Here is a 115,343-nt window from a genome sequence, read left to right on the forward strand (position 1 = left end):
AACAAGCGGGGTACGATGCTTCTCATCCGCTACGCTTTGAACTGTTCTACAACAAGTATGATTTGCATGAAAAAACGGCAATTGCGTTGTCTTCCGAATGGAAAAAATGGCTTGGTGCACAGGTGACGCTGCGCACGATGGAGTGGAAAACCTATCTTGATACCCGGCGAGCCGGTGATTTCATGCTATCGCGGCAGTCGTGGGATGCGACGTACAATGATGCTTCCACTTTCCTGAACACGCTCAAAAGCGATAGTGAAGAGAATGTCGGTCACTGGAAAAATGCGCAGTATGACGCGTTGCTAAATCAGGCGGCGCAGACCACTGACGCGACAAAGCGTAATGCGTTGTATCAGCAGGCAGAGATGATCATTAATCAGCAGGCACCGCTCATTCCCATCTACTATCAGCCGCTGATCAAATTGCTTAAACCTTACGTTGGCGGTTTCCCGCTGCATAATCCCCAGGATTATGTCTACAGCAAAGAGTTGTATATCAAGGCACATTGATGCCTTTATCGCCGTCGGAGCACGTCCGGCGGCGCTATTCACGCTGATCTCCTGTGACTCGACGCGACAGATAATGTAGTATCTCCGGCAATATTGCCCCTTTGAAGGCTGGCGAATAAGTTGAGGAATCAGAATTAATGAGCGATATGGCAGAGCGCCTTGCGCTACATGAATTTACGGAAAACGCCTACTTAAACTACTCCATGTACGTCATCATGGATCGTGCGTTGCCGTTTATTGGTGATGGTCTGAAACCCGTTCAGCGCCGCATTGTGTATGCGATGTCTGAGCTGGGTCTGAATGCTACCGCCAAATTTAAAAAGTCGGCCCGTACCGTCGGTGACGTACTGGGTAAGTACCATCCGCACGGCGACAGCGCCTGCTATGAAGCGATGGTTCTGATGGCGCAGCCGTTTTCTTACCGTTATCCGCTGGTTGATGGTCAGGGGAACTGGGGCGCGCCGGACGATCCGAAATCGTTCGCGGCAATGCGTTACACCGAATCCCGTCTGTCGAAATATTCCGAGCTGTTATTGAGCGAGCTGGGGCAAGGGACGGCGGATTGGGTGCCAAATTTCGACGGCACCTTGCAGGAGCCGAAAATGCTGCCTGCCCGCCTGCCGAATATTTTGCTTAACGGCACCACCGGTATTGCTGTCGGGATGGCAACGGACATTCCGCCACATAACCTGCGCGAAGTCGCACAGGCAGCAATCGCCTTAATCGACCAGCCGAAAACCACGCTCGATCAGTTACTGGATATTGTGCAGGGGCCGGATTACCCGACCGAAGCGGAAATCATCACCTCCCGGGCGGAGATCCGCAAAATCTACGAAAATGGTCGTGGTTCTGTGCGTATGCGCGCAGTGTGGAAGAAAGAAGATGGCGCGGTGGTCATCAGTGCCTTACCGCATCAGGTTTCTGGTGCGCGCGTACTGGAGCAAATTGCTGCGCAAATGCGTAACAAAAAGCTGCCAATGGTTGACGATCTACGCGATGAATCCGACCACGAGAACCCGACCCGTCTGGTGATTGTGCCGCGCTCTAATCGCGTGGATATGGATCAGGTGATGAATCACCTCTTCGCCACCACCGATCTGGAAAAGAGCTATCGCATTAACCTTAATATGATTGGTCTGGATGGGCGTCCGGCGGTGAAAAACCTGCTGGAAATCCTCTCCGAATGGCTGGTATTCCGTCGCGATACCGTGCGCCGCCGTTTGAACTATCGTCTGGAGAAAGTCCTCAAGCGCCTGCATATCCTGGAAGGTTTGCTGGTGGCGTTTCTCAATATCGACGAAGTGATTGAGATCATTCGTAATGAAGATGAACCGAAACCGGCGCTGATGTCGCGTTTTGGCCTCACGGAAACCCAGGCGGAAGCGATCCTCGAATTGAAACTGCGTCATCTCGCCAAACTGGAAGAGATGAAGATTCGCGGTGAGCAGAACGAGCTGGAAAAAGAGCGTGACCAGTTGCAGAGCATTCTGGCTTCCGAGCGCAAGATGAATAATCTGCTGAAGAAAGAGTTGCAGGCCGATGCGCAAGCATATGGTGACGATCGCCGTTCACCGTTGCAGGAACGCGAAGAAGCGAAAGCAATGAGTGAGCACGACATGCTGCCGTCTGAACCCGTTACCATCGTGCTGTCGCAGATGGGCTGGGTGCGTAGCGCTAAAGGCCACGACATTGACGCCCCAGGTTTGAACTACAAAGCGGGTGACAGCTTTAAAGCTGCGGTGAAAGGCAAGAGCAACCAGCCAGTGGTGTTTGTTGATTCTACCGGACGCAGCTATGCCATCGACCCAATTACGCTGCCGTCGGCGCGTGGTCAGGGCGAACCGCTTACTGGCAAACTGACGTTGCCGCCAGGTGCTACCGTTGACCATATGCTGATGGAAAGCGACGATCAGAAACTGTTGATGGCTTCCGATGCGGGTTACGGTTTTGTCTGCACCTTTAACGATCTGGTGGCGCGTAATCGTGCGGGTAAAGCATTGATCACCTTACCGGAAAATGCGCATGTCATGCCGCCGGTAGTCATTGAAGATGCTTCTGATATGTTGCTGGCAATCACTCAGGCAGGCCGCATGTTGATGTTCCCGGTAAGCGAGCTTCCGCAACTGTCGAAGGGTAAAGGCAACAAGATCATCAACATTCCGTCGGCAGAAGCCGCGCGGGGCGAGGATGGTTTGGCACACCTGTATGTACTGCCGCCGCAAAGTACCCTGACCATTCATGTCGGGAAACGCAAAATCAAACTGCGCCCGGAAGAATTGCTGAAAGTTACCGGTGAGCGTGGCCGTCGCGGCACCTTGATGCGTGGTTTGCAGCGTATCGACCGTGTCGAGATTGATTCGCCTCTCCGCGCCAGCAGCAGCGATAGCGAAGAGTAATATGCCGGAGGGGGCTTTCTCCCGTTTGCAAGGACTGCCGGATGGAACGTTAAGTCGTCATCCGGCAGCGTAATCAGCCCCAGGAAACGATAAAAATTCCCTTGAAACCGTTGTTTATTCATGCGTTGCGATTAACAATACGCTTTTCCAGAGAGCGGCTTTTAACAATGCCCTAACCTGATTTCAGGTGACGTACAATGCCAGTCTCTCAGATCTTCAGAGGGTGTTATGCTATATATCTTTCGTCTTATTATTACCGTGATTTACAGCTTGTTAGTCTGTGTTTTCGGCTCCATTTACTGTCTGTTCAGCCCGAGAAATCCGAAGCATGTGGCCACCTTTGGGCATATGTTTGGTCGTCTTGCACCGCTGTTCGGCCTTAAAGTTGAGTGTCGCAAACCCGCTGATGCTGAAAGTTATGGTAATGCTATCTATATCGCTAACCACCAGAACAACTATGACATGGTGACGGCATCGAATATCGTGCAGCCACCGACAGTCACTGTGGGTAAAAAGAGTTTGCTGTGGATCCCCTTTTTTGGTCAGTTGTACTGGTTAACTGGCAACTTATTGATCGACAGAAACAATCGTACTAAAGCGCACGGCACTATCGCGGAAGTGGTGAATCACTTCAAAAAACGCCGTATTTCCATCTGGATGTTCCCGGAAGGAACGCGCAGCCGTGGTCGTGGCCTGCTGCCGTTTAAAACAGGGGCATTTCATGCGGCGATTGCGGCAGGCGTCCCCATTATTCCCGTGTGTGTTTCCACAACTTCGAATAAGATTAATCTTAACCGACTGAATAATGGTTTAGTGATCGTAGAAATGCTGCCGCCAATTGACGTCAGTCAATATGGTAAAGATCAGGTTCGCGAGCTGGCTGCCCATTGTCGTTCGATAATGGAACAAAAAATAGCCGAGCTCGATAAAGAAGTCGCAGAGCGCGAAGCCGCCGGAAAAGTTTAAGTCGGCAGTCTGTTTTTGCGGGAATGTTTTCCTGCACGGTATTACTTTAGCCAGTTTTACATGGAGCAAATATGTCACTCAGTCGGCGTCAGTTCATTCAGGCATCGGGGATTGCACTGTGTGCAGGAGCAGTCCCCCTGAAGGCAAGCGCAGCCGGGCAACAGCAACCGCTGCCCGTTCCGCCGCTGCTTGAATCTCGCCGTGGGCAACCGCTGTTTATGACAGTACAACGTGCGCACTGGTCATTTACGCCAGGAACGCGCGCGTCGGTTTGGGGTATCAATGGTCGCTACCTTGGGCCGACTATCCGCGTCTGGAAGGGCGATGATGTTAAGCTGATTTACAGCAACCGACTGACAGAAAATGTCTCAATGACAGTCGCCGGGCTACAGGTGCCAGGCCCGCTGATGGGGGGGCCTGCACGCATGATGTCGCCAAATGCTGACTGGGCACCTGTGCTGCCAATTCGTCAGAGCGCCGCGACCCTGTGGTATCACGCCAACACACCGAACCGCACGGCACAGCAGGTTTATAACGGCCTTGCCGGGATGTGGCTGGTGGAAGATGAAGTCAGCAAGTCGCTGCCAATCCCTAATCATTATGGAGTGGATGATTTTCCGGTCATTATCCAGGATAAACGGCTGGATAACTTTGGCACGCCGGAATACAACGAGCCGGGAAGCGGCGGTTTTGTTGGCGATACGCTACTGGTCAATGGCGTACAAAGCCCGTATGTTGAAGTTTCGCGCGGTTGGGTGCGCCTGCGTTTATTGAACGCGTCGAACTCCCGTCGTTATCAATTACAGATGAGTGACGGACGTCCGTTGCACGTGATTTCTGGCGACCAGGGGTTCCTGCCTGCACCCGTGTCGGTGAAACAGCTTTCGCTGGCACCGGGCGAGCGTCGTGAGATTCTGGTGGATATGAGCAACGGTGATGAAGTGTCGATCACCTGTGGTGAAGCGGCGAGCATTGTTGATCGTATTCGTGGCTTCTTTGAGCCATCCAGCATTCTGGTTTCCACGCTGGTGCTGACGCTGCGCCCGACCGGTCTTCTGCCGCTGGTGACAGACAGCCTGCCGATGCGTTTGTTACCGACCGAAATAATGGCCGGCTCTCCGATTCGCAGCCGTGATATTAGCCTGGGTGACGATCCTGGCATCAACGGGCAGTTGTGGGACGTCAATCGTATTGATGTCACCGCGCAGCAAGGTACGTGGGAACGCTGGACGGTGCGGGCAGATGAGCCGCAATCATTCCATATTGAAGGCGTGATGTTCCAGATCCGTAACGTGAACGGTGCGATGCCATTCCCGGAAGACAGAGGCTGGAAAGACACCGTATGGGTTGATGGGCAAGTGGAACTGCTTGTCTATTTCGGTCAGCCTTCCTGGGCGCACTTCCCGTTCTACTTTAATAGCCAGACACTGGAAATGGCGGATCGCGGTTCCATCGGGCAACTGTTGGTTAATCCGGTGCCTTAATCTCCATACTCGCCCGAGAAGGGCGAGTATGGAATACCTTTCGATTTCTCTTTCGTTCCGGCTTATAATCCCCGGCCTTTGATTATTTTTTTACCATTTCTGGAAGCAAAATGAGCTCTATCTCCCTGATCCAACCGGATCGCGACCTGTTCTCCTGGCCGCAGTACTGGGCCGCCTGTTTTGGACCGGCACCGTTTTTGCCGATGTCTCGTGAAGAGATGGATCAACTTGGCTGGGATAGCTGCGACATCATTTTGGTTACTGGCGACGCGTATGTTGATCACCCGAGCTTCGGGATGGCGATTTGCGGTCGTATGCTGGAAGCGCAAGGCTTTCGTGTCGGGATCATCGCCCAGCCGGACTGGAGCAGCAAAGATGATTTTATGCGTCTGGGCAAACCGAATCTGTTTTTCGGCGTGACCGCAGGCAACATGGACTCGATGATCAACCGTTACACTGCCGATCGTCGTTTACGCCATGACGATGCCTACACCCCGGATAATGTCGCGGGTAAGCGTCCGGATCGCGCGACACTGGTTTATACCCAGCGTTGTAAGGAAGCATGGAAAGATGTACCGGTGATCCTCGGTGGTATCGAGGCCAGCCTGCGTCGTACCGCGCATTATGATTACTGGTCTGACACCGTGCGCCGTTCGGTGCTGGTAGATTCCAAAGCCGACATGCTGATGTTCGGTAACGGTGAGCGTCCGCTGGTGGAAGTGGCGCATCGTCTGGCGATGGGCGAGCCGATTAGTGAAATCCGCGATGTACGTAATACCGCGATTATCGTGAAAGAAGCGCTACCTGGCTGGAGTGGCGTGGATTCTACTCGTCTCGACACTCCCGGGAAAATTGACCCGATTCCGCATCCGTATGGTGAAGATTTGCCGTGCGCGGATAACAAACTGGTGACACCGAAAAAACAGGAAGCGAAAGTCGTTACTGTGCAGCCGCCGCGTCCGAAACCGTGGGAAAAAACCTACGTGTTGTTGCCTTCATTCGAGAAAGTGAAGGGCGATAAAGTGCTGTACGCACATGCTTCGCGTATTCTGCACCACGAAACCAACCCAGGCTGCGCTCGTGCGCTGATGCAAAAACATGGCGACCGCTATGTGTGGATCAACCCGCCAGCCATTCCGCTTTCTACCGAAGAGATGGACAGCGTCTTTGCGTTGCCGTACAAGCGCGTGCCGCATCCGGCTTACGGTAATGCCCGTATTCCGGCTTACGAAATGATCCGTTTCTCGGTCAATATTATGCGTGGCTGCTTTGGCGGCTGTTCTTTCTGTTCTATTACCGAGCATGAAGGGCGCATTATTCAGAGCCGTTCGGAAGACTCGATCATTAATGAGATTGAAGCGATCCGCGATACCGTTCCGGGCTTTACGGGCGTGATTTCCGATCTCGGCGGGCCAACGGCCAACATGTATATGTTGCGCTGCAAATCGCCACGCGCCGAGCAGACCTGCCGCCGCTTGTCGTGTGTGTATCCGGATATTTGTCCGCATATGGACACTAACCACGAGCCGACGATCAATCTCTATCGCCGTGCCCGCGATCTGAAAGGCATTAAAAAGATCCTGATCGCCTCCGGCGTGCGCTATGACATCGCCGTAGAAGATCCGCGCTACATCAAAGAGCTGGCGACCCATCACGTCGGTGGTTATCTGAAGATTGCGCCGGAACATACCGAAGAAGGGCCACTGTCGAAGATGATGAAGCCGGGCATGGGTAGCTATGACCGCTTTAAAGAGCTGTTCGACACCTACTCGAAACAGGCAGGCAAAGAGCAGTATCTGATCCCGTATTTCATCTCCGCACACCCCGGTACGCGTGATGAAGATATGGTGAACCTGGCGCTGTGGCTGAAAAAACACCGCTTCCGTCTCGACCAGGTGCAGAACTTCTATCCGTCGCCGTTGGCTAACTCGACCACCATGTATTACACCGGCAAAAACCCGCTGGCGAAGATTGGTTATAAGAGCGAAGACGTCTTCGTACCGAAGGGCGACAAGCAGCGACGTTTGCATAAAGCGTTATTGCGTTACCACGATCCGGCAAACTGGCCGTTAATCCGCCAGGCGTTGGAAGCGATGGGTAAAAAGCATCTGATTGGCAGTCGTCGCGATTGCTTAGTGCCAGCGCCAACCATTGAAGAGATGCGCGAGGCCCGTCGCCAGAACCGCAATACCCGTCCGGCGTTGACCAAACATACGCCAATGGCGACCCAGCGCCAGACACCTGCCGGAGCAAAGAAAGCGCCGCCCGCGCAATCTCGCCCGGTGAATGCAGGGGCGAAGAAACGCCCAAAAGTGGCTGTTGGTCGTTAAGTTAATTATCCCCGGTAGCAGAATTGCTACCGGGGATATTTTTATCATTCCGCATACATACGCAAGCAGCGCAGGCAATCAAAATAGTCTTGCGCATCAAGGCGTGTATTGGCTCTGTTAGCTTCGGATTTGGCGGCGTAGATCTGCGGGCGTAATGCTTTTATATCCTGCTCAAGTCGGGCGATTTTGGCATTTAATGTTTGTACATTACCCGCCAGTTGACTGACCTTTTGTTCATTGACGCAGCCACTTAGTAAGCTGGTCGCCAGAACAACAGCTCCCACGGTGAAAATCGTTTTCATATAGTGTTCCCTTTTATTTATTATTCCTATTCAACTCACTGCTTTAATCTGGCCGCAGTCTTCGCTTCAATCTGTTTAAGCAAACTTCCGCTATCCGGACGGATGAAATCTGCAATTTCCCACAGCCCTTCGCGCCGCTGTAAAACCAAATCCTGCTCTTCGCTGTTGCCATTGGTCAGCGCAATACGAACATGGATGCGGGCGGAATCAGCGGTTTTCTCCAGTACACGGATTTCATTAATGCGAGAAAATAGCGTTTCTTCGCCAAAACAGATCGGATTATCGTAAATAAATTGCCGCTCGATTTGCATATCTTCATCGGGGTTGCTGTCAGTTTTGAAGGTAGTTTTATAGAAGGCATTAACGGCCTGACGATAAGTGTCGGAAACAACCCACGTCCAGGGCCAGCTATAATCGGCAATATGCTCAAATAGTTCACTGACAAAAGCTTCTGGCTGTTCTTTTTGCAGCGATGCCAGCGTTGCCAGGATTTTTTCATTCTCGCTATTAACTGCCTGCCAGACGCTACCATGATTGCTGGCAATATCGTCAATGACCCAGCGATCATTTTCGGCCACCATTTTCAGCGTTTGTGTGGTCTTTTCTTTATCGTCTTTGAAGGCACGAAAGCGCACAACGGCATCCGCGTGGTCGGCGTCTATTTGGGTAATCGCTACGCTTTCTAACACCAGATCGCCAAAATCCTGACAGTCACAAATCGGATCGTAATCCAGCCAGCCAATATTGCCCGGTAGAGTGAGATTATCATTCAGGGTTAGCACCTTTTGTATGCGTTCAGATGTTATTGCCTGCTCTCCTGTTGCACCGAAATAAGGCGCACTGGCATCCGATTTATAGTTTTGATAAATCAGGCGAACTGTTTGTTCAGCGGTTAGCGATGGTGATTGTGCCTGAGTCGTGAAGCTTGCAAAAACAGCCAAAAACAGAAGAAGTATTTGTCTCATCTGTTTTTTACCTCACCGTCGCGTTTATCCATATTGTAGATGCATTGTTGCTTTAAGAGCTTCCAGCTCCGCATGATGATGTCCTTAAATGTGGCATTTCTGAACGGAGGAGAGTAACAACGGGCGGGAGGCGAGGGGAATAAATGATTTCTGAAAAGTCCGGTAGCGGAACATTACCGCCACCGGGAGAATTTGTGCGTTAGCCGCCGAACTGGTCGGGATCGGGACCGAGGCGTTTACCTTGATCGAGTTTCGCGATTTCACCAAGTTCGTCTTTGTCGAGACGGAAATCCCAGACATTAAAGTTTTCGGCAATGCGTGAAGGTGTGACTGATTTTGGGATCACCACCAGGCCGTTATCCAGATGCCAGCGGATGACAATCTGTGCTGGAGTTTTGCCGTATTTATCCGCCAGATCGCGAATGATTTTCTGGTCAAAGACACCTTTTCCGCCTTGCGCTAACGGGCTCCAGGATTCGGTCTGAATTTTGTGCGTAGCGTTCCAGGCGTGAAGCTGGCGTTGCTGCATCAGCGGATGAAGTTCGATCTGATTAATCACGGGGGGCACGCCAGTTTCATCAATCAGACGTTGCAAATGGTGGATCTGGAAGTTACAGACGCCGATGCTTTTGATTAACCCCTCTTTTTGCAGCTCGATCATTCCCTTCCATGCTTCGACATAATGGTCGATAGCGGGAACGGGCCAGTGCATTAAGTAGAGATCGATATAATCAAGCTGGAGTTTTTTCAGGCTGTCCAGCAGGGCTTCACGGGGACGCTTGTGGTCGTCGTTCCACAGTTTGGTAGTGATGAACAACTCTTCTCTGGCAAGTGCGGCATTTTTCAGTGCCTTGCCGACGCCTTCTTCGTTTTTATAGGCCGCGGCGGTATCAATCGAGCGATATCCCACTTCCAGGGCTTTTTGAATCGCGGTGATTACCTCCTCATTACTTGCTTGCCAGACGCCCAGTCCCAACTGGGGCATGACATTGCCATCCTGTAGCTTAATAACGGTTGGATTAGTCATATGTTCCTCCTTATATGAACTCACCGGAGCAGGCTCCGGTGAGGTGTTGTGAACTTAAGTCTGGACGAAATACCCAAAAACGAAAGTGTGAGGAGGAAAAAGCTTAACGGGCTGCTTCGTAAATGCGACGGCTGACATCCAGCGTAATATCATGATTTTCGCCCAGTTGGGTCATGCCGTGTTCTTCCAGCTTCTTCAGTAATGCCGGGATAGAACTGCCGTCCAGACCGTAGTCGGACAGGCGCGTCGGCACGCCTAATTGCTCGAAGAAATTGCGGGTAGCGGCAATTGCGGCGTCAATACGCTCGTCATCGGAACCTTCGGTGATGTTCCAGACACGTTCAGCGTATTGCAGCAGTTTCGCGCGCTTGGTGTCGCGTTTTTCATTCCATAGCGCAGGCAGGACGATAGCCAGCGTTTGCGCGTGATCCAGGCCGTGCATAGCAGTCAGTTCGTGGCCCAGCATATGCGTTGCCCAGTCCTGCGGTACGCCCGCGCCAATCAAACCGTTCAGTGCCTGAGTCGCTGCCCACATGACGTTCGCGCGCACATCGTAGTTTTCTGGCTCTTTCAGGGCTTTCGGGCCATCTTCGAGAAGCGTCAGCAAAATACCTTCTGCGAAGCGATCCTGAATTTTGGCATCAACCGGTTTGGTAACATACTGTTCTACGGTGTGTACAAAGGCGTCCACTACGCCATTAGCCACCTGGCGCGGCGGCAGGGTGTAGGTATAAACCGGATCGAGCACGGCAAATACCGGCTGAACGTGGGCAGAATGAAACGCCTGTTTGTCACCGGTGGTTTTGCGAGAGATCACCGCACCTGCGTTGGATTCTGAACCGGTCGCTGGCAGCGTCAGCACGCAGCCCATTGGGATGGCACTTTTAATCTCTTTACCACCCGTTTGCAGGATGTGCCACGGATCGACATTCTCAGGATAATTTGCTGCTGCGGCGATAAACTTGGTGCCGTCCAGTACGGAACCGCCACCAACCGCCAGCAGGAAAGTCACTTTCTGTTCGCGAACCAGTTTCACGGCGTTCATCAGCGTTTCATAAGTCGGGTTTGGCTCGATACCGCCAAACTCCAGCACGTCCATGCCTTTCAGGGAATCCAGTACTTGATCCAGAACGCCGGTTTTTTTAACGCTACCGCCGCCGTAAGTAATCAATATGCGGGCATCGTGAGGGATTTGCTCGCGTAAACCGGCGATAGCGCCTTTACCAAACAGAATGCGGGTTGGGGTATGCAGATTAAAGTTATTCATTACTTGCTCTCTTTGCTGGGCCAATATGAGGGCAGAGATCAGTCTGCCTGATGTTTGTCATTGTGGTCGCCAGCGCCGTGGCTCTCAATGCTCATTTCTGCCAATGTCTTGCCTATTTCTCCAGAGTGCTGGAGAAATAGTACAAAATTGCGCACAATCAAATTGCCGCATTAATCCTAAGAAATTACACGATATGAAACGTGAAGAGATTTGCCGACTGCTGACGGATAAAATTAATAATCTGAAAAATAAAGAAAATAGTTTGTCAGAACTGTTGCCTGATGTGCGCTTGCTGTTTGGTGAGAATCCCGGGGCACGTACGCCGGTAATGTACGAGCCAGGCATCATAATTCTCTTTTCCGGGCATAAAATCGGTTATATCAATGAACGAGTGTTTCGTTATGATGCCAATGAATATCTGCTACTGACGGTGCCATTACCCTTTGAGTGCGAAACTTACGCTACGCCGGAGGTGCCATTAGCGGGCTTACGTCTCAATGTTGATATTTTGCAGTTACAGGAACTGTTGATGGACATTGGCGAGGATGAACATTTTCAACCGTCGATGGCAGCCAGCGGCATAAACTCCGCCACGCTGTCAGAAGAGATTTTATGTGCGGCGGAGCGGTTACTGGATGTGATGGAGCGACCGCTGGATGCGCGCATTCTCGGCAAGCAGATCATCCGCGAAATTCTTTACTACGTGCTGACCGGACCTTGCGGCGGAGCATTACTGGCGCTGGTCAGTCGCCAGACGCATTTCAGTCTGATTAGCCGCGTGCTGAAACGTATTGAGAATAAGTACACCGAAAATCTAAGCGTCGAGCAACTCGCGGCAGAAGCCAATATGAGTGTTTCTGCCTTCCATCATAATTTTAAATCTGTCACCAGCACCTCGCCTTTGCAGTATTTGAAGAACTACCGGCTGCATAAGGCGCGAATGATGATCATCCACGATGGCATGAAAGCCAGTGCGGCAGCGATGCGTGTAGGTTATGAAAGTGCATCACAGTTCAGCCGCGAATTTAAACGTTACTTCGGTGTGACGCCGGGTGAAGATGCAGCAAGAATGCGGGCGATGCAGGGGAGTTAAATGCGTTCCCGGCATTGCTGCCGGGAACAGAGGAAAATGTCAGGCGTTACCGTATTTTTTTTTAATTACCACAAACAGCGTGCCTAACAGGCCTGCGGTTAACAGGGCAATTGGCAGGATCATCAGAAACGTCATCACCTGATCTTCATGGCGTTTAACGAACGGGATCATGCTTAAGGCGTAACCAAAACTGGTCACCACGCTGACCCACAGCAGTCCACTTAGCCAGTTGAAAAACTGGAAGCGACGGTTTGGCAGACCGGAAATCCCCGCCATTGTTGGCAGCAGCGTGCGGACAAATGCGAGAAAACGCCCAGCCAGCAGAGCCAGCAAACCGTGGCGGTCAAACATACAGGTGGCGCGTTGATGATATTTAGCCGGAAGCTGCGCCAGCCAGCCTTTCACCGTTTTGGTATTACCTAACCAACGTCCCTGAATATAACTTAACCAGCAGCCCAGACTGGCTGCGGCAGTCAGAATCGCGATTGTTGGCAGAAAATCCATAACCCCCTGGGCAATCAGTGCGCCAGCCAGTATTAACAAGCTGTCGCCTGGCAAAAACGAGGCGGGCAACAGGCCGTTTTCTAAAAACAGCGTGGCAAACATGACAAAGTAAACAACGCTAACAATATGAGGGTCCGCCAGCGCGGCAAAGTCGTGTTGCCAGAGCGCAGCGATAATGTCTTGAATAACAGCCATGGACTTTCCTGTGGAACAGCGTTTAAGCCTTTATTTGCCTATTGTACTCCTGAATCGTCCGGGACGCCTTGATCCCGGACGCAACAATTTAAGACTAATCACAATTAAATGTCTGCAAAATTGTCCAAATTTGGCAATGTTACACAATTCGTGCAAAGCCCGCGTCCAGATCGGCAATCAGATCGTCGACGTTTTCCAGACCAATATGCAGGCGAATCAACGTGCCGCTGAAATCAATCTTTCCTTGTGGGCGGATGGCTGCGATATGTTCCGGCTGATTCGCAAGGATCAACGATTCATAGCCGCCCCACGAGTAGGCCATGCTAAATAAACTGAAGTTATCCAGATAGTTCGCCAGTTCTTCGTCGTTGAGTTTTTTCTTCAGCACAAAGGAAAATAGTCCGCTGCTACCTGTAAAGTCTCGTTTCCAGAACTCATGGCCTTTACTTTCCGGCAGAGCAGGGTGGTTAACCCGCTCAACCAGCGGATGCGCTGCCAGCCATTCCGCAACTTTCAGACTGCTTTCATGATGCTGGCGCAGACGCACGCCTAAAGTGCGCAAGCCACGGCTGGTCATATAGGCGGTATCGGCATCGACCATCTGCCCCATCAGATAAGAGTTCTCCCGCAGTTGCTCCCAACAACGGGCATTGCACACCGCGGTGCCGATCATCGCATCTGAGTGACCCACAAGATATTTGGTGGCGGCCTGAATGGAAATATCGATACCAAAATCGAGGGCTTTGAACAGCACTCCGGCAGCCCAGGTGTTATCAATCATAATGATGGCGTCCGGCACCACGCTGCGCACGGCGGCGACAATCGCCGGAACATCATGCACTTCCATAGTGATGGAACCTGGCGATTCCAGAAATACCACTTTGGTATTTGGCCGCAGATGTTTAACGATATTCGCGCCAATCAGCGGATCAAACCACGATGTCGTTACGCCCAATTTGCTGAGGATTTTGCTACAAAAATCCTGACTCGGTTCGTAGGCTGTGTTGGTCATCAACACATGATCGCCTTGTTCGACAAACGCGAGAATGGAATTGGCAACGGCTGCCGCCCCGCAAGGAAACAGCACGCAGCCTGCGCCACCTTCCAGTTCACACATCGCTTCTTGCAATGAGAAGTGCGTTAACGTTCCGCGGCGGCCATAGAATAATTCACCATTGGCACGATTACGCGTCGCGTGTTTTTTTGCTTCCACACTATCAAAGACCAGCGAAGAGGCGCGCTGAATCACGCTATTTACCGCGCCAAGGGTATATTTTTTGCTGCGTCCTGCATTGACCAGTTGAGTATCAAGTTGTTTGTTTGCCATGTTGGGATTCCTGTTTTTATACGTCTGGATGTCTAAACTAGCATGAATAATAGTGGGCGCATCCTGAAGAATTGGCATAAAGCAGAAAATTTTCGCAAATGGCGTGCTGGTGACTTTTTTACTGCGTAAACGCAAAGAAAAGAAAGCAAAGGTACGGCAGTATGCAAATAGTAATGAGAACGACTATCAATTCGACGTCGTTTTGATATTATTGTGCGCAGATTTTGTGACTTGCGTCCTGGAGATACACAGTGGGTAATAATTTAATGCAGACGGATCTTTCCGTCTGGGGTATGTATCAGCACGCCGATATTGTCGTTAAGTGCGTGATGATTGGGCTGATTCTGGCCTCCGTAGTCACCTGGGCAATCTTCTTCAGCAAGAGCGTTGAGTTCTTCAACCAGAAGCGTCGCCTGAAGCGTGAACAGCAACTGCTGGCTGAAGCTCGCTCCTTAAACCAGGCCAACGATATCGCCGCTGATTTTGGTAGCAAAAGCTTAAGTCTGCATTTGCTCAATGAAGCGCAGAACGAGCTGGAACTGTCAGAAGGCAGCGACGATAACGACGGTATTAAAGAGCGCACCAGTTTCCGTCTTGAACGTCGGGTCGCCGCAGTGGGGCGTCAAATGGGGCGCGGTAACGGCTACCTTGCAACCATCGGCGCGATTTCGCCGTTTGTGGGGCTGTTTGGTACAGTCTGGGGCATCATGAACAGCTTTATCGGTATTGCGCAAACGCAGACTACCAACCTGGCAGTTGTTGCACCGGGCATCGCAGAAGCGCTGCTGGCAACGGCAATCGGTCTGGTGGCAGCAATTCCGGCGGTTGTTATCTATAACGTATTCGCACGTCAGATTGGCGGCTTTAAAGCGATGCTGGGTGATGTCGCAGCGCAGGTGCTGTTGCTGCAAAGCCGTGATCTGGATCTGGAAGCCAGCGCCGCTGCGCATCCGGTTCGTGTCGCACAAAAATTACGCGCAGGATAATGTCCGATGGCAATGCATCTTAACGAAAACCTCGACGATAACGGCGAAATGCACGACATCAACGTGACGCCGTTTATCGACGTGATGTTGGTTCTGCTGATTATCTTTATGGTGGCGGCACCGTTAGCGACGGTAGATGTGAAGGTGAACTTGCCTGCTTCTACCAGCACGCCGCAGCCGCGCCCGGAAAAACCGGTTTATCTGTCGGTGAAGGCGGATAACTCGATGTTCATCGGTAACGATCCTGTCACCGATGAAACGATGGTTACGGCACTGAATGCGTTAACCGAAGGTAAGAAAGATACCACCATCTTCTTCCGCGCAGACAAAACCGTCGATTACGAGACGTTGATGAAGGTAATGGATACGCTGCATCAGGCGGGTTACCTGAAGATAGGTCTGGTTGGCGAAGAAACTGCCAAAGCGAAGTAACGCAGAATTGCCTGATGCGCTGCGCTTATCAGGCCTACAGACTCTATCGCAATATATTGAATTTGCATGAATTTGTAGGCCGGATAAGGCGTTCACGCCGCATCCGACATTCGGTGCTCAATGCCTGATGCGACGCTGGCGCGTCTTATCCGGCCTACAAAATCTATTGCAACGTTTTGAATTTTCATGAGTTTGCAGGCCTGATGAGGTGTTTTCGCCGCATCAGGCAAGAGTTAAAAGCACAATGATGCCCGGTCGCTTCTCACAACCGGGCATTTTTTCAGCCTAAATGCTCACCGCCGCACACGCCGTGCACTTCCGCAGTGACGTATCCCTTTCTCCGCGACCTGTTTCGCCAGACCACGGCTGTAGTTAAGAATCGCCGCTTTCGTTGCAGCCATAATCCAGCAAGTGTGGGCTTGGCTGATACACCTGGATTGACGAAGTGGTGATGATACCGGAGCCTTTCGGTAACAATGGAATCGCTTCCTGGTTAATAAGGTAACCAGGAAGATCCCTAAACGTCGGATTTATGCGACAAAGGATTAACGTATATGTTGATTTGCTGTTGCGTGCTGTTTACTCAATTACGATATACTGTTGCCCGTTTTAACTACACGACAGGAATGTATGGAACGTTTTCTTGAAAATGCAATGTATGCTTCTCGCTGGCTGCTTGCCCCCGTGTACTTTGGCCTTTCGCTGGCGCTGGTTGCCCTGGCGCTGAAGTTCTTTCAGGAGATTATTCACGTATTGCCGAATATCTTCTCGATAGCGGAATCTGATTTGATCCTCGTGTTACTGTCGCTGGTAGATATGACGCTGGTTGGCGGTTTGCTGGTGATGGTAATGTTTTCCGGTTATGAGAATTTTGTCTCGCAGTTAGATATCTCCGAGAACAAAGAGAAGCTGAACTGGCTGGGGAAAATGGATGCTACGTCGCTGAAAAATAAAGTGGCGGCGTCGATTGTGGCAATCTCTTCCATTCACTTACTGCGCGTCTTTATGGATGCGAAAAATGTCCCGGATAACAAACTGATGTGGTACGTCATTATCCATCTGACGTTTGTGCTCTCTGCATTTGTGATGGGCTATCTTGACCGACTCACCCGTCATAATCACTGATCTTATTCGGGCGCGGTTCTCGCGCCCGGTATTAACACGTTATTTATCGGAAGACGCCTGCCACAGATTTAGCTCGCCATCAGCGATATGTTGGTCAATCTGCGCCAGTTCTTCGGCACTAAACAGCAGATTATTTAGCGCCTGTACGTTCTCCTCCAGTTGCTCCGGACGGCTGGCACCAATCAATACCGACGTCACTCGATCATCTTTCAGCAACCAGCTTAATGCCATTTGAGCCATAGATTGACCACGCTGCTGTGCCATTTCATTTAATAAACGCAGACTGTTGAGGTTGGCGTTGGTAAGCATTTTCGGCGTCAGGCCGCGAACTTTGTGCCCTTCACGATGCATCCGAGAATCTTCAGGAATACCGTTGAGATATTTTCCGGTTAACAATCCCTGGGCGAGCGGAGTGAAGGCAATGCAGCCCACACCGTTATTTTCCAGGGTATCCAGCAGACCGCTTTTATCCACCCAGCGGTTCAGTAAATTGTACGAAGGTTGGTGAATTAGCAGCGGAATTTTCCACTCGTGTAGCAACTCGACCATTTTTTGCGTTCGCTCTGGCGAGTAAGACGATATCCCGACATACAGAGCCTTACCACTTTGCACCGCATGGGCCAGCGCCGACGCGGTTTCTTCCATCGGCGTATTTTCATCGACGCGATGAGAGTAAAAGATATCGACATACTCCAGCCCCATACGTTTCAGGCTTTGGTCGAGGCTGGCGAGCAGGTATTTACGCGACCCGCCAGAGCCATACGGGCCGGGCCACATATCGTAGCCAGCTTTGGTGGAGATGATTAACTCGTCACGATAAGCGGCAAAATCTTCCCGCAGCAGACGGCCAAAGTTCTCTTCCGCACTGCTAGGAGGCGGGCCGTAGTTGTTGGCTAAATCAAAGTGCGTAATGCCCAAATCAAAGGCTTTACGCAGGATCGCACGCTGTGACTCCAGCGCGTTGACGTGACCAAAATTGTGCCACAAACCGAGCGATAACGCGGGCAGGCGTAAACCGCTTTTTCCGCAATAGCGGTACTGCATCTGCTCGTAACGCTCGGGATTCGCTAACCAGACCATGACATCTCCTTTCCACTGTTCAATTTCGAAACGATGTTTCTAGTCTAGCGATTTGCCAGGGGAGATCCCGTAGCATCGCTCACAGTGTGACGAAAAACTGGGCAAAAACACGTGCTTATGCTTTGCTTAAAAAAACACCAGTTGAGGAGTGAAACGATGCCGCGTCTGACCGCTAAAGATTTCCCACAAGAGTTGCTGGACTACTACGACTATTACGCTCACGGGAAAATATCGAAACGTGAGTTCCTCAATATTGCGGCGAAGTATGCAGTGGGCGGGATGACGGCATTAGCATTGTTTGATTTGCTCAGGCCAAATTACGCATGGGCGACCCAGGTGGAGTTTACCGATCCGGATATTGTTGCGGAGTACATCACGTATCCTTCGCCAAATGGTCATGGTGAGGTGCGCGGCTATCTGGTGAAACCTGCGAAGATGAACAGCAAAACGCCAGCCGTAGTGGTGGTGCATGAGAATCGCGGGCTGAATCCGTATATCGAAGATGTGGCGCGGCGAGTGGCGAAGGCAGGATATATTGCCCTCGCTCCTGACGGTTTAAGTTCCGTTGGCGGCTATCCCGGGAACGATGACAAAGGCCGCGAGCTGCAACAGCAGGTCGATCCAACCAAACTGATGAATGACTTCTTTGCCGCGATTGAGTTTATGCAACGCTATCCGCAAGCCACTGGCAAGGTAGGTATAACCGGATTTTGTTATGGCGGTGGGGTATCGAACGCGGCAGCGGTGGCATATCCGGAACTGGCCTGCGCGGTGCCGTTTTATGGTCGCCAGGCTCTGGCCGCCGATGTGGCGAAAATTGAAGCGCCTTTACTGCTCCACTACGCCGAACTGGACACGCGAATTAACGAAGGCTGGCCCGCTTATGAGGCAGCGTTGAAAGCGAATAATAAGGTCTATGAGGCGTATATTTATCCGGGGGTTAATCACGGATTCCATAATGATTCCACTCCCCGTTATGACAAATCTGCCGCCGATCTTGCCTGGCAAAGAACGCTGAAATGGTTCGACAAATATCTCTCTTGATGCGTTTATCTCTTACTGGATAACGTCTTTCACATACAGGAAAAAATAGCGTGCGTAAAAGTCGTACTTTGCCTAAAATATCGCTATATAGATTCATATATAGCGATTGGAGATAAATTATGAATAACCATTTTGGTAAAGGCTTAATGGCGGGATTAAAAGCAACACATGCCGACAGTGCGGTTAATGTGACGAAATTCTGCGCCGATTATAAACGCGGTTTTGTATTAGGCTACTCGCACCGGATGTATGAAAAGACCGGCGATCGTCAGCTTAGCGCCTGGGAAGCAGGCATTCTGACGCGGCGTTATGGGCTGGATAAAGAGATGGTAATGGATTTCTTTCGTGAGAATAATTCCTGTTCTACTTTGCGCTTTTTTATGGCTGGTTATCGCCTCGAAAATTGATCAAACATACGTATTATCTTGCTTTAATTAATTACACTAATGCTCCTTCCCCTTCGTTTTAGCGCCCCGCCGCAGTATCATGACAATGATAACCATAATAAATGTGTGGTAAATGGCGCATCGATCGCATTATCGATTTTGCGGTTGAGGCAAAATATATGCCAGGTCTTCGCAACGGAATAACTATAAATGACTGGAGATAACACCCTCATCCATTCTCACGGCATTAATCGCCGTGATTTCATGAAGCTTTGTGCAGCATTAGCCGCCACCATGGGGTTGAGTAGCAAAGCCGCCGCAGAGATGGCCGAATCGGTCACTAACCCGCAGCGCCCGCCGGTTATCTGGATTGGCGCGCAGGAATGTACTGGTTGTACGGAATCTCTGCTTCGTGCAACGCATCCAACGGTAGAAAACCTCGTGCTGGAGACTATCTCTCTGGAATATCACGAAGTGCTCTCCGCCGCTTTCGGCCATCAGGTTGAAGAGAACAAACATAACGCGCTCGATAAATACAAAGGGCAGTATGTGTTGGTTGTGGATGGTTCCATCCCATTAAAAGATAACGGTATTTACTGCATGGTCGCCGGTGAGCCGATTGTGGATCACATCCGCAAAGCGGCAGAAGGTGCTGCCGCAATTATCGCTATCGGTTCCTGCTCCGCGTGGGGCGGTGTCGCCGCTGCTGGGGTTAACCCAACCGGTGCGGTCAGCCTGCAAGAAGTTCTGCCGGGCAAAACCGTTATCAACATTCCAGGCTGCCCGCCGAACCCGCACAACTTCCTTGCGACCGTTGCGCACATCATCACTTACGGTAAACCGCCGAAGCTGGATAACAAAAACCGTCCGACCTTCGCCTATGGGCGTCTGATTCACGAACATTGCGAACGTCGCCCGCACTTCGATGCTGGTCGTTTCGCCAAAGAGTTTGGTGATGATGGCCATCGCGAAGGCTGGTGCCTGTACCACCTCGGCTGTAAAGGACCGGAAACTTACGGTAACTGCTCCACACTGCAATTCTGCGACGTTGGCGGTGTATGGCCGGTGGCGATTGGTCACCCGTGCTACGGCTGTAACGAAGAAGGTATCGGCTTCCATAAAGGCATCCATCAGCTTGCCAACGTCGAAAACCAGACGCCGCGTTCACAGAAACCGGACGTTAACGCTAAAGAGGGCGGCAACGTTTCTGCGGGCGCTATCGGTTTGCTTGGCGGTGTGGTTGGGCTGGTTGCCGGTGTCAGCGTGATGGCGGTGCGTGAACTGGGTCGTCAGCAAAAGAAAGATAACGCTGACTCACGGGGAGAATAACCGTGAACAGACGTAATTTTATTAAAGCAGCCTCCTGCGGGGCATTGCTGACGGGCGCATTGCCGTCTGTCAGCCATGCGGCTGCTGAAAACCGCCCGCCAATTCCGGGATCGCTGGGAATGTTGTATGACTCGACCTTGTGCGTAGGCTGCCAGGCTTGTGTGACTAAGTGTCAGGATATCAACTTCCCGGAACGTAACCCGCAAGGGGAACAGACGTGGTCGAACAACGACAAACTGTCGCCGTATACCAATAACATCATCCAGGTGTGGACCAGCGGCACTGGCGTCAACAAAGACCAGGAAGAGAATGGCTATGCGTACATTAAGAAACAGTGTATGCACTGCGTCGATCCGAACTGTGTCTCCGTGTGCCCGGTTTCTGCGCTGAAAAAAGATCCGAAAACCGGCATTGTCCATTACGACAAAGACGTGTGCACCGGCTGCCGTTACTGCATGGTCGCCTGCCCGTACAATGTGCCGAAGTACGACTACAACAACCCGTTTGGTGCGCTGCATAAGTGTGAGCTGTGTAACCAGAAAGGTGTGGAGCGTCTCGATAAAGGCGGTCTACCTGGCTGCGTAGAAGTGTGTCCGGCGGGCGCGGTGATTTTTGGTACGCGTGAAGAGCTGATGGCTGAGGCGAAAAAACGCCTGGCGCTGAAGCCTGGCAGCGAATACCACTATCCGCGTCAGACGTTGAAATCTGGCGACACTTACCTGCACACAGTGCCGAAATATTATCCGCATCTGTACGGCGAGAAAGAGGGCGGCGGTACTCAGGTTCTGGTACTGACGGGGGTTCCTTATGAAAATCTCGACTTGCCGAAACTGGACGATCTTTCTACCGGCGCGCGTTCCGAAAATATTCAACACACCCTGTATAAAGGCATGATGCTACCACTGGCCGTGCTGGCGGGCTTAACCGTGCTGGTTCGTCGCAACACCAAAAACGACCATCACGACGGAGGAGACGATCATGAGTCATGATCCACAACCGCTGGGCGGCAAAATCATCAGTAAACCGGTCATGATTTTTGGACCGTTAATCGTCATTTGTATGCTCCTGATTGTGAAGCGTCTGGTGTTCGGTCTGGGCTCTGTCTCCGACCTGAATGGCGGCTTCCCATGGGGCGTGTGGATTGCGTTTGACCTGCTGATCGGCACCGGTTTCGCCTGTGGCGGCTGGGCGCTGGCGTGGGCGGTATACGTCTTTAACCGTGGACAATACCATCCGCTGGTGCGTCCGGCGCTGTTGGCAAGTTTGTTCGGTTACTCACTGGGTGGCTTGTCGATTACCATCGACGTCGGTCGTTACTGGAACCTGCCGTACTTCTACATTCCGGGTCACTTCAACGTGAACTCGGTACTGTTCGAGACGGCGGTTTGTATGACCATCTACATCGGTGTGATGGCTCTGGAGTTTGCTCCTGCATTGTTTGAACGTCTGGGCTGGAAGGTATCGCTCAAGCGTTTGAACAAGGTGATGTTCTTTATCATCGCGCTTGGCGCGCTGCTGCCGACTATGCACCAGTCTTCCATGGGATCACTGATGATCTCGGCGGGCTACAAAGTGCATCCGCTGTGGCAGAGCTATGAAATGTTGCCGCTGTTCTCGCTGCTGACGGCGTTCATCATGGGCTTCTCGATAGTCATCTTTGAAGGTTCGTTGGTGCAGGCGGGTCTGCGTGGCAACGGGCCGGATGAGAAGAGCCTGTTCGTCAAGTTGACCAACACCATCAGCGTGCTGCTGGCGATTTTCATCGTGCTGCGCTTTGGCGAGTTAATCTATCGCGACAAGCTGTCGTTAGCGTTTGCCGGTGACTTCTACTCCGTCATGTTCTGGATTGAAGTCCTGCTGATGCTCTTCCCGCTGGTCGTTCTGCGTGTGGCGAAGCTGCGTAATGATTCACGTATGCTGTTCCTGTCGGCACTGAGCGCACTGTTAGGTTGTGCAACCTGGCGTCTGACCTATTCGCTGGTGGCATTCAACCCTGGCGGCGGTTACGCCTACTTCCCGACGTGGGAAGAACTGTTGATTTCTATTGGTTTTGTGGCTATTGAGATTTGCGCTTACATCGTACTCATTCGTCTACTGCCGATACTTCCTCCTTTAAAACAAAACGATCATAATCGTCATGAGGCGAGCAAAGCATGAGCCAGAGAATTACTATTGATCCGGTAACCCGTATTGAAGGGCATTTACGCATCGATTGCGAAATCGAAAATGGCGTCGTTTCGAAAGCATGGGCTTCCGGAACCATGTGGCGCGGCATGGAAGAGATCGTGAAAAACCGCGATCCGCGCGATGCCTGGATGATTGTGCAACGTATCTGTGGCGTATGTACCACCACTCACGCGCTCTCTTCTGTTCGTGCGGCAGAGAGTGCGCTGAACATTGACGTTCCGGTTAACGCGCAATACATCCGTAACATTATTCTGGCTGCGCATACCACGCATGACCATATCGTCCATTTCTATCAGCTCTCTGCGCTGGACTGGGTGGACATCACTTCTGCACTGCAAGCTGATCCGACTAAAGCTTCTGAAATGCTGAAAGGTGTTTCGACCTGGCACCTGAACAGCCCGGAAGAGTTCACCAAAGTTCAGAACAAGATCAAAGATCTGGTTGCCAGCGGTCAGTTGGGTATTTTCGCCAATGGCTACTGGGGGCACCCGGCGATGAAACTGCCGCCGGAAGTGAACCTGATTGCGGTAGCGCACTACTTACAGGCGCTGGAGTGCCAGCGTGACGCAAACCGAGTGGTGGCGCTGCTGGGTGGTAAAACGCCACACATTCAGAACCTGGCGGTAGGTGGGGTCGCTAACCCGATCAACCTCGACGGTCTGGGCGTACTGAACCTTGAGCGCCTGATGTACATCAAGTCCTTCATCGACAAGCTGAGCGACTTTGTTGAGCAGGTTTATAAGGTTGATACTGCCGTTATCGCGGCGTTTTATCCGGAATGGCTGGAGCGCGGTAAAGGTGCGGTGAACTACCTGAGTGTGCCGGAATTCCCGACCGACAGCAAAAACGGTAGCTTCCTGTTCCCTGGCGGATATATCGAAAACGCGGATTTGTCCTCGTATCGTCCGATTACTTCCCATTCCGATGAATACCTGATCAAAGGGATTCAGGAAAGCGCGAAACACTCCTGGTATAAAGACGAAGCACCGCAGGCACCGTGGGAAGGCACAACCATTCCGGCTTACGACGGTTGGTCTGACGACGGTAAATACTCCTGGGTGAAATCACCGACTTTCTACGGCAAAACGGTAGAAGTGGGGCCGCTGGCGAACATGCTAGTGAAACTGGCGGCAGGACGCGAGTCTACCCAGAACAAACTGAATGAAATCGTTGCGATTTATCAGAAACTGACGGGCAACACGCTGGAAGTGGCGCAACTGCACTCCACGCTGGGGCGTATTATAGGTCGTACCGTTCACTGCTGCGAATTGCAGGATATCCTGCAAAATCAATACAGTGCACTGATCACTAATATCGGCAAAGGCGACCACACCACGTTCGTGAAGCCGAACATTCCGGCAACGGGCGAGTTCAAAGGCGTTGGCTTCCTTGAAGCGCCGCGCGGTATGCTCTCCCATTGGATGGTGATTAAAGACGGTATCATCAGCAACTACCAGGCGGTCGTTCCATCCACCTGGAACTCTGGCCCGCGTAACTTCAATGATGACGTCGGTCCGTATGAACAGTCGCTGGTGGGTACACCGATTGCCGATCCGAATAAACCGCTGGAAGTGGTGCGTACCATTCACTCCTTCGACCCGTGCATGGCCTGTGCGGTTCACGTAGTGGATGCCGACGGCAACGAAGTGGTTTCAGTGAAGGTTCTGTAATGCGTATTTTAGTCTTAGGGGTCGGCAATATTTTGCTGACCGATGAAGCCATCGGCGTGCGGATTGTTGAAGCGTTAGAGCAACGATACATTCTGCCGGATTATGTTGAGATCCTCGATGGCGGCACGGCGGGAATGGAACTGCTTGGCGACATGGCAAATCGCGATCATCTGATCATTGCCGATGCCATTGTGTCGAAAAAGAACGCGCCGGGAACGATGATGATCCTGCGGGACGAAGAAGTTCCGGCGTTGTTTACCAACAAAATCTCTCCGCATCAGCTTGGCCTGGCCGACGTATTGTCGGCCCTGCGCTTCACCGGCGAGTTTCCGAAAAAGCTGACTCTGGTCGGCGTGATCCCGGAATCGCTGGAGCCGCACATCGGTTTAACGCCGACGGTCGAAGCAATGATTGAACCTGCGCTTGAGCAGGTTCTGGCTGCGCTGCGCGAATCAGGCGTGGAAGCCATCCCGCGGGAGGCAGCACATGACTGAGGAGATTGCTGGTTTCCAGACCTCCCCAAAGGCGCAAGTACAGGCAGCGTTTGAAGAAATTGCCCGGCGTTCGATGCACGACCTTTCGTTTCTGCATCCTTCCATGCCGGTGTATGTTTCCGATTTTACGCTGTTCGAAGGTCAGTGGACGGGGTGTGTGATCACCCCGTGGATGCTGAGTGCAGTGATCTTCCCCGGCCCGGATCAACTCTGGCCGCTGCGCAAAGTGAGTGAGAAGATCGGTCTGCAACTGCCTTATGGCACTATGACCTTTACCGTTGGCGAACTGGACGGTGTTTCGCAATACCTCTCTTGCTCGCTGATGTCGCCGCTTTCGCACAGCATGTCGATTGAAGAGGGCAAACGCCTGACGGATGACTGCGCGCGAATGATCCTTTCGCTGCCAGTCACGAATCCGGATGTGCCACACGCAGGGCGTCGCGCCCTGCTGTTTGGCCGCAGGAGTGATGAAAATGCATGAGTTGTCGCTTTGCCAGAGCGCCGTTGAAATTATCCAACGGCAGGCGGAGCAGCACGATGTTAAGCGCGTCACCGCCGTGTGGCTGGAAATTGGCGCGCTCTCCTGCGTTGAGGAGAGCGCGGTTCGTTTTAGTTTTGAAATTGTTTGCCAGGGAACGGTGGCGCAAGGGTGCGATTTACATATCGTCTATAAACCCGCCCAGGCCTGGTGCTGGGATTGCAGCCAGGTAGTGGAAATTCATCAGCACGATGCGCAGTGTCCGCTCTGTCATGGCGAGCGGTTGCGTGTCGATACCGGCGATTCGCTGATCGTCAAAAGTATTGAAGTTGAATAACCGGAGTTAACAATGTGTATTGGCGTTCCTGGCCAGGTGCTGGCCGTCGGTGAAGATATTCACCAACTTGCGCAGGTTGAAGTTTGTGGTATCAAGCGCGACGTGAATATCGCCCTGATTTGCGAAGGCAATCCGGCTGATTTGCTGGGCCAGTGGGTGCTGGTGCACGTCGGGTTTGCCATGAGCATCATCGATGAAGATGAAGCCAAAGCCACATTAGACGCGCTGCGCAATATGGATTACGACATTACCAGCGCGTGATAATTAAAGTCGGATGCTTTCGTAGGCCTGATAAGACGCGCGAGCGTCGCATCAGGCATTGTGCCTGATTGCCTGATTGCCTGATTGCCTGATTGCCGGATGCGGCGTGAACGCCTTATCCGGCCTACATCGGTCTGGAGGGCTTGCTGCGACGAACGCTAACCATTACCCCTGACGCTTATCTTCTGTATTTGTCTCGAAATCACTGGCGTCATGGCGCTCATGCAACTGCTCATTCAGCGGTCCGTTGGTGCGGTTAACAATACGCCCACGCTTCACCGCCGGACGTTCACCCACTTCTTTCGCCCAGCGTTGCACGTGTTTATAACTACCCGCATCAAGAAACTCTGCGGCATCATACACGCCGCCTAACACCACGTTGCCAAACCACGGCCAGATTGCCATATCAGCAATGGTGTACTCATCGCCCGCCACAAACTTATGCTGCGCCAGTTGCTTATCCAGCACGTCGAGCAGACGCTTGGCTTCCATAGTAAAGCGGTTAATGGCGTACTCAATTTTCACCGGCGCGTAATGGTAAAAGTGACCAAAACCACCACCGAGGAACGGCGCAGCACCCTGTAACCAGAACAGCCAGTTCAACGTTTCAGTGCGCTTCGCCAGATCCTGCGGCAGGAAGTAGCCAAATTTCTCCGCCAGATAAAGCAGAATCGAACCTGACTCAAACACGCGGATCGGCGGATTATGCGTATGATCGCGCAGTGCCGGGATTTTCGAGTTCGGGTTCACTTCGACAAAACCGCTGGAGAATTGATCGCCATCGCCAATGCGAATCAGCCAGGCATCGTACTCTGCGCCGGTGACGCCCAGCGCCAGCAGCTCTTCGAGCATAATCGTTACTTTCTGACCGTTTGGCGTACCCAGCGAATAAAGTTGCAACGGGTGCTTGCCAACAGGCAGCGTTTTTTCATGCGTCGGACCAGAAACCGGGCGATTGATATTGGCGAACGCGCCGCCAGCAGATTTATCCCACGTCCAGACTTTCGCGGGCTGATAAGTATTGTCTGTCATACTGAATTGCCTTCTGAGTGGTAGTGTTGAAGCAGTGTAGCAGCTCGCTTGCTGTACAGATTGTGAATTTTTTAACCCTTTGCACCAGCCGCTGCGTTGAGGTGTATGATAAGTCAGACCTCTGTCCGGTTAATGTCGCTGAGCAGGTAATCAGAGCACAACAATTACGCCAACTGCTTAGGTTGTATTGTTAAAGGTAAAGTGATGAGCAAAGGAACGACCAGCCAGGATGCCCCGTTCGGGACATTATTGGGCTACGCCCCCGGTGGTGTAGCAATCTACTCTTCAGATTACAGTTCTCTCGATCCGCAGGAATACGAAGATGACGCCGTATTCCGTAGCTATATCGACGATGAATATATGGGCCACAAATGGCAATGTGTTGAATTTGCTCGCCGTTTTCTCTTTTTGAATTACGGTGTGGTCTTCACCGATGTGGGCATGGCGTGGGAGATTTTCTCATTGCGCTTCCTGCGTGAAGTGGTTAACGACAACATCCTGCCATTGCAGGCATTTCCTAACGGCTCGCCGCGTGCGCCGGTCGCAGGAGCGCTTCTTATTTGGGATAAGGGCGGTGAATTTAAAGACACCGGCCATGTCGCCATCATTACCCAATTACGCGGCAATAAAGTCCGTATTGCGGAACAGAACGTGATTCATTCTCCATTGCCGCAAGGGCAACAGTGGACGCGTGAGCTGGAAATGGTGGTCGAAAACGGCTGCTATACCCTGAAAGACACCTTCGATGACACCACCATCCTGGGCTGGATGATCCAGACAGAAGATACCGAACACAGTTTACCGCAGCCGGAAATTGCAGGTGATTTGTTGAAAATCAGTGGGGCGCGGCTGGAAAACAAAGGCCAGTTTGACGGCAAATGGCTGGATGAAAAAGATCCGCTACAAAACGCCTACGTGCAGGCGAACGGTCAAGTGATCAATCAGGATCCGTATCATTATTACACCATTACCGAGAGTGCCGAGCAGGAGCTGATTAAAGCCACCAACGAGCTGCACCTGATGTATCTCCACGCCACCGACAAGGTGCTGAAAGATGACAATCTGCTGGCGCTGTTCGACATTCCGAAAATCCTCTGGCCGCGTTTGCGTCTCTCCTGGCAGCGTCGCCGTCACCATATGATCACCGGTCGTATGGATTTCTGCATGGATGAGCGCGGCCTGAAAGTCTATGAATACAACGCCGATTCTGCCTCCTGTCATACTGAAGCGGGCTTGATCCTCGAACGTTGGGCGGAGCAAGGCTATAAAGGCAACGGCTTCAATCCGGCTGAAGGGCTGATTAACGAACTGGCTGGAGCCTGGAAACACAGTCGTGCACGTCCGTTTGTCCATATCATGCAGGACAAAGATATCGAGGAGAACTATCACGCGCAGTTTATGGAGCAGGCGCTGCAACAGGCGGGCTTTGAAACGCGTATCTTGCGCGGGTTAGACGAGCTGCGCTGGGATGCTGCCGGGCAACTGATTGATGGGGAAGGGCGACTGGTTAACTGCGTGTGGAAAACCTGGGCATGGGAAACCGCGTTTGATCAGATTCGCGAAGTCAGCGACCGTGAGTTTGCTGCGGTGCCGATCCGTACCGGCCATCCGCAAAATGAAGTGCGCCTGATAGACGTTCTGCTGCGTCCGGAAGTACTGGTCTTTGAGCCGCTGTGGACGGTGATCCCTGGCAACAAAGCGATTCTGCCGATCCTCTGGTCGTTGTTCCCGCACCATCGCTACCTGCTGGATACCGATTTCACCGTTAATGATGAGCTGGTGAAAACCGGTTACGCCGTGAAGCCGATTGCCGGTCGCTGTGGCAGCAATATCGACCTCGTCAGCCATCATGAAGAGGTGTTGGACAAAACCAGCGGTAAATTTGCCGAGCAGAAAAACATTTACCAGCAGTTGTGGTGTCTGCCAAAAGTGGACGGTAAATACATTCAGGTATGTACCTTTACTGTTGGCGGTAACTACGGTGGGACTTGCTTGCGCGGAGATGAATCACTGGTCATCAAGAAAGAGAGTGATATTGAACCGTTAATTGTGGTGAAAGAGTAATAAACTTTGCCATAAACCGCACTGATTATGGAAATAACCAGTGCGGAAAATTGTTTGTGTAATAATCAAAACATTTATCGGGTGGATTTATTTAGATTAATAAATTCATAATATAAATATATTAGGGGTTAAAATTCTTTGTCATGAATTCTTTCCGTGATTTCTGAATGGTGACTTATTCCCTGATCCTAAAGAAATAACATTGTTTTTATCACTAAAAAGCGATATTTCACTTTGCCCATGCCATTAAAGTCACTGATAATGCGTTCGTTCGTAAATTCAAAATGGCGTAATCTAATATATGCTAAATTTATTTGTTGGCCTTGATGTATATACGGGGCTTTTGTTATTACTTGCTCTGGCGTTTGTGTTGTTCTATGAAGCAATTAATGGTTTTCATGACACAGCGAATGCGGTCGCAACCGTTATTTATACCCGTGCCATGCAGCCACAACTTGCTGTGGTGATGGCAGCATTTTTTAACTTTTTTGGTGTATTGCTTGGCGGACTTAGCGTCGCCTATGCCATCGTCCATATGTTGCCAACCGATTTGTTGCTGAATATGGGGTCAACTCATGGTCTGGCGATGGTCTTTTCCATGCTGCTGGCGGCGATTATCTGGAATCTGGGAACATGGTTCTTTGGTTTACCGGCCTCCAGTTCGCACACCTTGATTGGCGCTATTATCGGCATTGGTTTAACCAACGCGCTGTTAACCGGCTCATCGGTGATGGATGCGTTAAACCTGCGTGAAGTGACCAAGATTTTCTCCTCGCTGATTGTCTCCCCTATCGTCGGTCTTGTCATTGCGGGAGGGCTGATTTTCCTGCTGCGCCGTTTCTGGAGCGGAACGAAAAAGCGTGACCGTATTCACCGCATTCCTGAAGATCGCAAAAAGAAAAAAGGTAAACGTAAGCCGCCATTCTGGACGCGCATTGCACTGATTGTTTCCGCTGCGGGCGTAGCGTTTTCGCACGGCGCGAACGACGGACAGAAAGGGATCGGCCTGGTGATGCTGGTTCTGGTGGGGATTGCGCCCGCCGGGTTTGTCGTCAATATGAATGCTTCCGGCTATGAAATTACCCGTACTCGCGATGCAGTGACCAACTTCGAACACTATCTGCAACAGCATCCGGAACTGCCGCAGAAATTGATTGCGATGGAACCCCCGTTGCCTGCGGCATCAACTGAAGGCACGCAAGCGACGGAGTTCCACTGTCATCCAGCAAATACTTTTGATGCGATTGCTCGTGTCAAAACGATGCTGCCGGGCAATATGGAAAGCTACGAGCCGTTAAACGTAAGTCAACGCAGTCAGTTGCGGCGCATTATGCTTTGCATCTCTGATACTTCCGCGAAACTGACGAAACTGCCAGGCGTTAGCAAAGAAGACCAGAACCTGCTGAAAAAACTGCGCAGCGATATGTTAAGCACCATTGAGTACGCTCCGGTGTGGATTATCATGGCGGTAGCACTGGCGCTCGGTATCGGCACCATGATTGGCTGGCGTCGTGTGGCGATGACCATCGGTGAGAAAATTGGTAAGCGTGGCATGACGTATGCGCAAGGCATGGCGGCGCAAATGACGGCGGCAGTGTCTATCGGTCTTGCCAGTTACATCGGTATGCCTGTTTCCACAACGCACGTACTCTCTTCTGCGGTGGCGGGGACGATGGTAGTGGATGGCGGTGGGTTACAGCGTAAAACGGTAACCAGTATCCTGATGGCATGGGTGTTTACCTTACCGGCGGCAATTTTTCTGTCTGGTAGTCTGTACTGGATAGCATTGCAGCTTATTTAACCTTCCTGATAATGCCCGCTCCCTGCGATCGGGCATTATCACTTCTGACTAGTGATAACCTCGTGCCGTCATAAAATCCCTAATCGCTTTTTCTGCATCAATCAGCACCTGCTCCAGCGGCTGATTGGCATCGATATCAACCAGTTGTGCACCGCCAAAGGTTAACTGCGGCGTTATGGCTATCTTCCTTTCCAGCGATTCCCTTTTGTGGTCGGGTTTACGCGCGCAGGCAACGTCCAGATCGACATTGAGTTTGATGACCAGATCAGGCTTATGGCTCGCCATCCAGTGAAACGCCTTACGTTCCTGACTTGCCAGCCATGAGACAAAACGACCGCCTTCAACGTTAGGCGGGAACACCGTACCATCGTAAGCGCCAGGAATTTGGTCTTGCGGATAACGGTCGGTTAAAACAATTAACCCGCGACGACGACAGGCAAGCATATGGCGAAAGCGTAGTAAGCGACGGGCGACAAATGCTGTAATTACCAGCGCCGGAACGGGACCCGGTAATTTTTTCGCCGTTTTCACTTTATTGCGTTCAATAGATTTATTAAGTGATTTCCCCATTAAGGGCAATTTGACTACTGCTCGCCCCACATTCCCTGCTTGTTTCCCGAGATGAACTCTTTCTGCGGCACCATATTTTTCGACAACGGTAATGAGATGTTCACACACCGTTGACTTGCCTGAACCATCACTGCCGATAACGGCAATTAACGGAGGGGTTATTGATTGCATGAATATATCCTTAAATTTAAATACCCACCCAAAATATTTATTTGGTTAATATGTTTTTATGAAAGCGTAATTCAGGGTAATACCACAATTAACCATTGTCACAATAAGGTTGAACGGATATTCTGAGCACGGGCCACGTAATATTCAATACATTATTTGCTGCCGGGTTTTTCGTGAATCAACGTAATATGTCAATAATTAATTCCACGCCAGTGCGCGTTATTGCCATTGTGGGATGTGATGGTTCGGGTAAATCGACCCTCACGGCAAGCCTGGTGAATGAACTGGCAGCAAAAATGCCAACAGAACACATTTATCTCGGGCAATCGTCCGGGCGAATTGGTGAGTGGATTTCACAGCTCCCCATTATTGGTGCACCTTTTGGCCGTTATTTGCGAGGCAAAGCGGCACATGTGCATGAAAAGCCTTCAACGCCGCCCGGTAATATTACCGCGCTGGTTATTTATTTGCTTTCTTGCTGGCGGGCGTACAAGTTTCGCAAAATGTTGCGCAAAAGCCAGCAAGGCTATCTGCTCATTACAGATCGCTACCCGCAGGTTGAAGTGCCGGGTTTTCGCTTTGATGGCCCGCAACTGGCAAAAACTACTGGCGGTAACGGCTGGATAAAAATGTTAAGGCAGCGCGAACTGAAACTATACCAGTGGATGGCGTCTTATTTACCTGTGTTATTGATTCGTCTTGCTATTGATGAACAGACGGCGTTTTCGCGTAAGCCCGACCATCAACTGGCGGCGTTACAGGAAAAAATCGCCGTCACGCCACAACTGACGTTCAATGGCGCAAAGATCCTTGAACTGGATGGGCGGCAACCCGCCGATGAAGTCCTGCAAGTGTCACTACGCTCAATTCACGCCGCGCTTTCCTGATCACCAAAATGGATAAGGGATAATTTAACGAATGGATGCACTACACACGCAAACTGCTAATAGTACAACTGCGCCGCAGCCCAACTACATTCCAGGGCTGATTGCGGTGGTCGGGTGTGATGGCACGGGGAAATCCACGCTGACCACCGATCTGGTGAAATCACTGCAACAGCACTGGCAAACCGAGCGCCGCTATCTGGGGCTGCTCTCGGGCGAAGACGGCGACAAAATTAAACGCTTACCGTTTGTTGGTGTCTGGCTGGAGCGGAGACTGGCGGCAAAATCCTCCAAAACCCAAAGTATGAAAACCCAATCTCCGGCGCTTTGGGCGGCGGCGATTATGTACGGCTTTTCGCTGCGAAGAATGGCAAATCTGCGCAAAGTTCAGCGACTGGCGCAAAGTGGTGTTCTGGTGGTCAGCGATCGCTTTCCGCAGGCTGAAATTTCCGGTTTCTATTATGACGGTCCTGGGATTGGCGTCGAACGTGCGGCCGGGAAAATCAACATGTTCCTGGCGCAGCGTGAGCGGCAGTTATACCAACAAATGGCGCAATACCGCCCGGAATTAATCATTCGTCTGGGTATTGATATTGATACTGCTATCTCCCGCAAGCCTGACCATGACTATGCCGAGTTGCAGGACAAAATCGGTGTCATGTCGAAGATTGGCTATAACGGCACAAAAATTCTAGAGATTGATTCCAGAGCGCCCTACAGCGAAGTGCTGGAACAGGCACAGAAAGCGGTTTCTCTGGTTGCCATCGTTTCTGACCGCCGACGTTTAACTTAAGGCTGGCGGGCTGTTTTTCATTTTCAACGATAAGGTCTGGCTGAATTGGCGGGTTTTAACATCAAACATTGGTTTGCAGATGGCGCATTTCGCACCATTATTCGCAATAGCGCCTGGTTAGGCTCCAGCAATGTCGTGAGCGCTTTGCTGGGTTTACTGGCGCTTTCATGCGCAGGGAAAGGGATGACGCCAGCCATGTTTGGCGTACTGGTGATTGTGCAATCGTATGCCAAGTCGATCAGTGATTTTATTAAGTTTCAGACATGGCAGTTGGTAGTGCAGTATGGCACGCCAGCCTTAACCAATAATAATCCCCAACAATTTCGCAATGTTGTCTCTTTTTCCTTTTCGCTGGATATCGTCAGTGGTGCGGTGGCGATTGTCGGCGGCATTGCCTTGCTGCCATTTCTTTCTCACTCGTTAGGTCTGGATGAGCAAAGTTTTTGGCTGGCGGCCCTCTATTGCACGCTTATCCCCTCAATGGCTTCCTCCACGCCGACCGGCATTTTGCGCGCAGTGGATCGCTTCGACTTAATTGCGGTGCAGCAGGCGACGAAACCTTTTCTGCGTGCGGCGGGAAGCGTCATTGCCTGGTATTTTGACTTTGGTTTTGCGGGCTTCGTGATCGCCTGGTACGCCTCGAATCTGGTTGGTGGCACGATGTACTGGTGGTTTGCTGCGCGTGAACTGCGTCGTAGAAATATCCATAACGCCTTCAAATTAAATCTGTTTGAGTCTGCCAGACACATTAAAGGCGCGTGGAGTTTTGTCTGGTCAACCAACATTGCTCACTCCATCTGGTCGGCGCGTAACTCGTGCAGCACGGTGCTGGTGGGGATCGTGTTAGGGCCAGCGGCCGCCGGATTATTTAAAATCGCTATGACATTCTTTGACGCTGCCGGAACGCCCGCCAGTTTGCTGGGTAAGAGCTTTTACCCTGAAGTGATGCGTTTAGATCCTCGAACCACCAGACCGTGGTTGTTAGGCGTGAAGTCCGGCTTGCTGGCGGGCGGGATCGGCATTCTGGTTGCGCTTGCGGTGTTGATCGTTGGTAAACCACTTATTTCGCTGGTATTTGGCGTTAAATATCTCGAAGCATATGACCTGATTCAGGTCATGTTGGGCGCGATTGTTATTTCGATGCTGGGTTTCCCGCAGGAATCATTGCTGCTGATGGCGGGGAAACAACGCGCTTTTCTCGTGGCGCAAACCATCGCTTCAATCGGCTACATCGTGTTGCTGTTCATGTTCTGCCATCTGTTTGGCGTGCTGGGGGCGGCGTTTGCCTATTTCGGCGGTCAATGTCTGGATGTGGCGCTCTCATTAATTCCGACCTTAAAGGCGTTTTTTCAGCGCCATTCATTGCGTTATAACGCAGCCGGAGAGAAATCCTGATGATGAGAAAATATTTCCCGCTTGAGGCGAGCGAGCGTTTATTTGTTGCGGTTGAGGAAGATGATGTTATTGATGAGTGGGTCAGTTTACCATCGACAATTGCTTTGCGTTGTACTGCTGAAATCATTCAGGATAACTATGCGTTATGTCTGCAATTCTGGCTGAATGGTGTTAATCGTCAGGAGTTACTGCATTTAATCCGCAAACAGTCCAAAGGTGAGGAGCTTACGTCTGACGAGCGCAAACAGTTTAAATACATGCGAGCGCGCTACAAGCATCTACGTTTTGCCCAACGGTTGTATTTAAAAAAACACCGGGCGGGATTCTTATTCGGCAAAACGACGGTTTTTCTTGGGCGTTTTCAGGACGGTTTTCGTAACGGTAAGAAAAATATCGTGTCGTATTACGGAAACTTGTTACATATTTATTTAAGCCCTCTTGTATGGTGGCTGGTGAGTTATTTATTACGCCATAGCCAGTTAGAAAGCGTGAACGGCTTTATCGCTTATCGCCAGAAGCAAATGCACATTCTGAAGGAGATTGTTGCCAAACCACAGCTTACAGGCAGGGAATTTCATGATGTGCGAAAAATCATCAGCCAGCAGGTTTCTTATTACGACACGTTAAGATCGCTTGATCCTGAAAATAAAGAGGCGTTGCAGATTTCCCGCTTTCTCGCAGCCATTAATGGCCTGATGGGAGATAAGCACGACGACATGGTGGCGGACGATATGGAAAATCGCCAGTCGTATGATGCACCAGTGGCACTCGATAGCGATATTCGTCAGCGTTTAGAACTGCTGATTTCGCGTTTTCCGCTATAACCGGGGTAATGATGTTATCTCGTTTGATTGTCGCACTGATTATCATGCTCTTATTACCTGGTGCGCAGGCACACAATTTCGTCACAGGAAAACCGGTTCCCCCTGTTTATATCCAGGAAGGCGGTGAGTTGCTGCTTAATAACGAAGAGATTCACTACCAAAAGTGGAATAGCACGCAACTGGCGGGAAAAGTTCGTATTATCCAGTATATTGCCGGGCGAAAGTCGGCAAAGAAAAAGAACTCATTGCTAATCAAAGCAGTAGAAATAGCAAATTTCCCTCAGGATCGTTTTCAGCCCACCACCATAGTGAACACCGATGATGCCATCTTTGGCACCGGTTATTTCGTGGCAGGTAAAATTGAAAAAAATAAACGCCGCTATCCGTGGGCGCAATTTGTTATTGACGCCAATGGTCTGGGACGTCTTGCCTGGCAACTGCCGGAGCAGAGTTCAACCATTCTGGTGCTGAATAAATACGGGCAAATCCAGTGGGCAAAGGACGGTAGCCTGGTGCCGGAAGAAGTAGATCATGTTATTGCGTTGGCACATAAGCTGATCAATGAATAAAAAATTCAAAGGATTGAGGGCGTTAGTGAGATGAAGTTGGTTGAGCACTACATCATGCGTGGTACGCGCCGTCTGGTGCTGATTATCATCGGTTTTCTGATCTTTATTTTTGCCAGCTACTCCGCACAGCGTTATCTGACCGAAGCGGCAAATGGAACCTTAGCGCTTGATGTTGTACTGGATATCGTTTTCTACAAGGTGCTGATTGCACTGGAGATGTTATTACCGGTTGGCCTGTATGTGTCGGTTGGCGTGACGCTTGGGCAGATGTATACCGATTCAGAAATTACCGCTATCTCTGCGGCGGGAGGCAGTCCGGCGCGTTTGTACAAAGCCGTTCTTTACCTGGCGATACCGCTAAGTATTTTTGTCACTCTGTTGTCGATGTATGGCAGGCCGTGGGCTTATGCGCAGATTTATCAACTGGAGCAACAGTCGCAGTCGGAGCTGGATGTTCGCCAGTTGCGGGCAAAGAAATTTAACACTAACGATAACGGACGAATGATCCTCTCTCAGACGGTTGATCAAGATAATAACCGCCTGACCGATGCGCTGATTTATACTTCTACCGCCAATCGAACACGTATTTTCCGCGCCCGTTCGGTCGATGTGGTCGACCCATCACCCGAGAAACCTACCGTTATGTTGCATAACGGAACTGCCTATCTTCTCGATCATCAGGGCCGTGACGACAACGAACAGCTTTACCGTAATCTGCAATTACATCTGAATCCGCTGGATCAAAGCCCTAACGTCAAACGCAAAGCGAAATCGGTCACGGAACTGGCACACTCTGTCTTTCCTGCCGATCATGCCGAGCTGCAATGGCGACAAAGCCGTGGCCTGACGGCGTTGTTGATGGTACTGCTGGCTATTTCTTTAAGCCGGGTAAAACCGCGGCAGGGGCGATTTTCTACGTTACTGCCACTGACATTACTGTTTATTGCCATTTTTTATGGCGGCGACGTCTGCCGCACCCTGGTGGCTAATGGCGCGATTCCCCTCATTCCTGGTTTGTGGTTAGTGCCCGGACTCATGCTAATAGGTCTGTTGATGCTGGTTGCTCGCGACTTCTCTTTGCTGCAGAAATTTTCCCGATGAATGTTTTCAGTCGCTATTTAATCCGCCATATCTTCCTCGGTTTTGCTGCCGCGGCCGGGCTACTGTTGCCGCTTTTTACCACCTTCAACCTGATTAACGAACTGGATGATGTCAGCCCTGGTGGTTATCGCTGGACTCAGGCGGTGCTGGTGGTACTGATGACCTTACCGCGCACACTGGTCGAGCTTGCACCATTTATCGCGTTATTGGGTGGGATTGTTGGCCTGGGGCAACTATCGAAAAACAGCGAACTTACCGCCATTCGTAGCACGGGTTTTTCTATTTTCCGTATTGCACTGGTGGCGCTGGTCGCCGGAATACTGTGGACTTTTTCGTTAGGCGCGATTGATGAGTGGGTTGCGTCGCCATTGCAGCAACAGGCACTGCAAATCAAATCTACCGCGGTAGCGTTGGGAGATGAGGATGATATTACCGGCAATATGCTGTGGGCCAGGCGCGGCAATGAATTTGTGACGGTGAAATCGCTGAATGAACTGGGTCAGCCTGTGGGCGTGGAGATATTTCATTACCGCGACGATCTCTCGCTCGAATCCTACATTTATGCACGCAGTGCCACCATTGAAAACGACAAAACGTGGATCCTGCACGGCGTGAATCACAAAAAATGGCTTAACGGTAAAGAAACGCAGGAAGCATTAGCCAATCTTGCCTGGCAATCGGCATTCACCAGTATGAATCTCGAAGAGTTATCGATGCCGGGGAATACTTTTTCTGTCCGTCAGCTCAACCATTACATCCATTATTTGCAGGAAACCGGACAACCGGGCAGCGAATACCGCCTTGCACTGTGGGAAAAGCTGGGGCAACCCATCTTAACTCTGGCGATGATTTTACTGGCTGTACCCTTTACCTTTAGCACTCCGCGCTCGCCGGGGATGGGCAGCCGTCTTGCTGTAGGCGTCATCGTTGGCTTGCTTACCTGGATCAGCTATCAAATCATGGTCAATCTGGGATTGCTATTTGCGTTGAGCGCGCCCGTTACCGCGCTCGGTTTACCGGTAGCGTTTGTGTTGGTGGCGTTGATTCTGGTGTATTGGTATGACAGGCAACATTAATCCAGCCGTGGCGTAACACCACGGCGGGCCAATATTACGACTTCAGGGTAGCAAATGCCTGAATGATGGTATCGATTTGCTCGCGGCTGTGAGCGGCGTTAACGCTACAGCGCAGCAGCGTAATACCCGCAGGTGCGGCAGGCGGCAGGATAAGATTCACATAAACGCCCAGCGAGATAAGCTCGCGCCAGATACGTAACCCTTCCTCTTTCGAACCGATTATCACCGGCACTACCGGGCTGATATGCGAGCTTAACTCATAACCCAACTTTTGTAGCCCGTCATACAGATGGTTGGCGTTATCCATCAGCTTTTGCCGCAGCTCTGGTTGTGTGGCAATGGTTTTTAACGACGAGCGCACGGTCGCAATGCAGGAAGGGGAAGGCGAGGCGGTAAAAATATACGGGCGGCTGCCGTAGCGCAGCACTTCCATCGCTTCCGAACCCACGGCAAAACCGCCAATGGAGGCCAGGCTTTTACTGAAGGTGCCGACGATAATATCCACATCGTCTTCAACGCCAACGGCTTCAACCAGTCCGCGGCCCGTTGCGCCTAATACGCCAAACGAATGCGCTTCATCGACAATCAAATAACCACCGAGGCGACGTTTGATATCAACGATTTCTGCCAGCGGTGCCACATCACCGAGCATACTGTAGATGCCCTCAACGATGATAATCGCCTCTTTTGCCCGTTCACCGAGGCGAACCATGCGACGCTCCAGATCGTTGGCGTCGTTATGGCGGAAACGAATAATTTCCGCACCGCCGAGAGAACAGGCGTCATAAATACTGGCGTGGCTGTCGGCATCGAGTAACACCACGGCGTTATGGTCGGCAAGTGCGCTGATGACACCTAAATTCGCGGTATAACCGGTTGAAAAAACGATAGCGGTAGGGCGATTGAAGAACTCTGCAATTTCTTTCTCTAATGCCAGATGCGGCGCATAACTGCCATTAGCCATACGAGAACCGGTGGTGCCGGTGCCTTGGGTCGCTAACGCCGCCTGACCTTCCGCAATGGCATCATGATTGAAGGTTAATCCGAGATAATTATTGGTCCCGGCCAGAATCACTTTTTTATTGCCGATACGGCCTTCGGTGGCGGAATACACTTCATCAATACAGGTGCCAAACGGCGTTAAACCGTTATCACTAAATTGCAGCCGCTCACCAGCAAGGCGCGCATATTTATCATAAAGCCCCATTATTTATTCTCCAGCCATGGAAGTAGAGTTTCCATTAATTGCGCAGGGGTTTTGACATCCAGCAGAATATTAATAGGAATGGAAATATCGAATCTGTCTTCCAGCATCATTAAGAGATCCATCACTTTGATCGACTCCAGGCCGAGATCGTTGACGAGATCGCTGTCAGGCTTAATTTCCACACCGTTTTCGACCAACTCCTGTAAACAGGAAAGGATGTAATCCATTACTATTTCACGATTTATCATAGAAACGTTAACACACCTTTAAACAAGACAATCAAAATAGCCCGTTGCGTAATGCGTGTTCCAGGCTAACCCCGGGAAACCAATTAATATCTTCAGAAATACATTTATTACTTGCCGACCAGTCGGCATGGGTTAATTCACGGATTTTCGAGCGGGTCAGCATGGGTTCTTTACCTGCGAGGCGACTCAACGCGGTACTGATATCCGCAAGGCAGGTGAGTAACGGCAGAGGAATACCGACCATCCGCACAGAACCACAACGGGCTACAGCGGCAAGCTGTTGGACACGTCGCCAGTCATAACCTCCGGCGATGCCATCGCATAATTCATACGTTTGCGTCTGTACGGAATCGGCGCTTAACCACTGACCCACAGCCTGGGCGAAATCGGTGACGTGCAGAAAAGAGAGCTGCGTATCTGGTGCGCCAGTACGTGGCAGAAGTCCGCGCAGCATCCAGTCAAACAGCGGTTTTAGCTCTTTATCGCCGGTGCCATACACTGCAGTTGGACGAAAAACGCCCAGCGTGATTTCGCCAGCCATTGCTGCCAGTCGTTGTTCGGCTACGAATTTAGATTTTGCATACCAGGAGAGTTCGGGATGACGCGCCGCCAGTGAAGAGATAAACAGGAAACGTTGGCAGCAGCCGCTCTCTTTTGCCGCCTGCATCAGGCGCAGGCTGCCGTCGACGTTACAACGGGTAAAGATATCTTCTTTGTGTCCGCGCACTTGCCCGGCGCAATGGACCACCGCGCTGGCGCTGGCAACCAGTTCGCTAAGCGAATGCGTATCTTCCAGCGAACCGCGCACCCAGATGAGATTATCGCTAACGTGAGCGCGGGTAGTACGCGTCAAAGCGCGAACGTGAAAGCCGCGGGCGAGCAGGTTATCGATAATATATTTCCCGATAAACCCGGTAGCGCCCGTCACCGCGACAGTTTGATTCATACGAGAGATCCCTGAACATGAGGATTAGCGGCAACGGCCTTCTGATAACGTTTTTTCGCTTCTGCGCGGGCGGGCTTGCCGGAAGAGGTGCGGGGAATACTGTGGGGCGGTAACAGGTCGATAGCCGCAGTTACGCCAAATTCGCTTTGTATCCGCGCCGCCAGCGTGTGGATAAGCTGCGTGCGGCGCTTTTCGTCGCTGATCCGGCACTGGATCTGCAAAATAATATTTTCCTGGGCGGTAACAAAAGCAATGGCATCGCCAGAGTGAATTTCCGGTTCCTGTTCCGCAATATATTCAATATCCTGCGGCCAGATATTGCGGCCACGAATAATAATCAGATCTTTAATGCGCCCGGTGACATACAGATAACCGTCCAGCAGGTAACCGAGATCGCCAGTATCTAACCAACCCGTCGCGGCAATCTCGTTTTGTGAAGCCATGTCGCCAAAGTAGCCACTCATCAGGCTGGGGCCAGAGATGCAAATATGGCCCACCACACGTTCCGCTACCGGTATCCCCGCGTCATTACGGATTTCAATGCCATGTTCCGGCAACGCTTTACCGCAGTTGACGAAAGTTGATACGGCACGTGTCTCAACACCCGGCGTAACGGCTTTCCCCTGATATTCGAGGATGTCGCGATCCACGTCGTTAACCACAACCCCAGAGGCTTCATCGGAAAAGCTGACAGCCAGCGCGTTCTCTGCCAGTCCGTAGCACGGCATAAACGTTTTATCGTCAAAGTTAACTGGACGGAAACATTCAGCAAATTGATGGAGTTGTTCGGCGGAGATAGGCTCTGCGCCAATACCGGCGACGCGCCAGCAGGAGAGATCCAGTTCAGCGAGATCTCTTTCATTCACGCGGCGCTGGCACAATTCATAGCCAAATGGTGGCGCAACGGAGACGGTGCCGCGATTTTTGCTGATCAATTTAAGCCATTGCAGTGGGCGCATGGCAAAATCCTGGGTGCGCAAATAATCCACTGAAAGCTGCGTGGCGACAGGTGTCAGAAGAAAACCGACCAGCCCCATATCATGGTAGAAAGGTAGCCAGGAGACACAGCGATCGCCTGGGCGTAATTTAATGCCATCGTGGCTGATGGCACGTAGATTGGCCATCACTTCGCGATGAGTGATGATGACGCCACGGGGAAAACGGGTGCTGCCGGAGGTGTACTGCAGATAGGCGATATCGTCTGGCACTGGCAACGGGAGCGTAACATCGGCTTCTGGCAAGGTTTTAAACCAGGCGTGGCTCAAAACATGTAACTCGGGTTTGCCCTGCGTCGCGGCATTGACCAGCGGCAACCACTCATCACCAGTGATAATCGCCGCAGGCTGGCAGCTTGCCAGCAACCCTTGCAGTTTTGTGCTCCATGAATCCCGCTGACCGACGCCCATCGGAATCGCCAGTGGGACAGCGACTAATCCGGCATACTGGCAGGCAAAAAACGCTTCGACAAACCCGCTACTGGTTTCCGCAATCAGCGCCACGCGATCGCCTTTTTTCAGGTTTAGCGATAACAGTCGCCTGGCTCCTGTTTCCGCACGTGCTTTTAAAGTGTGATATTCCAGTTCATCTTCAAGCTGGCTACGCCTGTCATAAAAATTCATTCCGGCGTTACCCAGAGCGGCATAGTCCAAAGCATCAACCAGCGTTGGAAAATCGGCATAGCGCATAGGCAGGGAATGCGTAAAGATTTTATTGGACATATACACCACAAGAAAATTGGATATCAAAAATAAAATGACAATAATGCGGTGGATTATATATGCATAAAAGATAAATGAGATAGTATTTTCATTGGTGCGATATTGAACATTGATTAAAATAATAAGTTCTGTTTTTTTGTTTCTTATTGTGAATGATATTTAATTTATGAATGTATTAAGTAATGCCTTGTCTGGTCGCATTAAGTCTATAAAAGGCATTATTAACCGTCTTACGCAGGCTCTGGTTTTACCGTAATTATTAATAAATATTATTTTATCTTCGTTTGTATTCATTGGGTGGATTATGAAGGTGCCGTTCGTTGCAGTTGCAGCCTGTTTTTCACCGTTAATTATTTGTTATCCACGTAAATATGGAATGCGATCTGCTGATGATTAAAATTGAAAAAGTAATAAATAAAAATGACTTAAAGGCATTTATCGCTTTTCCGTCGTCACTTTATTCCAATGATTCAAACTGGATCCCCCCTTTATGCATTGAACGCAGTGAGCATCTGTCACAAAAGAATCCGGGAACGGACCATATTATCTGGCAGGCGTGGGTGGCAAAAAAAGAGGGGCAGATAGTCGGGCGCATTACGGCGCAAATCGATACCTTGCACCGCGAGCGATACGGCGAAGATACGGGGCATTTTGGCATGATTGACGCCATTGATGATCCACAGGTATTTGCAGCCTTATTTGACGCAGCGGAAGGGTGGCTGAAGTCACAAGGGGCACGCAACATCACTGGCCCCTTCAGCCTGAATATCAATCAGGAGAGTGGGTTACTGATTGAAGGGTTTGATACGCCGCCCTGCGCGATGATGCCGCACGGCAAACCGTGGTATGCCGCGCATCTCGAGCAATTGGGCTATCAGAAAGGCATTGATTTACTGGCGTGGTGGATGCAGCGAACCGATCTCACTTTCTCTCCGGCGCTAAAAAAACTGATGGATCAGGTACGCAAAAAGGTGACCATTCGCTGCATCAATCGCCAGCGGTTTGCTGAAGAGATGCAGATCCTGCGTGAGATTTTCAACTCTGGCTGGCAGCACAACTGGGGCTTTGTGCCGTTTACCGAACGCGAATTTGCCACCATGGGCGATCAGCTTAAATACCTGGTGCCGGACGATATGATCTACATTGCTGAGATAGACTCTGCACCCTGCGCGTTTGTTGTCGGCTTACCGAACATCAACGAGGCGATTGCTGATCTGAATGGATCGCTCTTTCCCCTCGGCTGGGCAAAATTGCTGTGGCGCTTAAAAGTCAGTGGTATGCGCACTGCGCGAGTGCCGCTAATGGGTGTGCGCGACGAATATCAGTTTAGTCGTATCGGACCGGTAATCGCGCTGTTGCTGATTGAAGCATTACGCGATCCCTTTACCCGCAGGAAGATCGACGCGCTGGAGATGTCATGGATCCTCGAAACCAATACGGGCATGAATAACATGCTGGAACGTATTGGCGCACAGCCATATAAGCGTTACCGCTTGTATGAAAAGCAGATTTAACGCCCGCTAACTCTGGCTCATCTCCAGCGGCACCGCCGAGCGAATCAAGTGGTGACCTTCCAGTTCGATATTGTGGAGATTCTTTTTCACGGTCATCACATGATCGCGGGCCGCGCGCTGGGCCACATGCGGCAGTCGTTGCAAAACCGCGTTATAGATCCGCGCATGTTGGCGATCGATCTGCTTTTTTTGCTGGGGGCGATGGTAGAGATTATTCACGCTGGCAAACACCGAATTAAACATCAGATCGGTCAATGATTGCAGAGTGAAAACCAGCACCTGATTGTGGGAAGCCTGACAAATAGCGAGATGGAAAGCGTGATCCAACTGCGCATGTTCGATCAGTGAAATCTCTTTGTTGTTCTCACTGGCGGCGAGCATTTTTTCATAACAGCGAGTTATCAATACAAAATCAGCCTGGGTTCCCAGCGTTGCCGCCAACCTTGCTGATTCGCCTTCCAGTAATGCCCGGACGTCGAGCAGATCATACAGTGTTCGCGGCTGCGTGCTGAACAGATGGATCAGCGGACTGGTGTCCTGTACCCGATTAAGTCGCGCGACCCGAGAATCGCGCCCCTGCGCCGTTTCAATAATCCCGCGCCCGCGCAGCACCGTCAGCCCTTCACGCAGTGCGGAACGCGAGAAGCCGAGCTTTTCGCACAGTCGACGTTCCGAGGGAAGCGGCTGCCCGACCTTCAACACACCGTCGATAATTAACCGTTCGATACTCTCTGCAACCACTTCGCAAATAGGGCGACGTTCATCTTTCATTCCCGGACCTCGTGCACAGGTAGGACCAATTTTTCTGTTCTTAATTCGCGAAACACGCACATCATGCAAGTGATTATGTTACATCAATTTAACATTGAATTAACCTATGCGTGGTCACAGAGCTGGAAAAAAAATGGTCTGACCGGTAACTAAAGAGATAGACGAAAACAAAAAGCCCGCTTAATAACTGTTCACAGAAGCAGCACGCAAAAATCAGCTACCACACAACACAACAAAGCGAACCCTACTCATGAGCATCTTGTACGAAGAGCGTCTTGATGGCGCTTTACCCGATGTCGACCAAACATCGGTACTGATGGCACTGCGTGAGCATGTCCCCGGACTCGAGATCCTGCATACCGATGAGGAGATCACTCCTTACGAGTGTGACGGGTTGAGCGCGTATCGCACGCGTCCATTACTGGTTGTTCTGCCTAAGCAGATAGAACAGGTGGCGGCGATTCTGGCTGTCTGCCACCGTCTGCGTGTGCCGGTGGTGACTCGTGGCGCGGGCACCGGGCTTTCTGGCGGCGCGTTGCCGCTGGAAAAAGGCGTGTTGTTAGTGATGGCGCGCTTTAAAGAGATCCTCGATATAAACCCCGTCGGTCGCCGTGCGCGCGTGCAGCCGGGCGTGCGTAATCTGGCTATCTCCCAGGCCGTAGCGCCGCATAATCTCTATTACGCGCCGGACCCTTCTTCACAAATCGCCTGTTCCATTGGCGGCAATGTGGCGGAAAATGCCGGTGGCGTTCACTGTCTGAAATATGGGCTTACCGTACATAACCTGCTGAAAATTGAAGTGCAAACGCTGGACGGAGAGACGCTGACACTGGGATCGGACGCGCTGGATTCGCCGGGTTTTGACCTGCTGGCGCTGTTTACTGGATCAGAAGGTATGCTCGGCGTGACCACCGAAGTGACGGTAAAACTGCTGCCGAAGCCCCCCGTGGCACGGGTTCTGTTAGCCAGCTTTGACTCGGTAGAAAAAGCCGGACTCGCCGTCGGTGACATCATCGCCAATGGCATTATCCCTGGTGGGCTGGAGATGATGGATAACCTGTCGATTCGCGCGGCAGAAGATTTTATTCATGCCGGTTATCCCGTTGATGCCGAAGCGATTTTATTGTGCGAGCTGGACGGCGTGGAGTCTGACGTACAGGAAGATTGTGAACGGGTTAACGACATCTTACGGAAAGCGGGCGCGACTGACGTCCGTCTGGCGCAGGACGAAGCGGAGCGTGTGCGTTTCTGGGCCGGTCGTAAAAACGCCTTTCCGGCGGTGGGGCGCATCTCTCCCGATTACTACTGCATGGACGGCACCATCCCACGCCGCGCGCTGCCTGGCGTACTGGAAGGCATTGCTCGTTTATCGCAGCAATATGATTTACGCGTCGCCAACGTCTTTCATGCCGGAGACGGTAACATGCACCCGTTAATCCTTTTCGATGCCAATGAACCCGGCGAATTTGCCCGCGCGGAAGCGCTGGGTGGGAAGATCCTCGAACTCTGCGTGGAAGTGGGCGGCAGCATCAGTGGGGAGCATGGCATTGGGCGCGAAAAAATCAATCAAATGTGCGCCCAGTTCAACAGCGATGAAATCACGACCTTCCATGCGGTCAAGGCGGCATTTGACCCCGATGGTTTGCTGAACCCTGGAAAAAACATTCCCACGCTACACCGCTGCGCTGAATTTGGTGCCATGCACGTGCACCACGGTCATTTACCTTTCCCTGAACTGGAGCGTTTCTGATGCTACGTGAGTGTGATTACAGCCAGGCGCTGCTGGAACAGGTGAATCAGGCGATTAGTAATAAAACGCCGCTGGTGATTCAGGGAAGCAATAGCAAAGCCTTTTTAGGTCGCCCTGTCACCGGGCAAACGCTGGATGTGCGTTGTCATCGCGGCATTGTGAATTACGACCCGACCGAGTTGGTGATCACCGCTCGTGCCGGAACGCCGCTGATGGCGATTGAAGCGGCGCTGGAAAGTGCGGGGCAAATGCTGCCCTGCGAGCCACCGTATTATGGTGAAGAAGCCACCTGGGGCGGCATGGTCGCTTGCGGTCTGGCGGGGCCGCGTCGACCGTGGAGCGGTTCGGTACGCGATTTTGTCCTCGGTACGCGCATTATTACCGGCAGTGGAAAACATCTGCGTTTTGGTGGCGAAGTGATGAAAAACGTTGCCGGATACGATCTCTCACGGCTAATGGCCGGAAGCTATGGCTGTCTTGGCGTACTTACTGAAATCTCAATGAAAGTGTTGCCTCGACCGCGCGCCACTATCAGCCTGCGTCGGGAAATCAGCCTGCAAGAAGCCATGAACGAAATCGCCCAGTGGCAACTCCAGCCATTACCCATTAGCGGTTTATGTTACTTCGACAACGGCTTGTGGCTCCGCCTTGAAGGCGGTGAAGGCTCGGTAAAAGCGGCGCGTGAACTGCTTGGGGGCGAAGAGGTTGCGGGTCAGTTCTGGCAGCAATTGCGTGAACAACAACTGCCATTCTTCTCGTTACCAGGGACTTTGTGGCGCATTTCATTACCCACCGATGCACCGATGATGGATTTACCCGGCGAGCAACTGATCGACTGGGGGGGCGCGTTACGCTGGCTGAAATCGACAGCCGATGACAATCAAATCCACCGTATCGCCCGCAACGCTGGTGGTCACGCAACTCGCTTTAGTCCAGGTGATGGCAGTTTTGCTCCGTTGCCTGCCCCTTTATTCCGCTATCACCAGCAGCTTAAACAGCAGCTCGACCCTTGCGGTGTGTTTAACCCCGGTCGCATGTACGCGGAACTTTAAGGAGCAGACTATGCAAACCCGGTTAACCGAAGAGATGCGCCAGAATACGCGGGCGCTGGAAGCTGACAGCATTCTGCGCGCCTGTGTGCACTGCGGATTTTGTACCGCAACCTGCCCGACCTATCAGCTCCTGGGTGATGAACTGGACGGGCCGCGTGGGCGCATCTATCTGATTAAACAGGTGCTGGAAGGTAACGAAGTTACACTTAAAACGCAGGAGCATCTCGATCGCTGTCTCACGTGCCGCAACTGTGAAACCACCTGTCCTTCTGGTGTGCGCTATCACACTCTGTTGGATATCGGGCGTGATATCGTCGAGCAAAAAGTGAAACGTCCACTGCCGGATCGAATGCTACGCGAAGGGCTGCGTCAGGTAGTGCCGCGTCCGGCGGTCTTCCGTGCGCTGACGCAAGTAGGCCTGGTGCTACGACCGTTTTTGCCAGAGCAGATTAGAGCAAAACTCCCCGCCGGGATCGTGAAAGCCAAACCGCGTCCGCCGTTGCGTCATAAGCGTCGGGTTTTAATGCTGGAAGGTTGCGTCCAGCCTACGCTTTCGCCCAACACCAACGCGGCAACCGCGCGGGTGCTGGATCGTCTGGGGATCAGCGTCATGCCAGCTAACGAAGCAGGCTGTTGTGGCGCGGTGGACTATCATCTTAATGCGCAAGAGAAAGGGTTAGCGCGCGCGCGAAATAATATTGATGCCTGGTGGCCGGCGATTGAAGCAGGCGCCGAGGCAATTTTGCAAACCGCCAGCGGCTGTGGGGCATTCGTTAAAGAGTATGGGCAGATGCTGAAAAACGATGCGTTGTATGCCGATAAAGCGCGTCAGGTCAGCGAACTGGCGGTTGATTTAGTCGAGCTTTTGCGTGAGGAGCCGCTGGAAAAGCTGGCGATTCGCGGCGATAAAAAACTGGCCTTCCACTGTCCGTGTACCCTGCAACATGCGCAAAAACTGAATGGCGAAGTAGAAAAAGTGTTACTGCGGCTGGGATTTACCTTAACCGACGTTCCCGACAGCCATCTGTGCTGCGGTTCGGCGGGAACTTATGCGTTAACGCATCCCGATCTGGCGCGCCAGTTGCGGGATAACAAAATGAATGCGCTGGAAAGCGGCAAACCGGAAATGATCGTTACCGCCAACATTGGTTGCCAGACGCATCTGGCGAGCGCCGGTCGTACCTCTGTGCGTCACTGGATTGAAATTGTAGAACAAGCCCTTGAAAAGGAATAACAAAATGAAAACTAAAGTCATTCTTAGCCAGCAAATGGCGAGTGCAATTATTGCCGCAGGTCAGGAAGAGGCGCAGAAAAATAACTGGTCCGTTTCCATTGCTGTTGCCGATGACGGCGGTCATCTGCTGGCGTTAAGTCGTATGGATGATTGCGCGCCGATTGCGGCCTACATCTCCCAGGAGAAAGCGCGTACCGCCGCGCTGGGGCGCCGCGAAACTAAGGGCTATGAAGAGATGGTGAACAACGGACGTACGGCGTTTGTGACGGCACCGTTACTGACGTCGCTGGAAGGCGGCGTACCGGTTGTTGTTGATGGGCAGATTATTGGCGCTGTGGGTGTGTCTGGTTTAACCGGGGCACAGGATGCGCAGGTCGCGAAAGCGGCAGCAGCGGTATTGGCGAAATAAGCGAAAACGAGGAGATTAACAATGAGTGAAACCATAACCCAGGGCCGTTTACGCATTGACGCCAACTTTAAACGTTTTGTTGATGAAGAAGTTTTACCCGGAACAGGGCTGGACTCTGCGGCGTTCTGGCACAATTTTGATGATATTGTTCACGATCTGTCGCCAGAGAATCGTCAGTTACTGGCAGAGCGCGATCGCATTCAGGCGGCGCTCGACGAATGGCATCGCCGCAATCCGGGGCCGGTAAAAGATAAAGCAGCCTATAAATCTTTCCTGCGTGAACTGGGCTACCTGGTGCCGCAACCGGGCCATGTGACGGTGGAAACCACCGGCATCGACAGCGAAATCACCAGCCAGGCGGGGCCGCAACTGGTGGTTCCGGCAATGAACGCCCGCTACGCGTTGAATGCGGCGAACGCTCGCTGGGGTTCACTGTACGATGCGCTATACGGCAGCGACATCATCCCGCAGGAAGGGGCGATGGTCAGCGGCTACGATCCGCAGCGTGGTGCGCAGGTTATCGCCTGGGTTCGCCGCTTCCTCGATGAATCACTACCGCTGGAAAACGGCAGCTATCAGGATGTGGCGGCGTTTAAGGTGGTCGACAAACAATTACGTATTCTGTTGAAAAATGGCTCAGAAACCACGTTACGTACCCCGGCGCAGTTTGTCGGCTACCGTGGCGATGCTGCTGCACCGACCTGCATTTTGCTGAAAAATAACGGTCTGCATATCGAACTGCAAATCGATGCCAACGGACGGATTGGCAAAGACGATCCGGCGCATATCAACGACGTTATCGTCGAAGCCGCCATCAGTACCATTCTCGATTGTGAAGACTCGGTCGCTGCGGTTGATGCTGAAGATAAAATCCTGCTGTACCGCAATCTGTTGGGGCTGATGCAGGGCACTCTGCAAGAGAAAATGGAGAAAAACGGTCGGCAAATCGTGCGTAAACTGAATGACGATCGTCAGTACACCGCCGCCGATGGTTCTGAAATTTCTTTGCACGGGCGCTCGCTGCTGTTTATCCGCAACGTGGGGCATTTGATGACTATCCCCGTAATTTGGGACAGCGAAGGCAATGAAATTCCGGAAGGTATTCTTGATGGCGTCATGACAGGTGCGATTGCCCTCTACGACTTAAAAGTGCAGAAAAACTCGCGTACTGGCAGCGTCTATATTGTGAAACCGAAAATGCACGGTCCGCAGGAAGTGGCGTTTGCCAACAAACTGTTTACCCGCGTTGAGACCATGCTTGGTATGGAACCAAATACCCTGAAAATGGGCATTATGGATGAAGAACGCCGGACCTCGCTGAACTTGCGTAGTTGTATCGCGCAGGCACGCAACCGCGTGGCGTTCATCAACACCGGCTTCCTCGACCGTACTGGTGATGAGATGCATTCGGTGATGGAAGCGGGCCCGATGTTGCGTAAAAACCAGATGAAATCGACACCGTGGATCAAAGCCTACGAGCGCAATAACGTGCTTTCCGGCCTGTTTTGTGGGCTGCGCGGTAAAGCGCAAATCGGTAAAGGGATGTGGGCAATGCCAGATCTGATGGCAGACATGTACAGCCAAAAGGGCGATCAGTTACGTGCCGGGGCGAACACGGCCTGGGTTCCGTCACCGACCGCAGCCACGTTGCATGCGTTGCACTATCACCAAACCAACGTACAGAGCGTGCAAGCCAACATTGCCAACACAGAGTTCAATGCAGAATTTGAGCCTCTGCTGGACGATCTGCTGACCATTCCGGTTGCTGAAAACGCAAACTGGTCGGCACAAGAGATCCAACAAGAGCTGGATAACAACGTGCAGGGGATTCTGGGTTATGTGGTGCGTTGGGTAGAGCAGGGGATTGGTTGTTCAAAAGTGCCGGATATCCACAACGTGGCGCTGATGGAAGACCGTGCAACGCTGCGCATCTCCAGCCAACATATCGCCAACTGGTTACGTCGCGGTATTCTGACCAAAGAACAGGTGCAGGCGTCGCTGGAGAATATGGCGAAAGTGGTTGATCAGCAAAACGCTGGCGATCCGGCGTATCGTCCGATGGTGGGGAATTTTGCTAACTCGTGTGCGTTTAAAGCCGCCAGCGATTTAATCTTCCTCGGTGTGAAACAGCCAAACGGTTATACCGAACCGTTATTACATGCCTGGCGTTTACGCGAAAAAGAAAGTCATTAATAGCAATAGCAAAAGCCCCGGCAAGTTTTACCGCTGGGGCTATTATAGTTACTGCGGTAGTACATTTATCCCGGAAATAACCGGAGCGATTATCAGGGTTTAATAAAATTAAATACCCGTAGCGCATCATTAGCGGGTTAAAACAACAATATGGACATCTTAACGATACTCTGCGCCTGCGGGTGCGGAACAGAACCCCTTACCCGATATACTTGTTATGCCTGAGGTAGCAATTGCGTTAGCGGCGTGCTGTTGCTGTAAAGTATAACGCCTATATTTTACAGTTCAGTCCTCTTTTGCTTATTACAACCTTAAGCATATCAAGCATATAAAGATAATAAGAGACTGAACAATATGGTTACCTGGACCCAAATGTATATGCCGATGGGAGGGCTGGGGCTATCCGCTCTGGTTGCCCTGATCCCGATAATATTCTTCTTCGTTGCGCTTGCGATATTACGTCTGAAAGGGCATGTCGCCGGAGCAATAACCCTTATATTATCGATATTGATTGCGATATTCGCCTTTAAAATGCCGATTGATATGGCATTTGCTGCTGCGGGATATGGTTTTATTTATGGTTTATGGCCAATCGCCTGGATTATTGTCGCGGCTGTATTCCTCTATAAATTAACCGTTGCCAGCGGCCAGTTTGATATTATCCGCAGCTCGGTTATCTCCATCACCGACGATCAACGTTTGCAGGTGTTGCTGATTGGCTTCTCTTTTGGCGCACTGTTAGAAGGAGCTGCGGGCTTTGGCGCGCCGGTGGCGATTACTGGCGCGCTGCTGGTGGGACTGGGCTTTAAACCGTTATACGCGGCGGGGCTGTGTCTGATTGCCAACACCGCGCCGGTGGCGTTTGGTGCGTTGGGCGTGCCTATTCTGGTTGCCGGTCAGGTGACTGGCATCGATCCGTTCGACATTGGCGCAATGGCGGGACGTCAGTTGCCGTTCCTGTCGGTACTGGTGCCGTTCTGGCTGGTGGCGATGATGGACGGCTGGAAAGGGGTGAAAGAGACATGGCCAGCGGCGCTGGTGGCGGGTGGTAGCTTCGCAGTTACCCAGTTCTTTACCTCTAACTACATTGGCCCGGAACTGCCGGATATTACTTCGGCGCTGGTGAGTATCGTCTCACTCTCTTTATTCCTCAAAGTCTGGCGGCCGAAAAATACCGAAACGGCAATCAGCATGGGGCAATCCGCAGGTGCGATGGTGGTGAATAAACCGTCTTCTGGCGGCCCAGTACCGTCAGAATACAGCCTTGGGCAAATCATTCGTGCGTGGTCACCGTTTTTAATCTTAACGGTGCTGGTCACCATCTGGACCATGAAGCCGTTTAAAGCGTTATTCGCTCCGGGCGGCGCGTTTTATTCGCTGGTGATTAACTTCCAGATCCCCCATTTGCATCAACAGGTACTGAAAGCGGCACCCATTGTCGCCCAACCGACGCCAATGGATGCGGTGTTTAAATTTGATCCACTCTCCGCTGGCGGAACTGCGATTTTTATCGCGGCAATTATCTCTATCTTCATTCTTGGTGTCGGGATCAAGAAAGGTATTGGCGTTTTCGCAGAAACGCTAATTAGCCTGAAGTGGCCGATATTGTCGATTGGCATGGTGCTGGCATTTGCCTTCGTGACCAACTATTCCGGCATGTCCACTACGCTGGCGCTGGTACTGGCGGGTACTGGCGTGATGTTCCCGTTCTTCTCGCCGTTCCTTGGTTGGCTGGGGGTATTTCTTACCGGCTCTGACACATCCTCGAACGCCCTGTTTGGTTCACTGCAATCAACCACCGCGCAGCAAATCAACGTCTCGGACACTCTGCTGGTGGCAGCAAATACCAGCGGCGGCGTGACCGGCAAGATGATCTCCCCGCAATCTATCGCCGTGGCCTGCGCCGCGACGGGCATGGTGGGCAGAGAATCTGAATTGTTCCGTTACACCGTGAAGCACAGTCTGATCTTTGCCAGCGTTATTGGCATTATCACGCTGCTGCAGGCATATGTGTTTACCGGAATGTTGGTTTCGTAATTCAATAGAGCCGGATGGCTGTAAATATCATCCGGCTTTTTTCATATCTGTTTCGTTATTCCGGCTAAACAATAGCAAGATCATTTCTCTATTTATTATCATCAGATCAATAATGTTTGATGATTAGATAACCCGGTAAATAATTAATGGCGTGAAAATCTGTGTTTTTTTACCACGCAAAACAAGCTGTATTAATTGTGTTCGCTTGATGAGCAAGTAGCGTGCTATCTGTTGCTTTTGCAATCGCAATCGTTAAAACTATCAATGACTTGAGATAGTAATATTGTGAATAATTGTTACTTTTTTGTTTGTTAAAAATTTTTATAAATCACCCCTCTGACATCGTATAGGGGATATTCCTATAAATTTTATCTATTTCGTTATCAATAATGCAGATTTCTTAAGAATGGAGGTCATTTTTAGAGAAGGTAAAACATAAAACTATTTCCACAGTTACGAATTTTTTAACTTTGTTTTGTCACTTGCGTTATTAATGAATAAGAAATTTAAATATAAGAAATCGCTTTTAGCGGCTATTTTAAGCGCAACCCTGTTAGCCGGTTGTGATGGCGGTGGTTCAGGCTCGTCCTCCGATACTCCGCCTGTAGATTCTGGAACAGGGTCTTTGCCGGAAGTGAAACCTGATCCAACACCAAACCCGGAGCCGACGCCTGAGCCGACGCCGGACCCAGAACCTACGCCGGATCCAACACCTGATCCTGAGCCGACACCAGAACCAGAGCCAGAACCTGTTCCCACGAAAACGGGTTATCTGACCCTGGGCGGAAGCCAGCGGGTAACTGGTGCTACCTGTAATGGTGAATCCAGCGATGGCTTTACTTTTACACCTGGCAACACCGTGAGTTGTGTGGTTGGTAGTACGACCATTGCAACTTTCAACACCCAGTCAGAAGCTGCGCGTAGCCTGCGTGCGGTTGACAAAGTGTCGTTTAGCCTCGAGGACGCGCAGGAGCTGGCGGATTCTGAAAATGAGAAAACCAATGCTATCTCTCTGTTAACTTCCAGCGACAGTTGCCCGGCAGATGCAGAACAACTTTGTCTGACCTTCTCGTCAGTGGTCGATCGCGCACGCTTTGAAAAACTGTATAAGCAAATCGATCTGGCACCGGAAGAATTCAAAAAGCTGGTAAATGAGGAAGTGGAAAACAATGTCGCGACCGATAAAGCGCCATCCACCCATACCTCACCGGTCGTGCCCGTCACGACAGAGGGAACAACGCCGGATCTGAACGCCAAATTTGTGTCAGCTAATGCGGAACAGTTTTATCAGTATCAACCTACTGAAATTATTCTCTCCGAAGGCCGCCTGGTGGATAGCCAGGGATATGGTGTTGCTGGTGTTGACTACTACACCAATTCAGGCCGTGGTGTGACAGGGGAAAATGGTGAATTTTCCTTTAGCTGGGGCGAAACCATCTCCTTTGGTATCGATACCTTTGAACTTGGCTCAGTACGCGGCAACAAGTCGACCATTGCGCTGACTGAACTGGGTGATGAAGTTCGCGGCGCGAATGTCGATCAACTGATTCATCGCTATTCGACGACCGGGCAAAATAATACCCGTGTTGTTCCGGACGATGTACGCAAGGTCTTTGCTGAATATCCCAACGTGATTAACGAGATTATCAATCTCTCGTTATCCAATGGCGCGACGCTGGATGAAGGCGATCAAACCGTTGTGCTGCCAAACGAATTTATCGAGCAGTTTGAAATGGGGCAGGCCAAAGAGATCGATACTGCGATTTGTGGCAAAACCAACAATTGCAACTCTGCTCGCTGGTTCTCGCTGACGACACGCAATGTTAATGACGGTCAGATTCAGGGCGTTATCAACAAACTGTGGGGTGTGGATACGAACTACCAATCTGTCAGCAAGTTCCATGTATTCCATGACTCCACCAACTTCTATGGCAGCACCGGTAATGCGCGCGGTCAGGCGGTGGTGAATATCTCCAACGCGGCCTTCCCGATTCTGATGGCGCGTAATGATAAAAACTACTGGCTGGCCTTTGGTGAAAAACGCGCCTGGGATAAAAACGAGCTGGCGTACATTACTGAAGCGCCTTCTCTTGTTGTGCCGGAAAACGTGACGCGCGATACCGCGACCTTCAACCTGCCGTTTATTTCGCTGGGGCAAGTCGGTGATGGCAAGCTGATGGTTATCGGTAACCCGCACTACAACAGCATTTTGCGTTGCCCTAATGGTTACAGTTGGGCCGGTGGTGTCAATGATAAAGGTGAGTGTACGCTCAGCGGTGATTCAGATGACATGAAGCACTTCATGCAGAACGTACTGCGCTACCTGTCAAACGACATCTGGCAGCCGAATACCAAGAGCACAATGACCGTGGGTACGAACCTGGAAAACGTTTATTTCAAACGTCATGGCCAGGTCACTGGGAACAGTGCTCCATTTGGCTTCCATCCGGATTTTGCAGGTATTTCTGTTAAACATTTGACCAGCTATGGCGATCTGAATCCGGAAGAAGTTCCGTTGCTGATCCTCAACGGTTTTGAATATGTGACTCAGTGGTCTGGCGATCCCTATGCAGTGCCTCTGCGTGCAGATACCAGCAAACCGAAGCTGACTCAGCAGGATGTGACCGATCTGATCGCCTATCTGAACAAAGGCGGATCAGTGCTGATCATGGAAAACGTGATGAGCAATCTTAAGGAAGAGAGCGCGTCTGGCTTTGTGCGTCTGCTGGATGCCGCGGGTCTGTCAATGGCTCTGAACAAATCGGTGGTGAACAACGATCCGCAGGGTTATCCGGATCGCGTACGCCAGCGCCGAGCGAATGGCATTTGGGTTTATGAACGTTATCCGGTTGTGGAAGGTGCGCTGCCGTACACCATTAATTCTGAGACAGGCGAAGTTACCTGGAAATATCAGATTGATAACAAACCTGATAAGAAACCGAAGCTGGAAGTTGCCAGTTGGCAAGAAGAGGTTGATGGTGAACAAGTAACTCAATACGCGTTTATTGATGAAGCCGACTACAAAACGCCTGAGTTGCTGGCTGCGGCGAAGAAGAGAATTCTGGATGCGTTCCCTGGGCTGGAAGAGTGTAAGGATCCTGACTATCACTATGAGGTCAACTGCCTGGAATATCGTCCTGGTACGGGTGTTCCTGTGACGGGGACAATGTATGTTCCGCAGTATACGCAACTGAATCTTGACGCCGACACTGCGAAAGCGATGGTGCAGGCTGCGGATTTAGGCACCAACATTCAGCGCCTGTATCAACATGAGCTTTATTTCCGTACTAAAGGCAGTAAAGGCGAACGTCTGAACAGCGTCGATCTGGAACGTCTGTACCAGAACATGTCGGTCTGGCTGTGGAACGACACGGCTTATCGTTATGAAGAAGGCAAAAATGACGAGCTGGGTTTTAAAACGTTCACCGAGTTCCTGAACTGCTACGCCAACAATGCTTACGAGGGCGGCACCGAGTGCTCCGCGGAACTGAAGAAATCGCTGGTCGATAACAACATGATCTACGGAGATAATACTACCAAAGCGGGCATGATGAACCCGAGCTATCCGCTCAACTATATGGAAAAACCGCTGACGCGTCTGATGCTGGGGCGTTCCTGGTGGGATCTGAACATCAAAGTTGATGTTGAGAAGTATCCGGGAGCAGTATCGGCAGAGGGTGAGAATGTTACGGAAACCATCAGCCTGTACTCGAATCCGACTAAATGGTTTGCAGGTAACATGCAATCAACCGGCCTGTGGGCTCCGGCTCAGAAAGAGGTCACCATTGAGTCTACAGCGGACGTTCCTGTGACTGTCACCGTGGCGCTGGCTGACGACCTGACCGGACGTGAAAAGCATGAAGTTGCGCTGAACCGTCCGCCGAGAGTGACTAAAACGTATACTCTGGAGGCTAATGGTACGGTGAAGTTTACGGCTCCTTATGGTGGTCTGATTTATATCAAGGGCGACAGCAAGGAGAATAATAAATCTGCCAGCTTCACCTTTACTGGTGTGGTAAAAGCACCGTTCTATAAAGACGGCGCATGGAAAAACGATCTGAAATCTCCTGCGCCGTTGGGCGAGTTGGAGTCAGATTCTTTCGTCTACACCGCACCGAAGAGCAACCTGAACGCCAGCAATTACAAGGGTGACCTGAAACAATTCGCAGAGGAACTGGATACCTTTGCCAGCTCGATGAATGACTTCTACGGTCGTGATGGCGAAAGTGGTAACCACCGGATGTTTACCTATAAAGCATTGACAGGTCACAAGCATCGTTTCGCCAACGATGTGCAGATCTCCATCGGTGATGCGCACTCGGGTTATCCGGTAATGAACAGCAGCTTCTCGACGAACAGCACCACGCTGCCGACGACGCCGCTGAACGACTGGTTGATCTGGCACGAAGTCGGTCATAACGCTGCAGAAACACCGCTGAACGTACCGGGTGCAACTGAAGTGGCGAACAACGTGCTGGCGCTGTACATGCAGGATCGCTATCTCGGTAAGATGAACCGTGTCGCTGACGACATTACCGTCGCGCCGGAATATCTGGACGAGAGCAACGGTCAGGCCTGGGCGCGCGGCGGTGCGGGTGACCGTCTGCTGATGTACGCACAGTTGAAGGAGTGGGCAGAGGAAAACTTTGATATCAAACAGTGGTATCCAGATGGTGAGCTGCCTAAGTTCTACAGCGATCGTAAAGGGATGAAGGGCTGGAACCTGTTCCAGTTGATGCACCGTAAAGCGCGCGGCGATGATGTCAGCAATGACAAGTTTGGCGGCAGAAATTACTGTGCTGAGTCAAACGGTAACGCTGCTGACACGCTGATGCTGTGTGCATCCTGGGTCGCTCAGGCGGATCTTTCGGAATTCTTTAAGAAATGGAATCCGGGCGCAAATGCTTACCAGCTTCCGGGGGCAAGTGAGATGAGCTTCGAAGGCGGCGTGAGCCAGTCGGCTTACAACACGCTCGCGGCGATGCACCTGTCGAAACCGGAAAAAGGGCCGGAAACCATTAATAAGGTTACCGAGTATTCGATGCCAGCCGAATAAGCCTGTAGGCCGGATAAGGCGTTCACGCCGCATCCGGCATGAAATAAGGCGCACCGGGTCAACATATATGCCCGATGCGCCAGCTTATCGGGCCTGGAGGGAAGAAGCCGCGATTATTTGCGTTGGCAGACACCTGTAGGCCGGATAAGGCGTTCACGCCGCATCCGGCAAGTTACAACAAATAACCTTTAACCATGCTTTTTGATGTTTTTCAGCAATATCCTGCTGCGATACCTGTCCTGGCAACCGTCGGAGGATTAATCATCGGCAGTTTTTTGAATGTGGTGATCTGGCGTTACCCCATCATGCTTCGCCAACAAATGGCGGAGTTTCACGGTGAAACGCCGAGCACGCAGCTAAAAATAAGCCTGGCGCTGCCACGCTCGCATTGTCCGCATTGTCAGCAGACCATCCGCGTTCGTGACAACATTCCGCTGCTCTCCTGGCTGATGCTCAAAGGGCGCTGCCGTGATTGTCAGACGAAAATCAGCAAGCGTTATCCGCTGGTGGAGTTATTGACGGCACTCGCTTTTTTGTTGGCAAGTCTGGTCTGGCCGGAAAGTGGATGGGGGCTGGCGGTGATGATATTATCCGCCTGGCTGATTGCCGCGAGTATCATCGACCTCGATAATCAATGGCTGCCCGATGTCTTTACTCAGGGAGTATTGTGGACGGGGCTGATTGCGGCATGGGCACAGCAGAGTCCGCTAACGTTACAAGACGCAGTCACCGGCGTACTGGTGGGGTTTGTCACTTTTTACTCCCTTCGCTGGCTGGCCGGAATAATTCTGCGTAAAGAAGCATTAGGCATGGGCGATGTATTACTCTTCGCCGCTTTAGGTGGCTGGGTGGGGGCATTGTCGCTACCCCATGTTGCTTTAATTGCATCATGCTGCGGGCTGATATATGCCGTTATTACAAAAAAAGGATCAACGACGCTGCCTTTTGGACCGTGTTTAAGTCTGGGCGGTATAGCAACACTTTATCTACAGGCATTGTTTTAATGATAACCACGTCATTATCGAAGTGACATTTTTACTCTCATTAATAACCTTAGAGATTATTTACTATGTCGATAAAACAAATGCCAGGGAGGGTATTAATATCGCTATTGTTAAGCGTTACAGGATTATTAAGTGGCTGCGCAAGTCATAATGAAAACGCCAGTTTACTGGCGAAAAAACAGGCGCAAAATATCAGCCAAAACCTGCCGATTAAATCTGCGGGATATACCTTAGTGCTGGCGCAAAGTAGCGGCACGACGGTAAAAATGACCATTATCAGCGAAGCGGGTGCTCAAACCACGCAAACGCCGGACGCGTTTTTAACCAGCTATCAACGACAAATGTGCGCTGACCCAACGGTGAAATTAATGATCACTGAGGGGATTAATTACAGCATAACGATTAATGATACACGCACAGGCAACCAGTATCAGCGGAAACTGGATCGTACCACCTGTGGAATAGTCAAAGCATAACGTCGGGTATATATAAATTGGCGCGGGTTGTTTTTCGTGACGCACGAAATTATCTCAATCAATGGCTGACTAAAATTCGTTACACTCTTAGCCAGGGACAATCTCTTAATACAGACAAAGAGCATCTGCGCAAAATTGCACGCGGGATGTTCTGGCTGATGTTGCTTATTATTTCTGCAAAAATGGCGCATTCACTCTGGCGCTATATCTCCTTTTCTGCGGAATATACGGCGATTTCCCCATCGGTGAATAAATCGACCCGTGCGGATGTAAAAACGTTCGATAAAAAAGACGTGCAATTAATCAGCCAGCAAAACTGGTTTGGCAAATATCAGCCCGTTGCTGCACTGGTAAAACAACCCGAACCGGCTCCGGTGGCAGAAACACGTCTTAACGTGGTACTGCGCGGGATCGCCTTTGGTGCCAGACCCGGCGCGGTTATTGAAGAAGGCGGCAAACAGCAGGTCTATTTGCTGGGCGAACGGCTTGACTCTCACAACGCGGTGATCGAAGAGATTTATCGCGATCATGTGGTGCTGCGTTATCAGGGAAAAATGGAGCGCCTGAGTCTGGCAGAAGAGGAGCGTTCCACCGTTGCCGTGACCAATGAAAAAACCGTCAGTGACGAAGCAAAGCAAACAGCCGCTGAACCTGCCGCCAGCACGCCAGTTGAGATCCCGGCTGCCGTGCGCCAGGCACTGGCGAAAGACCCGCAGAAAATTTTTAACTATATCCAGCTTACGCCTGTGCGTAAGGAGGGGATTGTCGGTTATGCAGTGAAACCGGGGGCAGATCGTTCTCTGTTCGATGCCAGCGGTTTCAAGGAAGGCGATATCGCCATTGCGTTAAATCAGCAGGATTTCACTGATCCACGAGCAATGATTGCTCTGATGCGGCAGTTACCTTCAATGGATTCCATTCAACTCACGGTTTTACGCAAGGGTGCGCGCTACGACATTTCCATCGCGCTGCGCTAACCGCATTTAATCCAGGAGAATCATTCATCGTGTTTTGGCGTGATATTACGTTGTCGATCTGGCGTAAGAAGACAACTGGCCTCAAAACAAAAAAGCGTTTACTGCCGCTGATGCTGGCAGCGGCATTATGCAGTTCACCAGTTTGGGCGGAAGAAGCCACTTTTACCGCCAATTTTAAAGATACCGACCTGAAATCGTTTATCGAAACCGTCGGCGCTAACCTCAATAAAACCATCATTATGGGGCCGGGCGTTCAGGGGAAAGTGAGTATTCGTACTATGACCCCGCTCAATGAACGCCAGTATTACCAGCTATTCCTTAACCTGCTGGAAGCGCAGGGGTATGCCGTCGTGCCGATGGAAAACGACGTGCTGAAGGTGGTGAAATCCAGCGCCGCAAAAGTCGAGCCGTTGCCGCTGGTCGGTGAAGGTAACGATAACTACGCGGGCGATGAAATGGTCACTAAAGTGGTGCCGGTACGTAATGTGTCTGTACGCGAACTGGCACCGATTCTGCGCCAGATGATCGACAGCGCGGGTTCTGGCAACGTCGTTAATTACGATCCCTCCAACGTGATTATGCTTACCGGACGCGCCTCGGTTGTGGAACGGCTGACGGAAGTGATTCAGCGCGTGGATCATGCGGGAAACCGCACCGAAGAGGTGATCCCGCTGGATAACGCCTCGGCCTCGGAAATTGCCCGCGTGCTGGAAAGCTTGACCAAAAACAGCGGCGAGAACCAACCAGCAACGCTGAAATCACAGATTGTTGCTGATGAACGCACTAACAGCGTCATTGTCAGCGGCGATCCCGCTACGCGAGACAAAATGCGCCGTCTGATCCGTCGCCTGGACTCAGAAATGGAACGCAGCGGCAACAGCCAGGTGTTCTATCTCAAATACAGCAAAGCGGAAGATCTGGTCGATGTTCTGAAACAGGTCAGCGGCACGCTCACCGCCGCTAAAGAAGAGGCGGAAGGCACGGTCAGTAGCGGACGTGAGGTTGTTTCTATTGCCGCCAGCAAACACAGTAATGCCCTGATTGTGACCGCGCCGCAGGACATCATGCAGTCGCTGCAAAGCGTGATTGAACAACTGGATATCCGCCGTGCTCAGGTGCATGTCGAGGCGTTGATCGTGGAGGTTGCCGAAGGCAGCAATATCAACTTCGGCGTGCAGTGGGCGTCGAAAGATGCCGGATTAATGCAGTTTGCCAACGGCACGCAGATCCCTATCGGCACGCTAGGGGCGGCGATTTCTGCAGCGAAGCCGCAGAAAGGCTCCACGGTGATCAGCGAAAACGGTGCCACCACCATTAACCCGGACACCAACGGCGATCTCTCCACGCTCGCCCAGCTACTTTCCGGCTTTAGCGGTACGGCGGTTGGCGTGGTGAAAGGCGACTGGATGGCGCTGGTGCAGGCGGTCAAAAACGACTCCAGCTCTAACGTCCTTTCTACGCCGAGCATCACCACGCTGGACAACCAGGAAGCCTTCTTCATGGTGGGTCAGGACGTTCCGGTATTAACCGGTTCTACCGTTGGCTCCAATAACAGTAATCCTTTCAACACGGTAGAAAGGAAAAAAGTCGGCATCATGCTGAAAGTCACGCCGCAGATTAACGAAGGTAACGCGGTACAGATGGTGATTGAGCAGGAAGTCTCGAAGGTGGAAGGGCAGACCAGCCTCGACGTCGTGTTTGGTGAGCGCAAACTGAAAACCACCGTGCTGGCTAACGATGGCGAGCTGATTGTACTTGGCGGTCTGATGGACGACCAGGCGGGAGAAAGCGTGGCGAAAGTGCCGTTGCTGGGCGATATCCCGTTGATTGGCAACCTGTTTAAGTCCACGGCAGATAAAAAAGAAAAACGTAATCTGATGGTGTTTATCCGCCCGACCATTCTGCGTGACGGTATGGCGGCAGACGGCGTTTCGCAGCGCAAATATAACTATATGCGCGCCGAGCAGATCTATCGCGATGAGCAAGGCTTAAGCCTGATGCCGAACACTGCGCAGCCGGTACTACCAGCGCAAAACCAGGCCTTACCGCCGGAAGTTCGTGCGTTCCTCAATGCCGGGAGAATGCGTTAATGGTGCCTGTAGCACAGGAAACCTCCGCTAACACCGTGCGTCTGCCCTACAGTTTCAGCCGTCGGTTTAGCCTGGTGGCATGGTGCGAAGCGTCGCTGGAGATCCTCCATGTTCATCCGTTGTCGCTCTCTGTTTTGCAGGAGCTGCAACGGGGGCTGAACGCGCCCTTTACGCTGCGGCAAATCGACGAGGCCGAATTTGAACAGCGGCTGAATGCGGTCTGGCAGCGGGACTCTTCCGAAGCTCGCCAGTTGATGGAAGATCTCGGTTCTGCCGAGGACTTCTTTACCCTCGCAGAAGAGCTGCCAGAAACGGAAGATTTGCTGGAAAGTGACGACGATGCGCCGATCATCAAGCTGATCAACGCCATGCTGGCAGAGGCAATTAAAGAAGGCGCTTCGGATATCCACATTGAGACGTTTGAAAAGAGTCTGGTGATCCGTTTTCGTGTAGACGGAACGCTACATGAAATGCTGCGTCCCGGGCGCAAACTGGCCTCGCTGCTGGTGTCGCGTATCAAGGTGATGGCGCGGCTGGACATTGCCGAAAAGCGCGTGCCGCAGGATGGGCGTATTGCGCTGTTGCTGGGCGGTCGGGCGATTGACGTGCGTGTCTCCACCATGCCTTCTGCCTGGGGTGAACGCGTGGTGCTGCGACTGCTGGACAAAAACCAGGCTCGCCTGACGCTGGAGCGTCTGGGGCTGAGTCATGAACTGACCGCGCAGTTGCGCCAGCTACTGCACAAACCGCACGGCATCTTTCTGGTGACGGGGCCGACGGGTTCTGGCAAAAGCACCACGCTGTACGCCGGATTGCAGGAGCTGAACAACCACTCGCGCAACATTCTCACGGTTGAAGACCCCATCGAATACATGATTGAAGGGATTGGTCAGACGCAGGTCAACACCCGTGTCGGCATGACCTTCGCCCGTGGCCTGCGTGCGATTTTGCGTCAGGACCCGGATGTAGTGATGGTCGGTGAGATCCGCGATACCGAAACCGCAGAAATCGCCGTTCAGGCGTCGCTTACGGGGCACCTGGTTCTTTCCACGTTGCATACCAACACGGCGGTGGGGGCAATCACGCGTTTGCAGGATATGGGCGTAGAGCCTTTCCTGCTCTCTTCCAGTCTGACGGGCGTGATGGCGCAGCGACTGGTTCGCACGCTGTGCCCCGACTGCCGCCAGCCCGCACCTGCCACTGACGAAGAAAAACGCCTGTTGGGGATTACCGATGCGCGAACCGTCACTCTGTACCATCCGCAGGGCTGCCCCGCCTGTAATCACAAAGGTTTTCGTGGGCGCACCGCCATCCATGAGCTGATCGTGGTGGACGCCACATTGCGTGATTTGATCCACCGTCAGGCCGGGGAACTGGAGCTGGAACGTTATGTCCGGCAACACTCTGCGGGTATCCGCAGCAACGGCATTGAGAAAGTACTCGCCGGAGAAACCTCTCTCGATGAAGTGCTGCGGGTAACGATGGAGGCGTAATGGCACTGTTTTACTATCAGGCACTACAGCGTAATGGCCGCAAAACCAAAGGCATGATTGAGGCGGATTCCGCGCGTCATGCCCGCCAGTTGTTGCGCGCTAAAGACCTCATTCCCGTGCACATTGAAGCCCGGCTGAATGCTTCGTCAGGGGGAATGTTGCAGCGTCGGCGGCACGCACATCGTCGTGTGGCGGCGGCAGATCTGGCGCTGTTCACCCGCCAACTGGCAACGTTGGTTCAGGCAGCAATGCCGCTGGAAACCTGCTTACAGGCGGTCAGTGAGCAAAGCGAAAAACTGCATGTGAAAAGTCTGGGAATGGCGCTGCGCAGCCGGATTCAGGAGGGGTACACCCTGTCGGACAGCCTGCGCGAACATCCCCGCGTCTTTGATTCCCTGTTTTGTTCGATGGTGGCTGCCGGAGAAAAATCCGGGCATCTCGATGTGGTGCTCAATCGCCTGGCGGATTACACCGAACAGCGCCAGCGCCTGAAATCACGACTGCTGCAGGCCATGCTCTACCCGCTGGTGCTGTTGGTGGTGGCAACGGGTGTGGTCACTATTTTGCTGACGGCGGTGGTGCCGAAAATTATCGAACAGTTCGATCACCTCGGACACGCGCTGCCCGCCTCCACCCGCACCCTTATCGCCATGAGCGACGCCTTACAAGCCAGCGGCGTTTATTGGCTGGCGGGATTGCTGGGGCTTCTGGTGCTGGGGCAACGGCTACTCAAAAAGCCGACTATGCGGCTGCGCTGGGATAAAACTTTGCTGCGCTTGCCCGTGACGGGGCGGGTTGCTCGCGGGCTGAATACGGCGCGTTTTTCCCGCACTTTAAGCATCCTCACCGCCAGCAGTGTTCCGCTGCTGGAAGGCATTCAGACCGCTGCCGCCGTGTCGGCAAATCGCTATGTCGAGCAGCAACTGCTACTGGCGGCAGATCGCGTCCGCGAAGGAAGCAGTCTGCGCGCCGCGCTGGCGGATCTGCGCCTGTTCCCGCCGATGATGTTGTACATGATCGCCTCTGGTGAACAGAGCGGCGAGCTGGAAACCATGCTTGAACAGGCCGCGGTCAACCAGGAACGGGAGTTTGATACCCAGGTGGGGCTGGCGTTAGGGCTGTTTGAACCGGCGCTGGTGGTGATGATGGCGGGCGTGGTGCTGTTTATCGTCATCGCCATCCTCGAGCCGATGCTGCAACTGAACAATATGGTTGGAATGTAATTTACGGAGTTATCACATGAATTCGTTATCCCGCGCGCAAAAACCACGGGCAGGTTTTACCCTACTGGAAGTGATGGTGGTGATTGTTATTCTTGGCGTCCTGGCAAGTCTGGTGGTGCCTAACCTGCTGGGCAACAAAGAGAAAGCGGACAGGCAAAAAGCCATCAGCGATATCGTGGCGCTGGAAAACGCGCTGGACATGTACCGGCTGGATAACGGGCGTTATCCAACCACCGAGCAGGGGCTTGAGGCGCTGATCCAGCAACCGGCCAATATGGCAGATTCCCGCAACTACCGTACCGGTGGGTACATTAAACGGCTACCAAAAGATCCGTGGGGCAATGATTATCAGTATCTCAGCCCGGGTGAAAAAGGGATGTTTGATGTTTACACCTTAGGGGCGGATGGTCAGGAAAACGGAGAAGGGGCTGCCGCAGATATCGGTAACTGGAATTTACAGGAGTTTCAGTAATCAGTGCCTGGACGCGGATTCACTCTTCTGGAAATCATGCTGGTGATTTTCCTGATCGGCCTTGCCAGTGCAGGCGTGGTACAGACTTTTGCGACCGATTCTGAATCGCCTGCGAAAAAAGCGGCGCAGGATTTTCTGACTCGCTTTGCGCAGTTTAAGGACAAGGCAGTGATCGAAGGGCAAACACTCGGTGTGCTAATCGACCCGCCCGGCTACCAGTTTATGCAGCGTCGCCAGGGGCAGTGGTTGCCCGTTTCCGCGCCCCGGTTATCGGCACAGGTTACTGTGCCGAAACAGGTGCAGATGCTGTTACAACCCGGAAGTGATATCTGGCAGAAGGAGTATGCGCTGGAGCTGCAACGTCGTCGCCTGACGCTGCATGATATTGAACTGGAGCTGCAAAAAGAGGCGAAAAAGAAGACACCGCAAATCCGCTTCTCGCCTTTTGAACCTGCCACACCGTTTACGCTGCGCTTTTATTCTGCGGCGCAAAACGAATGCCAGGCGGTGAAACTGGCGCACGATGGCGCGTTATCTCTCAGTCAATGTGATGAGAGGATGCCATGAAGCGCGGATTTACGTTGCTGGAAGTGATGATCGCACTGGCGATTTTTGCGCTGGCTGCCACGGCGGTATTACAGATCGCCAGCGGCGCGCTAAACAATCAGCAGGTTCTTGAGGAGAAAACGGTAGCTGGCTGGGTGGCCGAAAACCAGATCGCACTGCTCTACCTGATGACCCGCGAACAGCGGGCGGTCAGGCATCAGGGCGAGAGCGATATGGCAGGAAACCGCTGGTACTGGCGAACGATCCCACTGAATACAGGCAACGCGTTGCTCCAGGCGGTGGATATTGAAGTCAGCCTTCACGAAGACTTTTCGCCGGTGGTTCAGTCACGGCGCGCCTGGTTTAGCGCCGTGGGAGGCCAACAGTGAAAAGGATTCGCCCTGGTTTTACGTTACTGGAAATGCTGGTGGCAATTGCCATTTTTGCCTCACTGGCATTGATGGCGCAGCAGGTGACAAACGGTGTCACGCGCGTGAATAGCGCCGTCGCGGAGCACGATCAAAAACTCAACCTCATGCAGCAAACGATGAGTTTTCTGACCCATGATCTGACCCAAATGATGCCGCGTCTGGTAAGAGGCGAGCAGGGCCAGAGGGAACCGGCGTTACTGGCGGGCGCAGGCGTGCTGGCGTCTGAGAGTGAAGGGATGCGCTTTGTGCGTGGCGGCGTGGTTAATCCGTTGATGCGCCTGCCGCGCAGTAATCTGCTCACTGTCGGTTACCGCATTCATGACGGTTACCTTGAACGGTTAGCCTGGCCGCTGACCGATGCAGCGGGCAGCGTGAAGCCAACAACGCAAAAATTAATTCCGGCAGATTCGCTCCGTTTGCAGTTCTACGACGGCACGCGCTGGCAGGCGAGTTGGTCGTCAGGGCAGGCGCTCCCTGTGGCGGTGCGCATGACTCTGCATTCGCCGCAATGGGGCGAGATTGAACGCATCTGGTTGTTACGTGGGCCGCAATTATCATGATCACCTCACCACCAAAACGCGGAATGGCACTGATCGTGGTGCTGGTATTGCTGGCGGTCATAATGCTGGTAACCATCACACTTTCCGGGCGGATGCAGCAACAACTTGGGCGAACGCGCAGCCAGCAGGAGTACCAGCAGGCACTGTGGTACAGCGCCAGTGCAGAAAGCCTGGCGCTGAGCGCGCTCAGCCTGAGCCTGAAAAATGAACAACGCGTGTATCTGGCACAGCCGTGGGCTTCCGGCCCCCGTTTTTTCCCACTGCCGCAGGGGCAAATTGCCGTCACCCTGCGTGACGCACAGGCCTGCTTTAATCTGAATGCTCTCGCACAGTCGACGACGGCGACGCGTCCGCTTGCGGTGCAACAGTTGATTGCCTTGATCACGCGTCTCGATGTGCCTGCTTATCGGGCTGAGCTGATAGCCGAAAGTCTGTGGGAGTTTATTGACGAAGATCGCAGCGTGCAAACGCGGCTGGGTCGTGAAGACAGTGAGTATCTCGCCCGCTCGGTGCCGTTCTACGCCGCGAATCAACCGCTGGCGGATATCAGCGAAATGCGTGTGGTGCAGGGAATGGACGCCGGACTTTATCAAAAACTCAAACCGCTGGTCTGTGCGCTACCGATGACCCACCAACAAATCAACATCAACACCTTAGAGGTCGCGCAAAGCGTGATTCTTGAGGCGCTGTTCGACCCGTGGTTAAGCCCTGTTCAGGCGCGAGCATTATTACAACAACGTCCGGCGAAGGGCTGGGAAGATGTCGATCAGTTTCTTGCACAGCCGCTACTCGCTGACGTCGATGAGCGTACAAAAAAACAGCTAAAAACCGTCCTGAGCGTGGACAGCAACTACTTCTGGCTGCGTTCAGATATCACCGTGAATGAGATTGAACTGACGATGAATTCGTTAATTGTCCGCATGGGGCCACAACACTTTTCGGTTCTCTGGCATCAGACAGGAGAAAGTGAGTGAGTTCCATGCTTGAGATTTTTTTCCCGCTTTGCGCCTCTGACTCCATTCGTTGGCAGCGCCGTTCCGCCGACGTGGAGCACGGCATCTGGCCTGACATTGCCGACGAACAGCTTCAGCAATGGCTGCAAACTGATACGATTCGGCTCTACATTCCCGGCGAATGGATCAGCATCTGGCAGGTTGAACTGCCTGATGTTCCCCGTAAGCAGATACCGACTATTCTGCCCGCCTTACTGGAAGAAGAGCTGAACCAGGATATTGATGAACTGCATTTTGCGCCGTTGAAAATCGACCAGCAACTGGCAACCGTAGCAGTGATTCACCAACAGCATATGCGCAACATTGCGCAGTGGTTGCAGGCAAACGGCATCACCCGCGCTACCGTCGCGCCGGACTGGATGTCCATTCCTTGTGGCTCTATGGCTGGCGATGCGCAACGGGTTATCTGCCGCATCGATGAATGTCGGGGATGGAGTGCCGGGTGGGCGCTGGCTCCGGTCATGTTCCGCGCACAGCTCAATGAGCAGGAATCACCGCTTTCGTTAACCGTGGTCGGCATTGCACCGGAAGAGCTATCTGCATGGGCTGGCGCAGACGCCGGACGCCTGACGATCACGTCTCTGCCCGCTATTACCACCTGCGGTGAACCAGAAGGGAACCTGCTGACAGGGCAGTGGCAACCTCGCGTCAGCTACCGAAAACAGTGGGCGCGCTGGCGGGTGATGGTTCTGCCTGTATTGCTGATTCTGGCTGCGCTGGCAGTGGAACGGGGCGTGACGTTATGGAGCGTCAGCGAACAGGTGGCGCAAAGCCGCGCCCAGGCAGAGAAACAGTTCTTAACGTTGTTCCCGGAGCAGAAGCGGATTGTGAATTTGCGCTCTCAGGTGACGATGGCGATGAAAAAATATCGCCCACAGACTGACGATACCAGGCTACTTGCCGAGTTGTCAGCGATCGCCAGCACCCTGAAATCGGCGTCACTTTCCGACATTGAGATGCGTGGTTTCACCTTTGATCAAAAACGCCAGACGCTCCACCTTCAGTTGCGGGCAGCGAGCTTTGCCAGTTTCGACAAACTGCGTAGCGCACTGGCGGCAGATTATGTTGTGCAACAGGACGCGTTACAGAAAGAGGGTGATGCGGTTTCCGGCGGCGTAACGTTGCGGAGGAAATAACATGTTACGCGATAAATTGATTCACTATTTTCAGCAATGGCGTGAGCGCCAGTTAAGCCGTGGCGAACACTGGCTGGCACAACACCTGGCGGGGCGTTCGCCGCGCGAAAAGGGCATGTTACTGGCCGCGGCGGCGTTCCTGTTTAGCGCCGGATATTACGTCCTCATCTGGCAGCCGTTGAGCGAACGGATAGAGCAACAGGAGACGATGTTGCAGCAACTGGAGGTGATGAACACCCGACTGAAACGCGCCGCACCGGATATTATTGCGGCGCGAAAATCCGCCACGACAACGCCTGCACAGGTATCGCGGGTTATCAGTGACAGCGCTTCCGCGCATTCTGTGGTCATCAAGCGGATAGCCGAGCGTGGGGAGAATATTCAGGTCTGGATAGATCCGGTGGTGTTTAATGACCTGCTGAACTGGTTAAACGCGCTGGATGAAAAGTATGCGCTGCGGGTGACACAAATTGATGTCAGTGCAGGTGAGAAGCCAGGAATGGTGAATGTGCAGCGACTGGAGTTGATAAGAGGATAAGTGTTCCAGTAAATTCCCTGTGAAATTCAGCCCGAAAGGTGAGTGTATAATCTTCTTATCCACTCACCGAATTGAATGTTTTTGCAATAAGAAATATCCCATTCCTCTCATCACTGAATGTTCTGCAAAACAACAGATACGAGTTCTCTCCTGAAACAGCCCGGCGTCCTATAAATATGCTTACGTGTGGCAATACATCATGATTATTAATAGATGCAATGAATCATTAGGTGGCAATTGATAGGTCAAAACATATAGGATAATTCTTGTGTGATCTGTATTTTGTGTAGCTTGGAAATTAGTAAAATTCCTGGAGATAATCAGAAATGGAATTTCAAGTAAGTATAATAATTTCCATGGAAACTATTCGTCGATTTTTAGAAAAGTCTGCTCAGGTATATCTACTGAGGGATGATGCTGGTTGTAACACTGGTTAAAATAAATACACAAAATAATCAAGGTGTATATTTTAATCGACGAAAATAATTACTTCTGGGATTATTGGTGCGACTTAAATAACACCATTTAAATGTGATATAAATCACAAATATGGCTGTGAAGAGGGTGCTGTAGATGTAAATAAGAAGTACATGAGTGAATTTTAAATAGAGAAATAGTTTCTTGGCAAACAATTTATTGGTAATCAATTGCGTGCGTTCTGGTTTGATACAGGTTGTAGGAATTGTTACGCATAAAATCCATAGAGGTGTTATAATCAAGTAGTTAACAGTAATGGTAAAAATAATTTCCTGAGAAATTAACTCCACATTCTAAAACGGCCAGTTTTCTGAAATTACCAGAAGACCGAATACATTCATGCCTGAAGAATGGATTAGAAGAAAAGAGACGGAAATAGAACAGATTATTTCTGCGGAAATAATTTCTGCAGAAATTGTTTGCGGCTATTAAAAAGGCCGAACCGTCTGAACGAAATTTATCCAGTTACAAATAAGTATTACCTCCAGTGTATTGGTAGCTGTTAAGCCAGGGGCGGTAGCATACCTGAAGATATTAGGATCACATCATCAAATGGCAAGAAGTGGATTTGAAGTTCAGAAAGCCGCTGTTCATGCTCTCTTTTTACGAGAGTTAAAAACACGCTTTGGTAAATATCGCCTTGGATATTTATGGGCGATACTAGAACCTGCCTCTCATATGTTGATTTTATTTTTCATATTTGGTTTCATCATGCATAGAACCATGCCTGGCATATCATTCCCGGTCTTTCTGCTAAATGGTATTATTCCATTCTTTATATTCTCGAATATATCAAGCAGATCTATAAACGCAATTGAGGCAAACCAAGGGCTATTTAACTATAGACCCGTAAAACCTATTGATACTATTATTGCACGAGCTATTTTAGAATTATTAATTTATTTATTAGTATATATTATTTTGCTTATTATATTATTTACATTTAAAGAACAATTTTCATTCGAACGATTGTTATTATTAATAGTTACATGGTTCCTACTTTTTTTAGTATCTATAGGAATAGGGACCATATTTATGATCATTGGCAATACTTTTCCTGAAACTGAAAAATTGCTCCCTATTTTATTAAAACCATTATATTTTGTGTCCTGTATAATGTTTCCATTGCATTCAATACCTAGAGAATATTGGTCATATTTATTGTGGAACCCATTAGTGCATATCGTGGAGCTTTCAAGAATAGCCATGTTAAACAACTACAAATCTGATGGTGCAAGTCTATCTTATTTATCACTATGTGCACTAATAATACTGTTTTTTTCATTAGCATCATACAAAGTTAAAGAAAAAGAGATGTTAACATCATGATTCATATTGATAATTTAACAAAAAGTTATAGAACATCGAAAGGGATACACTTTGTTTTTAAAAATATAAATTTAAAAATCCCAAGTAACAAAAATGTTGCTTTAATAGGACGTAACGGTGCTGGCAAATCAACTTTATTAAGGATAATTGGTGGAATTGACAGGCCGGATAATGGAAATATTATTTGTAATAAAAAAATATCATGGCCAGTAGGCCTTTCCGGAGGATTCCAAGGCAGTCTTACTGGTCGAGAAAATGTTAAATTTGTCGCTAGATTATATTCTAAAAAAAATGAATTACAATCAAAAATAAAGTTTGTTGAAGATTTTTCTGAGCTTGGGCATTATTTTGATATGCCTATCAAAACTTATTCATCTGGGATGAAATCACGCCTTGGTTTTGGCTTAAGTATGGCATTTGATTTTGATTATTATTTAGTTGATGAAGTCACAGCTGTTGGCGATGCTCGATTTAAAGAAAAATGCTCGAGGATTTTTAAAGAACGTTATGAAAAATCTAATATTATAATGGTATCTCATAGTCTAAACGCATTAAAAGAATTTTGTGATATAGCTATATATCTTAAAGCATATGATGAGATTAAGTATTATGACTCTGTAATAGATGCTCTTGATGAATATTCTTTCGATATAAAAAATGTAAAATAACTTTATTTATTATTCCTGCCAAATTATCAAAGTACATTGTTATGTCTATAATAGTTAATCATGTAATGTCATCTAATATTACAAGTGGAATCTTTACGGATCTTCTTTCTTATTATAAAAAATATTGTGACAAAGAGATATCGATAGTTGAAAGTTGCAGACCAATTGATAACGCAGACCTCTATCACTACCACCGCCCTCATTTGGAAAGCGAGCTAAAAGCAAACTCTGTTGTAACTATTCACCATGACTTAAATGATACAGATCCTTGGTTAAATTATGAAAAATTTCATCCTAGATATATGGAGGCAAAGAAAATATTATGTCTTAATTCAATGCAACAAGCATTCATACATAATAAGGGGTTAACAAATACTGAAGTTATCCCACATGGTTATAATTCAGATGTATTTTGTAATACACTAATGTCAAAGAAAAAAACTGATAAGATTAATATCGGTTTTATTTCAAAAAGATATGGTCGCAAAGTTAAGGGGGAAGCTTATCTTTATGAGATTTTCAAAAGACTGGATTCACAAAAATACAAATTTATTTTTGTCGGCGTTGATAGAACAATAACAGCATATAAAGCTGCACAATATGGTTTTGAAGTAAAGTGCTATGAAAGACTACCATATTTTTGTTATGGAGATTTATATAAACAACTCAATTTCCTTTTAGTAACTAGCTTGTATGAAGGTGGCCCTGCAAATATCCCTGAGGCAATTGCATCAGGCACACCAATAATATCGACACCTGTTGGAATGGTGAATGACTATGTTAAAAATGGTGTGAATGGTATTATTTTAACTGGTGATATTGAAAAAGACATTGATAATATTAACTATTTTTCTCAAGACATTAATTACCAAGAATTAGAAAAAAATGCGTTCGCAAGTTCAAAAAATATAATGACATGGCAAGATGTAATGGAAAAAACCTCATTAATCTATAAAAATATGGTAAGGTGATTTATAATGAAAAATATAAGCATTTTATTTTCCGATAGCGTACATTTTCATGTAAGGAATTTTAAAAGTTTATTTGATTTTATTGAAAGGCATAAGATATATCATACTTTTGTACGCGAAAGGAATAAATGGGTAAGCGCTTACGGGAATTATGAGTGTTTTTTTGATGAATTGCAACCAAAATATAATGAATTGCTGGAACAAGATAGAGAGGAATTATATTACTTTACAGTAAATGGAATTAATCTTTTTAAAGTATGCAGAGATGAAGCATTATCATATTATTTGCCAATTGACAGCTTTAGACTTTTATTAAGCGGTGTGCCTGATGATAGTGATTTATTTTTGTTCATGATGCAAACGGACTCTAGGGCATTACTGCTAAACTTAGCTGCTGCCTGGTCTTGGATTGATTTTTGGAAAGATAAACTGAGTAATATAAAAAAACATACATATGCTTGTATTTTTTCTGGAGCTCAAATATATAACAGAGTTTTATTAGAGATTCTTAAAACTCACCCAACAACACCTCTTGTCTTGGAACATTTTTTCACAGGGAATGAATACTATATTGAAGAGAAGTATGACCCTATTCCTAATAATACAAATTTAAAGATAAGTAATGTCTATAACTCAGTTAATATAGAAGAAAACGGTTTTGAGTTAGAAAGGACAAGGATCAAAGCGATTAATAAGGTTCTCTTGGCTAAAAACAAGAATGTTACCCAACCTTCAGAAACATTCTTAATTGAAAAAAAAGGTAGCAAGACAGTTACTATTATAGGTCAAGTTGTAAATGATTTCTCTGTCATTTGTACTGCAAAGAAATATCTTTCAACTATAGATTTTTATATTGAATTGATTGATAGACTGTTATGCGATGATGATGTTTTTGTTATATTTAAATCCCATCCTTGGGAAAGACACAAAAACAATATACGGTCTGCTTTGACCTTTGAAAAGATCCATGAATATATTAAAGAACTTCCTGATGATAAATCATCAAGAGTATTTATTATAGAGGATTTCAATTTAGAGAGCCTAATAAAACAATCTGATCATATAGTAACTTTGTGTTCTCAATCAGCAATCGAGGCTGCATTTTTAGGTGTTAAGCCAATACAACTTGGTAATGCATTTTATGGGAAAAAAGGATTTACATATGATTTTGATAGTATTGATGAGTTTTTTACTGCCTTAAAAGAAAATAAACTAAATAAATATCTTACTATTGAAGAGTACAGTAATCTTGAACTTTTTTTGATAAAATTTCTTGAAAAAAGCCTTGTTTCCATTCATAAATCAGGGATTCTAAGTTTAGAGAAAAAGTTGAAACTTCCATCTTATATATCTTTAGTTAAACCAATTGTTGGAGAAAAAAAGAAAATAAATCACAATAAAGTTTCTAATAAATCTTCTGAAGGAAATGTTAAAACTGTTATTGAGAAAAAAGAAAATGATGAAATAAAAAAAAGTATTTTTGAAAAAACAGAATTATCGATACTTACCCCATCATGTGAAAATGAAAGGAAATATATAAAGAAAATAAAAAAATTCAAGCAAAATCCTAAAAGATTTTTTATTGACTCCAGGTATAAATCACTTAATTTTTTAGCAAAAATTTTATTTTAATAGGCAAGTGATAATATGTTGGTTCATAATGCATTTAAACCAATTGATATAAGAAACTCAAAGGATATATTTTTAAATAAAATTAATAGATATATCGCTCAAGATAAAATGCAAATAAAATCGATGTCTAATCCTTTTTTTCAGGTAGACAACGAAAATATGGATATATCTGAGCTTTCCGCTATTTTTACAACACAATATCAAACTCATGAGGTGATCATTATTGAGGTTGAATCATGTAAAATTGGCCCTCGCCCAGAAGGAATGCCAAGGTATTGGCCTATTTTATATAAAGATAAATATCTTTGGAATTTTATAAATGTGTCTGGGAAGCAAGCTTTAAAAGAACAAGGAATACTTAATTATAATGAGAGACAGTTATTTGTTGATGATTTTCATGACTCAATAAAAATTCATGGTAAGTCTATCTGGCTTTATATGTTCTCAAATTTAGATCATTTATATCGAGAGTCGTTGCCTGCACTTTATTTGATAAAACAGGTATATGGTTCATTAGATGGTTTTAATATTGTTACGCCACATATATCAGAAGAACTTGTTATTTTGCTTGAAGGTTTAGGGGTTAAAAGAAATAAAATAATACAAGTTGGAAACACTTGGATTGAATTTGATAATGTGATAATCACATCATTTCCAAGTTTCGGTCATTTACATACTCCAAGCGATTATTATATCAAAAGCTGTAATAATCTTTCAGAGTCATTCTCGAAATTATCAAATATTACTCAGAAACATAAAATTTTTATTTCTCGGCGGAATGCAACACAGCGAAAAATCCATAACGAAATAGATTTATATAAGTACTTTGAAGAACAGGGATATTACATCTGTGATCCGGGTGATTATACTCCAAGTGAACAAATTGCTCTGTTTTCTCACGCGGAAATAATTGTTGGATCGCATGGGATGGGCATTGCAAATGCTGTTTTTTCAAAAAATTTAAAAATTCTTATTGAGATAATGCCTACAGATTGGAATAGAGTTAGTTATTATCGTACTACTCAGCTAATGAATTGTAAATATGGATGCTATTGGATAGAAAAAAATGAGGATAAAGAGCTGACAATAGATGTTGATAGGTTTGTAATGTTCGTAGAACACTGTACGGCGTCATTAAATGACGATGTCTGAAATCGTAACTAATTACCCCATGGCCTGATAATTATTTCTTGTGTTTTTATTTTACGGCTTATCATATAGTGTTATTAACTATTTTTTGAATAGTTGATATATTAAATAAATAACATAAGTTATATTTCCATAATTATTGTATTTTAATATGATGTTGATTTCATTAACCATACATATGATACAAAAAATATGTGATATCACACTCTGCTAAATATAAATGGTAACTATCTTATTACTGTAATGACTTGTTATTGAATGGAACTCTATTTACTAAATATGTGCCTTTTTCATAACTCAGTCGTCTATAATAAACTGCATTAATCTGCGTCTTCATTAATAAATACTCACGAAACTTCTTAAACAGTTTCATATCCGGTTTAAAGTTAGCCTGCCAGAACTGGTGCAAATGCCCTTGATACGTCAATCCTTTGATGTCGTACAGGGCATTGCCCATCACTTTGAGCGGTTTGTTATGAATCAGCGCAGAGATCCCTGCCGTACTGTTTATTGTTACCACCGCTTTTGCATGGCGTAATAATTCCGGCATCGGGAGATCGTGCACATAAATGACGCGCTCACCTAAGCCATATTCCGTACTCAACCGCTTAATTAATGGTCGATAGAGTCTGTGACCACGATCCATCGGATGATGTTTGATCACCAAATAACTTTCTTTCGGCGCTTTACGTGAAAATGAGTACATGACTTCATTAATATAGTCACGCACATCGTTATAATTGCTGTGGTTACGAATCTGGCTATCGTTGTACACCTGCAAAACGGCAAGATAATAACGCTGATCCAGCTCATTCATTAACCTCGGCAATACCTTACGCTGTGTTACTTTGTAAAGTTGCTTGCGCCAGTACGCACGAACCCAGCAACGTGCTTCATACCAGGGGGAAAACGATTTGTGGTGGCGGTAGCGAGGGAACTCATGACGGTAATGCCAGCCCATCAGGTAATACCACATCGCATGGCCAATGCGTTTCATCGTTGAAGGTTTTAAGTTCTCAATGTGCGGCGCAGCCATATCTGGTAACTTACGATAAAAATCCGGATCGCGCGGTAGCGATGAATATGCGTTTACTCCGCCTTCTTCAACGGTAATAAACTGCGGGCGTAAATATCCTTCTTCAAATGCCAGAAAGCGGATCTCTTTCGTATTCGCCCAGCGTTTTGCTTCTTTGTGTAATGGGCGGCAGTCGCCAAAGCAGAGGATGGTGTCAAAGTCATATTGTCGGTGGAGATCTCGCAACCAACCGGGAAACTCTTTCGGCGTTTGGTAATAAGCCAGGTATTGTCGATTACGGCAGTAAAAAAGATCCCCGCCGTTGAATACAACATTCACAGCGTTACGGCCTAATGACTCTAACCACTCGGCGATGTCATTGAAAAAAGGTCCCATCGGTCCCTGCAATAGCAGGTACTTTTTACCGGATAACAAAATGCTTAGTGCATTATCTTGCATAAATAATCTGTGCAATAGTCAATAATGAAATTGGTTAATCCAGTCTGACTCTGCAGAACATGATTAACTTACGGTAAATATTAATAACTCTGTCAATATTATTTTTTCTAATTACCATCGGCTTGCGCGGCGTCTGGATTAAATATTCCGCAGCTTCTTCAACTGTAATAGGTTGTAGCCGTGTTGGGTGGATATAGGTTGGATAAACAATCAACGCTTGATAGATCAAGTCTGCTATCGTTAATCTGCGCTCGCGGCGCGGGCAGTGATGTTCATCAACGGTTAAACCCCAACCGGCATAGAAGGGCAGGCCGTAACAATGTACGTGCTTACCATGTAATAACGCTTCAAATCCCGACAGCGACGTCATGGTGTGCACTTCATCTGCGCGCTGAATGCATTGAATAATATCTGCGTCAAGTGCCTGATAATCAGCTAGTTCAGCAGCCAGTTCTGCCGGAATATCGCCCTTGCGATTCCCCACCAGTACATCCGGGTGCGGTTTATAAATAATGTAGGCGTGCGGATTACGCTCGCGTACTGTGCGTAATAGCTCAAGGTTGCTCTTAATCGAGACAGTGCCTGTTTTAATAGAGGCATCGTCCTCTACCTGACCCGGCACCAGGATAACTTTTTTACCTTTAGCTTCGTCTGGTAGAGAGAAATCGGCTCCCAGGTTGTACTTGCTCAGTTTGCTTTCAACCAGTCGCTGGCGTAATTTTTCAGCTCGCATCTGCTGCGCCAGCGTTAGCTGGCTATGATTCAGCAGCACTTCCAGGTCGCTGGGGCGCGTGGTGTCATAGTAGATCCCGCGTTTATCCAGCACCAGCGATAGCGGTGGCAGCAGGTCAGAGCCAAGTCCGGATGAACGCAGAAAACCATCTTCCATTCGCCATAACGGCAGTGATTTTCGCTGCGCTTCGGCTCGCCATTGCTGTTCCCCCTTTACACCCCATACCACGCAGGCGCTCGCCGCAGTACAACGACGTGAAAAACTCAGCCGGTTTGTCGCTGTTCGCAAGAAAGGTTTCAGGATCGCTGACTTCCACAGCGTTAAGCCTGGCGCCCATAAATAGCCATTACGCTGTTGCAGATGTCGGCGTTGTAATTGCAGCCATTGCAGCACGGTAAACAGATCGCTTACTGCTCCCGTTTGCGGATCGATATAGCGACAGTAACGCAGGTATGCAGCGGCAAAAAGTTCTTCCAGTGTGGCTGAACCGCGTCGGGCAGATAACAACGCCGACTGCGAATGACGATCGTCCGTTAAGCCCCAGCCTGCATACCAGGGCTGGCCGAAGCATGTCACCGGTTTTCCTGCCAGCAAGGCTTCAAAGCCGTACTGGGAGGTCACGACGTAAACTCGGGAAACGTGTCGCAACAGCGACTGCGGGCTGACATTCTCGGCAATTAAACGTACTCGTTGCGTGGCGCGCAGATCGGCGAAATAACCTGTTTTCTTTCCTTCCAGTACATCTGGGTGCACCTTCACCCAAATTGTCGCTTGAGGATTTTCCGCAATCGCGGCCTCCAGCATGGCGGCAAACTCATTCTGACCCGCATTACCATACGTCACTGACATATCATTAAATGTCTGATCGACAACCAGAACGATGTCTGAATGTTCTGACTCATCAGCCACAAACGCAGGCGCCAGATTATATTTCGACAAATCATCGGTCACGATGGTGTGCATCGCTTCTCTGGCCTGATCTGCCAATGCCGCATTTCCGGCTTTATCCTGTACCAGTTTCTCCAGCGCCGAAGGCTTGCTGGCATCGTAGTAAATGCCGCAATCATCTACCACCAAAGAAAGCGGCGGTGCGCCATTGACGCCAAGATCCAGCGAACGCACAAATCCATCTTCCAGACGGATGACCGGCTTTCCCGCTGCTTTAGCGATGGCGACTGGTTTCGCCGCGCTGGGGCGATGTCCCCACACGGCGATAGCATCAACTTCTTGTGGAACAGGGCGCAGCAGAGAAAGTTTCTGGCACGGTTGCGCCAGAAATTTCTCCAGATGTGGAATACGCCAGATGCCAGACGAGAAAATGCCAATCATGCGTTTTCAGCCAGTTCCTGTGCCATCAGGGTGCGCACTTTTTCAAGACATGCAGGGGTGTCGACGCCCGGACCTGTTGCGGCAACTTCAAACGTGCGAATGTTGATCCCTGCGTTCATCAACCGTAGCTGCTCCAGTGATTCCGCCTGCTCCAGCATGGACTCCGGCAACTGGCTGTAGTTTTGCAGCACATCGCGACGATAAGCGTAAATACCGACGTGTTTCAGGTAACGCGCTTTTTCAGCATTACGCGGATACGGGATCGGTGAGCGGCTGAAATAAAGCGCATCCTGGCGGGTATTCACAACCACTTTTACTGTGCTTGGCTCCGTCGCTTCTTCGGCAGAAATCGCGTGGCATAGTGTTGCCACCGGCAACGCGGGATCGTCACGCATTCCTTGTAACAGTGTTTCTACATCCCGCGGACGAATCATTGGTTCATCGCCCTGCAAGTTAATGTAGATATCTGCTTCCACCGTATGCATCACCTCGACCAGCCGATCGGTGCCGGATTCATGATCGGTACGCGTCATGATGGCTTTCCCGCCGAACGCCTGCACGGCCTGTTCAACGCGCGGGTCGTCTGTTGCCACCCAAACTTCTGCAACGCCCGCCACCTGTAACGCACGCTCGTAAACATGCTGGATCATCGGTTTGCCGACAATATCGAGTAGCGGCTTACCCGGCAGGCGCGATGAACCATAACGAGCCGGAATGACAATAACTGCTTTGCTCATTTCAACTCCTTACAAAGACAGAATCACTTTTGCACCCACCGCCAACTGGTAAAGGATGGTGGAAATACCGCGAGTAACTTCAATGTTTTTCGATTCATATTTCGGCAGAACCATAATCTCATCGCCCGGCTTGAGTGAATCCACATCTTCCGCGTTGACGGCAGCGCCGTTCTGACGAATGACGATAATTCTGGCGTTACCCGATTTCTGCGTCAGGCCACCACATTTCTCGATGTAATCCTCGGTGGTCATCCCCTTCTGCCAGCTCACCGCGTTCGGGAACAGCACCTCGCCATGAACCATAACCAGCGACGTTTTCTCTGGAATATTGATGACGTCGCCATCTTCAAGCAGAACAGAATCAATATTGGACTCGTTGAGGATCACTTCGCCTTTCGGGACCACAGTACGTGCTTTTGCCACAAAGCGGCTGATCAGTTGCGCTTCCTGCATACGCAGGCTGGCTTCTTCTTTGGTGGAGGACTGGGCAGAAAGTGACGCTTCCTCCAGTTTTTGCAGCGAGAGATTCAGCATCTCTTTCTGACGCTGAGCTACTGATGGGCGATAAAGCTGAACCGCGTTCATCTGCGACATGCTGTTCGGACGGATTTTTTCCAGAACCGCACGCATGGTGGAACCATAAGGCAGCACCATGGCATGTTCGCCGGAATGCGCGCCTTCAACTCGTACCTGAATGGTGCCGGCATAGCGGTCAGTGCTCACGATTAAGGTATCGCCGTTCTGCAACATACGGCCTGGCGCAGAACTGATCGGATAGTATTCGCTACGTTTTTGCAGCCCCTGTTTACGCATAATCGTAATGTGAGTTGCGCCAGGCTTAGGGCGTGCCCAGCTCAACGCTTCTGTTACAGGAATGCTGCTTTCGCGGAACTCAAAGTCGTAGCTGTTAAAGACATCGCCCTGAACGCTGAACGTATGTTGACGAGGCCCAACGATGATGGTGTCACCATCGGCGAACTGCGAAAGCCCCAGTTTTCCGTTTAGCAGGAAGTCATACAGGTTGACGTTGGAGCGCACGCGGTTGCCGCGCTTGACCACAATATCAACGTAGCTCCCGCGTTCCGGATCTACGCCGCCAGCCTTGATCAGATAATTCAGTAAAGAGTCGGACGTCACGCCGCCGTACAGACCAGGATTACGTACAAAGCCGGTAACGTACACTTTTACTGGCTGCGCCTGTAATAAGGAGGCGTAGACGTTGACGTTGGACTGGTACACTTCCTTTACTTTTGATGTAACCAGGGCGTTCAACTGGCTATTGCTAACCCCAGCAACTTTCACCGGACCAACGTTCGGCAGGAAAATATTGCCTTTGGGATCAATCTGTAACGCACCATCAAAGGTGAACGCACCCCATAAACGAACCTGAACGCTATCGCCCGGATTAAGGATATAGTCAGGATTGAATCCTACCGTTGCACCGCTATCCGCGCTGGTGCCGTTGAAAAGTTGAGCACCAAACATACGACTCATCACCACCGGCTGTGCTGGCGGTGGGGTGTTGTCGAAGCCGCTCATGTTTTGTGTATCCGACTGCTGCCCACTCAGAATACCGGGCAGTGGTGCTGCCCCCGTAAGGTTTGAGTCAGCGTTAATATCAATGGCCGCGCTGGCCTGCGCCGCGTGACAGGCGGCAATCAGTAAAATTGATTTAAATAATTTCATCACAAACTCATTCAGCGACAGCGTTAATCTCGGTGATCTTCAATAACAGCCAGCAACAGTTTCAGGGTGCCGAACAGCAGGCAGCACACCAGTAACCAACAGGCGATCAAATAAGGGATGTTTGGAAAAGACGATTCCTGCGGCAACTGTGGCGAACTGATCACAGACAGCACCTTGAGCTTACGAGCCGCTTCTACACGGGTCTTTTCAATGGAGGTCAGGGTCAGTTTGTACAGCTCGGTGTTGAACTCTACTTTTGATTTGATTTCTTCAAAATCCACCGCCATACGGTTTAGCTTGTCACCCTGTGGCGCTGTGATTTTGCTTTTTTCTTCATCGATTTGTGCCTGCAATGACTGAATCGCGTTACGCGCGCTCACCACTTGGGGGGCGTCTTCACGCAGATATGTCAGCAAGTTACGCAGATCTGCTTCCATCTGGATCTTCTGAGCCATCAGCGTATTTACTAACGTGCTCGCCGCCTGAGCCTGGGCTTGTGGATCCAGGACGTTATTGCTGTCCTGATAAGAGAGCAGTTCCGCTTTGCTGGCATCCAGACGCTGGCGCGCTTTTTCCATCTCGCTTTCTGCAAAGGCAAGTTGATCACGCGCAATGCGATGCGACATCTCATTGATAAAGCGTTCTGACTCTTTCAACACGGTCTGGTTAAATTTAAGCGCAAACTCCGGGCTAAAGCCCTGTGTCTGAATATTCAGCAATCCGGTTTTATCGTCATACGAAACGTTGATACGGTCCTTGTAGTACTTCAGGAAGCCTTCTGCGGTTTCATCCTTGCTAAGATGATTAAGAAAATCGAGCCCGCTGTGGCTAAATGCTTCACGAAAATTCAGTTGCTTATCCAGCGCCGCCAGCATATCCGGCGAGTTGATATACTCTTTCAGATACAACGCATCTTCCGCGGAACTGGGGTTAGAGGCACCCAGAAGCAGACCAAAATTCAGGCTGCCGCTATTTAAATCATCCGAGCGTTTAATGGCTACTTTCGACTCGCTCATATAACGAGGCTGGCTGAAGATAGCCAGATAGATCAGTAGCACAGCCATCGGTGCCAGAATGATGATTTTCGCCAGGTGTTTTTGGATATCTGTCAGTGAGATGGCAGACAGACGAGCACGCATCCAGGATACGGCAGACTTCAATTTTATCAACATGTAACGATTATCAGAGTTTCAGTGGAGGCGAGGGGGCTGGCCTCTCGCCTCCCGTTGCTTCATTAGTCGAAAATTCGTACAAGACCAGTGACTTTGTTCGCCTTGTTGGTCACCAATAACGTTGAGACTCGATGCTTTTGCATCTTTTCTTCCGCTTCGATGATCATGGTTTCTTCCGGTAGAGTCAGTGGTTCACGCGTCATCATCTGCGCAGCCGTGGCGGATGTCAGAGAATCCTCTTTTTCCATAAAGCGACGCAGGTCACCGTCGGTGATAATACCCGCCAGCTCGCCTTCTGCGTCTTCTACCATCACCATACCCTGGCAACCGCTGGTGATACGTTGAATCACGGTTTTAAACGACGCATCCAGGTGCACCGCAGGAACATCATGCTGCATAACATCAGCAACACGGGTCAGCAGGCGACGACCTAATGAACCGCCCGGGTGATAACGCGCGAAGTCATTCGGCATAAATTTACGCTGGTGGATCATGGCAATAGCCAGCGCGTCTCCGATCGCCATGGTCAGCGTGGTGGACGTTGTTGGTGCAAGGTTATTCGGGCAGGTTTCATTCTCCATGTGAAGTTCCAGCACGGCATCAGCATTTTTCGCCAGCGTGGAATTTCCATTATTGGTAATGGCGATAATTCGGTTGCCGAAATTCTTCAGTGAAGGGACTAGCTTCAGAATTTCATCAGTTTCACCGCTGGCGGAAATAAGGATCAGGAGATCATAAGGCGTAATCATACCGAGATCGCCATGGAAAGCCTCTGCCGGATGAATAAAGAAACTCGGCGTACCAGTAGAGGCCAGTGTCGCTGACATTTTACGACCAACATGCCCTGATTTACCCATTCCCGAAAGAATAACGTGTCCTTTACAGTTCATTATCAAATTAAGGACTCGTTGGTACTGTACGGGATCCAGTTGCTTAGACAAGTTTTGTAATGCTGCGCCTTGTTCTGCCAGAGTCTGGCGAACAGAGGTAATTAAATATGGATCGATAGTACTGCTCTGGTCATCAGGTAAATGTCTTTCAGACATATCAGCTCCTTTGCACGGAAATAGTGCCACAGTCACAACAAACCCGAACCCATAATAAATTATTGATATTAAATCAATGGGTTATAACAAATTATTTAATAAATATAAAAATATGGTTAGTCCATGCTCTTATCCAGGACTTATCACCCTCTTATTAAGTCGCAATGTCTCATGGAAGTGCGAAGATACTGCAATATTACAGGCGAGAAGGGGGAACCAAATTTTGCCCACCTATTTAACACAGCCCTACATTATGAACAAGGAGTTTAGGATTTTTATCAATGATTAAAATGTTTCGCGCTTAACTATTAGATCAAAAAACAATTCAGAGGTTGATTGTTTCATTGTAAAAAAAAGGGACGCATGACACTGTTATTTATAAATAAAACACCTCGGTAATGGTGGTGATATTCCGCATTCAACTATTTAAGCTATGTATAGTTAACCAATTGACAATTTCCATATAAAGCAGAAGGGAGTGATAAAGTTTTATTAGTGACTATTAAATATCAAGATTGTTTTCTGGTTGATTATTTCTGCAGGTGGCAGTGGAATTAAAACAGACCAGATTGCATTTATTGGTACATATATTTTCAAGGAAACTATTACCAAATAAAAAATAATTATTGGGATTATCACGTGATGAATCGGTGGCACATATGCCAGAGAGCACTTCCGTCCGGCCATCCTTCATTTTTGTAGCGTACATTTTGCTCAGTGAAAGGGCTGATGGAGAGACAAACATCAGGCCCTTTTGCGCCATACTCGCGGGTAAGGAGGTGCCTCGCAGAAAGGCACCTCCGGCAACCAACAGTCCACTTCAGATTCAGAGTGGTTTATTAATCGCGTCATAAAGATGGTTTAAAGTTTTTAATCGCTGTTTGTATGCTTTTCTCAGGCAGGTTGTATCGCTACCACACCGGCGTCGTTCAGCCAGCCACAGTACCTGTGAGTCATGCAGTTCCCCGGCGGCTCCCATCGCGTAAAGTCCATGAAGGAATTGATATTTAACACTCAACTCCACGTCCAAATCATTCAGGCTATGTGATGAACAAATTGCTTTTTCATCCGCACTGTGGGACTGCCGACAATCAAAACTGGCCGCCGTGGCAGAGAACGCCGGGAGAGTGATGATGAGAAATGCGGTAAGAATATTTTTCACTGGCTTAGCCTCCCGGGACGAATAACGGGTCCCGGAGCCATGGTCAGGGTTTTGTTGTTCAACAATCTGAACCCTATAGCCTCTCCGGTTTTCACTGACAGTTCACATGCGTAGTGAAAAGTCGTCCAGTTAATCCCCCGACGGTACTGACCATTGCCCGTCAGGAGCGCAGGTGAGACCAGGCGCTGCATATTATGTTTTCCCTGATCGAGAATAACCTTATCTACGTCGGTGTACTGCTTCTGTAGTTCTTTCAGTGCCAGCGGTCGGCAAATAAATTCGGCTACGCGTTGAGCTTCAGTCCAGTTTGTATAGGCAAAATTACGGTCATTCTTCCCTTTTACCTCACGATGAATGACGTTATTCAGATGTTCTACCTGGGCAGGATTCAACGAGACATTCGTTGCAAATGCAAATCCGGTATACATACAGGATATAGCGGTAATAACAACCAAACGCTTAAAAGTCATAAATACTCCGTTATGCATAAGATCCTACATTTACTGTGCTATTACAATGTATGAATATAAGTTCAAGGAATAGTCAATATGCTGCGCTGCGTCAATATTTTATGGTTAATCAGGCTATTCGGGTGTAGGCCTGAATATGCTGTAATGCAAATTTGCGCTTACCTAAAATAAAATCTCTTCCGCCAATGGTGAGGCCTGTAGAAACTGGGATGGTCTGAGTGTTGGATAAGGATGGCGGTGAATGCTTATGAATCAGTAAGGCAAAGTAAGCGGGGCTATCAGAATAACTTTGCCAGTAGTATGAAGCCAGGTAAGTCAACGTTTCGCACGATGTACCGCCTGTCTGTTAACAGGTTGTGCGGGTAATGAAAAAATAAAAGCACATAATAAAAATACAATTAGGAATATTTATAAAGACGTTTTTAATTGCTTGATATCGCTGTGCTTATTTTTATTGTCTGGCAACATTCCCATTGTTTTTATTCTCAATGTATTGATCTGTATTGTTTTTTTGATTTCGCCATTGCCTTAGTATCCGGTTAAATAAGTATTATGATTAATTTGACTTTAACTGAATTACGTGAGGGGATTATGAGTGACAGTTTCCAGCGGGAGATACCAAAGGCCCGTATTAATCTGAAATTAGAACTGCATACAGGGGGGCGAGTAAAAAAACAGAATTACCCCTGAAGTTACTGGTTGCGGGTGATTTTAGTAATGGTCAGGAATCCGCGCCATTATCTGAGCGTAAAAAAGTTAATCTTAACAAAAATAATTTTGATGCAGTCCTTTCAGACTATTCCCCAAAAGTAAATCTTATCGTTAATAACACACTTGCTGATGACGGTAGCGAAGACAGCATCAGGTTGACATTTCAGAGCATAAAGGATTTCTCCCCGGAACAGGTATCCCGACAAATACCTCAGCTAAAAGCCATGCTTTCCATGCGTAATTTACTTCGTGATTTAAAAGCGAACCTTCTGGATAACCAGACGTTCCGTAAAGAACTGGAAAACATTTTGCTGGACCCGGCATTAAGTGCAGAACTCAAAGCAGAACTTTCAGCTTTGGCACCTAAACAGCCGTAACGGTCACGACGATTTAATGGATTAATAAGGAAAATGTTGACGTCTGTAAAAAATGAGAATGCCGCTGGTGGCGAGCCGATTGCCGCACAATCAGGGGGAACGTCAGGGAGTGATAATTAACAGAATATCACTGTGAGCGCCTGCATGTATTGGTGTGTATAAAGCAACAAACATCGTCGAAAATGGCGAGAAATACAGCACGCAAATTACGTGTAGCAACGGCCAGAAATTTACCGTAGCCAGAAAAAGAAAAAGCCCCGCTTTTCAGCGAGGCCTTATGAATAGTGGTGCCCGGACTCGGAATCGAACCAAGGACACGGGGATTTTCAATCCCCTGCTCTACCGACTGAGCTATCCGGGCAACGGGGCGCATTAAACCTGATTCGCCTCGTCTCGTCAATTAAATTTCTTCAATTTATAGCAGACTGCACAATCTATCATCACTTTGCCGTTACTACACGCATCATCAGACAAACCAGGCGCTCCAGGCGGCGGAAAGAGGCATTGCCAGAAGTAGTGCTGGAAGCATGTTGACCACCGGAAATAGTTTAATGCCGCAGATGCGTAAGCCGGTTGCTAGCAGCAGCAAACCACCTACGGCGCTGAAGTCTGCCATCATCGATGGTGTTGTCAGCGGTAATATCAGCGCAGCAGCCCAGGCCAGCGTTAACTGGATGATCAGCAATGGAATACTAATCACCGATACCGCAATGCCAAGTGAACAGGCGAAGATCATCGCGGTAAAGAAATCCAGAAATGACTTGGCGATTAAAATGCTCGGATCGCCGGTCATCCCTTCATTCATCGCGCCGAAGATCCCGGTGCCACTGGCACAAAACAGGACAATAATCGCGACAAAATTCTGAATAAAAGATTCATGCGCTGGCTTTTTACGCGAGTGACGAAACAAATTTTGCGCTTTAGCGACTGCGGTATTAACACCTTTTTCCAACAAACAAATTTCACCAATTAATGCACCGAGTAGCGTCGCTAAAACCATCGCCGGAAGGTTGGCGCATTTCACCACCAGTAAAATACCAATTCCCAACGATGCCAGACCAAAAATGGATGTCATAGAGACACGGATCCGTTCCGGTAAGCGTTGACTAAGCAGTGCGCCGAGGACGCCACCCAGTAATACTGCACTAGCGTTGATAAAAGGGCCGATGACCACAAGAGTTCCTGTTAATTGTGTTGTTTGATGTTTTTATTATGAACTTTTTGTCCCGCCGATTGCTTGTCTGACCGCAAAGTCCTGGCTTGCACGCTCTGGTGAAAGGTGCCATGATTGCGCGAATTTTCTCCTTGCTGTACGGAGTTTGCCCGATGCACGCCACCTCCTTACATTCTCTTGTTTATCGCCGTTTTGCGCGAAACGCTTCCCTTTCCATATTACTGCTCATGCGGTGAAGTTAACGCACGCTCACTGTAGGACAACAGTAAAATCAGAGCCATTCTGCTTTTACTGATGTCTGGCGGTCGGAGCTGGTGACCAGTTTGACCCACATCTCATGCGGCAGGTTTTTACACCTTGCCCGGTATTTTTACCTCCCCGAAACGGGTTTTACATTTATGAAATCAATGAGTATTGCCGCCAGTAGTGAACTGGTTTCCCGAATTTCTACCCATCGTCGCGTGGTGGCGCTGGAAGATACTGATTTTACGGACGTCGCGGCAGTCGTCATTACCGCTGCGGATAGCCGCAGTGGCATTCTTGCGTTACTTAAACGCACTGGTTTTCATCTACCGGTGTTTTTGTATTCCGAACAGATTGTTGAATTGCCTGAGGGCGTCGCGGCGGTAATCAATGGCAACGAGCAGCAGTGGCTGGAGCTGGAATCTGCAGCCTGCCAGTACGAAGAGAACGTGTTGCCGCCGTTTTATGACACGCTGACGCAATATGTTGAGATGGGCAACAGCACTTTTGCTTGCCCGGGTCATCAACATGGCGCGTTCTTTAAAAAGCATCCTGCGGGGCGTCATTTTTACAATTTCTTCGGTGAGAACGTTTTTCGTGCCGATATGTGCAACGCCGATGTGAAACTGGGCGATCTGCTTATTCATGAAGGCTCAGCGAAGGATGCGCAGAAGTTTGCGGCCAAAGTGTTTCATGCTGATAAAACCTATTTTGTGCTTAACGGCACTTCGGCAGCAAACAAAGTGGTTACCAATGCGCTGTTAACGCGTGGCGATCTGGTACTGTTCGATCGTAACAATCATAAGTCGAATCATCACGGTGCATTGATTCAGGCTGGGGCGACGCCGGTGTATCTGGAAGCCGCGCGTAACCCGTTCGGTTTTATCGGCGGTATTGATGCGCATTGTTTTAATGAAGACTATTTGCGCCAGCAAATTCGTGAAGTGGCACCAGAAAAAGCCGAACTACCGCGCCCGTTTCGCCTGGCAATTATTCAGTTAGGAACTTATGACGGTACTATCTATAACGCTCGCCAGGTGATCGAGACCATTGGGCATTTGTGCGATTACATTCTGTTTGATTCCGCGTGGGTCGGTTACGAGCAGTTTATTCCGATGATGGCAGATAGCTCGCCGTTACTGTTAGAACTTAACGAAAACGATCCGGGGATCTTTGTTACCCAGTCGGTGCACAAACAGCAGGCGGGATTCTCGCAGACTTCGCAGATCCACAAAAAAGATAACCATATTCGCGGGCAGGCGCGCTTTTGCCCGCATAAGCGGTTGAATAATGCCTTTATGCTCCACGCCTCCACCAGTCCGTTCTATCCGCTGTTTGCTGCGCTGGACGTTAACGCCAAAATCCATGAAGGGGAGAGCGGTCGTCGACTGTGGGCGGAGTGTGTTGAGTTGGGCATTGAAGCGCGCAAGGCGATTCTTGCACGCTGTAAGCTGTTTCGCCCGTTTATCCCGCCCGTTGTTGGTGGCAAATTGTGGCAGGATTATCCGACGTCAGTATTGGCCAGCGACCGTCGCTTCTTCAGTTTTGAACCGGGGGCGAATTGGCACGGCTTTGAGGGATATGCCGCAGATCAGTATTTTGTTGATCCGTGCAAGCTGCTACTGACCACGCCCGGTATCGATGCCGAAACCGGTGAATATAGCGACTTTGGTATTCCTGCGACGATTCTGGCGCACTATCTGCGTGAGAATGGCATTGTGCCGGAAAAGTGCGATCTCAACTCTATTCTGTTCTTATTAACCCCGGCGGAGAGCCACGAGAAGCTGGCACAACTGGTCGCAATGTTGGCACAGTTTGAACAGCATATTGAGGATGACTCGCCACTGGCTGAGGTGTTGCCGAGCGTTTATAACAAATATCCGGTGCGCTATCGCGACTATACCCTGCGCCAGTTGTGTCAGGAGATGCACGATCTGTATGTCAGTTTCGACGTCAAAGACCTGCAAAAAGCGATGTTCCGCCAACAGAGTTTCCCGCCTGTAGTGATGAATCCCCAGGATGCGCATAGCGCCTATATTCGTGGTGAAGTGGAGTTAGTGCGTATTCGTGATGCCGAAGGGCGGATTGCGGCGGAAGGCGCGCTGCCGTATCCACCTGGCGTGCTTTGCGTGGTGCCGGGGGAGATATGGGGAGGCGCGGTACAGCGTTATTTTCTCGCACTGGAAGAAGGCGTGAATTTGTTGCCGGGGTTTTCGCCGGAGCTACAAGGTGTCTATAGCGAAACCGATGCCGACGGCATGAAACGTTTATACGGTTATGTGTTGAAGTGAGAACAAAAAAACGGGCTACCAGATGGTAGCCCGTTTTTCTTGGCGTAATTAGTGGTTAACCGTCTGTGTGCCCGCTGGGACACGAACGTGTTTGTATTTGAACATCGCCATGAACGCGAAGGCCAGAACCACGGAGTAACCTGCGAAAATCAGCCATACGGTCTGCCAGTCGGTAATGCCGTTTTGGGTATACATCTCAACCACTTTACCGCTCACAATACCGCCGAGGATACAGCCGAAGCCGTTGGTCATCATCAGGAACATCCCCTGCGCACTGGCGCGAATTGCCGGGCTAACTTCTTTTTCCACAAACACCGAACCAGAGATGTTGAAGAAGTCGAATGCGCAGCCGTAGACAATCATTGACAGCACCAGCAGTACAGTACCGAACGGAGTCGGGTCGCCGTAGGCAAACAGCGCAAAACGCAGTATCCACGCCACAATACTGATCATCATTACGTTCTTAATACCGTAGCGGCTTAAGAAGAACGGGATAGTCAGAATGAACAGCGTTTCAGAGATTTGCGAAATCGACATGATGATTGACGCATGTTGCACGATAAAGCTGCTGGCGAACATCGGATCTTTGTCGAAGCTGTGCAGGAAGGTATTACCGAACATGTTGGTAATCTGCAGTTCCGCGCCCAGCAGCATCGAGAAGATGAAGAAAATCGCCATACGCTTGTTTTTAAACAGCGCGAATGCATCAAGCCCCAGCAAAGTCGTCCAGCTCTGATTCGCTTGCTGTTTAGCAACCGGAATATACGGCAGCGTAAAGGTAAACAGCACCAGAACGGCGGAAAGGGCTGCGCCAATATACAGTTGCATGTGGCTTAGTTCGAAGCCTGACAGGCTCACCACCCACATCGCCATAATAAAACCGATGGTGCCCCAGATACGGATTGGCGGGAAATCAGTAACGATATCCAGCCCCGCGTTTTGCAGGCGATAGTAAGAGATGGTGTTGATTAACCCAAGTGTTGGCATATAGGCAAACGAGTTAATCAGGATAACGAGGAACATCGCCTCCGGCGTGGTAACTTGCGCCGCCATGAAGAGAGTAATTGCGCCGATGGTGTGACAAATGGCATATACCCATTTCGCACTTAACCATTTGTCGGCCACAATCCCCAGCAAAGCAGGCATAAAGACCGCGGCGATACCCAGTGAACTATAAACTGCGCCAATAGAAGCACCGTCGAACTTCAGGGTAACGAACATATATGAGCCGAGGGTCGTTAGCCAACTTCCCCACAGGCAGAACTGCAGAAAAGAGAGGATTTTCAGCTGCAGCTTAAGATTCATGTTAATTTCCTCACATCGTGATGCGGATGAGTGTTTTAAAAAGCACATTTGACCGTGCAAGATGATGCGATTCTATCAACTTCGCTGACTGTTTTTTTGTTATCCGTAGCAAATAATTGCAAATAATCTCAATTTGCAAGGCGAAATTGTGAAGCGTGTAACACTTTGCCTCGAAGTAATGTTAGAGGCAAAGGTGAAATTATCGACGGCGGTAAGATTTCTGCGCCATGTTCACTTTATAGAGATAGCGGCGAGATTCCGCAGAAGGATGGCGGGTCGTCAAAGTCTGATAAACATCACCTGGCGTCATGGTGTTAATAATATTAGCTGCCTGAATTTTATCATTCGAGAAAACACGTAACACGCTGCCAGCGCCGCCGTTATAGGCGGTGATGACGGCATAACGCCGCGACGTTGGGTTATCAATGCCGCCGAGATAAACATTATTCAGCATCGCCAGATATGCGGTGCCGGTATCAATGTTGCTGGCAGGATCGAACAAGAAACTGCGGCCAGGTATGCCGGATTTCCCCTGTGAGCGGAACACGTCTTTCCCGGCGGTGTGCTGTACTACCTGCATTAATCCCAGCGCATCGGAACGGCTGACCGCATACGGGTTAAATGAGGATTCGGTTTGCATAATCGCCAGAATTAATGACTCATCGACACCATATTTTCGTGACGCCTGGCGAACCATACCGAGATATTTATGCGCACGTTTATCAAGGTGGTTCGGCACCATATTAATGGTTACGCTGTAGATAATACGCAGCCCGTTGCTGCGGCTTTTGAGGCGGTTTTTCAGCAGATAATCCGCGAAATTGCTCGCGCGACCTTCCCAACGAATTGGCTGCCCGGTGTTGTCTACTACCTGACCATAAAGGAAAGGTTCTTTTGATATCGTAATATCATCAACATCGGAATAGAGATCGACCGACCCCGGATCGTCACCCATCAGTAACGTTTTGATAATTGCCCGGCGCAGGTGTGCGACAGGTTCCGTCCCGGCGATGGTTTCGATAGTGATCGTACCATCATCAAAGTTGATGTGGCTGCGGGTTTGATATTGATCGGTGTATTTCACGTAGTCCTTAGGACCGGCGATCACCACCTCTTTGAATCCCCAGATGTTTTCAATATTGTGGGCAAATTGCCCCATCAGAATATCAAAACCGTTGGTATCTTTGACCCAGGCTTCATTATAGGTATCGCCTTTTTTGGTCGTCGAACAGGAGATGAGCAACGGCGCAATCAAAGCCAGCGCGAGATATTTTTTCATCATTCCGGGTGCGTGTTGTGTTTGTTTTTATGCAAGTTGCCGGAGGCGTGCTCCGGCAATGTCTTTTTATTTTTTATCTTCCGGCGTATAGCCTTCGATATGTACCTCTTTACCTTCGAACAGGAAATTGACCATCTCCTGCTCCAGCAGCTTGCGGTGCTCAGCATTCATCATGTTAAGTTTCTTTTCGTTGATCAACATGGTTTGCTTGTGCTGCCACTGCGCCCAGGCTTCTTTGGAAATCTCGTTGTAGATGCGTTTTCCCAGTTCGCCGGGGTATAGCTGAAAATCCTGACCTTCTGCTTCACGCTGCAGGAAAGTACAAAAAATCGTTCTGCTCATAAATTATCCTCTTATCGACTCACGCGCTAAACCGGCGCGCCAGTGCGTAACTGCTGTAACAAACGCTCCACGGGAGCCGCCAGGCCAACTGACGGCGGTTGCGCTAAGTTATACCAGAGCGCATTGCCTTCATCCATGCAACCGGTGAATGACGACACGGGAAGCCACATAGGCACAATATCTAAATGGAAATGGCTGAAGGTATGACGAAACGCGGTGAGTTGCGTCAGGTGACCGGCGTTGATCTGCCGTTGCGCCAGCCATTGCCGCATACTTTCTTCATCAGCAAACTGCGGGAAGCAGTATAAACCGCCCCACAATCCACTTGGCGGACGCTGCGCCAGAAATACTTCATTTTCGTGCTGTAACAGCAGAAAGTAGCCGGTGCGCTCCGGCAGCGTCTGTTTCGGTTTTTTGCCTGGATAAAGTGACCAGCTATCATTGGCCGCGGCAATGCAGCCGTTTTGTAGCGGGCAGAGCGAACACTTTGGCTTCGAGCGCGTGCAGATCATCGCGCCTAAATCCATCATCGCCTGATTAAACCGCTCCACACCGACGGCGGGCGTCACCTGTTCGCTCAAACTCCACAGTTTATTCTCGACCTCTTTTTTCCCTGGCCAGCCGCTTACAGCATAGCAGCGCGCCAGCACGCGTTTGACGTTACCGTCGAGAATCGGAAAGTGCTTACCCAGAGAAAGTGAGAGGATCGCGCCCGCGGTGGAACGCCCGACGCCCGGTAGTGCGGCGATTTCCTCAAAGGTTTCCGGGAATTTTCCGCCGTGTAAGGTGGCAACTTGCTGTGCCGCTTTATGTAGATTGCGCGCGCGGGCGTAATAGCCAAGCCCGGTCCACAAGTGGAGAACTTCATCCAGCGGCGCATTGGCGAGATCGGTCACCGTCGGGAAGCGCGCCATAAAGCGTTCAAAATAGGGGATAACAGTCGCAACCTGAGTTTGTTGCAACATCACTTCTGAGAGCCATACTTTGTAGGGCGTCTTGTCAATTTGCCAGGGCAGGGTTTTCCGCCCGTATTTATCGTACCAGTCCAGAACCTGGGCTGAAAATTGCGACGCTTGCATGGTCACCAAATTCACAGTTGTTGGGGGCAAGATTGCAGCACAGCGACGACAGGGTGTAAACCGGAACTTTCCGCAGCCACGGCCTTATCATGCTTGCATCCGGCAACTAACTTTGGATAATGCCCGTTTTCAGAACACTTTCACAAGCGACTAAATCTTTATGAAAAACGACGTCATCTCACCGGAATTTGATGAAAACGGCCGTCCTCTGCGCCGTATCCGTAGTTTTGTACGCCGCCAGGGGCGACTGACCAAAGGCCAGGAACATGCGCTGGAAAACTACTGGCCGGTGATGGGCGTTGAGTTCAGCGAAGATATGCTGGATTTCCCGACGCTGTTTGGCCGTGAAGCGCCGGTGACGCTTGAGATTGGTTTTGGCATGGGTGCTTCGCTGGTGGCAATGGCGAAAGAGCGTCCGGAGCAGGATTTCCTCGGCATTGAAGTGCATTCGCCGGGCGTTGGCGCTTGCCTGGCTTCCGCGCATGAAGAGGGGCTGAGCAATCTGCGCGTGATGTGTCATGACGCGGTCGAAGTGCTGCATAAAATGATTCCTGACAATTCATTGAGCATGGTTCAGCTCTTTTTCCCTGACCCGTGGCACAAAGCACGTCATAATAAACGCCGTATCGTTCAGGTGCCGTTTGCTGAACTGGTAAAAAGCAAACTGCAACTGGGGGGCGTATTCCATATGGCGACCGACTGGGAACCTTATGCGGAACATATGCTCGAAGTGATGTCTTCCATTGACGGTTATAAAAACCTGTCAGAAAGTAACGATTACGTACCGCGCCCGGAATCACGTCCGGTGACGAAATTTGAACAACGTGGTCATCGTCTTGGTCACGGAGTATGGGACTTAATGTTCGAGAGGGTGAAATAATGGCAAAGAACCGTAGCCGTCGTCTGCGTAAAAAAATGCACATCGACGAATTCCAGGAATTAGGATTTTCGGTGGCATGGCGATTCCCGGAAGGTACATCGGAAGAACAGATTGATAAAACCGTTGATGACTTTATTAACGAGGTTGTCGAACCGAACAAGCTGGCTTTTGACGGCAGCGGTTATCTGGCCTGGGAAGGTCTGATCTGCATGCAGGAAATTGGCAAATGTACCGAAGAACATCAGGCGATTGTGCGTAAGTGGCTGGAAGAGCGCAAACTGGATGAGGTACGCACCAGCGAACTTTTCGACGTTTGGTGGGACTAAGAAAGCATACGGGCGATGACAAACGCAAAACTGCCTGATGCGCTACGCTTATCAGGCCTACAATGGGTATGCAATATATTGAGGTTGCACGATTGAGTAGGCCGGATAAGGCATTTACGCCGCATCCGGCATGGACAATGCGCACTTTGTTATCAATCCGGGCCAGCAAATGCTGGCCTGATTTGTTCTTGAGGGAAGATTATGATGCGCAAAATGCTACTGGCGGCAGCACTTTCAGTAACGGCAATGACTGCTCACGCCGACTACCAGTGCAGCGTCACACCGCGTGACGATGTGATTGTCAGCCCGCAAACCGTACAGGTGAAGGGCGAAAACGGCAATCTGGTGATCACGCCAGACGGCAATGTGATGTACAACGGCAAGCAATATTCTCTGAGTGCCGCCCAGCGCGAGCAGGCGAAGGATTATCAGGCAGAACTGCGCAGCACGTTGCCGTGGATTGATGAAGGGACTAAGAGCCGCGTTGAGAAAGCCCGCGTCGCACTGGATAAAATTATCGTTCAGGAGATGGGTGAAAGCAGTAAAATGCGCAGCCGTCTGACCAAGCTCGATGCGCAGTTGAAAGAACAGATGAATCGCATTATTGAAACGCGCAGCGATGGCCTGACGTTCCACTATAAAGCCATTGATCAGGTTCGCGCCGAAGGCCAGCAACTAGTGAATCAGGCGATGGGTGGAATTTTGCAGGACAGCATTAATGAAATGGGCGCGAAAGCGGTACTGAAAAGCGGCGGTAATCCGTTACAGAATGTGCTGGGAAGCCTGGGCGGTTTGCAATCCTCCATCCAAACCGAGTGGAAAAAGCAGGAAAAAGATTTCCAGCAGTTTGGTAAAGATGTCTGTAGCCGTGTGGTGACCCTGGAAGATAGCCGCAAAGCCCTGGTTGGGAATTTGAAATAATCCTCTATTTTAAGACGGCATAATACTTTTTTATGCCGTTTAATTCTTCGTTTTGTTACCTGCCTCTAACTTTATAGATCTCCAAAATCCATTCACGTTGTAAATTGTTTAACGTCAAATTTCCTATACAAAGCTAAGGGATAATACGTAGCGTTCACGTAACTGGAGGAATGAAATGGAGTTTTTCAGAAAGACGGCACTTGCCGCACTGGTTATGGGTTTTAGTGGTGCAGCATTAGCATTACCGAATATCACCATTTTAGCGACCGGCGGGACGATTGCCGGTGGTGGTGACTCCGCAACCAAATCTAACTACACAGCGGGTAAAGTTGGCGTAGAAAACCTGGTCAATGCGGTGCCGCAATTGAAGGACATTGCGAACGTTAAAGGCGAGCAGGTCGTTAACATCGGCTCCCAGGACATGAATGATAATGTCTGGCTGACATTGGCGAAAAAAATTAATACCGACTGCGATAAAACTGACGGCTTCGTCATTACTCACGGTACAGACACGATGGAAGAAACTGCTTACTTCCTCGATCTGACCGTAAAATGTGATAAGCCAGTAGTGATGGTCGGCGCAATGCGTCCGTCTACCTCCATGAGCGCAGACGGTCCATTCAACCTGTATAACGCGGTAGTGACCGCAGCAGATAAAGCCTCCGCTAACCGTGGCGTGCTGGTAGTGATGAACGACACCGTGCTGGATGGTCGTGACGTGACCAAAACCAACACTACCGATGTAGCGACCTTCAAGTCTGTTAACTTCGGTCCACTGGGTTACATTCACAACGGTAAAATCGACTATCAGCGTACTCCGGCGCGTAAGCACACCAGCGATACGCCGTTTGATGTCTCTAAGCTGAATGAACTGCCGAAAGTTGGTATCGTTTATAACTATGCTAACGCATCCGATCTTCCGGCAAAAGCACTGGTAGATGCGGGCTATGACGGCATCGTTAGCGCCGGTGTGGGTAACGGTAACCTGTATAAAACCGTATTCGACACCCTGGCAACCGCGGCGAAAAACGGCACTGCGGTAGTGCGTTCTTCTCGCGTACCGACGGGCGCAACCACTCAGGATGCCGAAGTGGATGATGCGAAATACGGTTTCGTCGCCTCTGGTACGCTGAACCCGCAAAAAGCGCGCGTTCTGCTGCAACTGGCGCTGACGCAAACTAAAGATCCACAGCAGATCCAGCAGATTTTCAATCAGTACTAATCGCCTCGCCCCGGTATCGTGCCGGGGCTTTCTCACTTCAGACTCACGTCCATTGTCAATCATAATTATCATGATGATAATCACATGGATAAATTATTCCACGCGAGACTTTCACTGTGAAAAAACAATGGATTGTAGGTACGGCGTTGTTTGTGTTGATGTCAGGTTATGGCTGGGCCGATGGTGAACCGCCAACTGAAAATGTCTTAAAAGATCAATTCAAAAAGCAATATCACGGCATTCTCAAACTGGATGCCATCAATTTAAAAAACCTTGATGCGAAGGGGAATCAGGCCACCTGGTCTGCGGAAGGTGATGTCTCTTCTAACGATGATCTCTATACCTGGATCGGTCAGTTGGCAGATTATCAACTTCTGGAACAGACCTGGGTGAAAGATAAACCCGTAAAATTCTCAGCGATGTTAACCAGTAAAGGAACGCCCGCGTCTGGCTGGACGGTGAATTTTTACTCTTTTCAGGCAGCAGCCAGCGATAGTGGGCGGTTTGTTGATGATATCAAAACGAATAATAAGTACCTGATTGTGAATAGCGAAGATTTCAATTATCGCTTTAGTCAGCTTGAGTCAGCGCTGAATGTGCAGATGAATTCGATTTCGGGGCTGGAAAAGGAAGTGAAAGAGCTTGATAAGCAAATGGTTGCGGCACAGAAAGCGGCGAATGCTTATTGGGGAAAAGGGGCAGATGGCAAGCAAATGACTCGTGAAGACGCTTTTAAAAAAATACACCAGCAACGGGATGCGTTTAATAAACAGAATGATAGCGAGGTGTTCGCGGCTAAATATGACAAAGAGGTCTATCAACCGGCGATTGCGGCATGTCATAAACAGAGTGAAGAGTGTTATGAAGTGCCGATTCAGCAGAAACGGGATTTTGATATCAACGAGCAGCGGCGACAGACTTTTCTGCAATCACAAAAACTCAGCCGTAAATTGCAGGATGACTGGATAAAGCTTGAAAAAGGGCAATATCCGTTAACGATGAAAGTTTCGGAAATAAACAGTAAAAAAGTCGCGATTTTGATGAAGATTGACGATATCAACCAGGCTAATGAACGCTGGAAAAAAGATACCGAACAACTGCGGCGTAATGGGGTGATTAAGTAATTTTTGCGATGATGCATGGCTTGTAGCCGGATATGGCGTTTACGCCGCATCCGGCAGAACAAGTTTACTCGGCCAGAAACAGTTCCAGCAGTGAATTTAAAAACAACTTCCCATGTTCCGTTATCTGCCAGTAATCCGCACATTCGGTGAGATAACCCTGAGCGATAGCCTCGTCTAACTGAGAGCGAATCACTTCTTCGCAAAGGCCGGTATACTGGCTAAACTCCACGCGTGGCGCGGCCTCCAGCAAACGGAAGCGATTCATAAAGAACTCGAACGGCTTATCAGCGGCTTCTACATCACGCTGGCTTTCCAGATAACGCCCCTGCATAAAACCACGCGGGTGACGCGTTTTGGTGGTACGCAGAATGCGCCCGTCCGGGAAGGTCACTTTGCCATGCGCGCCGCAGCCGATGCCGAGGTAGTCACCAAATCGCCAGTAGTTGAGATTGTGTTGGCATTGATAACCCGGTTTGGCGTAAGCGGAGGTTTCATATTGCTGATAACCCGCTGCGGTTAATAACTGATGCCCCTGTTCGAAAATATCCCACAGTGCGTCGTCGTCCGGTAGCACCGGTGGCCGCGAACCAAACAACGTATTGGGTTCGATGGTCAACTGATACCAGGAAAGATGCGGCGGATTTAGTTCAATGGCCTGGCGCAGATCGCCAAGCGCCTCTTCCAGTGATTGATCAGGCAACCCGTGCATCAAATCAAGATTAAAACTACGCAGCCCCAGCCCGCTTGCCAGATTCGCTGCCCGTTTCGCTTCTTGCGGGCCATGAATGCGTCCAAGTCGTTTCAGCTTTTCTTCGCTAAAACTCTGCACACCAATAGAGATGCGGTTCACACCGGCACGCTGATAATCAACAAAGCGATTGGCTTCTACCGTACCAGGATTCGCTTCCATAGTAATTTCTGCATCCGCTGCCAGCGGCAAACGCGCACGCACGCCGTCCAGCAGCGTTTGCATCGCCGGGCCAGAAAGCAGGCTCGGCGTACCACCGCCAATAAATATTGTCTGCACTTCACGACCCTGAGCATAAGCCACATCATTGTCCAGATCGTTAAGCAGATGCTGAACATAATCGTCGTGCGGCACTTCTCCTTTCAACGCGTGAGAGTTGAAATCGCAGTACGGGCATTTCTGCACACACCACGGGATGTGAATGTAGAGACTGAGCGGCGGTAACTTAACCATTACGTAGCGCGTCCAGCAGCAGTTTCAACGCCTGACCACGGTGGGAAATGGCACTCTTCTCTTCGCGAGTCAGTTCGGCAGCGGTTTTGCCTTCAGAAGGCACGAAGAAAATCGGATCATAACCAAAGCCACCAGTACCAGCAGGTTCACGGGTAATCACGCCAGGCCAGCAACCGTGGCACACCAGCGGAGTCGGATCTTCCGCATGACGCAGATACACCAGCACGCAGTGGAAACGTGCCTGACGTTGGTCGTCCGGTACGTCTTTCAGGGTTTCCAGCAGTTTTTGCAGATTCTTTTGATCGGTTGCGTCTTCACCGGAATAACGAGCGGAGTAAATCCCCGGCGCTCCGCCAAGCGCATCAACCGCCAGACCGGAATCGTCGGCAATCGCCGGTAAACCGGTCGCTTTTGCCGCGTGGCGCGCTTTCAGGATCGCGTTTTCGATAAAGGTCAGGCCGGTCTCTTCGGCGGAATCGATGCCAAGTTCCGTTTGGGCCACGATATCAAGACCGAAGTCGCTAAGCAGCGACGCCAGCTCACGCACTTTACCGGCATTGCTGGTTGCGAGGACAACTTTTTGCATAGGATACCTAATTAATTAACGCCGCGATTTCTGGCGGGATTTGTTGCGGATTAATGATTTTAATTTGTTTGTGGCGGCCAAGTTCGCCTTTTTCAATCACCACCTGGCTTTTCGCGACCCGGAACTGCTTACCGAGAAACTTCACCAGATGGTTGTTGGCCTGGCCGTCGACCGGCGGTGCGGTAATGGCGACTTTTACTTCGTCGCCATGTAAACCGACAATAGAATCACGGCTGGCTTTCGGCTGGATATAAAGCCGTAATACCAGACCGTCATCGTTTACTGTTACGGCACTCATAACGCCATCCACAGCCCCGGCAGCAGCATGTTTCCGGTTGCCTGTAATACTTCTGCGACACCCATATTGATGACATACAGCAGCAGTACGAGGATCATTGGTGAGAAATCAATCCCTCCCATTGCCGGTAGCAGGCGGCGAATCGGACGCAGTAGCGGATCGGCAAGCTGGATCAGCACATATTCAATTGGGCTGCGACCCTGACTTACCCAGCTCATTATCGCCATCACCAGCAGTACCCAGAAGATCAGCAGGCCGATAGTTTTCAGCAGAATCAGCAAACCGGCAATCCAGATGATCGGCAGGAAGGTTACGACTTTGAACAGGACGATGGCTTTGATGAAACTCAAAATGTACGCCACCAGCAGTGAGGCGCTGTCAATCGGCCCCATTGCCGGAATAACGCGGCGCAGTGGCCCGATAATCGGCTGCGTCACCTTCACCACAAACTGTGAGAAGGGGTTATAAAAATCACAATGAGCCCACTGCATCCAGATGCGTAATAACAGCACCATGGTATACAGCTCAATGACCGTTGAAAGCAGGAAAGTCAACGTATTCATGGCGTTCCTTTAATTCCTTATTTTTTAGAGTAATCACGTGCACCAAAGATAGCAGTGCCGATGCGAACCATCGTGCTACCTGCCGCAATGGCGGCTTCCATATCATCTGACATCCCCAGAGAGAGGGTGTCGACATGCGGGTAGCGCGTTTTCAGTCCGGCAAATGCTACAGCCATTTGGCGTGCAACTTCAAACTGCCTTACATATTCTGACTCTGGCGCGGGGATCGCCATTAGCCCGCGCAGGCGTAAACGCGGTAGTTCTGCGACCGCTGCTGCCAGCTCGTCCAGCTCTGCCAGTTGAATGCCTGACTTACTGTTTTCATCGCTAATGTTGATTTGAATCAGTACGTTAAGAGGGGGAAGTTCTGCCGGACGCTGATCGTTAAGACGGGTGGCGATACGCAAACGGTCGATGGTATGACACCAGTCGAAATGCTCTGCCACCAGGCGGCTTTTATTAGACTGCAACGGGCCAATAAAATGCCACTCTAATCCTGTTACGCCCAGTTCCTGAAAGTGGCGAATTTTATCTACCCCTTCCTGAACATAGTTTTCACCAAATTGACGCTGCCCGGCGTCGATGGCTTCTGCGATGGCGCTCGCAGGTTTTGTTTTACTGACTGCAAGCAGCGTAATTTCTTCTGGAGAACGGCCGCAACGCGTTGCAGCCGTTGAGATTTTGTCCCGAACCTGTGCCAGGTTATGCGCAATATCGTTCATTTTCCGAGGATCTTAGTATGAATATGGAAGAAATTGTGACCCTTAGTGTAAAGCATAACGTCTCGGATCTACACCTGTGCAGCGCCTGGCCAGCACGATGGCGCATTCGAGGGAGAATGGAGGTCGCGCCGTTTGACGCGCCAGACGTCGAAGAGTTGTTGCGGGAGTGGCTGGATGACGATCAACGGGCGATATTGCTTGAGAATGGCCAGCTTGATTTTGCGGTATCGCTGGCTGAAAACCAGCGGCTACGAGGCAGTGCGTTTGCGCAGCGGCAAGGCATTTCTCTGGCGTTACGGTTGTTACCTGCGCATTGCCCGCAGCTCGAACAACTTGGCGCGCCGCCGGTATTGCCGGAATTACTCAATAGCGAGAATGGCCTGATTCTGGTGACGGGAGCGACGGGGAGCGGCAAATCGACCACACTGGCGGCGATGGTTGGTTATCTCAATCAACATGCCGATGCGCATATTCTGACGCTGGAAGATCCTGTTGAATATCTCTATGCCAGCCAGCGATGCTTGATCCAGCAGCGAGAGATTGGTTTGCACTGTATGACGTTTGCATCGGGATTACGTGCGGCATTGCGGGAAGATCCCGATGTGATATTGCTCGGAGAGCTGCGTGATAGCGAGACAATCCGTCTGGCGCTGACGGCGGCAGAAACCGGGCATCTGGTGCTGGCAACCTTACATACGCGCGGTGCAGCGCAGGCGGTCGAGCGGCTGGTAGATTCATTTCCGGCACAGGAAAAAGATCCCGTGCGTAATCAACTGGCCGGTAGTTTGCGGGCGGTGTTGTCACAAAAGCTGGAAGTGGATAAGCAGGAAGGGCGCGTGGCGCTGTTTGAATTGTTGATTAACACGCCAGCGGTGGGGAATTTGATACGCGAAGGGAAAACCCACCAGTTGCCACATGTTATTCAAACCGGGCAGCAGGTGGGGATGTTAACTTTTCAGCAGAGTTATCAGCAGCGGGTGAAAGAAGGGCGCTTGTGAGGCTAAAGCGGCTGATTAGCATCGTAAATATGCCTGATGCGACGCTGACGCGTTTTATCAGACCTACAATCGTTGCCAAATGTAGGCCGGATAAGGCGTTTACGCCGCATCCGGCAAGATGGGCGATGACGCTATCTACAATTTGCCAGGCTTGCAAATCGCCTTAATATCCCTGCTCAAAATAACTTTCGAGAATGATAACCGCAGAGGCAGAGTCGACTTTGCCTTTGTTGAGCGCCCGATAACCGCCCTGTTCAAACAGGCCGGAACGCGCTTCCACGGTGCTAAGACGTTCGTCATGTAGCTTTACTTCAACACCGAAACGACCATGAATACGGTTGGCGAATTTACGCGCCCGGGCGGTTAGCGGTTGTTCGGTGCCGTCCATGTTCAGCGGCAAACCGACGATGATTTCGTCTGGCTGCCACTCTTTCAACAAACGCTCGATAATATTCCAGTCCGGCGTACCGTCCTGCGCTTTAATCGCAGGCAAAGGGCGAGCGGTGCCAGTAATGCGTTGACCAACCGCTACGCCAATGCTTTTGGTGCCGAAGTCGAAGGCAAGTAAAGTCCCGCTCATCAGGCGTGTCCCGCCACATCAGGCATGGTAAGAATATCAACACCAATCAGCCTTGCCGCATCGCGCCAGCGGTCGGCTATCGGTGTTTTGAACAGAATATTCAGATCTGCCGGAGCGGTTAGCCAGGCGTTGTCGAGAATTTCTTGTTCCAGTTGGCCTTTATCCCAGGAGGAGTAACCCAACGCAACCATCACGTCAGAGGGTTGTTTATCGGTGCCGAGCGTTTCCAGCACATCACGGGAAGTGGTCATCACCGTGTTGTCTGAAATGCGAATACTGGAAGTAAAATTTGATGGTGGAGTATGCAAAATAAACCCACGATCTTCAGCCAGTGGGCCACCGAGCATAACAGGCTTGTCCAGACGGATTGACTCATCACGCGGCTCCGGCGTGATCTTTAATTTTTCCAGAATCCCTTCAATTTTAAGATTTTCCAGAGGCTTGTTAATGATAATCCCCATTGCACCCTCTGGATTATGTTCGCAAATGTAGACCACCGAACGACGGAAAATCGGATCCTGGAGAGCAGGCATGGCAATAAGAAAGTGATGCTGTAAATTCATTGTCAGAGGTTCTGTTTCCTGGTTCAAAAAAGCAACAGCGCCCAGTATGCGTGGAAAGACGGGCGCTGTCACTCATAGTCTCAACGAGATCCCTCTCGTTAAGCTGGGTTATCGTTGCTGTAAACGTGCTTCGATGGCATCCATTAGCATTCCGGTGATCGAGACCGGAAACTCTGCTTCAATCTCACGAATACAGGTTGGGCTGGTGACGTTAATTTCAGTCAGGCGGTCTCCGATAATATCCAGGCCAACAAAAATTAGCCCTTTTTCTTTCAGCGTCGGCCCTACCTGGCGGGCGATTTTCCAGTCACTTTCAGTTAGCGGACGAGGTTCGCCGCGACCACCGGCAGCCAGATTGCCACGGGTTTCGCCACCCTGCGGAATACGCGCCAGGCAGTACGGTACGGGCTCGCCATCCACCACCAGAACGCGTTTGTCGCCATCTTTAATGGCAGGCAGGTAATTTTGCGCCATACAGTAGCGAGTACCGTGCTCAGTCAGGGTTTCGGCAATCACGCCGAGGTTCGGATCGCCTTCTTTCACGCGGAAAATCGACGCGCCACCCATGCCGTCCAGCGGTTTAAGGATAATGTCGGTGTGCTTTTCCCAGAACGCTTTCAACTGTACTTTATTACGCGTGACCAGCGTTTCTGGTGTTAAGTCAGAGAACCAGGCGGTAAACAGTTTTTCGTTACAGTCGCGCAGGCTCTGTGGCTTGTTAACGATCAACGTTCCTTTCTCTTCAGCACGTTCCAGAATATAAGTGGCGTAGATAAACTCGGTATCAAACGGCGGATCTTTACGCATCAGGATCACGTCGAGATCGGCCAGTTGCAGATCCTGCTCACCCGTGAACTCGTACCATTTATCGTAGTTCTGTTCGACGCTCAAAGTACGGGTACGAGCGCGAGCCTCACCATTGATCAAATAGAGATCGCCCATCTCCATATAGTGAAGTTCGTAACCACGACGTTGTGCTTCCAGCAACATAGCGAAACTGGAATCTTTCTTGATGTTGATGCTTGCGATGGGGTCCATCACGATGCCGAGCTTGATCATTATTTTTCTCCGTTAGCCCAGATCACCAAAACGTACTTGTAGCGCAGTTATGGCGGTGAGCGCAGTTGTCTCTGTACGCAAAACGCGAGGTCCCAGCAGGATATCAGTAAATTGATAGCGGGCAGTCATGGCAATTTCATCTGCTGATAATCCGCCTTCCGGGCCAATCAGCAGGCGGATGCGTTCGACCGGCAACGGCAGCGTGTTAATGCTGTTACTGGCGCGCGGGTGAAGATTCAGTTTCAGTCCTTCATCTTGCTCTGCACACCAGGCTTCCAGATCCATTGCAGGACGGATCTCCGGCACCCGGTTACGACCACACTGCTCGCAGGCGGCAATCGCAATTTTCTGCCACTGCTGGAGCTTCTTGTTCAGACGTTCGCTATCCAGTTTAACGCCGCAGCGTTCAGAAAAAAGTGGCGTAATGAGGCTTACTCCAAGTTCGATCGATTTCTGGATAGTGAATTCCATTTTTTCACCGCGTGACATTACCTGACCGAGATGAATATGCAGAGGCGATTCACGATCGTCGAGCTGACCTTCCAGCACGTTAACTTCCACGCTTTTTTTGCTGGCGCTGGTAATCTCTGCGTCAAAGACCTGGTTGCTACCGTCAAATAACTGTAACGCCTGACCAGGCCCCATACGCAGTACACGGCCGATATGGTTAGCGGCATCTTCGCAAAGTGCAATGTGCGAGTTGCTGATTAATGGTTCAGGATGATAAATGCGGGGGATACGCATGGTTAAAAATCCGCGTCGTCTCCCCACGCAGTTGCCTGCGTGGGGTAGGGGTTTAACAAAAAGAATCCCGCTAGTGTAGGTTAGCTCTTTTGCGCCTGGCAAGCGCGTTGCACATACGGGTTATGATTGCCTTGCACCTTTGCAATGCGTTCGTCGCGCTCGCACTCCCAATCGGTGACCGGATACATCTTGTTCCAGGCGTTAAACAGTTGCGTTTGCTGGCGTGAGAGTGTCAGGTTGTACTGGTCACGCATATAGAAATAAGTTCTGGCAATGATGCCTCGCGTATGAGCTGGTGGTTCCGCCACTTTTTCTTTGAAATCCACCTTCATGGCGCACTGTCCATACTGACCCTCGCCACCATTCCACTGACTGTACATAAAGTTGCCGCGATCGCCGTTCACTTCGCCTATCGAGGGCTGCAGGTTATGCATATCGCTTTCCATTTTGCGATAAACCGGATCTTTGGCGCAGTTTTTACGTCCGCCGTCTTGCCAGCATTGACGCTGGTGGCCGAACTGCCAGGCGGGAACCACGTGTTCCCACTCCACACGACTGGCGCGATTTTCATTTTTGCGTACCTGATATCCGCATGACTCCAGATCCACAACGCCTTTTTTACCCTGCCAGTTGATTTTACAGCCGCAGTAAAATGTTCCCGGTGCGTCAGCATAGACTTTTACTGCCGCATTTTTCGCCTGGGAAAAACTATTGATGCCTTCGGCCAATACCTGGCCGGAAAATGCTGCGCTCAGTATCACCGCAGCAACAGACAAATAACGGTACATCATTTACTCCGTGTTAAAACGAGCCAGCAACGTAGCGAAAGTTGTTTTACTATGCAATCAGCCAGATCAGGAAAGTTCCTGATAGTTCAGGTGGTTATTTCGCAACCAGTTGTTCGCCGCAATGAACGCAGCGATAGACGGCCTCTCCACGCACCACACGGTTATGGCGGCGCACGGTAAGCTGATGCTCTTGGCATTTACAGCGGTAGGGGAAGGTGTTGCGGCGTACAGATTGTAGCTCAAATTGATGCGTGCGGCGGGCGGGAACACCCAGCACACTTTCCATCATCCATTTCCACTCTTTGCCATGCGGTGCCACGCGACCAAAGTGTTTCCACACCAGTAAATGCGCCAGCTCGTGCGGTACGACTTCTTCTATAAAAGCTTCGCTGTTTTCCATCAACAGCACCGGATTGAGACGAATTTCATAGCTGTCCAGCCAGGCAGTACCGGCGGATGTACCACGCTGGGTGTAAGCGATTTTTGGCTCCGGATAATTACGCTCCAGCTTCAGGTTGGCCTGGGCGAGTTTTTCCCGCAGACGACGCATAACGGCCTGTTGGATGGCGATAGGGAGACGGGGCGTTTTCATAGCGGCTGAGGATAAAGCGAAGAAAAGATGACTGCAAGAGGTGGCTTCCTCCGCGACGGGAGGAAGCCAGAGACGATTAATCGTGAGCGCCGATTTCGCGCAGTTTACGACCCTTCATCAGATTACGTTCAATGTGTTCCAGCGAAACGTGTTTGGTTTCCGGTACCAGCCACAATGTCAGCAGGATAAACAACACGTTCAGAGCCGCATACACCCAGAAGGTGTTGGCGTTGCCCAGCGTGTTGAGCATAGTCAGGAACGTTGCGCCGACGATCATGTTGGCAATCCAGTTGGTGGCGGTGGAGCAGGTGATGCCAAAATCGCGGCCTTTCAGCGGCTGAATTTCAGAACACAGTACCCAAATCAACGGACCTGCGCTCATGGCAAAACCGACAATAAACATCAGCAGCATGGCAATGGCAAAATACTGCGCCGACGGTGAGTGGATACCGATATGCATCATCGTACCCAGTATGCCCATGCCAGCAGCCATTACCATGAAGCCCAGCGTCAGCGTCGGTTTCCGTCCCCAGCGGTCAACCAGACCAATAGCGATAAAGGTGGCGAGTACGTTGGTCAGACCAACGATCACTGTCCCCCACATTTGCTCGGTAGTATTGGTATAACCCGCCAGTTCGAAGATTTTGGGCGCGTAATACATGATGACGTTCATCCCGGTGAATTGCTGCATCACCTGTAACAGCACGCCAAGGAATACCGCACGACGGAAGTTGCTGTTTTCTTTAAACAGTGCCCAACCGCTCTGTTTGACCTGCAAACTTTCACGGATTTCATCCAGTTCGCGTTTCGCTTCCGCGCTGGTGTCGCGCAGGCGCAGCAGCACGCGTTCGGCATCAACAAAACGGCGTTTGGCGGCAAACCAACGTGGGCTGTCTGGCAGGAAGAAAACACCAATCAGTAGCAGAATTGCCGGGATGATAATCACACCCAGCATCCAGCGCCATGCGCCGGTGTAGCTGAAGGCGGTATCAGAAAGATAAGCGCCGAGAATGCCGATGGTAATCATCAACTGATACATCGAGATCATACTGCCACGAATTTTCTCTGGCGCAATTTCGGAGAGGTATAGTGGCGCGGTATAGGAAGCAACACCCACCGCCAGACCCAGCAGAACGCGAGAAAGAATCAGTACTTCAACGTTTGGCGCTGCGGCTGAGAACAGCGAACCAGCAACAAACAGAATAGCGCCGATCATCAGGCTCTTTTTACGTCCGAGTTTAAAAGAGAGCCAGCCGCTACCCACCGCACCGACTGCCGCACCAAACATCATGGAGCTTACGACCCATTCTTGCGTGTGCGAGGTAATCTGGAATTCATCTGCAATAAACGGCAGTGCGCCAGCAATTACACCGATATCCAGGCCAAAGAGTAATCCCGCCAGAGCGGCAAGGAAGCAGACGAAAAACGTCATTGCCTTGTTTGACCGCCCCTGTTTTTTAGCGTCAGGCATGATGCCCTCCAATATGTTATTTTTTATTGTGAATTAAGATAGGTGAGTACGACGCAAAAAGATGTGAAGCATGTCACATCAGTGTAATCGCTTACACTAACATTTATAGTGGTTATAATTTAAGTACATGAAAACAATTGAGTTATAACATCATAGATTAAGCGAAGTTATCTGCAATTAAGACTTTGCTGAAAAGAAATGTAACAATCATGAAAACTGAATAATATGATGAAAATATTATAAATACTGGGTTGCTATGGTTGGTGTAATCGGTTTCAGTTGTTGTGATGAACTACGGATAAACGTGTTCAGCAACGGAATGTTGCTATCGTGTGGGCGGCTTTTGCCGGATGCGGCGTGAACGTTTTAGCCAGCCTACATGTAGCAATGGTTGTAGGCCTGGTAAGCGTAGCGCATTGGGCATTTTTTAGAAAAGAAAAAGGCCAGTGCGAGGCTGGCCTTAGAAAGTGGGGATGAAAGATTATTTCAGACCGGCGGCATCGCGCAGTAGCTGCGCTTTGTCGGTTTTTTCCCACGGGAAATGCTCGCGACCAAAGTGACCATATGCAGCGGTATCTTTATAGATTGGGTGCAGCAGATCCAGCATCTTAATCAGACCGTATGGACGCAGGTCGAAGAACTCGCGCACCAGCAGGGTCAGTTGTTCAGTAGGGACTTTCTCAGTACCGAAAGTTTCTACCATGATGGAAGTCGGTTCAGCCACGCCGATCGCGTAGGAAACCTGAATTTCACAACGGTCAGCCAGACCCGCTGCCACGATGTTTTTCGCAACATAGCGTGCTGCGTAAGCTGCGGAACGGTCCACTTTGGATGGATCTTTACCAGAAAACGCGCCACCACCGTGACGAGCCATGCCGCCGTAGGTATCAACGATAATTTTACGCCCCGTCAGACCGCAGTCACCCATCGGGCCGCCGATAACAAAACGTCCGGTCGGGTTGATGAAGAATTTGGTTGCGGAAGTCAGCCATTCTGCTGGCAGGATCGGCTTAATGATCTCTTCCATTACCGCTTCTTGCAGGGATTTCTGATCGATATCTTCAGAGTGCTGGGTGGAAAGCACTACTGCATCGATGCCAACGATTTTGCCGTCGTCATACTGGAAAGTAACCTGGCTTTTTGCGTCCGGGCGCAGCCACGGCAGAGTGCCGTTTTTACGCACTTCAGCCTGACGTTGTACCAGACGGTGTGCATAGGTGATTGGCGCTGGCATCAGCACATCGGTTTCGTTGGTGGCATAGCCAAACATCAGACCCTGGTCGCCAGCGCCTTGTTCCAGCGGATCAGCACGATCAACGCCCTGGTTAATGTCAGGGGACTGTTTGCCGATAGCGCTCAGAACCGCACAAGAGTTAGCGTCAAAGCCCATGTCGGAATGCACATAGCCAATTTCGCGAACGGTGTTACGGGTGATCTCTTCAATGTCCACCCAGGCGCTGGTGGTGATTTCACCGCCAACTAAAACCATGCCGGTTTTTACGTAGGTTTCGCAAGCAACACGTGCTTTCGGATCCTGTTCGAGGATCGCATCTAAAACGGCATCAGAGATTTGGTCAGCAATTTTGTCAGGATGCCCTTCAGAGACGGACTCGGACGTAAAAAGGTGTTTTGCCATATTTAATATCACCTAAAGAGAATTTAGTTAGCTCAAACTGTTGTGTGGATTTTCTGTGGTAGTGGCTCCTTCCACGACTCTGCAGGTTAAAAACACTGGCAGTCTGAGTGTTAATCAGTATGGATGGATTAACATCTGGATGGCTATTTTAGGTCAAGACGTCATCCGATTTCCACTTTTTTTTGAAGCGTATCTCATTCCGTTAAAAACGTAGCTGGAAATTTTTCCTGACAATGCTGGCATTCTGTGTATTTATCTTTTGCAATTTTCTGCCATTGTGGGGTATAAAACGCGGCGCGCGGCTTAAATAAAAAGCACACGACGTTCCTTTCGTGTTGCCACTTCCAGCCGGGTTGAAATCAGTGTTTTAGCTTGTTGGTTCGTCTTCGCAGGCGGCCGTGGAGGTGATACGAAATAATGAATCGTTGTCTGCTGCTTAATCTGTCGCACCGTTCTGGTGTAGATTCGTTCCCCGCACTCTGCATCTCTGCATTGCATACCTGCCGATGTTATACCCATCTCGGCGCTTCTCAGGATTCAAGAGCTGGCAACAGTTACTGATGACTGAACAAGGGCGCTCTTGTAAATACAAGAGTTTTCTCGTGGTTTCGCCGGACTGTCACACTTACGTTCGGTTATGTGCTTAATAATGTTATGAAAAAGAAACCGGTTGCGCAGTCGGAGCGTCAGCATACGCTGCTGGAAAATCCGTGTGCTTATGGGTTGTTATCGCAGTTTCAGGCTGCGATAGTGGTTAACTGTTTTACACTTAATAAAATAATTTGAGGTTCGCTATGTCTGACGACATGTCTATGAGTTTGCCTTCGTCAGCGGGCGAACACGGTGTACTACGCTCCATGCAGGAGGTTGCAATGAGCTCCCAGGAAGCCAGCAAGATGCTGCGTACTTACAATATTGCCTGGTGGGGCAATAACTACTATGACGTTAACGAGCTGGGTCACATTAGCGTGTGCCCTGACCCGGACGTCCCGGAAGCTCGCGTTGATCTCGCGCAGTTAGTGAAGACCCGCGAAGCGCAGGGCCAGCGCCTGCCTGCACTGTTCTGCTTTCCGCAGATCCTGCAGCACCGTTTGCGTTCTATTAACGCCGCGTTTAAACGTGCGCGGGAATCCTATGGCTATAACGGTGACTACTTCCTCGTTTACCCGATCAAGGTTAACCAGCACCGCCGCGTGATTGAGTCCTTGATTCATTCTGGTGAACCGCTGGGGCTGGAAGCAGGTTCAAAAGCTGAGTTGATGGCGGTGCTGGCGCATGCTGGCATGACCCGCAGCGTCATCGTCTGTAACGGCTATAAAGACCGCGAATATATCCGCCTGGCGCTGATTGGCGAGAAGATGGGCCATAAGGTTTATCTGGTTATCGAGAAGATGTCTGAAATCGCCATTGTGCTGGATGAAGCGGAACGTCTGAACGTGATCCCTCGTCTTGGCGTACGTGCGCGTCTGGCCTCGCAGGGGTCTGGTAAATGGCAGTCTTCCGGTGGTGAAAAATCGAAGTTCGGTCTGGCGGCAACCCAGGTACTGCAACTGGTTGAGACACTGCGTGAAGCCGGACGTCTCGATAGCCTGCAACTGCTGCACTTCCACCTCGGTTCGCAGATGGCGAATATTCGCGATATCGCGACAGGCGTTCGTGAATCTGCGCGCTTCTATGTTGAGCTGCATAAGCTGGGCGTCAACATTCAGTGCTTTGACGTTGGCGGTGGTCTGGGCGTGGATTATGAAGGCACCCGTTCGCAATCCGATTGTTCGGTGAACTACGGCCTCAATGAATACGCTAATAACATTATCTGGGCAATTGGCGATGCCTGTGAAGAGAATGGTCTGCCACATCCGACGGTGATCACCGAATCGGGTCGTGCGGTGACTGCGCATCACACTGTGCTGGTTTCCAATATTATCGGTGTGGAACGTAACGAATACACCGTTCCAACCGCACCAGCAGAGGATGCGCCGCGCGCACTGCAAAGCATGTGGGAAACCTGGAAGGAGATGCACGAACCGGGAACTCGCCGCTCTCTGCGTGAATGGCTGCATGATAGCCAGATGGATCTGCACGATATCCATATTGGTTATTCTTCTGGCACTTACAATCTGCAAGAACGTGCATGGGCAGAACAGCTCTATTTGAGCATGTGTCATGAAGTGCAGAAGCAACTGGATCCGCAAAACCGCGCCCATCGCCCGATTATCGACGAATTACAGGAGCGTATGGCGGACAAAATGTACGTCAACTTCTCGCTATTCCAGTCGATGCCGGATGCATGGGGTATCGACCAGTTGTTCCCGGTTCTGCCGCTGGAAGGGCTGGATCAAGTGCCGGAACGCCGCGCTGTGCTGCTGGATATCACCTGTGACTCTGATGGAGCCATCGACCACTATATCGATGGTGACGGCATTGCTACGACAATGCCAATGCCGGAGTACGATCCGGAGAATCCGCCGATGCTCGGTTTCTTTATGGTCGGTGCCTATCAGGAGATCCTCGGCAACATGCACAATCTGTTTGGTGATACCGAAGCGGTTGACGTGTTCGTCTTCCCTGACGGCAGCGTAGAAGTGGAGCTGTCTGACGAGGGCGATACCGTTGCGGATATGCTGCAATATGTGCAGCTCGATCCAAAAACGTTGTTAACCCAGTTCCGTGACCAGGTGAAGAAAACCGATCTTGATGCCGAACTGCAACAACAGTTCCTTGAAGAGTTCGAGGCAGGTTTGTACGGTTATACCTACCTTGAAGATGAATAATTAAGATTATTCTGCTGGCGGGCCGATTTAATTGATTAATTCGGCCCGCTTTTTATTTATATATTCTTAAAAATAATCTGGTTACTTTCCTTCTAATATAATCTCCCTACAATCGCTGCATTAATTAAATGCAGAGGGATCGGTTATGAAAAAATGGAAAGTACGCGTTGCGCTGGTGGGATTGTTCGTACTGCTGGCAGGTTGTTCCAGTAATGCGCAGTATAATAGTAGTGCATCTGGCAATGTCGGCACTGCCTGGGGCGGGGATGTGCACTCAACGGTTCAAGGCGTATCTGCTGAACGCGCCTGGCGCGATCCGGCAGAGATGATCGTTATTAGTTATTCGACTAACATTCCTTCCGGATACGACCGCGTTTATAGCATTCGGATTAACGAACTGGAATATGCTATTCGCGATGCTAATTTTAATTCGCTTCCTATTACGCGGGTATATGATTCATCGAATAATAAACCTCGATATATTGTTCATGCCAGAGTGGGAATGAATTATCAATTATATGTTCGTAACTATAGCCGTAACACTAACTATGAGATCGTTGCCACAGTTGATGGGCTGGATGTTCTGAACGGCAAGCAAGGTTCGCTGAATAACAATGGCTATATTGTGAATGCCGGTGATTCGTTAGCGATTAAAGGTTTCCGTAAAGATAAACATACCGAAGCTGCTTTTCAGTTTGCCAACGTTGCTGATTCCTACGCCGCCAATTCGGCGCAAGGCGATGTACGTAACACAGGGGTGATTGGTTTTGCCGCTTTTGAATTACAAGGCTCAGCGAAAAATGCGCTACCGCCGTGCTCTGGACAAGCCTTTCCGGCAGACAACAATGGCTATGCGCCACCACCGTGTCGTAAATAGCAACCCCGCTTGATGCTTCACCCATTTAGGGCGATAA

Annotated in this window: 106 protein-coding genes, 1 tRNA gene and 3 pseudogenes (1 of these 110 running past the window's edge); 68 read left to right on the plus strand and 42 right to left on the minus strand. The window is 50.0% G+C overall.

The genetic code is table 11. From position 1 onward, the window contains the following. The 5 genes from BEA93_RS00330 to BEA93_RS00350 form a co-directional block, all read left to right on the plus strand. Nucleotides 1-509, plus strand: the end of a protein-coding gene (locus tag BEA93_RS00330) for an ABC transporter substrate-binding protein (RefSeq protein ID WP_000288650.1). The gene continues 1,099 nt to the left of window position 1, outside the view; the window shows 509 of its 1,608 coding nt (coding positions 1,100-1,608); its start codon lies beyond the left edge, outside the window; it ends in the stop codon at nucleotides 507-509. A gap of 137 nt (nucleotides 510-646) precedes the next feature. Continuing rightward, complete coding sequence (parC, locus tag BEA93_RS00335) at nucleotides 647-2,905, plus strand: DNA topoisomerase IV subunit A (protein ID WP_001281917.1); 2,259 nt, start codon at nucleotides 647-649, stop codon at nucleotides 2,903-2,905. Between the two features lie 228 nt (nucleotides 2,906-3,133). After that, a complete protein-coding gene (plsC, locus tag BEA93_RS00340; protein WP_000965727.1) occupies nucleotides 3,134-3,871 on the plus strand; it encodes a 1-acylglycerol-3-phosphate O-acyltransferase in 738 nt (245 codons plus the stop codon). 71 nt (nucleotides 3,872-3,942) lie between these two features. After that, nucleotides 3,943-5,355, plus strand: coding sequence for a cell division protein FtsP (gene ftsP / locus BEA93_RS00345; RefSeq protein ID WP_001517107.1), 1,413 nt, complete (start codon nucleotides 3,943-3,945; stop codon nucleotides 5,353-5,355). A 110-nt stretch (nucleotides 5,356-5,465) separates the two neighbouring features. Continuing rightward, nucleotides 5,466-7,685: a YgiQ family radical SAM protein gene (locus BEA93_RS00350; RefSeq protein ID WP_105224387.1), complete on the plus strand. Its 2,220-nt coding sequence runs from the start codon at nucleotides 5,466-5,468 to the stop codon at nucleotides 7,683-7,685. Nucleotides 7,686-7,729: 44 nt separating this feature from the next. Here the strand turns inward: BEA93_RS00350 and yqhH are convergent, their stop codons facing one another. The 4 genes from yqhH to yqhD form a co-directional block, all read right to left on the minus strand. Continuing rightward, on the minus strand, nucleotides 7,730-7,987 hold the full coding sequence (gene yqhH / locus BEA93_RS00355) for a lipoprotein YqhH (RefSeq protein WP_001517105.1): 258 nt from the start codon (nucleotides 7,985-7,987) through the stop codon (nucleotides 7,730-7,732). Nucleotides 7,988-8,022: 35 nt separating this feature from the next. Continuing rightward, nucleotides 8,023-8,952, minus strand: a complete 930-nt coding sequence (locus BEA93_RS00360) for a YbjP/YqhG family protein (protein ID WP_016249217.1) — start codon at nucleotides 8,950-8,952, stop codon at nucleotides 8,023-8,025. Between the two features lie 199 nt (nucleotides 8,953-9,151). Further along, complete coding sequence (gene dkgA, locus BEA93_RS00365) at nucleotides 9,152-9,979, minus strand: 2,5-didehydrogluconate reductase DkgA (protein WP_000184343.1); 828 nt, start codon at nucleotides 9,977-9,979, stop codon at nucleotides 9,152-9,154. Nucleotides 9,980-10,082: 103 nt separating this feature from the next. After that, the gene (yqhD, locus tag BEA93_RS00370) at nucleotides 10,083-11,246 is read right to left on the minus strand and encodes an alcohol dehydrogenase (RefSeq protein ID WP_001058791.1); all 1,164 of its coding nucleotides are present in this window, start codon (nucleotides 11,244-11,246) and stop codon (nucleotides 10,083-10,085) included. 193 nt (nucleotides 11,247-11,439) lie between these two features. Between yqhD and yqhC the strand changes: the two genes are divergently transcribed. Then, the gene (gene yqhC / locus BEA93_RS00375; RefSeq protein WP_016249216.1) at nucleotides 11,440-12,339 is read left to right on the plus strand and encodes a DNA-binding transcriptional regulator YqhC; all 900 of its coding nucleotides are present in this window, start codon (nucleotides 11,440-11,442) and stop codon (nucleotides 12,337-12,339) included. 39 nt (nucleotides 12,340-12,378) lie between these two features. Here the strand turns inward: yqhC and yghB are convergent, their stop codons facing one another. Next, entirely contained in the window at nucleotides 12,379-13,038 is a 660-nt protein-coding gene (gene yghB, locus BEA93_RS00380) for a DedA family general envelope maintenance protein YghB (RefSeq protein ID WP_000268420.1), read from the minus strand. A 139-nt stretch (nucleotides 13,039-13,177) separates the two neighbouring features. Beyond that, nucleotides 13,178-14,365 (minus strand): cystathionine beta-lyase, encoded by a 1,188-nt coding sequence (gene metC / locus BEA93_RS00385; RefSeq protein WP_016262554.1) that lies wholly within the window; start codon nucleotides 14,363-14,365, stop codon nucleotides 13,178-13,180. A 251-nt stretch (nucleotides 14,366-14,616) separates the two neighbouring features. Between metC and exbB the strand changes: the two genes are divergently transcribed. Next, nucleotides 14,617-15,351 (plus strand): tol-pal system-associated acyl-CoA thioesterase, encoded by a 735-nt coding sequence (gene exbB / locus BEA93_RS00395; RefSeq protein WP_000527841.1) that lies wholly within the window; start codon nucleotides 14,617-14,619, stop codon nucleotides 15,349-15,351. Nucleotides 15,352-15,357: 6 nt separating this feature from the next. Then, the gene (exbD, locus tag BEA93_RS00400) at nucleotides 15,358-15,783 is read left to right on the plus strand and encodes a TonB system transport protein ExbD (RefSeq protein WP_001240714.1); all 426 of its coding nucleotides are present in this window, start codon (nucleotides 15,358-15,360) and stop codon (nucleotides 15,781-15,783) included. 326 nt (nucleotides 15,784-16,109) lie between these two features. Here the strand turns inward: exbD and BEA93_RS00405 are convergent. Continuing rightward, a pseudogene (locus tag BEA93_RS00405) lies at nucleotides 16,110-16,287 on the minus strand (SDR family oxidoreductase); the annotation flags it as partial. A 126-nt stretch (nucleotides 16,288-16,413) separates the two neighbouring features. Here BEA93_RS00405 and BEA93_RS00410 point away from each other — a divergent pair. Beyond that, nucleotides 16,414-16,908 (plus strand): TIGR00645 family protein, encoded by a 495-nt coding sequence (locus BEA93_RS00410; RefSeq protein WP_001517102.1) that lies wholly within the window; start codon nucleotides 16,414-16,416, stop codon nucleotides 16,906-16,908. A 39-nt stretch (nucleotides 16,909-16,947) separates the two neighbouring features. On the opposite strand, the gene gpr is transcribed toward BEA93_RS00410, so the two are convergent. Further along, nucleotides 16,948-17,988, minus strand: coding sequence for an L-glyceraldehyde 3-phosphate reductase (gene gpr, locus BEA93_RS00415; protein ID WP_105224386.1), 1,041 nt, complete (start codon nucleotides 17,986-17,988; stop codon nucleotides 16,948-16,950). 156 nt (nucleotides 17,989-18,144) lie between these two features. Between gpr and yghX the strand changes: the two genes are divergently transcribed. From yghX to hybG, 10 genes are all read left to right on the plus strand, one after another. Continuing rightward, a complete protein-coding gene (gene yghX, locus BEA93_RS00420) occupies nucleotides 18,145-19,032 on the plus strand; it encodes a YghX family hydrolase (protein WP_010378800.1) in 888 nt (295 codons plus the stop codon). Between the two features lie 119 nt (nucleotides 19,033-19,151). Then, a complete protein-coding gene (gene yghW / locus BEA93_RS00425; RefSeq protein WP_001059136.1) occupies nucleotides 19,152-19,439 on the plus strand; it encodes a DUF2623 family protein YghW in 288 nt (95 codons plus the stop codon). A gap of 189 nt (nucleotides 19,440-19,628) precedes the next feature. Then, a complete protein-coding gene (gene hybO, locus BEA93_RS00435) occupies nucleotides 19,629-20,747 on the plus strand; it encodes a hydrogenase 2 small subunit (RefSeq protein ID WP_105224385.1) in 1,119 nt (372 codons plus the stop codon). A 2-nt stretch (nucleotides 20,748-20,749) separates the two neighbouring features. Continuing rightward, complete coding sequence (hybA, locus tag BEA93_RS00440) at nucleotides 20,750-21,736, plus strand: hydrogenase 2 operon protein HybA (RefSeq protein ID WP_001081870.1); 987 nt, start codon at nucleotides 20,750-20,752, stop codon at nucleotides 21,734-21,736. Beyond that, nucleotides 21,726-22,904 carry a Ni/Fe-hydrogenase cytochrome b subunit gene (hybB, locus tag BEA93_RS00445; protein ID WP_000017694.1) on the plus strand — a complete coding sequence of 393 codons (1,179 nt, stop codon included), beginning with the start codon at nucleotides 21,726-21,728 and terminating at the stop codon, nucleotides 22,902-22,904. The genes hybA and hybB overlap by 11 nt, the downstream gene beginning before the upstream one ends. Further along, nucleotides 22,901-24,604 carry a hydrogenase 2 large subunit gene (gene hybC, locus BEA93_RS00450; protein WP_000083056.1) on the plus strand — a complete coding sequence of 568 codons (1,704 nt, stop codon included), beginning with the start codon at nucleotides 22,901-22,903 and terminating at the stop codon, nucleotides 24,602-24,604. The genes hybB and hybC overlap by 4 nt, the downstream gene beginning before the upstream one ends. Continuing rightward, on the plus strand, nucleotides 24,604-25,098 hold the full coding sequence (locus BEA93_RS00455; RefSeq protein ID WP_001221938.1) for a HyaD/HybD family hydrogenase maturation endopeptidase: 495 nt from the start codon (nucleotides 24,604-24,606) through the stop codon (nucleotides 25,096-25,098). The genes hybC and BEA93_RS00455 overlap by 1 nt, the downstream gene beginning before the upstream one ends. Continuing rightward, nucleotides 25,091-25,579, plus strand: coding sequence for a hydrogenase-2 assembly chaperone (gene hybE, locus BEA93_RS00460; protein WP_000134011.1), 489 nt, complete (start codon nucleotides 25,091-25,093; stop codon nucleotides 25,577-25,579). The genes BEA93_RS00455 and hybE overlap by 8 nt, the downstream gene beginning before the upstream one ends. Beyond that, entirely contained in the window at nucleotides 25,572-25,913 is a 342-nt protein-coding gene (gene hypA / locus BEA93_RS00465; RefSeq protein WP_000544957.1) for a hydrogenase maturation nickel metallochaperone HypA, read from the plus strand. Before hybE ends, hypA begins: the two co-directional genes overlap by 8 nt. Nucleotides 25,914-25,925: 12 nt before the next feature. Further along, nucleotides 25,926-26,174 (plus strand): hydrogenase maturation factor HybG, encoded by a 249-nt coding sequence (gene hybG, locus BEA93_RS00470; protein ID WP_000334894.1) that lies wholly within the window; start codon nucleotides 25,926-25,928, stop codon nucleotides 26,172-26,174. 165 nt (nucleotides 26,175-26,339) lie between these two features. Here the strand turns inward: hybG and yghU are convergent, their stop codons facing one another. Then, a complete protein-coding gene (yghU, locus tag BEA93_RS00475) occupies nucleotides 26,340-27,206 on the minus strand; it encodes a glutathione-dependent disulfide-bond oxidoreductase (protein WP_000131798.1) in 867 nt (288 codons plus the stop codon). Between the two features lie 204 nt (nucleotides 27,207-27,410). Here yghU and gss point away from each other — a divergent pair, with 204 nt between their 5' ends. Then, nucleotides 27,411-29,270, plus strand: coding sequence for a bifunctional glutathionylspermidine amidase/synthase (gene gss, locus BEA93_RS00480; RefSeq protein ID WP_001517098.1), 1,860 nt, complete (start codon nucleotides 27,411-27,413; stop codon nucleotides 29,268-29,270). 301 nt (nucleotides 29,271-29,571) lie between these two features. After that, a complete protein-coding gene (gene pitB, locus BEA93_RS00490; RefSeq protein ID WP_061091048.1) occupies nucleotides 29,572-31,071 on the plus strand; it encodes an inorganic phosphate transporter PitB in 1,500 nt (499 codons plus the stop codon). Between the two features lie 48 nt (nucleotides 31,072-31,119). Here pitB and BEA93_RS00495 read toward each other — a convergent pair whose 3' ends face one another. Next, nucleotides 31,120-31,812, minus strand: coding sequence for a dTMP kinase (locus tag BEA93_RS00495; protein ID WP_016249209.1), 693 nt, complete (start codon nucleotides 31,810-31,812; stop codon nucleotides 31,120-31,122). A 173-nt stretch (nucleotides 31,813-31,985) separates the two neighbouring features. On the opposite strand from BEA93_RS00495, the gene BEA93_RS00500 reads away from it, so the two are divergent. Genes BEA93_RS00500 through lptG form a run of 7 tightly spaced genes read left to right on the plus strand, consistent with a single transcriptional unit; the run spans nucleotide 31,986 to nucleotide 38,454 of the window. Further along, nucleotides 31,986-32,699 (plus strand): dTMP kinase, encoded by a 714-nt coding sequence (locus BEA93_RS00500; protein WP_072274938.1) that lies wholly within the window; start codon nucleotides 31,986-31,988, stop codon nucleotides 32,697-32,699. Between the two features lie 31 nt (nucleotides 32,700-32,730). Next, nucleotides 32,731-33,489: a hypothetical protein gene (locus BEA93_RS00505; RefSeq protein ID WP_000339328.1), complete on the plus strand. Its 759-nt coding sequence runs from the start codon at nucleotides 32,731-32,733 to the stop codon at nucleotides 33,487-33,489. Between the two features lie 45 nt (nucleotides 33,490-33,534). After that, on the plus strand, nucleotides 33,535-34,884 hold the full coding sequence (locus BEA93_RS00510) for a lipopolysaccharide biosynthesis protein (RefSeq protein WP_000896902.1): 1,350 nt from the start codon (nucleotides 33,535-33,537) through the stop codon (nucleotides 34,882-34,884). Then, nucleotides 34,884-35,708 carry a hypothetical protein gene (locus BEA93_RS00515; protein WP_105224384.1) on the plus strand — a complete coding sequence of 275 codons (825 nt, stop codon included), beginning with the start codon at nucleotides 34,884-34,886 and terminating at the stop codon, nucleotides 35,706-35,708. Before BEA93_RS00510 ends, BEA93_RS00515 begins: the two co-directional genes overlap by 1 nt. Nucleotides 35,709-35,719: 11 nt before the next feature. After that, nucleotides 35,720-36,277 carry a YtfJ family protein gene (locus BEA93_RS00520; RefSeq protein WP_000952663.1) on the plus strand — a complete coding sequence of 186 codons (558 nt, stop codon included), beginning with the start codon at nucleotides 35,720-35,722 and terminating at the stop codon, nucleotides 36,275-36,277. Nucleotides 36,278-36,307: 30 nt separating this feature from the next. After that, on the plus strand, nucleotides 36,308-37,378 hold the full coding sequence (gene lptF, locus BEA93_RS00525) for an LPS export ABC transporter permease LptF (protein ID WP_105224383.1): 1,071 nt from the start codon (nucleotides 36,308-36,310) through the stop codon (nucleotides 37,376-37,378). After that, entirely contained in the window at nucleotides 37,375-38,454 is a 1,080-nt protein-coding gene (gene lptG / locus BEA93_RS00530) for an LPS export ABC transporter permease LptG (protein ID WP_105224382.1), read from the plus strand. Before lptF ends, lptG begins: the two co-directional genes overlap by 4 nt. A 34-nt stretch (nucleotides 38,455-38,488) precedes the next feature. Here the strand turns inward: lptG and spt are convergent, their stop codons facing one another. The 4 genes from spt to BEA93_RS00550 are packed head-to-tail and all read right to left on the minus strand — an operon-like array spanning nucleotide 38,489 to nucleotide 42,573. Next, complete coding sequence (gene spt, locus BEA93_RS00535; protein ID WP_000524948.1) at nucleotides 38,489-39,661, minus strand: serine palmitoyltransferase; 1,173 nt, start codon at nucleotides 39,659-39,661, stop codon at nucleotides 38,489-38,491. After that, nucleotides 39,661-39,909: an acyl carrier protein gene (locus tag BEA93_RS00540; protein ID WP_105224381.1), complete on the minus strand. Its 249-nt coding sequence runs from the start codon at nucleotides 39,907-39,909 to the stop codon at nucleotides 39,661-39,663. Before BEA93_RS00540 ends, spt begins: the two co-directional genes overlap by 1 nt. 31 nt (nucleotides 39,910-39,940) lie before the next feature. After that, entirely contained in the window at nucleotides 39,941-40,855 is a 915-nt protein-coding gene (locus BEA93_RS00545) for an NAD-dependent epimerase/dehydratase family protein (RefSeq protein WP_061091047.1), read from the minus strand. Further along, nucleotides 40,852-42,573: a fatty acyl-AMP ligase gene (locus tag BEA93_RS00550; RefSeq protein WP_001517092.1), complete on the minus strand. Its 1,722-nt coding sequence runs from the start codon at nucleotides 42,571-42,573 to the stop codon at nucleotides 40,852-40,854. The genes BEA93_RS00545 and BEA93_RS00550 overlap by 4 nt, the downstream gene beginning before the upstream one ends. 371 nt (nucleotides 42,574-42,944) lie before the next feature. On the opposite strand from BEA93_RS00550, the gene yghO reads away from it, so the two are divergent. Next, nucleotides 42,945-44,087 carry a protein YghO gene (yghO, locus tag BEA93_RS00555; protein ID WP_105224380.1) on the plus strand — a complete coding sequence of 381 codons (1,143 nt, stop codon included), beginning with the start codon at nucleotides 42,945-42,947 and terminating at the stop codon, nucleotides 44,085-44,087. A gap of 6 nt (nucleotides 44,088-44,093) precedes the next feature. On the opposite strand, the gene glcC is transcribed toward yghO, so the two are convergent. Further along, complete coding sequence (glcC, locus tag BEA93_RS00560) at nucleotides 44,094-44,858, minus strand: transcriptional regulator GlcC (protein WP_001517090.1); 765 nt, start codon at nucleotides 44,856-44,858, stop codon at nucleotides 44,094-44,096. 250 nt (nucleotides 44,859-45,108) lie between these two features. On the opposite strand from glcC, the gene glcD reads away from it, so the two are divergent. From glcD to BEA93_RS00695, 25 genes are all read left to right on the plus strand, one after another. Continuing rightward, nucleotides 45,109-46,608, plus strand: coding sequence for a glycolate oxidase subunit GlcD (gene glcD, locus BEA93_RS00565; protein ID WP_000026086.1), 1,500 nt, complete (start codon nucleotides 45,109-45,111; stop codon nucleotides 46,606-46,608). Continuing rightward, on the plus strand, nucleotides 46,608-47,660 hold the full coding sequence (gene glcE / locus BEA93_RS00570; protein WP_000943105.1) for a glycolate oxidase subunit GlcE: 1,053 nt from the start codon (nucleotides 46,608-46,610) through the stop codon (nucleotides 47,658-47,660). The genes glcD and glcE overlap by 1 nt, the downstream gene beginning before the upstream one ends. 10 nt (nucleotides 47,661-47,670) lie before the next feature. Continuing rightward, nucleotides 47,671-48,894, plus strand: a complete 1,224-nt coding sequence (gene glcF / locus BEA93_RS00575; protein ID WP_085449275.1) for a glycolate oxidase subunit GlcF — start codon at nucleotides 47,671-47,673, stop codon at nucleotides 48,892-48,894. A 4-nt stretch (nucleotides 48,895-48,898) separates the two neighbouring features. Further along, on the plus strand, nucleotides 48,899-49,303 hold the full coding sequence (locus tag BEA93_RS00580; protein WP_000853256.1) for a GlcG family protein: 405 nt from the start codon (nucleotides 48,899-48,901) through the stop codon (nucleotides 49,301-49,303). Between the two features lie 21 nt (nucleotides 49,304-49,324). Next, entirely contained in the window at nucleotides 49,325-51,496 is a 2,172-nt protein-coding gene (glcB, locus tag BEA93_RS00585) for a malate synthase G (RefSeq protein WP_105224379.1), read from the plus strand. A gap of 354 nt (nucleotides 51,497-51,850) precedes the next feature. After that, nucleotides 51,851-53,533, plus strand: a complete 1,683-nt coding sequence (gene glcA, locus BEA93_RS00590) for a glycolate permease GlcA (RefSeq protein ID WP_000259271.1) — start codon at nucleotides 51,851-51,853, stop codon at nucleotides 53,531-53,533. Between the two features lie 493 nt (nucleotides 53,534-54,026). Continuing rightward, nucleotides 54,027-58,589 (plus strand): lipoprotein metalloprotease SslE, encoded by a 4,563-nt coding sequence (gene sslE, locus BEA93_RS00600; protein WP_105224378.1) that lies wholly within the window; start codon nucleotides 54,027-54,029, stop codon nucleotides 58,587-58,589. Between the two features lie 194 nt (nucleotides 58,590-58,783). Further along, nucleotides 58,784-59,593 carry a prepilin peptidase PppA gene (pppA, locus tag BEA93_RS00610; protein WP_085449272.1) on the plus strand — a complete coding sequence of 270 codons (810 nt, stop codon included), beginning with the start codon at nucleotides 58,784-58,786 and terminating at the stop codon, nucleotides 59,591-59,593. A gap of 65 nt (nucleotides 59,594-59,658) precedes the next feature. Continuing rightward, on the plus strand, nucleotides 59,659-60,069 hold the full coding sequence (gene gspS2 / locus BEA93_RS00615; RefSeq protein WP_001309757.1) for a type II secretion system pilot lipoprotein GspS-beta: 411 nt from the start codon (nucleotides 59,659-59,661) through the stop codon (nucleotides 60,067-60,069). A 17-nt stretch (nucleotides 60,070-60,086) separates the two neighbouring features. Further along, complete coding sequence (gene gspC / locus BEA93_RS00620) at nucleotides 60,087-61,046, plus strand: type II secretion system protein GspC (protein ID WP_105224377.1); 960 nt, start codon at nucleotides 60,087-60,089, stop codon at nucleotides 61,044-61,046. Between the two features lie 29 nt (nucleotides 61,047-61,075). Next, on the plus strand, nucleotides 61,076-63,136 hold the full coding sequence (gspD, locus tag BEA93_RS00625; RefSeq protein ID WP_105224376.1) for a type II secretion system secretin GspD: 2,061 nt from the start codon (nucleotides 61,076-61,078) through the stop codon (nucleotides 63,134-63,136). After that, nucleotides 63,136-64,629: a type II secretion system ATPase GspE gene (gspE, locus tag BEA93_RS00630; protein WP_000249315.1), complete on the plus strand. Its 1,494-nt coding sequence runs from the start codon at nucleotides 63,136-63,138 to the stop codon at nucleotides 64,627-64,629. Before gspD ends, gspE begins: the two co-directional genes overlap by 1 nt. Next, entirely contained in the window at nucleotides 64,629-65,852 is a 1,224-nt protein-coding gene (gspF, locus tag BEA93_RS00635) for a type II secretion system inner membrane protein GspF (RefSeq protein WP_016262541.1), read from the plus strand. Before gspE ends, gspF begins: the two co-directional genes overlap by 1 nt. Before the next feature lie 16 nt (nucleotides 65,853-65,868). Next, nucleotides 65,869-66,324, plus strand: coding sequence for a type II secretion system major pseudopilin GspG (gene gspG, locus BEA93_RS00640; protein WP_001087280.1), 456 nt, complete (start codon nucleotides 65,869-65,871; stop codon nucleotides 66,322-66,324). 3 nt (nucleotides 66,325-66,327) lie between these two features. Then, entirely contained in the window at nucleotides 66,328-66,891 is a 564-nt protein-coding gene (gene gspH / locus BEA93_RS00645) for a type II secretion system minor pseudopilin GspH (RefSeq protein WP_001517082.1), read from the plus strand. Then, nucleotides 66,888-67,259 (plus strand): type II secretion system minor pseudopilin GspI, encoded by a 372-nt coding sequence (gene gspI / locus BEA93_RS00650; protein WP_000820075.1) that lies wholly within the window; start codon nucleotides 66,888-66,890, stop codon nucleotides 67,257-67,259. Before gspH ends, gspI begins: the two co-directional genes overlap by 4 nt. Further along, a complete protein-coding gene (gene gspJ / locus BEA93_RS00655; RefSeq protein ID WP_061091037.1) occupies nucleotides 67,256-67,861 on the plus strand; it encodes a type II secretion system minor pseudopilin GspJ in 606 nt (201 codons plus the stop codon). Before gspI ends, gspJ begins: the two co-directional genes overlap by 4 nt. Next, the gene (gene gspK / locus BEA93_RS00660; RefSeq protein ID WP_105224374.1) at nucleotides 67,858-68,835 is read left to right on the plus strand and encodes a type II secretion system minor pseudopilin GspK; all 978 of its coding nucleotides are present in this window, start codon (nucleotides 67,858-67,860) and stop codon (nucleotides 68,833-68,835) included. The genes gspJ and gspK overlap by 4 nt, the downstream gene beginning before the upstream one ends. Continuing rightward, the gene (gene gspL, locus BEA93_RS00665; RefSeq protein ID WP_105267604.1) at nucleotides 68,832-70,010 is read left to right on the plus strand and encodes a type II secretion system protein GspL; all 1,179 of its coding nucleotides are present in this window, start codon (nucleotides 68,832-68,834) and stop codon (nucleotides 70,008-70,010) included. Before gspK ends, gspL begins: the two co-directional genes overlap by 4 nt. A 1-nt stretch (nucleotide 70,011) precedes the next feature. Continuing rightward, entirely contained in the window at nucleotides 70,012-70,548 is a 537-nt protein-coding gene (gene yghD / locus BEA93_RS00670; protein ID WP_105224372.1) for a GspM family type II secretion system protein YghD, read from the plus strand. A 1,029-nt stretch (nucleotides 70,549-71,577) separates the two neighbouring features. After that, nucleotides 71,578-72,354: an ABC transporter permease gene (locus BEA93_RS00675; RefSeq protein ID WP_016249197.1), complete on the plus strand. Its 777-nt coding sequence runs from the start codon at nucleotides 71,578-71,580 to the stop codon at nucleotides 72,352-72,354. After that, a complete protein-coding gene (locus BEA93_RS00680) occupies nucleotides 72,351-73,022 on the plus strand; it encodes an ABC transporter ATP-binding protein (protein WP_016249196.1) in 672 nt (223 codons plus the stop codon). The genes BEA93_RS00675 and BEA93_RS00680 overlap by 4 nt, the downstream gene beginning before the upstream one ends. A gap of 41 nt (nucleotides 73,023-73,063) precedes the next feature. After that, nucleotides 73,064-73,993 carry a glycosyltransferase family 4 protein gene (locus BEA93_RS00685; protein WP_016249195.1) on the plus strand — a complete coding sequence of 310 codons (930 nt, stop codon included), beginning with the start codon at nucleotides 73,064-73,066 and terminating at the stop codon, nucleotides 73,991-73,993. Nucleotides 73,994-73,999: 6 nt separating this feature from the next. Further along, nucleotides 74,000-75,625 (plus strand): capsular polysaccharide export protein, LipB/KpsS family, encoded by a 1,626-nt coding sequence (locus tag BEA93_RS00690; RefSeq protein ID WP_016249194.1) that lies wholly within the window; start codon nucleotides 74,000-74,002, stop codon nucleotides 75,623-75,625. A 15-nt stretch (nucleotides 75,626-75,640) separates the two neighbouring features. After that, on the plus strand, nucleotides 75,641-76,777 hold the full coding sequence (locus BEA93_RS00695) for a glycosyltransferase family 61 protein (protein WP_016249193.1): 1,137 nt from the start codon (nucleotides 75,641-75,643) through the stop codon (nucleotides 76,775-76,777). A 232-nt stretch (nucleotides 76,778-77,009) separates the two neighbouring features. Here BEA93_RS00695 and BEA93_RS00700 read toward each other — a convergent pair whose 3' ends face one another. The 8 genes from BEA93_RS00700 to BEA93_RS00735 form a co-directional block, all read right to left on the minus strand. Then, nucleotides 77,010-78,248 carry a capsule biosynthesis protein gene (locus BEA93_RS00700; RefSeq protein ID WP_016249192.1) on the minus strand — a complete coding sequence of 413 codons (1,239 nt, stop codon included), beginning with the start codon at nucleotides 78,246-78,248 and terminating at the stop codon, nucleotides 77,010-77,012. A gap of 34 nt (nucleotides 78,249-78,282) precedes the next feature. Beyond that, nucleotides 78,283-80,310 (minus strand): capsular polysaccharide biosynthesis protein, encoded by a 2,028-nt coding sequence (locus tag BEA93_RS00705; RefSeq protein WP_105224371.1) that lies wholly within the window; start codon nucleotides 80,308-80,310, stop codon nucleotides 78,283-78,285. Further along, on the minus strand, nucleotides 80,307-81,047 hold the full coding sequence (gene kdsB / locus BEA93_RS00710) for a 3-deoxy-manno-octulosonate cytidylyltransferase (protein ID WP_105224370.1): 741 nt from the start codon (nucleotides 81,045-81,047) through the stop codon (nucleotides 80,307-80,309). Before kdsB ends, BEA93_RS00705 begins: the two co-directional genes overlap by 4 nt. Before the next feature lie 9 nt (nucleotides 81,048-81,056). After that, on the minus strand, nucleotides 81,057-82,733 hold the full coding sequence (locus BEA93_RS00715; RefSeq protein ID WP_001325876.1) for a polysaccharide biosynthesis/export family protein: 1,677 nt from the start codon (nucleotides 82,731-82,733) through the stop codon (nucleotides 81,057-81,059). A gap of 23 nt (nucleotides 82,734-82,756) precedes the next feature. After that, nucleotides 82,757-83,905: a capsule polysaccharide transporter gene (locus tag BEA93_RS00720; RefSeq protein ID WP_000905744.1), complete on the minus strand. Its 1,149-nt coding sequence runs from the start codon at nucleotides 83,903-83,905 to the stop codon at nucleotides 82,757-82,759. A gap of 62 nt (nucleotides 83,906-83,967) precedes the next feature. Next, nucleotides 83,968-84,951 carry a KpsF/GutQ family sugar-phosphate isomerase gene (locus BEA93_RS00725; RefSeq protein WP_001325875.1) on the minus strand — a complete coding sequence of 328 codons (984 nt, stop codon included), beginning with the start codon at nucleotides 84,949-84,951 and terminating at the stop codon, nucleotides 83,968-83,970. 826 nt (nucleotides 84,952-85,777) lie between these two features. After that, on the minus strand, nucleotides 85,778-86,113 hold the full coding sequence (locus BEA93_RS00730; RefSeq protein ID WP_000789899.1) for a lysozyme inhibitor LprI family protein: 336 nt from the start codon (nucleotides 86,111-86,113) through the stop codon (nucleotides 85,778-85,780). Next, nucleotides 86,110-86,583: a hypothetical protein gene (locus tag BEA93_RS00735; protein WP_000143249.1), complete on the minus strand. Its 474-nt coding sequence runs from the start codon at nucleotides 86,581-86,583 to the stop codon at nucleotides 86,110-86,112. The genes BEA93_RS00730 and BEA93_RS00735 overlap by 4 nt, the downstream gene beginning before the upstream one ends. A gap of 591 nt (nucleotides 86,584-87,174) precedes the next feature. Here BEA93_RS00735 and tssB point away from each other — a divergent pair. Continuing rightward, a pseudogene (gene tssB / locus BEA93_RS00740) lies at nucleotides 87,175-87,671 on the plus strand (type VI secretion system contractile sheath small subunit). Nucleotides 87,672-87,956: 285 nt separating this feature from the next. On the opposite strand, the gene BEA93_RS00745 reads toward tssB, so the two are convergent. Together BEA93_RS00745 and BEA93_RS00750 are read right to left on the minus strand one after the other, a co-directional pair. Then, nucleotides 87,957-88,032, minus strand: a tRNA-Phe gene (locus tag BEA93_RS00745). Nucleotides 88,033-88,137: 105 nt separating this feature from the next. Next, nucleotides 88,138-88,845, minus strand: coding sequence for a DUF554 domain-containing protein (locus BEA93_RS00750; protein ID WP_000234506.1), 708 nt, complete (start codon nucleotides 88,843-88,845; stop codon nucleotides 88,138-88,140). A 152-nt stretch (nucleotides 88,846-88,997) separates the two neighbouring features. On the opposite strand from BEA93_RS00750, the gene BEA93_RS25500 reads away from it, so the two are divergent. Together BEA93_RS25500 and speC are read left to right on the plus strand one after the other, a co-directional pair. After that, a complete protein-coding gene (locus tag BEA93_RS25500; protein WP_212976457.1) occupies nucleotides 88,998-89,081 on the plus strand; it encodes a hypothetical protein in 84 nt (27 codons plus the stop codon). Between the two features lie 162 nt (nucleotides 89,082-89,243). Further along, complete coding sequence (speC, locus tag BEA93_RS00755) at nucleotides 89,244-91,379, plus strand: ornithine decarboxylase (RefSeq protein WP_105224369.1); 2,136 nt, start codon at nucleotides 89,244-89,246, stop codon at nucleotides 91,377-91,379. 48 nt (nucleotides 91,380-91,427) lie between these two features. On the opposite strand, the gene nupG is transcribed toward speC, so the two are convergent. The 4 genes from nupG to mutY form a co-directional block, all read right to left on the minus strand. Further along, nucleotides 91,428-92,684 carry a nucleoside permease NupG gene (nupG, locus tag BEA93_RS00760; RefSeq protein WP_001517062.1) on the minus strand — a complete coding sequence of 419 codons (1,257 nt, stop codon included), beginning with the start codon at nucleotides 92,682-92,684 and terminating at the stop codon, nucleotides 91,428-91,430. Between the two features lie 199 nt (nucleotides 92,685-92,883). Then, nucleotides 92,884-93,963 carry a membrane-bound lytic murein transglycosylase MltC gene (gene mltC / locus BEA93_RS00765; protein WP_001517061.1) on the minus strand — a complete coding sequence of 360 codons (1,080 nt, stop codon included), beginning with the start codon at nucleotides 93,961-93,963 and terminating at the stop codon, nucleotides 92,884-92,886. 66 nt (nucleotides 93,964-94,029) lie between these two features. Next, a complete protein-coding gene (locus tag BEA93_RS00770) occupies nucleotides 94,030-94,305 on the minus strand; it encodes an oxidative damage protection protein (RefSeq protein ID WP_000091700.1) in 276 nt (91 codons plus the stop codon). Between the two features lie 26 nt (nucleotides 94,306-94,331). Further along, a complete protein-coding gene (gene mutY / locus BEA93_RS00775; protein WP_001517060.1) occupies nucleotides 94,332-95,384 on the minus strand; it encodes an A/G-specific adenine glycosylase in 1,053 nt (350 codons plus the stop codon). Between the two features lie 160 nt (nucleotides 95,385-95,544). On the opposite strand from mutY, the gene trmB reads away from it, so the two are divergent. From trmB to BEA93_RS00805, 5 genes are all read left to right on the plus strand, one after another. Further along, a complete protein-coding gene (gene trmB / locus BEA93_RS00785) occupies nucleotides 95,545-96,264 on the plus strand; it encodes a tRNA (guanosine(46)-N7)-methyltransferase TrmB (protein ID WP_000786922.1) in 720 nt (239 codons plus the stop codon). Continuing rightward, a complete protein-coding gene (locus tag BEA93_RS00790; RefSeq protein ID WP_001107572.1) occupies nucleotides 96,264-96,590 on the plus strand; it encodes a YggL family protein in 327 nt (108 codons plus the stop codon). The genes trmB and BEA93_RS00790 overlap by 1 nt, the downstream gene beginning before the upstream one ends. A gap of 201 nt (nucleotides 96,591-96,791) precedes the next feature. Further along, a complete protein-coding gene (locus tag BEA93_RS00795) occupies nucleotides 96,792-97,511 on the plus strand; it encodes a DUF2884 domain-containing protein (protein WP_000984801.1) in 720 nt (239 codons plus the stop codon). Between the two features lie 175 nt (nucleotides 97,512-97,686). Further along, complete coding sequence (gene ansB, locus BEA93_RS00800) at nucleotides 97,687-98,733, plus strand: L-asparaginase 2 (protein WP_000394192.1); 1,047 nt, start codon at nucleotides 97,687-97,689, stop codon at nucleotides 98,731-98,733. A 116-nt stretch (nucleotides 98,734-98,849) separates the two neighbouring features. Then, entirely contained in the window at nucleotides 98,850-99,857 is a 1,008-nt protein-coding gene (locus BEA93_RS00805; protein WP_000745199.1) for a DUF1202 family protein, read from the plus strand. A gap of 64 nt (nucleotides 99,858-99,921) precedes the next feature. Here the strand turns inward: BEA93_RS00805 and hemW are convergent, their stop codons facing one another. From hemW to yggS, 5 genes are read right to left on the minus strand one after another with little or no spacing between them, the layout of a single operon-like run. Next, a complete protein-coding gene (gene hemW, locus BEA93_RS00810; protein ID WP_061090724.1) occupies nucleotides 99,922-101,058 on the minus strand; it encodes a radical SAM family heme chaperone HemW in 1,137 nt (378 codons plus the stop codon). After that, nucleotides 101,051-101,644 carry an XTP/dITP diphosphatase gene (locus tag BEA93_RS00815; protein WP_105224368.1) on the minus strand — a complete coding sequence of 198 codons (594 nt, stop codon included), beginning with the start codon at nucleotides 101,642-101,644 and terminating at the stop codon, nucleotides 101,051-101,053. The genes hemW and BEA93_RS00815 overlap by 8 nt, the downstream gene beginning before the upstream one ends. 7 nt (nucleotides 101,645-101,651) lie before the next feature. Beyond that, complete coding sequence (gene yggU, locus BEA93_RS00820) at nucleotides 101,652-101,942, minus strand: DUF167 family protein YggU (protein ID WP_001277217.1); 291 nt, start codon at nucleotides 101,940-101,942, stop codon at nucleotides 101,652-101,654. Then, nucleotides 101,939-102,505 carry an osmotic shock tolerance protein YggT gene (gene yggT / locus BEA93_RS00825; protein ID WP_001094831.1) on the minus strand — a complete coding sequence of 189 codons (567 nt, stop codon included), beginning with the start codon at nucleotides 102,503-102,505 and terminating at the stop codon, nucleotides 101,939-101,941. The genes yggU and yggT overlap by 4 nt, the downstream gene beginning before the upstream one ends. A 17-nt stretch (nucleotides 102,506-102,522) precedes the next feature. Next, nucleotides 102,523-103,227 carry a pyridoxal phosphate homeostasis protein gene (gene yggS, locus BEA93_RS00830; protein WP_016262525.1) on the minus strand — a complete coding sequence of 235 codons (705 nt, stop codon included), beginning with the start codon at nucleotides 103,225-103,227 and terminating at the stop codon, nucleotides 102,523-102,525. Between the two features lie 17 nt (nucleotides 103,228-103,244). Between yggS and BEA93_RS00835 the strand changes: the two genes are divergently transcribed. Then, on the plus strand, nucleotides 103,245-104,225 hold the full coding sequence (locus tag BEA93_RS00835) for a PilT/PilU family type 4a pilus ATPase (RefSeq protein ID WP_001517057.1): 981 nt from the start codon (nucleotides 103,245-103,247) through the stop codon (nucleotides 104,223-104,225). A gap of 163 nt (nucleotides 104,226-104,388) precedes the next feature. Here BEA93_RS00835 and ruvX read toward each other — a convergent pair whose 3' ends face one another. The 8 genes from ruvX to metK all read right to left on the minus strand — a co-directional run bounded on the left by ruvX (nucleotide 104,389) and on the right by metK (nucleotide 111,658). Beyond that, nucleotides 104,389-104,805, minus strand: coding sequence for a Holliday junction resolvase RuvX (ruvX, locus tag BEA93_RS00840; protein ID WP_000017106.1), 417 nt, complete (start codon nucleotides 104,803-104,805; stop codon nucleotides 104,389-104,391). Next, a complete protein-coding gene (locus BEA93_RS00845; protein WP_010378695.1) occupies nucleotides 104,805-105,368 on the minus strand; it encodes a YqgE/AlgH family protein in 564 nt (187 codons plus the stop codon). The genes ruvX and BEA93_RS00845 overlap by 1 nt, the downstream gene beginning before the upstream one ends. Nucleotides 105,369-105,476: 108 nt before the next feature. Further along, a complete protein-coding gene (gshB, locus tag BEA93_RS00850; protein ID WP_001517056.1) occupies nucleotides 105,477-106,427 on the minus strand; it encodes a glutathione synthase in 951 nt (316 codons plus the stop codon). A 12-nt stretch (nucleotides 106,428-106,439) separates the two neighbouring features. After that, nucleotides 106,440-107,171 carry a 16S rRNA (uracil(1498)-N(3))-methyltransferase gene (rsmE, locus tag BEA93_RS00855; protein ID WP_001517055.1) on the minus strand — a complete coding sequence of 244 codons (732 nt, stop codon included), beginning with the start codon at nucleotides 107,169-107,171 and terminating at the stop codon, nucleotides 106,440-106,442. Between the two features lie 80 nt (nucleotides 107,172-107,251). Continuing rightward, nucleotides 107,252-107,959, minus strand: a complete 708-nt coding sequence (endA, locus tag BEA93_RS00860; protein ID WP_000286521.1) for a deoxyribonuclease I — start codon at nucleotides 107,957-107,959, stop codon at nucleotides 107,252-107,254. 94 nt (nucleotides 107,960-108,053) lie between these two features. Further along, complete coding sequence (locus BEA93_RS00865; protein WP_000856773.1) at nucleotides 108,054-108,551, minus strand: SprT family zinc-dependent metalloprotease; 498 nt, start codon at nucleotides 108,549-108,551, stop codon at nucleotides 108,054-108,056. Between the two features lie 76 nt (nucleotides 108,552-108,627). Next, complete coding sequence (gene galP, locus BEA93_RS00870) at nucleotides 108,628-110,022, minus strand: galactose/proton symporter (protein ID WP_001517053.1); 1,395 nt, start codon at nucleotides 110,020-110,022, stop codon at nucleotides 108,628-108,630. A gap of 481 nt (nucleotides 110,023-110,503) precedes the next feature. Then, the gene (gene metK, locus BEA93_RS00875) at nucleotides 110,504-111,658 is read right to left on the minus strand and encodes a methionine adenosyltransferase (protein ID WP_001062125.1); all 1,155 of its coding nucleotides are present in this window, start codon (nucleotides 111,656-111,658) and stop codon (nucleotides 110,504-110,506) included. A gap of 55 nt (nucleotides 111,659-111,713) precedes the next feature. Here metK and BEA93_RS26030 point away from each other — a divergent pair. The 5 genes and pseudogenes from BEA93_RS26030 to BEA93_RS00900 all read left to right on the plus strand — a co-directional run bounded on the left by BEA93_RS26030 (nucleotide 111,714) and on the right by BEA93_RS00900 (nucleotide 115,306). Further along, nucleotides 111,714-111,965, plus strand: a pseudogene (locus tag BEA93_RS26030) (hypothetical protein). 110 nt (nucleotides 111,966-112,075) lie between these two features. Then, on the plus strand, nucleotides 112,076-112,219 hold the full coding sequence (yqgG, locus tag BEA93_RS26035; RefSeq protein ID WP_269446598.1) for a protein YqgG: 144 nt from the start codon (nucleotides 112,076-112,078) through the stop codon (nucleotides 112,217-112,219). A 93-nt stretch (nucleotides 112,220-112,312) separates the two neighbouring features. Then, entirely contained in the window at nucleotides 112,313-112,444 is a 132-nt protein-coding gene (gene yqgB, locus BEA93_RS00890) for an acid stress response protein YqgB (RefSeq protein WP_001338822.1), read from the plus strand. An 8-nt stretch (nucleotides 112,445-112,452) separates the two neighbouring features. After that, nucleotides 112,453-114,429, plus strand: coding sequence for a biosynthetic arginine decarboxylase (gene speA, locus BEA93_RS00895; RefSeq protein ID WP_001517052.1), 1,977 nt, complete (start codon nucleotides 112,453-112,455; stop codon nucleotides 114,427-114,429). 145 nt (nucleotides 114,430-114,574) lie between these two features. Then, entirely contained in the window at nucleotides 114,575-115,306 is a 732-nt protein-coding gene (locus BEA93_RS00900) for a hypothetical protein (RefSeq protein ID WP_000758927.1), read from the plus strand. The last annotated feature ends 37 nt before the right edge of the window (nucleotides 115,307-115,343 follow it).

This window comes from Escherichia sp. MOD1-EC5950, from assembly GCF_002965345.1.
GTDB lineage: Bacteria > Pseudomonadota > Gammaproteobacteria > Enterobacterales > Enterobacteriaceae > Escherichia > Escherichia marmotae.

What these genes read in the sequence shown, in the direction of transcription:
- BEA93_RS00680 (WP_016249196.1), top strand. Translation starts at nt 72,351, where the DNA reads ATGATTCATATTGATAATTTAACAAAAAGTTATAGAACATCGAAAGGG.
- gpr (WP_105224386.1), bottom strand. Translation starts at nt 17,988, where the DNA reads ATGGTCTGGTTAGCGAATCCCGAGCGTTACGAGCAGATGCAGTACCGC.
- ruvX (WP_000017106.1), bottom strand. Translation starts at nt 104,805, where the DNA reads ATGAGCGGGACTTTACTTGCCTTCGACTTCGGCACCAAAAGCATTGGC.
- speA (WP_001517052.1), top strand. Translation starts at nt 112,453, where the DNA reads ATGTCTGACGACATGTCTATGAGTTTGCCTTCGTCAGCGGGCGAACAC.
- gspI (WP_000820075.1), top strand. Translation starts at nt 66,888, where the DNA reads ATGAAGCGCGGATTTACGTTGCTGGAAGTGATGATCGCACTGGCGATT.
- yqhD (WP_001058791.1), bottom strand. Translation starts at nt 11,246, where the DNA reads ATGAATAACTTTAATCTGCATACCCCAACCCGCATTCTGTTTGGTAAA.
- endA (WP_000286521.1), bottom strand. Translation starts at nt 107,959, where the DNA reads ATGTACCGTTATTTGTCTGTTGCTGCGGTGATACTGAGCGCAGCATTT.
- BEA93_RS00715 (WP_001325876.1), bottom strand. Translation starts at nt 82,733, where the DNA reads ATGAAATTATTTAAATCAATTTTACTGATTGCCGCCTGTCACGCGGCG.
- gspK (WP_105224374.1), top strand. Translation starts at nt 67,858, where the DNA reads ATGATCACCTCACCACCAAAACGCGGAATGGCACTGATCGTGGTGCTG.
- sslE (WP_105224378.1), top strand. Translation starts at nt 54,027, where the DNA reads ATGAATAAGAAATTTAAATATAAGAAATCGCTTTTAGCGGCTATTTTA.
- BEA93_RS00545 (WP_061091047.1), bottom strand. Translation starts at nt 40,855, where the DNA reads ATGAATCAAACTGTCGCGGTGACGGGCGCTACCGGGTTTATCGGGAAA.
- yghU (WP_000131798.1), bottom strand. Translation starts at nt 27,206, where the DNA reads ATGACAGACAATACTTATCAGCCCGCGAAAGTCTGGACGTGGGATAAA.
- BEA93_RS00795 (WP_000984801.1), top strand. Translation starts at nt 96,792, where the DNA reads ATGATGCGCAAAATGCTACTGGCGGCAGCACTTTCAGTAACGGCAATG.
- gspF (WP_016262541.1), top strand. Translation starts at nt 64,629, where the DNA reads ATGGCACTGTTTTACTATCAGGCACTACAGCGTAATGGCCGCAAAACC.
- glcE (WP_000943105.1), top strand. Translation starts at nt 46,608, where the DNA reads ATGCTACGTGAGTGTGATTACAGCCAGGCGCTGCTGGAACAGGTGAAT.
- gspG (WP_001087280.1), top strand. Translation starts at nt 65,869, where the DNA reads ATGAATTCGTTATCCCGCGCGCAAAAACCACGGGCAGGTTTTACCCTA.
- metC (WP_016262554.1), bottom strand. Translation starts at nt 14,365, where the DNA reads ATGGCAAACAAACAACTTGATACTCAACTGGTCAATGCAGGACGCAGC.
- BEA93_RS00790 (WP_001107572.1), top strand. Translation starts at nt 96,264, where the DNA reads ATGGCAAAGAACCGTAGCCGTCGTCTGCGTAAAAAAATGCACATCGAC.
- hybO (WP_105224385.1), top strand. Translation starts at nt 19,629, where the DNA reads ATGACTGGAGATAACACCCTCATCCATTCTCACGGCATTAATCGCCGT.
- hybC (WP_000083056.1), top strand. Translation starts at nt 22,901, where the DNA reads ATGAGCCAGAGAATTACTATTGATCCGGTAACCCGTATTGAAGGGCAT.
- BEA93_RS00495 (WP_016249209.1), bottom strand. Translation starts at nt 31,812, where the DNA reads ATGCAATCAATAACCCCTCCGTTAATTGCCGTTATCGGCAGTGATGGT.
- hybG (WP_000334894.1), top strand. Translation starts at nt 25,926, where the DNA reads ATGTGTATTGGCGTTCCTGGCCAGGTGCTGGCCGTCGGTGAAGATATT.
- BEA93_RS00540 (WP_105224381.1), bottom strand. Translation starts at nt 39,909, where the DNA reads ATGATAAATCGTGAAATAGTAATGGATTACATCCTTTCCTGTTTACAG.
- hemW (WP_061090724.1), bottom strand. Translation starts at nt 101,058, where the DNA reads ATGGTTAAGTTACCGCCGCTCAGTCTCTACATTCACATCCCGTGGTGT.
- BEA93_RS00580 (WP_000853256.1), top strand. Translation starts at nt 48,899, where the DNA reads ATGAAAACTAAAGTCATTCTTAGCCAGCAAATGGCGAGTGCAATTATT.
- BEA93_RS00350 (WP_105224387.1), top strand. Translation starts at nt 5,466, where the DNA reads ATGAGCTCTATCTCCCTGATCCAACCGGATCGCGACCTGTTCTCCTGG.
- BEA93_RS00410 (WP_001517102.1), top strand. Translation starts at nt 16,414, where the DNA reads ATGGAACGTTTTCTTGAAAATGCAATGTATGCTTCTCGCTGGCTGCTT.
- speC (WP_105224369.1), top strand. Translation starts at nt 89,244, where the DNA reads ATGAAATCAATGAGTATTGCCGCCAGTAGTGAACTGGTTTCCCGAATT.
- yghD (WP_105224372.1), top strand. Translation starts at nt 70,012, where the DNA reads ATGTTACGCGATAAATTGATTCACTATTTTCAGCAATGGCGTGAGCGC.
- yghW (WP_001059136.1), top strand. Translation starts at nt 19,152, where the DNA reads ATGAATAACCATTTTGGTAAAGGCTTAATGGCGGGATTAAAAGCAACA.
- BEA93_RS25500 (WP_212976457.1), top strand. Translation starts at nt 88,998, where the DNA reads ATGCACGCCACCTCCTTACATTCTCTTGTTTATCGCCGTTTTGCGCGA.
- kdsB (WP_105224370.1), bottom strand. Translation starts at nt 81,047, where the DNA reads ATGAGCAAAGCAGTTATTGTCATTCCGGCTCGTTATGGTTCATCGCGC.
- BEA93_RS00690 (WP_016249194.1), top strand. Translation starts at nt 74,000, where the DNA reads ATGAAAAATATAAGCATTTTATTTTCCGATAGCGTACATTTTCATGTA.
- BEA93_RS00505 (WP_000339328.1), top strand. Translation starts at nt 32,731, where the DNA reads ATGGATGCACTACACACGCAAACTGCTAATAGTACAACTGCGCCGCAG.
- hybB (WP_000017694.1), top strand. Translation starts at nt 21,726, where the DNA reads ATGAGTCATGATCCACAACCGCTGGGCGGCAAAATCATCAGTAAACCG.
- BEA93_RS00865 (WP_000856773.1), bottom strand. Translation starts at nt 108,551, where the DNA reads ATGAAAACGCCCCGTCTCCCTATCGCCATCCAACAGGCCGTTATGCGT.
- BEA93_RS00835 (WP_001517057.1), top strand. Translation starts at nt 103,245, where the DNA reads ATGAATATGGAAGAAATTGTGACCCTTAGTGTAAAGCATAACGTCTCG.
- rsmE (WP_001517055.1), bottom strand. Translation starts at nt 107,171, where the DNA reads ATGCGTATCCCCCGCATTTATCATCCTGAACCATTAATCAGCAACTCG.
- dkgA (WP_000184343.1), bottom strand. Translation starts at nt 9,979, where the DNA reads ATGACTAATCCAACCGTTATTAAGCTACAGGATGGCAATGTCATGCCC.
- BEA93_RS00360 (WP_016249217.1), bottom strand. Translation starts at nt 8,952, where the DNA reads ATGAGACAAATACTTCTTCTGTTTTTGGCTGTTTTTGCAAGCTTCACG.
- BEA93_RS00550 (WP_001517092.1), bottom strand. Translation starts at nt 42,573, where the DNA reads ATGTCCAATAAAATCTTTACGCATTCCCTGCCTATGCGCTATGCCGAT.
- BEA93_RS00720 (WP_000905744.1), bottom strand. Translation starts at nt 83,905, where the DNA reads ATGTTGATAAAATTGAAGTCTGCCGTATCCTGGATGCGTGCTCGTCTG.
- plsC (WP_000965727.1), top strand. Translation starts at nt 3,134, where the DNA reads ATGCTATATATCTTTCGTCTTATTATTACCGTGATTTACAGCTTGTTA.
- galP (WP_001517053.1), bottom strand. Translation starts at nt 110,022, where the DNA reads ATGCCTGACGCTAAAAAACAGGGGCGGTCAAACAAGGCAATGACGTTT.
- yghX (WP_010378800.1), top strand. Translation starts at nt 18,145, where the DNA reads ATGCCGCGTCTGACCGCTAAAGATTTCCCACAAGAGTTGCTGGACTAC.
- BEA93_RS00520 (WP_000952663.1), top strand. Translation starts at nt 35,720, where the DNA reads ATGTTATCTCGTTTGATTGTCGCACTGATTATCATGCTCTTATTACCT.
- gspE (WP_000249315.1), top strand. Translation starts at nt 63,136, where the DNA reads ATGGTGCCTGTAGCACAGGAAACCTCCGCTAACACCGTGCGTCTGCCC.
- yggT (WP_001094831.1), bottom strand. Translation starts at nt 102,505, where the DNA reads ATGAATACGTTGACTTTCCTGCTTTCAACGGTCATTGAGCTGTATACC.
- yqhC (WP_016249216.1), top strand. Translation starts at nt 11,440, where the DNA reads ATGAAACGTGAAGAGATTTGCCGACTGCTGACGGATAAAATTAATAAT.
- BEA93_RS00705 (WP_105224371.1), bottom strand. Translation starts at nt 80,310, where the DNA reads ATGATTGGCATTTTCTCGTCTGGCATCTGGCGTATTCCACATCTGGAG.
- exbD (WP_001240714.1), top strand. Translation starts at nt 15,358, where the DNA reads ATGGCAATGCATCTTAACGAAAACCTCGACGATAACGGCGAAATGCAC.
- hypA (WP_000544957.1), top strand. Translation starts at nt 25,572, where the DNA reads ATGCATGAGTTGTCGCTTTGCCAGAGCGCCGTTGAAATTATCCAACGG.
- BEA93_RS00815 (WP_105224368.1), bottom strand. Translation starts at nt 101,644, where the DNA reads ATGCAAAAAGTTGTCCTCGCAACCAGCAATGCCGGTAAAGTGCGTGAG.
- glcA (WP_000259271.1), top strand. Translation starts at nt 51,851, where the DNA reads ATGGTTACCTGGACCCAAATGTATATGCCGATGGGAGGGCTGGGGCTA.
- yggU (WP_001277217.1), bottom strand. Translation starts at nt 101,942, where the DNA reads ATGAGTGCCGTAACAGTAAACGATGACGGTCTGGTATTACGGCTTTAT.
- glcB (WP_105224379.1), top strand. Translation starts at nt 49,325, where the DNA reads ATGAGTGAAACCATAACCCAGGGCCGTTTACGCATTGACGCCAACTTT.
- mltC (WP_001517061.1), bottom strand. Translation starts at nt 93,963, where the DNA reads ATGAAAAAATATCTCGCGCTGGCTTTGATTGCGCCGTTGCTCATCTCC.
- pppA (WP_085449272.1), top strand. Translation starts at nt 58,784, where the DNA reads ATGCTTTTTGATGTTTTTCAGCAATATCCTGCTGCGATACCTGTCCTG.
- yghB (WP_000268420.1), bottom strand. Translation starts at nt 13,038, where the DNA reads ATGGCTGTTATTCAAGACATTATCGCTGCGCTCTGGCAACACGACTTT.
- BEA93_RS00685 (WP_016249195.1), top strand. Translation starts at nt 73,064, where the DNA reads ATGTCTATAATAGTTAATCATGTAATGTCATCTAATATTACAAGTGGA.
- BEA93_RS00695 (WP_016249193.1), top strand. Translation starts at nt 75,641, where the DNA reads ATGTTGGTTCATAATGCATTTAAACCAATTGATATAAGAAACTCAAAG.
- BEA93_RS00675 (WP_016249197.1), top strand. Translation starts at nt 71,578, where the DNA reads ATGGCAAGAAGTGGATTTGAAGTTCAGAAAGCCGCTGTTCATGCTCTC.
- yqgB (WP_001338822.1), top strand. Translation starts at nt 112,313, where the DNA reads ATGAAAAAGAAACCGGTTGCGCAGTCGGAGCGTCAGCATACGCTGCTG.
- BEA93_RS00515 (WP_105224384.1), top strand. Translation starts at nt 34,884, where the DNA reads ATGATGAGAAAATATTTCCCGCTTGAGGCGAGCGAGCGTTTATTTGTT.
- BEA93_RS00770 (WP_000091700.1), bottom strand. Translation starts at nt 94,305, where the DNA reads ATGAGCAGAACGATTTTTTGTACTTTCCTGCAGCGTGAAGCAGAAGGT.
- BEA93_RS00455 (WP_001221938.1), top strand. Translation starts at nt 24,604, where the DNA reads ATGCGTATTTTAGTCTTAGGGGTCGGCAATATTTTGCTGACCGATGAA.
- BEA93_RS00700 (WP_016249192.1), bottom strand. Translation starts at nt 78,248, where the DNA reads ATGCAAGATAATGCACTAAGCATTTTGTTATCCGGTAAAAAGTACCTG.
- yqgG (WP_269446598.1), top strand. Translation starts at nt 112,076, where the DNA reads ATGAATCGTTGTCTGCTGCTTAATCTGTCGCACCGTTCTGGTGTAGAT.
- glcF (WP_085449275.1), top strand. Translation starts at nt 47,671, where the DNA reads ATGCAAACCCGGTTAACCGAAGAGATGCGCCAGAATACGCGGGCGCTG.
- ansB (WP_000394192.1), top strand. Translation starts at nt 97,687, where the DNA reads ATGGAGTTTTTCAGAAAGACGGCACTTGCCGCACTGGTTATGGGTTTT.
- hybE (WP_000134011.1), top strand. Translation starts at nt 25,091, where the DNA reads ATGACTGAGGAGATTGCTGGTTTCCAGACCTCCCCAAAGGCGCAAGTA.
- yghO (WP_105224380.1), top strand. Translation starts at nt 42,945, where the DNA reads ATGGAATGCGATCTGCTGATGATTAAAATTGAAAAAGTAATAAATAAA.
- yqhH (WP_001517105.1), bottom strand. Translation starts at nt 7,987, where the DNA reads ATGAAAACGATTTTCACCGTGGGAGCTGTTGTTCTGGCGACCAGCTTA.
- BEA93_RS00735 (WP_000143249.1), bottom strand. Translation starts at nt 86,583, where the DNA reads ATGACTTTTAAGCGTTTGGTTGTTATTACCGCTATATCCTGTATGTAT.
- BEA93_RS00900 (WP_000758927.1), top strand. Translation starts at nt 114,575, where the DNA reads ATGAAAAAATGGAAAGTACGCGTTGCGCTGGTGGGATTGTTCGTACTG.
- lptG (WP_105224382.1), top strand. Translation starts at nt 37,375, where the DNA reads ATGAATGTTTTCAGTCGCTATTTAATCCGCCATATCTTCCTCGGTTTT.
- mutY (WP_001517060.1), bottom strand. Translation starts at nt 95,384, where the DNA reads ATGCAAGCGTCGCAATTTTCAGCCCAGGTTCTGGACTGGTACGATAAA.
- BEA93_RS00845 (WP_010378695.1), bottom strand. Translation starts at nt 105,368, where the DNA reads ATGAATTTACAGCATCACTTTCTTATTGCCATGCCTGCTCTCCAGGAT.
- lptF (WP_105224383.1), top strand. Translation starts at nt 36,308, where the DNA reads ATGAAGTTGGTTGAGCACTACATCATGCGTGGTACGCGCCGTCTGGTG.
- glcD (WP_000026086.1), top strand. Translation starts at nt 45,109, where the DNA reads ATGAGCATCTTGTACGAAGAGCGTCTTGATGGCGCTTTACCCGATGTC.
- spt (WP_000524948.1), bottom strand. Translation starts at nt 39,661, where the DNA reads ATGGGGCTTTATGATAAATATGCGCGCCTTGCTGGTGAGCGGCTGCAA.
- glcC (WP_001517090.1), bottom strand. Translation starts at nt 44,858, where the DNA reads ATGAAAGATGAACGTCGCCCTATTTGCGAAGTGGTTGCAGAGAGTATC.
- metK (WP_001062125.1), bottom strand. Translation starts at nt 111,658, where the DNA reads ATGGCAAAACACCTTTTTACGTCCGAGTCCGTCTCTGAAGGGCATCCT.
- trmB (WP_000786922.1), top strand. Translation starts at nt 95,545, where the DNA reads ATGAAAAACGACGTCATCTCACCGGAATTTGATGAAAACGGCCGTCCT.
- parC (WP_001281917.1), top strand. Translation starts at nt 647, where the DNA reads ATGAGCGATATGGCAGAGCGCCTTGCGCTACATGAATTTACGGAAAAC.
- BEA93_RS00725 (WP_001325875.1), bottom strand. Translation starts at nt 84,951, where the DNA reads ATGTCTGAAAGACATTTACCTGATGACCAGAGCAGTACTATCGATCCA.
- pitB (WP_061091048.1), top strand. Translation starts at nt 29,572, where the DNA reads ATGCTAAATTTATTTGTTGGCCTTGATGTATATACGGGGCTTTTGTTA.
- gss (WP_001517098.1), top strand. Translation starts at nt 27,411, where the DNA reads ATGAGCAAAGGAACGACCAGCCAGGATGCCCCGTTCGGGACATTATTG.
- ftsP (WP_001517107.1), top strand. Translation starts at nt 3,943, where the DNA reads ATGTCACTCAGTCGGCGTCAGTTCATTCAGGCATCGGGGATTGCACTG.
- nupG (WP_001517062.1), bottom strand. Translation starts at nt 92,684, where the DNA reads ATGAATCTTAAGCTGCAGCTGAAAATCCTCTCTTTTCTGCAGTTCTGC.
- yggS (WP_016262525.1), bottom strand. Translation starts at nt 103,227, where the DNA reads ATGAACGATATTGCGCATAACCTGGCACAGGTTCGGGACAAAATCTCA.
- gspS2 (WP_001309757.1), top strand. Translation starts at nt 59,659, where the DNA reads ATGTCGATAAAACAAATGCCAGGGAGGGTATTAATATCGCTATTGTTA.
- gshB (WP_001517056.1), bottom strand. Translation starts at nt 106,427, where the DNA reads ATGATCAAGCTCGGCATCGTGATGGACCCCATCGCAAGCATCAACATC.